Raw genomic sequence first — 99,609 nt, 5'->3', positions numbered from 1 at the left:
CGACGACTTCAGCAAGACGCCGCGCATCGATGGCAAGCGCGAGACGGCCCGGCTCTCGCCCGCCGGTGAGATCTGCAATCCGGGTTGCAAAAACGACGGATCGGCGCCCCGTGCAGTCGACATGCACAAAGGACGGCCCCCGGTCCGAAATTCCACACTCTGAGGCGGTTTCGCTCAGCCCTTCACCCGTCAGCTTGGCGAGTGCCTCCTTAATTGTCCAGAGCTTGAGGAAAAGATCGTGCCGCAAGTCGGCACCCATTTTTTCTAGCGTGGTGAGTTCGCTCTTCGACAGAAAGCCTGCAAGCATGGGCTCGGTGGGCGCAATGTCCGTGGCTTCGATATCGATGCCGACGTCGATTCCCTCGGCGACCGCAACAGCATCAAGCTGATCGGTGTGAGCGATGCTCGCATGAAAGCCGGGAGGGTGAACCACCAAGGGTTTTCCTGTCTCGGTCTTATCCAGCGCGGCACGCCCTTCGAAACGTCGCCCCGCCAGTTCATGCAGAGCCGCTTTCAACGCGATGCGCGCGGCCGCCATGCCCATCTGCCGCTCATGCTTTCTGTAGCGGGCCACGTCGCGTAAATCGTTTTCGTCAAGGCAAGACGAAAGCGATTGGAGATCGTGACGGACGGCCTGCGGTATGAGAAGGCAGACGATGCGCCGGAGCTGGGGAGAGTCTCCAGAAGGAGGCTGTGGAACAGCGAAACCTGACTGAAGCGAGATTGAAAACGCAGCAAGGGGAACGCTTATCCCGCTCAGATTGGGAAAGCCCGTCGACAAGGACGACTGCGAGAAGTCGTCCATCGCGGTCACGGGGTGGGGCGAGCCGCCTGCAAGCGCGCAACCCCGTCCTTGCTCTCGCTCAAGCCCGCATCGATCGCCAGTGCCCTGTTATAGTCGGCCAGCGCTTCTTCCTTTCGGCCGAGGGCCTCATAAATATGGGCTCGCGTATCAAGTGCGTGGGCATTCGATGGCGCAAGCGTGGCGGCTCGCTCCGCATCCGGCAGCCCTTCGCGTGCCCTTCCGGCCTTGAAGTAAATCCAGGCCCGCAGGTTGTGTGCCTCCGCAAAGTTGGGCTTGATCTTCAGCGCCACAGTCTCGTCTGCGATAGCGGCGTCGAAATCGCCCTTGTCGGCTAACGCCTCGCCGCGATTCAGATACGCCTGGGCGCGAAAATCCTGCGGCACCTTGGTGTCGTCTATCACACGCGAGCACGCCGCGATCCGGGCCTCGGTCTCGGAGTCGTCATCGCGGCAGAGGTCGTAATCGACGGTCTGGCACAGCGACACGCTGAAGGGCGCGATGATAAATGAGCTTAAAAGAAGTGCTTTCAGTGAAAGTCGCATGAAAGGCTTCCCTCTGTTCGCATTCTGTATCGAATTCCATTATTCAAAGACAAAATCGGGCGCGAATATTCCGAATTTATCGCTTTTTATTGTATCATCCGGGCCGGATTAGGCAGACGCTGGGGTAATCACACAGCGTGAAGCGACGTCTTTTTGCCGTTACGGACGAAAGAGATACTTGAACTCCACCATTCCGTAGCCGCCTTCGCCACCAACTGTTGAAGTGGATGTGGCGCCGAGCCCGTTGTTGTTGGCGCCGTTCACAAACTGATAGCCGCCTGACAGGGTGATCGATGCAGTTCGAACGAGAAGGTTGGAAAGCTCGAACTTGAGGAAGCCGCCCGCACGCTGCGCATCGCTTTCCTCGTTACCGAGCGCATACCCTTCCGCGCCGACAAATATCTGCTTGAAGTTATTATCCAGCTCTTCGATAATCTTGAAGCCGACACGACCGCGCGCGAGGTAGCTATAGAAAGCAGTGGAATAGTATCCGTCTACGCCGATATAATAAGGCAGCTCCGTTTCCGTCTCGAAATCGGCATCGACCTTGAATCCGACCTCGTTGCCTCTCACGCTGTTCGAGAGATCGCGCGGGTTGAGGTGGTCGTCTCGTATATCGACACCGATATAAAGACCGGTCGAAAAGGTTGTATAGACGAGCTGATAGCCGAGCATCACATCGCCTTGCCATTCCTTGCCGTTGACCTTCCCGAGGTCGTCGGTGAAATAGCTGTATTCGTTATATTCCGCATCGGCCCGCAGCAGGAAGCCATGGGATGTCAGATCGTTATTGACGGCGTAAGCGCCCCCGACCCAAACTGCTGTCGAACGATTGGCGATGTCTGTACCTTGCCAGAGCGCGGCAGATATCGGCGGAGCTTCATCTGCGTCCTGCGCCATCACCGGGCTGAGAAATAGCATAAGCGGCAGGGCAAAGGCGGCCCCCACTGAGTAATTCTTCATGCAAAATCCCCGTTCCCACCGTTGCTCTGGATAGGAAGACGCGATTCGCTTTTGGCCGACAATCTTGGGTTGAATAAAGCCGGGAAATAGTCTGCATAAGTGGCAAAAATGCAATGGACAGGCGTCGGCAGTTCGGAAGTCGTAAAGTAAGCGGGCCCGCTTGCTGTTGCGAGCGATGGTTTGGAAAGGGTCTTGTGGCATTCTGCGCAGCGCTTCTTTCCCGGCAACGCGACAGTCGGGCATGGCGTGTGGCTCGGTAACGTGCGAACTGGATCGACGGAACATGCCCGACATCGAAATCGGAAAAGCGCGATTCCCGTCGTCTCCGCCGCAGAGAGCGATAACGTGCGGCAAGGCAACGCTTTTTTTGCTCGCCTCGGTTATCACGCTCATCATGACGACGACCGCGCGCACCGAATTGGCGGCTCTCAAGGGCATTGGTGTCAAGCCAACCGGACTCAAACCCGTCTATCCGGACGGCTTTGTCTGTTCGGGGCTGACCTCGCTCTATGCGAGCTGGATCGATGTTGACGGCACGCGCCGCTCCGAGGCGCATTCCGGCGTCGATGGCGGCAAGCTGGGCGACACCATTCGTGCCCCCGGACCCGGACGCGTCGTGGCCGCGTGGAAGACCAACTTCGGCTGGGGGCAGGAAGCCTCGCTCCTCATTCTGCATAGCCGCGCCGACCTGAACATGTCCGGCGGCGCACCCCATTATTATTCCGAGTTCGACCATCTTCGCTGGAACGATGTCAAACGCTTCAGGGAGGGAGAACACATAGAGCGGGGGCAAGTGATCGGCCGGGTGGCCACACCCGGAAGCAACAGAAGCTATCTGCCTGAGGTCCACTGGGAAATCTACGAGGTGGACGATCCCGACGGGATCGAGTGGGTGGAAAAGGCGAATGGATTGAAATATTTCCTGAACAAGACGGCCGAGTTGATCGATCCGCTTTACATGCTTGGGCAGAATGGTGGAATCCGCGCCGACAAGCGCGTGGACATCGCGCCGTTCTTCGGCGACGCCGACTATTCCCGGTTCAAGGGGTTCACTTATATCCTGCCGTGCCGCCCTCGCTGACGCGTCAGTCGGAGTAAGGCGCAGAAGACCGCTCCGGCGGTCGCGATCGTCCGGAAAAACTCTCGCGGTCGAATGCGTCAGCCGGACAGAGCTACCGTCTGCCGGTGATGCTCGGGCGAGGCGATTTCCTTCGCGATGAAGTCGGCGACATCCGCGCGCGAGATGGTCATCTTGCGCGCCTTGCGGTCGGCGCTGGCGAGATAATTCCCCGTCGCCGGGCCGTTCGTCAGCCCCACCGGCTGGACCAGAACGAAATCGTTCGGCGCTGCCTTGATCGCGGCTTCCTGCTTTTCCTTGTCGGCGAGGATCGCTCGCATGAACAATGCCGCAGCAATGGAGAACAGGAACGACTTCTTGTCCCGCGTATCGCCGATGCCGAAGGCTGTCACCGCGATCAGCCGCAAGCCGCGCTCGGCGACAGCGAGGATATTGCGCGTTCCATATTCGCAGATGTGGGGATTGATCGTACGCTTTCTTCCCTGCGTGCTGCGGGAATTTCCGAGGCTGATGACGCAGACGTCGTGGCCCGGAAGCACCCGCGCAACATCCTCGGCGGACAGCGCGTCGCCCTTGACGACGGTGAGCGCGTTGTCGGCCGGCAATTTCGACGGGTCGCGCACGAGGGCCGTCACCTGATGCCCGTCGGCGAGAAGTTTTTCAACGGTCGCGCGGCCAGTGCCGCCCGTCGCTCCAAAGACAATGATTTTCATACGGACGATATAGGAAGGTGGATAGCTTCATGCCAACCCCGCATGGCGAAGTTTTGCCCTGCGTTGCAAATTCGCTATGCAGGCATGCTTTCGGCGCCATCATCGCCGCGACACATTCTGCGCTCAATCATGGTAAGCTGAAATGTCGCACCGTCCGCCTTGCAGGGTACGGCAGCGTTCTGTCCATAACAAACCCGGCCCTTTTTTACCCCTCACATGACCGATCTTCTCACGAAGCCCGCCACGGCGGTTCCGGCAACTGCCGTCGAGCGCCCATCTTCCGACCGCCGCCTCCTCGGCATCGGGTTCATGCTGACGGCGGTGAGCTTCTTCGCCTTCCTCGACACGAGCGCGAAGTTTCTCGGCACCGTCGAGCACATTCCGGTGGTCGAAATCATCTGGGTGCGCTTTCTGATGAACGCGGTGCTCATCGTCGTGATGCTCGGCCCTCGCGGCGTGGCGCGCGCCGTGCCGTCGCAAAGGCCGGGTCAGCAGATCCTGCGAAGCGCGCTGCTCCTCGCGACGACGGCTTTCAACTTCGCGGCGCTTCAGTTTCTCCAGCTCGATCAGACATCGACGATCTATTTTCTCGCGCCGTTCTTCGTGGCTGCGCTTGCGGGTCCGCTGCTCGGCGAATGGGTGGGATGGCATCGTCTCGCGGCCATCTGCGTCGGCTTCACCGGCATCATCTTCGTGACGAAACCCGGTTTCGGCGGCATTCACTGGGCGGTGTCGCTCGCGCTCGGCTCTGTGTTTTGCCATTCGCTTTACAGCCTTTGGACGCGCTATCTCGCGCGCTTCGATGCGCCGCGCACGACGCTCGTCTACACACCGCTCGCGGGAGCCGTCATCATGGCGCCGGTCGCCCTCTGGAACTGGCAGATGCCGCCGGATACGCTCGCCTGGGCCGTTCTACTATGCATGGGGCTTCTGGGTGGGATGGGGCACTGGTTCCTGATTCTCGCGCATGACCGTGCGCCCGCGCCGATTATCGCGCCGTTCACCTACGTCAACCTTCTGATTGCGACGTGCCTCGGCTATCTCGTTTTCCACGACGTGCCCGACATCTGGACGCTCGTCGGCGCAGCCATCATCGTGGCCTCGGGAATTTATCTGCTCTTCAGGGAGCGGGCGGCTTCGGCGTCCGCGCCCGCGTCGTCTTCGACCGTCGACGGGTAGACGGCGCGCACGCGAGCGGCGACATCGGCGAAGGTGCCCTCTGCGATGGACTTCCGGATCGCGGCCATAAGCTCCTGATAAAAGCCGATGTTCGCCCACGACAGGATCATCGGCGCGAGATACTCGCCCGAGCGGAAAAGATGGTGGATGTAGGCGCGGGAATAATCGCGCGAGGCGGGACATGTGCTCGTCTCGTCGAGCGGGCGCAGATCCTCGATATGCGCGGCGTTCTTGATGTTGAGCTTGCCCGCCCACGTGAACGCCTGCCCGTGGCGGCCGGAGCGCGTCGGCATCACGCAGTCGAACATGTCGATGCCGCGCTCGACGGCGCCCACGATGTCCGACGGCGTGCCGACGCCCATGAGATAGCGCGGCTTGTTCGTGGGCAAAAGCGGCGTGGTGAAATCGAGCGTGTCGAACATGGCGCGCTGGCCTTCGCCGACCGCGAGCCCGCCGACCGAATAACCATGAAAATCCATCGACGTCAGCTTCGCCGCCGACTCCTTGCGAAGCTCGGGATAGACGCTGCCCTGCACGATGCCGAACAGCGCGCGGCCCGGCTGGCCGTACTGCGCGAACGCCGCGAGCGAGCGCTCCGCCCATCTGAGGGACAGGCGCATCGAGCTTTCCGCTTCCTCGAACGTCGCGGGGAACGGCGTGCACTCGTCGAACTGCATCTGGATGTCGGAGCCGAGAAGGTTCTGCACCTCGATGGAACGCTCGGGCGTCAATTCATACATTGCGCCATCGATATGCGAGCGGAACGTCACGCCTTTCTCGGTCAGCTTCCGAAGCTGCGCGAGCGACATCACCTGAAAGCCGCCGGAATCGGTGAGGATCGGGCCGTCCCAGCGCATGAAGCTGTGAAGCCCGCCGAGCTTCGCGATGCGCTCCGCGCCGGGGCGCAGCATCAGGTGATAGGTGTTGCCGAGGATGATGTCGGACCCTGCCGCCTTCACATCGTCGAGAAAGACCGCCTTCACCGACGCGGTCGTGCCGACCGGCATGAAGGCGGGCGTGCGGATGACGCCGCGAGGCGTTGCGATTTCGCCGAGCCGCGCCGCGCCGTCCTGCGCGATGAGCTTATAGGAAAAGGGTTGCGTCATGGGCGGACCGTTGCGGGCTGTGCGTCCGCGCGGGAGAGAAGGCAGGCGTCGCCATAGGAATAGAAGCGGAAACCGGCCTCCACGGCGTGGGCGTAGGCGCGTTTCATCAGGTCGGTGCCCGAGAAGGCGCAGACGAGCATGAACAGGGTCGATTTCGGCAGGTGGAAATTCGTCACGAGGATGTCCGCGCTTCTGAAACGGTGGCCGGGCTTGATGAAGATCCTTGTAAAGCCTTTGGCGGGCTCGATAAAGCCGTCTTCGCGGGTGGCGGTTTCGAGCACGCGCAGCGATGTGGTGCCTGCCGCGATCAGGCGACCGCCGCGTGCGCGGGCCGCGTTGATGGCATGCGCCGTCTCATCGCCGATCTCGAACCACTCGGCGTGGATTTCATGATCCTCGACCTTGTCCGTCTTGACCGGCAGGAAGGTGCCCGCGCCGACGTGAAGCGTGACGAAGGCGGTTTCGACGCCGCGCTCGGCAAGCCGCGCCAAAAGCTCGGGCGTGAAGTGAAGCCCGGCCGTCGGTGCCGCGACGGCGCCTTCGTTGCGCGCGAACACCGTCTGATAGTCCGCGCGGTCGCGTTCGTCGGCGGGACGCTGGCGAGCGATGTAAGGCGGGAGCGGCATTGCGCCGTGGCGCTGCATGACGGCCTCGACGCTGTCGCCGTCCGGTGCCGTGACGATGACTACGCCCTCTTCCGTCTTGGCGACGACGATCAGGCGCGAAGCCTGTTCACCGGTCTCGAAGTGGATTGCGTCGCCCGGACGAAGCCGCCGCGCAGGCCGCGCGAAGGCTTTCCACGCCCCCGATGCTTCGCGTTCGATCAGGTTCAGGGAGACGTCCACGGCGGGCGCGTCGGCATCGCGGGGCGGGCGGATGCCGGAGAGTTCGGCGGAAAGAACCCTGGTGTCGTTGAACACCAGGATGTCGCCGGGACGGAAAAAGGCGGGAAGGTCGCGGATCGTGGCTTCGGAGAGCGGCTCCGGCGCGGCGGGATCGACACGCAGCAGCCGCGCGGCGTCGCGGGGGCTCGCGGGCCTGAGCGCGATGGCCGATTTGGGAAGCTCGAAGTCGAAGTCGCTGAGGTGCACGATGCGTCGCGGATGAAACGGCGGCCCGTGGCAGGGCAGGCCCGAAAACAAAAGATGAGCGCCCGCATCCTGCCGGACGCTGGCGCTCGTTCCTGAAGGTCGGTCTATCTGCCGCGCTAGGCGGCCTTTTCGATGCGCGCCGTCACGATCTTGTCGGGGTCGCGCACGGGCTCCCCACGCTTGATCTTGTCCACGTTCTCGATGCCTTCGATCACCTTGCCCCAGACGGTATATTTCCCGTCGAGGAAGGACGCATCGTCGAAGCAGATGAAGAACTGGCTGTCGGCGCTGTCGGGATGGTTCGCGCGCGCCATCGAGACGACGCCGCGCTGATGGCTTTCCTTGTTGAACTCGGCCTTGAGCTTCTTGCCGGAGCCACCGGTTCCGGTGCCCGTCGGATCGCCCGTCTGCGCCATGAATCCCTCGATGACCCGATGAAAGGGCGCGCCGTCGTAAAACTTCTGCTCGGCAAGCTCCTTGATGCGCGCGACATGGTTCGGCGCAAGATCGGGGCGAAGTTCAATTACGACGCGTCCCTTGGTTGTTTCCAGAACCAGATTTTCTTTATCGGCAGATGTCATGTTCAAGCTCTTTCCTTGCCGCCTTGACCGGATCTACGCCAACCTGAGGGGCGGCACATCATTATCTCAACAGGAATGTGGTGATCAGCGGGCGTCCGACGCAAGCTGAATCTTGATGATCTTGTCCGGATTGAACACGCGGCCATCTCCGCCTGCTCCCTTCTTGATCCGGTCGACGAACTGCATGCCCTCCGTCACGCGGCCCCAGACGGTGTATTGCCCGTTGAGGTGAGGCGCGTCTTCCAGACAAATGAAGAACTGGCTGTTCGCGGAATTGGGGCTGCCCGCGCGCGCCGCCCCTACCGTCCCGCGCTTGAACGGCGTGGAGTTGAACTCCGCGGGAAGGTCCGGATATTTCGAACCGCCGGTGCCGTCGCCTTTCGGGTCGCCCGTCTGGGCCATGAAACCCGTTATCACGCGATGGAACGTGAGGCCGTTGTAGAAGCCCTCGCGAACGAGCTTCTTGACGCGCTCGACATGCTTCGGCGCGACATTCGGGAGAAGCTCGATGACGACGCGGCCGTCCTTCAGATCGAGGTAGAGCGTGTTGTCCGGGCTCGCCGCCCGGGCCGATGGAGCGGCAACGCCGAGCGTGGCGGCGGCAAGAAGCGCCAGGAACATCAGGGAACGAAACATGGAAACCCTTTGCTTATCGATTTCGTTTGCGATTTCGAGCGGCTATCGCGCGTTCGGGGCGGGATTGCGGCCACCGGCGGTGCGCCCCGTCTTTTCGAGAATCCGCCCGAGCACATAAGGTGATACGAACGGCGACACATCTCCGCCGAGCTGCGCGATCTGACGGACAAGTGTCGCGGTGATATGGGCAAAGCCCGGCGTGGCAGCAAGGAACACCGTGTCGATATCCGGCGCCATGGCCCGGTTCATGCCGAAAAGCTGCGTCTCGTAGCCGAGATCCGCGGCGTCGCGCACGCCTCGCAGCATGAACGACGCATCATGCGCCCGAGCCGCGTCGACCGTCAGCCCGTCGAAAAAAACCACGGCGCCGCGCTCGCCCGCGCCAAGGCTCGAAAGCTCGTCGCGCAGCATCTCCGCGCGTTCCTCCGCTGTGAAAAGCGGCGCTTTCGACGGGTGAACGCCCACGCCGACCACCAGCCGGTCGAACAGCGCCAGACCGCGCGCCATGATATCCCGATGGCCGAGCGTTGGCGGGTCGAAGCTGCCGGCGTAGAAACCGCAAGGCATGCGGCGTTACCTCGCGCTCATTCGGATTGGTCCTCGCCCTCGGCGTCACCGCCGGTATCAGCGCCGTCGCCATTGCCGCTGCCGGTTCCGTCGTCGCTGATGAGTTCGGCGGACACGACGCGCTCATCCTGATCGGTGCGGAAGATCGTGACGCCCTGTGCGGAACGGCCGGTGATGGAGATGCCTTCGACGGGGCACCGGATCAGCTTGCCGCCGTTCGTGACCAGCATGATCTGGTCCGTATCTTCCACCGGGAAGGATGCGATGAGGCGGCCGTTTCGCTCGTTCACGGCCATCGCGATGATGCCTTTGCCGCCGCGTCCGGACGTCCGGTATTCGTAGGACGAGGTGCGTTTGCCGAAGCCGCGCTCGGACATGGTCAGGACGTACTGCTCTGCCGCTCCCATTTCGCCGTAGCGCGCGGGGGTGAGGTCGGCGATGTCGGTGCTTTCGACTGCCTCGCCGTCGTCGAGGGCATCGACCGTCTCGGCTGCGGCGATTGCCTCCTGTTCGGCGGCGTCCGCCTCGGTCGCGGCGCGTTCACCCGCGGCGGCGCGGCGCATGGCGTTCGCCTGCTTGAGATAAGCCGCGCGCTCGGCGGGCGTTGCGTCCATATGCCTGAGGATGGCGAGCGAAATCACGGTGTCATCTTCTTCGAGGCGGACGCCGCGCACGCCGGTCGACTCGCGGCCCTTGAAGATGCGCACATCCGTCACGGGGAAGCGGATCGCCTGACCGTTGGCGGTCGTGAGGAGAATGTCGTCGGTCTCGCGGCAAAGCTGCGCGCCCGCGATATCGTCGCCCGCATCGAGCTTCATTGCGATCTTGCCGTTCTGGCGGACTTCCGCGAAGTCGGCGAGTTCGTTGCGTCGCACATTGCCGGAGCGGGTGGCGAACAGGATGAACACGCCCGACTCGTCGCGCTCTTCGGGCAGGGGCAGGATGGAGGTGATCGTCTCGTCCTGTTGCAGCGGCAGAAGGTTGATGAGGGCTTTGCCGCGCGCCTGCGGAGCCGAGAGCGGCAGCCGCCAGACCTTCATCTTGTAGGCCATGCCGCGCGAGGAAAGGAACAGCACAGGCGTGTGTGTATTCGCGACGAACAGGCGCGTGACGAAGTCCTCGTCGCGCGTCGTCATGCCGGAGCGGCCCTTGCCGCCGCGTCGCTGCGCGCGATAGGTCGAAAGCGGTACGCGCTTGATGTAGCCGCGATGGCTGACGGTGACGACCATATCCTCTTTCTGGATCAGGTCTTCGTCGTCCACTTCGCCTTCGACATCGAGAATTTCGGTGCGGCGCGGCGTGGCGAACTCTTCCTTTATGGCGGTGAGTTCGTCGCGGATGATCGAGACCACGCGGGCGCGCGAAGAGAGGATATCGAGATAATCGCGGATCTTGTCGGCGAGCGCCTTCAGTTCGTCGCCGATTTCGTCGCGGCCGAGCGCGGTGAGGCGCTGCAGGCGCAGGTCGAGGATCGCTTTCGCCTGATCGATGGACAGGCGGTAGACGTTGCCCTCGTGGATGCGCGAGCGCGGATCGTCGATGAGAAGCAGCAGCGGCGCGATGTCGTCGGCAGGCCAGTCGCGCGACATGAGCGCTTCGCGCGCGCTCGCAGGGTCGGGCGCCGTGCGGATCAGCTTGATCACCTCGTCGATATTGGCGACGGCGGTGGCGAGGCCGACAAGCACGTGCGCACGGTCGCGCGCCTTGCCCAGCAGAAACTTCGTGCGCCGCGTGACGACCGTCTCGCGGAACTGCGTGAAAGCCTGAATGAAGTCGAGAAGCGTATGCTGTTCCGGGCGCCCGCTGTTGAGCGCCACCATGTTGGCGGCGAACACCGACTGGAGCGACGTGAAGCGATAGAGCTGGTTCAGCACGACGTCGGGCATGGCGTCGCGTTTCAGCTCGATGACGACGCGATAACCGGAGCGATCGCTCTCGTCGCGCACGTCGGAAATGCCCTCGACGCGCTTCTCGCGCACGAGTTCGGCGATGCGCTCCTGAAGCGTCGCCTTGTTCACCTGATAGGGGATTTCGGTCACGATCAGCGCATCGCGATCCTTGCGGATCGTCTCGACATGCACCTTGCCCCGCACGACGACCGAGCCGCGTCCCTTGAGATAGGCGGCGCGGATGCCCGCGCGGCCCATGATCACGCCGCCGGTCGGGAAGTCCGGCCCGGGGACGTGCTCCATGAGTTGCTCGATGCTGAGCGCGGGATTTTCGAGAAAGGCGAGGCAGGCGTCGATCACTTCGCCGAGATTGTGCGGCGGGATGTTCGTCGCCATGCCGACGGCGATACCGCCCGCGCCGTTGACGAGGAGGTTCGGGAAGCGCGCGGGAAGGACGGTCGGCTCGCGCTCGGAATTATCGTAGTTGTCCTGAAAATCGACGGTGTCGTTCTCAAGATCGTTCAGCAGCGTGTCCGAGATCTTTTCGAGGCGCACCTCGGTGTAACGCATGGCCGCCGGCGGATCGCCATCGACCGAGCCGAAATTTCCCTGCCCGTCGATGAGGGGCACGCGCATGGAAAAGTCCTGCACCATGCGGACGAGCGCGTCGTAAACCGATTGATCCCCGTGCGGGTGATATTTACCGATGACGTCGCCGACGACGCGCGCAGATTTGCGGTAGGGCTTGTTCCACGCGTAGCCGTTCTCGCTCATCGAGAAGAGAATGCGGCGATGAACGGGCTTCAGCCCGTCGCGAACGTCGGGCAGCGCGCGAGACACGATCACGCTCATCGCGTAATCGAGGTAGGAGCGCTTCATCTCGTCGGTGATGAGGATGGGACGAATGTCCCCCGCTCCGCGATCGCCCTTGTTGCCGTCTGACGGATCTGCCAAAACCTGACCCTTGGCGTTGTGAAAAGATAAAAAACGGCGAGAACAGCCGCTAACCTGGTCGGAATTTACAGGCTGAACCCCGCGAGGACAAGGACGCCGTCCATTTGCCTTTCGCGAGACGCCTGTTTTTGTTTTTGCGCTCTGCGATGATCGTCATCGCGCGAAAGCCACTCAACGGCAGCATGCGCTAGAATGGAATCTCGTCGTCGAGATCCTTGTCGAAGGGCTTCGGCTGCCCCGCATCGCGCGGCTTCGCGCCGCCCGTGCCGCCGCCGCTTCGGAAGCCGCCTCCGCCACTGCGGCCGCTGTCGCCCCGGTCGAAGCTGGCACCGCCTTCGTTGAAACCGCTGCCGCCTTCATAACCGCCGGCGCCGCCTGCGCGCCCATCGAGCATGGTGAGCTGGCCGTTATAGTTCTGCAGGACGACTTCGGTCGTGTAGCGGTCGTTTCCCGAATTATCCTGCCATTTCCGCGTCTGCAACTGGCCTTCGACATAAACCTTCGCGCCTTTGCGCAGGTACTGTTGCGCGACCTTGCCGAGCTGCTCGTTGAAGATGACGACGCTATGCCATTCCGTCTTTTCACGCCGTTCGCCGGTCTGCTTGTCGCGCCACGTGTCGGTCGTCGCAAGCCGCAGATTGCAGATCGAACGGCCATCCTGTGTGTGGCGCACCTCGGGATCGGCCCCGAGATTGCCGATAAGAATGACCTTATTTACCGAGCCCGCCATGAGAGCCCCTTTCATCAAACATTGAGTCGCTGCGGAGTTTACATGAAGCGTCAGCGCCCAAAACACAACTGTACCCGCACGATCCGCTTTTCCACACAGGTTGGGTACAACGAAATGGTGTTCGCCATATGTTCTATTTGCGCCCGACGTTCGTGTCAAGCATCTTCGATTGCGAGACGGTCTGTTAACGGCGCTGCGGAAAACTCCCTTAAAACAAGGGTTTTTCGGGCCAAAAAACCACACTTTGTTACAAAATTACCGTGCAACCAGCATTTGGCCTGTATCTCGCTCGAAAAGGTTGTTGACGCGCGGCGCTACACGGCTCGAAGGTTGCGTTGCGTCAAATGGCCATTTAGACCTGATTCTGTTGGCCTAAATCGCAATCAGTGCTCTTGACCCGGTGGATCGAACGTACAACATCGATTGCACTCAAAGGGATGGGTTTGTTTGATCAGCCATCGGTAACGGACGCCCGGATTTCTCTTTCCAAGGCATGAATCAAGAAGGAACTCGAGATGTCGAAAACGCAAGCGGCGCCTGCGGCCAAGGCTGCGAAATCTGAGGCGGCCAAACCCAAGGCAGCGGCAAAGGCGGCAGCGCCTGCAAAGCCCGAGAAGGCAGAGATCGTGACGCTTCGTCAGCTCGCGACGGAAGTCGCCGAGACCCACGGCCTTTCCCAGAAGCAGGCGAACGAGGTTCTGTCGGAAGCTGTCTCCAGCATCGGCAAGCATCTGAAAAAAGGCGCCCGCATCCGCATCGCCGGACTCGGCACGCTTGAAGTGCGCAAGCGCGCAGCCCGCACGGGCCGCAACCCTGCCACGGGCGAGGCGATTGAAATCAAGGCCAGCAAGAAGGTGGCTTTCCGCGCGGCCAAAGATCTGAGCGAATCCATCTAGGGCTTTCGCGTCCAAGCAGTCGAGTTCGGCCAGCGACGAAACAATGCGCTTTCACGCATCGTTTCGTCGCGGCAACATGTTATTTCGGCCGTACACAAAGCGAGCGGTCGGCCAGAATGTTTTTTATGGCGGTCATTTCCTTTTCGATCGCGCCGAGGCGGGTGTCCGTCTCTGTCTTGTCGCGCGCTAGACCCGACATGACGCCGCCGACCGTGTATCCGGCAACGACCAGAAAACCGCCGAACGTCAGAACCATCGCGAACGGCAGATAAATCCGGCTGAGCGGGACGGCGCCGTGATGACCGTTGGCACCGGTTGCGGCAACCGGCTGGATGGCCGAGGGCCGTCCGTCATCGGGGATGGTCATCGTGCGCGCCTCTCCGCCTTTGCCGCCGGGCAAGGCTTTTGCGAGGCGGCGATCCGCGTCCGCTCGATGGTTCGACCCTCTTCGATATAATGATGTCGCAGATAAAGAAGCCCGAGTGTCGCTGCCAGGACGGCCAGCGCAACCCGACCCTCGGCGCTTTTCGAGAGCGACGCGAGGATTTCCCCGATGGCGGCCACGAGCGCGCCGACGAATTGCGCGACGCCGGAGACGATCGGAGCCAGCGGCCCGAGAAAGGCAAGAGCGCCCACAGAAACGCCGAGTTTTCCTGCCAAGGCCGCAAGGCTTCCCCAGGACGATGAAATGAAAGCAAGAAGCGCGTTCATGTGTCTGGCTCCGGTCAGTCGGTTGAGGCAGTGGGGGCGGAGGCGCCTTGATAGTCGAAGTTTCGGTAAGCCTTGACGTGCTCGCTTCGGATGAGCCGGAGCAGGGCTATGGCCGCCACGAGGACGGCGCAGAGAAGCAGCCAGCGATTGGTCGAGGCCCAAGCGATCACGCCCTGAAGCGGTTCGAGCGCAGCGCGCGCGCCGCTGATGCTGTCGAGAACGCTGTCGCTGGAGAAGGTTTCGGTTGCCGCCACAGTCCCGAAAAGCCACGCGAAGATGCGTTGCAGCAGGTTCATCTGGCGCAGCGGCTTGTCGCCTGCCGCTTCGAGATCGCGCCGCGAAACTTCACGCCGCCTCGGCAGCATGGGTGCGGCCTCCGCGAGCGCCTTGCCGTACGCCGGACGCCAAACGCCCGCCTCGCCGTCGAGGCCATTATCGTACTGGAAAAGCACGACTGCTCGATGGGTCTGCTCACCGAAAATCCCGTCCACCGCTCCGGCCGGATAGCCGAGGGCCCGAAGCCGCGCCTGGAGCGCGCGAACCTCTCGACCGCGCATCCCGGCATGAAGGGTTTCGTCGAACGGCAACTGCGCCTCCGGCTGGCCCGCCATGGTGCGCGCGTCGATCCTGATCCCGGACACGCGGCGCGCCCAGCCGGTTCCGAAAACGCGCCACAGTCGCCCAAGCCGCTGGAGGAAGGCGAGCCGCGCGTCGCAATAGGCGTCGATGTACTTCGCCTGTTCGAGCCACTGCCGCGCGCGGCCAGGGCCCGAGTTCACCGCCGCGTCGAAAACGCAAAGGTCGAGTCCGGGCGGCAGCGCCTCACACGCCATCGCATCCCAGTAATTTTCGCGATAGATCGCGCGAAGTTCGCCGTCTTCGATCTGCCGGACCGGCCTTGCTCGTTTGCCCTGCCTTTTCCGCCAGGCGTCGTATTCACGCTGAATCACGCCGCGCATGGTAGGGCCGCCCGGATCGTCCGGGTGATTGGAATAACCGCCTTCCCATTTGAGCGTGATGGCAAGACAGCGCTCGAAATTGCCAGCCGCCATGGTGCACCTCCCATAAATGGAAAAAGCCGGTCGACGACCGGCCCCCGAAGACAAAGTTATCGTTCGCTTGTCAGCGTGAAGGTCGGCGTCGCGTTGCGGGACGGGTGGATCTGGCGTTACCCGTCGCCGCAAGCGCCGCCTTTGTGTGTGCCGAGCGCGCGATCTGACCGATATCTTCGCACGCGCTCGGAGCCGCCTACCAGCTAGCCAGAGCCACGCGACGCCAGGTTGACGCGGCGGAACACACGTAACGGTAGCTCCCGTCCTCGAACCAGTCTCCGCGATCTCCGATTGCGGTTGCGGAAGAGGGCGCTTCGGACACGCGGCGGGCCACCAGGGTGGCGCTGTCGGTGACGAACAGCGCGCGGCTGCGGGTGAAGTCGATGGTGTTATCCAGACACGTCGATGCCGGATCGCTGCTGCTCGGGCGCGTTGCCCCCGTCGTATTGACGACGTAATTCACATTCGGCGTCGTGGGCTGCCAATGATTGCGGTCGATATGGATGCCCTTCGACGGCACGGCCGTGTCCACGAGCGCCCCCACATCACCGGCTCCCGAACTGTCATAGCCGGAGAAGCGATTGTCCCGGATGAATACGTTCGAGCATCCGCCCTCGATATGAACCGCGCGGCGGCGTGATCCCTGCATCACATTGCCGGAAACATCGATGTTGTTGCATGCCGCGCTGAACGATACGCCATAATATGCGCCGCCGCCCGTCAGGTTGTTTCCAGTGAAGACAACGCCGGCGCATGCCGTGAAGTTCGCGTAGGAGTCGCAATTCGATGCAGCGGTGAGCGTGTTATTCGTTATCGACAAGCCAGCCGAAGTTGCGCCGGTGCCGGTAGCGAAGTAGACATCGACAAGCGTTCTTTCCGTCCCTTCAAAGACGTTACCGGTCACGGTGACAGACCGCAGGGCCGCACCGTTGTTTTCGATCTTGATGCCCCTCGCGTTGGTGGTCTTCATGTCCACGACGCGGTTTCCGATAACGGTGACCAAGTCGAAGTCGCCGCCGGGAGTTGCGGACAGCATGATGCCCTGTTGGGCTGTGCGGACATCGTTACCGAAAACCGTGGCGCTTTTCACGTAGCTGCCGGTAATGCCGTTCTGACTTTTTAGCAGAATACCTACCGACGTGTTGTTGACCTGGTTTCCGATAACGAGTGCCCCGTCTACCCCGAATAGTTCGATGCCGACGATTTCATTCGCCGGGGTGCCGGAAGCGAGCCCGACGACCTTATTGTCGATGACGTAGATGTTGGTGCAGAGCTTTCCGTATATCAGATATTGGTGAGTATCCCAGCCTATGACGGTGTTGTCCGTAACCCGAACATTGTCCGGCTTGCTGGAAGCGCCATATTCGCCCGCCTGAATACCGTTTGCGGTGCAGGAATTTGTTCTGAGATCCACGACTAAATCGGAGACCCCGCTATTGGCGTACATGCAAGCTATGCTTGCCGCTACGCCGATGCCGTTAATCGTCTTGGTGGGTAGGGAGGCTGCGGGTCGGATGATGGATTGTCCATACACGCCCGTGAGTGATACTCCGCCAAGCACGGATATGACCTGTGTCGTCTTGTAAATACCGACGGGGAAGTAGACTACGCCGCCGCCCGCGGCGGAGGCGGCAGCAATAGCGGCGGCAATAGCGGCATAGCTGTCTGCGGCGCCACTCGGGTCTGCCCCGTAAGAGGTGACATCGAACAAGGGGCTCGTGCCGCTGCCGCCCCCAGTCGCGCTGAGCACGCCAGAAGCGTTGATTGCGAGCCCCGAGCCGACTTTAACGCCGCCCAGAAGCGACGCGCTCGCGGTCGGGAGCGTATAAGCCGATGGAATTGTCGGCTTGTCGGAGAGGTCATTGTAGCTTCCGGTCGATGCGACAGCAGCAAGGCCGAGAGCAGACCGGGCACCGGCTTCCGTACTGGCCCCCGTGCCGCCGTTGGCGATGGACAGCGGCGTGCCCGACCAGTTCTCATCATTGACCGACGACAGAGATGCCAATGCGCCAAGAGAAGGCTTGTCGACGAGGTCCGCGTAGCTGCCCGTTGCCGCCACCGTGGCGAGGCCGTCGATCTTGGTGGCGCGAGCGCTGTCAAGAACACCCGCTGTGCTGGTGGTAGCGGCGGCGATGGCGATGCCGGAGCCGGTGGAACTCGTCAGGTTGACGGCGGTGTCAGTGTAAGAGGCACCGAGATCCGTGCCGCCGCTATCGGAGGCAGACGCATGCGGAATGTTGTCGGCAGGCCAGGGCGAGACCGTAGCGGAGGACGTGACGAGCACCTCCTTGTAGTCCGCCGTCGCGCCGAGATAGACATCCGTCGTCAGACGGCCCGAGCCGTCGAGCACGAGCGGATTCGTGTTCGAGACGGTTCCTTCATCGTCGGAATATGTATCCTGAAGAATGGTCGTTCCGGCCTGATAATAATACAGATTGCCCAGAGCCAGCGGATCGCCGTTGCTGTCGAAAAACTGGTACCCCTTCGGGTAACGCAAACGCGTAACCATGCGTGATCTCCATTGTTGTGTTAAAGCTTCGGGGGCATGCGGTGCGAACCGTTTGGACCGGCTCGCACAAACGGTTCGCGCGAGCGCGCGCTTCCGCTTGGGCGGCGCACGGGCATCGCGATGTCAGGGGGGAGGCCGATGACTCCGATCGATTTTGCCGATTTCCATCACGCGGCGCTCGAAGCGGCCGCAATCGATTCCGTCTATACGCCGCCAGCGTTTCGCGGGCGCGGGTATGCAGGCACGATCACCGCAATCGTCGCGAGACAGATATTTTCCGAAGGCCGCGCTCATGCCTGCCTTTACGTCGACAAGCGCAATCCAGCGTCAAACCGCTGCTATGCAAAGCTCGGTTTCAAACCCGTCTGCGATGTCTGGCACATCGTTCGCCAGAAGCTAGGGCTTCACAAATAATGCCATAAAATCAGCACTTTATGCTTCTATCCGCACATCCTGACGGCACGTAATTTCTTCATGCGTCAGCCGGCTTCCGTTTTTTGCCCGGAGAAATTGAGCTTGCCTTCACTTGACACCCCCGCCTGCTCGTTCCTAGCTGATAGTCCGAGCGGTCGAGCCTCCCGGACGTTGCCCATGGATTTTCTGCCGAGCCTGAGTAACGTCGGCGCCTACGCATTCTTTCTCGATTTCGACGGCACGTTGACCGAGATCGCTGATACGCCCGCAGCGGTCGTTGTCGATCCGCGCTTGCCCGCTGCCCTCGCGAGCCTTTCCGCCAGCACGGGCGGAGCGGTTGCCATCGTGACGGGCCGCGAGATCGGCACCATCGACAGGCTTCTTTCACCGCTCAGACTTCCGGTCGCGGGCGTCCACGGTTACGAACTGAGGGATGCAGGCGGTTTCAGGCTTACCGAGGCCTCGGATGAAGCCGCTGGCGCGCGCATCGAAAGCCTGCTTGCCGAGTTCGTCGCTCAAAATCCGGGACTATTGCTCGAAAAGAAGCGGGGCGCGCTCGCACTCCATTATCGTCTGCGCCCGGAGCTTGAAGCGCTGTGTCTGGCGCTTGTCAGGGAACTGGCGGATCCCCTGCCGGGCTTCATCCTTACGCACGGCAAGATGGTCGTCGAGCTTCGGCTGCACCGCGCGACAAAAGGAACGGCTATCGGCCTGTTCATGCAGCAACAGCCGTTTCAGGGCCGTGTCCCGTTTTTTGCCGGTGACGACGCAACGGACGAAGACGCAATGGTCGTCGTGAACGCCCTGGGTGGCATCACCGCGAAGGTCGGTCCGGGCGAAAGCGCCGCGCAATATCGCATTCCGGACGTGCCGTCGTTTCTCTCCTGGCTCTCCGCTACCGCCGACACATTCGAAGGACTTTGAATTTCATGGCTAATCTCGATCTGGGCCTTATCGGAAACTGTAATATCAGCGCCCTCGTCGACAAAAATGCGCGTATCGTGTGGTGCTGCCTTCCGCGGTTCGATGGCGATCCGGTGTTCCATCAGCTTCTCGGCAGCGAGAGCGGCAATCCCGACGACGGTGCTTTCACGATCGAGATGCCGGGGTTGAAATCGACCGAGCAGTTCTATGTCCCCAACACGGCCATTCTGAAGACCGTGCTGCATGCGGAAAGCGGCTCCGTGGAAGTCACGGACTTCATTCCGCGCTTCTACAAGCGAAATCGCCCGTTCCGTCCCAAGACGCTGATCCGCACCGTTACCGTCAAGGACGGCTCGCCGCGCATTCGAGTGAGAATCAAGCCCCGTTTCCGCTATGGCGCGGTGCAGCCGCAGATCACATCCGGGTCGAACCACATCCGCTTCGTCGGTCCCGACATGACCACGCGCGTCACCACCGACGCGCCTGTCGACTATGTGCTGGAAGAAACGGTGTTCAATCTCACCGAACCGATCCATTTCGTCATGGGACCGGACGAGACGCTCACTGACAGCCCCTTCAATATTGCGCGCGACTTCGAGGAACAGACGACCGTTTATTGGAAGAACTGGAGCGGCAGACTGGCGCTTCAGCCGGAGTGGCAGGAAGCGGTTATCCGCGCGGCCATTACGCTGAAGCTCTGTTCCTACGAACCGACGGGCGCCATCGTCGCGGCGATGACGACGAGCATTCCCGAAGCTCCGGGCACGGGACGGAATTGGGACTACCGCTATTGCTGGGTAAGAGACGCTTATTTCGTGATCCGGGCGCTGACCAGTCTCTCGGCTGGCCGCACGCTGGAAAACTATTATCGCTGGATCATGAACATCGTCGCTTCATCGGACGGGCACATCCAGCCTGTCTATGGCATCGCGCTCGAAAAGGACCTGTTCGAAAGCACGGCAACGTCCTTGCCCGGTTTTCAGAGCAAAAGCGGTGTCGACAATCGCCCGGTGCGGGTCGGCAATCAGGCTTACGAACATTTCCAGCACGACACCTACGGAAATCTCATCCTCGGCGCGGCGCAGGCCTTCATCGACAAGCGCCTGCTGACGCGCGCGGGTGTGGATGACTTTCGCAGGCTCGAACATGTCGGGGAGCAGGCGTTCAAGCTGTACGATGTCCCCGATGCGGGCATCTGGGAGCTGCGAAACCGCGCTCGCGTCCACACCTCGTCAAGCGTCATGTGCTGGGCCGCTTGCGACCGCCTCGCGAAGCTCGCGTCCTATGTCGGCGAGCACGACCGTGTCGCTTTCTGGCGCGAGAGAGCCGAACTTATTCGGCACAAGATTGTTACTTGCGCATGGTCGGACAAGCGCAAGGCTTTCGTTGAGAGCTTTGGCGGCGAACACCTCGACGCAAGCGTGCTTCTGATGGGCGAACTCGGTTTCATCGACGGACAGGACCCGCGCTTTCTCTCCACCGTCACCCAACTCGAAAAGGTGTTGGGTCGCGGTCCGTTCATGATGCGTTACGAAGCCGCCGACGATTTCGGACTTCCGGAAACGGCCTTCAACATCTGCGCCTTCTGGCGGCTCGACGCCCTGGCCCGCACCGGAAAAAGAGAAGAAGCGCGGGAAATTTTCCAGTCTCTTTTGAATGCCCGTAACCATTTGGGACTTATGTCTGAGGATACCGATCCGGTCACTGGCGCGGCTTGGGGCAATTTCCCTCAAACCTATTCCATGGTCGGCATCATCAACGGGGCAACGCGCCTGTCCAAGCCGTGGGAGGCTTTCGTTTGAGCCGTCTCATCATCGTTTCGAACCGTGTCGCGGATCTCGAAGCTCAGGTGCAGTCCGGGGGGCTTGCCGTCGCACTCGGCGATGCCCTGCGCACGGTCGGCGGCATCTGGTTCGGGTGGGACGGCAAGCTCGCGGGGGAAAGCGAGCCGGCCAGGGTTTCGCTGAACGTCAATGGCGCGGTGACGACCGCCACCATTCCGATGACAGAGCGGGACTACGAGGAATATTATCTCGGCTTCGCGAACAAGGTGCTCTGGCCGGTTTGCCATTATCGGCTCGACCTCGTGCAGTTCGAACCCGCCTATTTCGAGGGTTACAAGCGCGTCAACCGCGCCTTCGCGACGGCGCTGGCTCCGCTGCTCGCGCCCGACGACATCATCTGGGCGCATGACTATCACCTGATGTCCTTCGCCAGCGAGTTGCGTGCGCTCGGCGCGAAGCAGCGGATCGGCTTCTTTCTCCACATTCCATTTCCGTCGCCGGAGCTGCTCCAAGCCATCCCGACGCATGAATGGCTTGTCGAGGCGCTGTTCCAGTTCGACGTGATCGGCTTCCAGACCGAAAACGACGTCAGCAATTTTCACCGCTTCATCGAGAACCACGCTCACGGCGAGATCCTCGATGGAGGCAGGGTTCGCGCTTATGGCCGGACCGTCATCGCGCGGGCCTTTCCCATCGGCATCGATGTCGACGAATTTGCCAATGCCGCGCAGACGGCGGAAGCCGCTTCGCAGATCGAGCGACTGAACCGTCGCACGGTCGTGCGCTCGCACATCATCGGCGTCGACCGCCTCGACTACACCAAAGGGCTGCCCGAACGCTTCAAGGCGTTTCGCAAGTTTCTTGAAATGCATCCTGAACACTGGAAGGCGGTGACGCTGATGCAGATCGCGCCTCCGACCCGCATCGAGGTGGAAGCGTACGCCAACATTCGCGAGGAGCTGGAAGGCCTTTCCGGGGCAATCAACGGCGAGTTCGGGGATTTCGACTGGACGCCGTTGCGCTACGTTCACCGGGCCATGCCGCGCGATACGCTGGCGGCGTTGTTTCGCGGCAGCGAGGTTGGCCTTGTCACACCGCTTCGCGACGGCATGAACCTTGTTGCCAAGGAATACGTGGCCGCGCAGGATGAGGAAGATCCGGGTGTGCTCGTGCTGTCGAAATTCGCGGGCGCGGCGGAGGAACTCGAAGAGGCGCTGATCGTGAACCCATACGACATCGATGACATGGCGAACGCGATGCAAAGCGCGCTTCGGATGCCGCTCGAAGAGCGCAAGGAGCGCCACTCGGCGCTGATATCGCGCATTCGCCGGCATGATGTTGCTTACTGGCGCAGGAGCTTTCTCGAAGTCTTGGCCGAAGGCGCGCCAGAGGTTGTGGCGTGACGTGGCGGCTTATCGCCGATGTCGGCGGCACGAATGTGCGTTTCGCGCGCGTGTTCGACGGCCTCGTCTTTTCGGAGCGGCGTGCTTATCCGGGCGCGCGCTTCGAGAGTTTCATTCATGCCATGCGAGCCTACGCGACGGAAACGGGCGGGCTTGAAGGCTGCTCTTCCGTCGCCATCGGGGCGGCCGGGCCCGTAGCAGCCGGCGAAATTCACCTGACGAACATTGCCTGGACGATCCGCGAGGCGGATGTCGAAGCGGAGGCGGGTGCGCCTTGCACGCTTTTGAACGATGTCGAGGCGGCAGCGTACGGCGCGCTTACGCTGACGGAGCGAGATTATGCCTTGCTTAGCGGCCCGGCGCCGGATCTTTCGCGGGCAAGACGTCTTCTCATCGCCAATATCGGCACGGGTTTCGGCGCGGCGGCTCTTTTCAGGATGGAAAACGTCTGGGCCTCCTGCCCGAGCGAGGCGGGCCATATGTCGCTGCGCCTGCCGGATGATGCCGCCGAGCTTCGGCTTGCCTTTCCATCCGTCGAGCATGCTCTGTCGGGGCGCGGTATAGCTCATCTTCACGCCGCCTTGCGCGGCTGCGACGACGGGCTTTCCGCCCGGGATATCTGCGCAAATTCCGCGCGCGATCCCGCTGCGGCGGCGACGGTTCGGCTTTTCTCCGAAATTACCGGAAGCGTGCTCGGGGACCTGACGCTCGCCTATACGGCGTGGGACGGTGTTTTCCTCGTCGGTAGCGTCGCCAAGGGCTGCGCCGCCACCGATCCGCGCGCGATGCGGGCCGCGTTCGAGAGCAAGGGGCCGATGTCGGAGCGGCTCAAAACCGTCCCCATCGCCCTCATGCTGAAGGAAGATCCGGCCTTCTTCGGACTCGCGATAGCGCCTGTGCACGCGTTCTGAAAGCGTTCGGTCGCGAAAGGACGCGGGGAAGATACAGTTCGCGACAATTTGTGACGAATCCCTCAAAATTGATCGCTCCGTGTGCCGCTCGCCATGATCGGGACGAACGCATGCGTCAAGTCTCGCGCATTCCTTAAGCCGTTTCAGCCAGGAGCGCGGGCCGTATGTTGGAAACCGAGACAGCTTCCCCACCCACGAGCCAGCCGGCGCCGGGCGTTCAAGCCCCAAGGCGGGTCTCGCGCATCCGGCTCTTCATCCGGGCGACCGTCGGCATTTCGTTCTTCAGCGTGCTGAGCCTCGTCATCGCGTTTTTCGCATTTTCGAGCCTGCCGCAGGTGCAGGATCTCTTGTTCGACGCGCGGCCCTATCTGGCGCAGGAGATCGTTTATTGGGCTGGCTTCTACGCCATCGGCATCTTCATCTGGGCGCTGCCGCTCGTCTTCACGTCGCGGCTCCTGCTCCAGCAGAATTACGACGTCATCGGCATCGACAACGAGGCGCGTTTCAAATTCTACATCTTCCGGCTGCCGAGTCTGTTCGTCGTCTTCGCCTTCATCGCGGTGCTCGTCGGCATCGTTGCAGCGGCGAACAATCTGCCCGTACCCTTGCAGGACGGCGGCAACAAATACGAAGCGCCGATCCGCCGCCTGCTTGAAGCGCATCTCATCACGCTTCTTGTCGCCACCGCTGTCGTCCTGCTGCTGGTGATCTTTCGCGACGTTTTCCTGCGCGGCTACGGGCGCGCGATGGCCCGGCGCGAGGTCAAGGACGCCGAAGGCTTCAAGCGCTCCCTGATCCGCATCGAACGTTTGACGCGAAAGACCACGCCAGACCTTCAGGCCATGGACATCCATCTATCCGGGCTGAAACCGGCATGGCTCGGCATGGAGACCTGGATCGCCGCGCAGCGCGTGAAGGAATTCATGTGGCGGTACATGATCCGCCTCACGGTGTTCCTGCTCGTCCTCGTCGCGATCCACTTCCTCTCCTATTCGGAGACGGTGCAGCAACTGTTTTCGTTCCCGGATCTGACGTCCAGCCCCGGCATCCAGCAGGCGCTCGATTTCATCGGCGATACGCTCTACCTGAAACGCGCCTCTTTCCTGTTCGTGGTGTTCGGCGCGTGGCTGCCTTTCATCGCGTTCCTGGCGTTGCTTTCGAACCGCTTCCAGTTTCCCTTCATCGCGGCGCTCGTCGTCGTCGCCATCGGTCTTACCTTTTTTGTCGGCGACGGGCATGACGTTCGTGTCGCCAGGATTGCGGAAGACCAGCGGCCTTCGCTTCGTCCTGCCCTCTTCGCCGACGCGGTCAAGGGTTGGAAGACCGCCAGCGGCTGGGACGCGCGCGGCTGCGAATGGCTCGCGCCCGACGCAAAGGAACTTGCCGATTGCCCGCGCCCCATCATCGTGTCGGGCGAGGGCGGCGGGAGCCGCGCGGCTTTCCTTCTCGCCAGCGTGCTCGGCTCACTCGAAGACGACAGCCTGGAGCGTGCGAAGATCAGCGCGGGGCGGCCTTTCCATCTCCAGCTTTTTGCAATTTCGAGCGTCTCGGGCAGTTCCGTCGGCGCGGCCTTCTACACAAGCGCGCTGAAGACGCATCAGGCGACGAGCACCGAGGATCTGAAGGCCGCGCTGTTTCGCCAGCGGCTCTGGTTTCCGAACGTCGCAACGGCCAATCTTGAGGCAGCCAACACAGACCGGGAGCCGAGCGGCGGCGCAGAGCCGCTGACCCGCGCCTTCCTCACCGATTTCGTGGGATACAAGGATGCGCTTCAGGCTGCACTCTCCAACGATTTCATCTCGCCGGTTTCCATCGGTTTCCTCGCCCGCGACGTGCTGACCCTGTCGCGGCTGCCTTTCGTGCTGGACAGGGCAGGCGTTCTCGAAACGGCGTGGGAAGATGCCTTCAATGGCGTTTACGGCACATCGCGCGCAACATCGCCCTTGTCGGGACCGCTCCTTGCCATGGCTCCGACACCCGCGAGTTGGACGCCGCTGCTGTTTCTCAACGCCGCATCGAACGAAACCGGCCGCCGCGTGATCGTGACGCCGGTCAGGATGACCGAGCCAACGAAGTCCGGCAACGCGCTCTTCATCGACGCTTACGACCTGCATGAACTCCTCTGCTCGCCCTATCGCGATCCGAACACGAATGCCTATCCCGAGGTCGGCACGCTGGACGAGATCGCCCGCGCTCTTCCGTCGTTTTTCAGCCCTGTGGCTGGCGCTCGCTGCAAGGACAGGAAGCCCGTTTCGGTCGACGTTCGCCTCAGTTCGGCGGCTGGTGTGAGTTCGCGCTCGCCCTTCGTGTCGCCGCATGCGGGCATCCGCGACAGGCGCGCCCAGATCGTCGACAGCGTGGTGGACGGCGGTTACTACGACAATTCCGGCGCCGTGACCGCGTTTGAAATCGCCGCCGCGCTCAAGGCGGAGGACGGCAGGCTGAAGCCCTTCATTCTTCAGGTATCGAGCGAGCCCGACTGGTTCAAGGACACGAGCGTCTGCGGCCTCGGAAGCGATCCCGGCACCAGTCCGCGCATCCCCGATCAGGCCGACTTCCGGCCCGGCGCCGCCGTCTCGGACATCCTGACGCTGAATTCAACGCGCATCGCGCGCGGTTACGGAACCATCGTCGAGCTGCCGGATCGGGTGAAGCAGCTGAACGGCGGCGTCCGTTCTGTCGCGCAGATCAGCATCTGCCCGCAGCCAAGAGAGAATTTCTTTCTGAAGGAAATCCTAAAATTCTCGAACAAGGACGAGGTCGCGAAAGAACAGACGCGCGCTATGCGCATCCGCGAAAAGACAAGGGAGCAGGCTCAGTACAAAAGCGTGTCGCTAAGCTGGTGGGTGTCGCCGCCGCTTCAGGCGTTCCTCGATGGGCAGATATACTCCGCCCACAACGTGAAGACACGAAACTGCATGCTTTCGCTGCTGCGCGAAACCGGTCCGGGACGAGAGTGCCAGTAGAGCGTCATTGATCCCGGCCTGCGCGTCGTCAGGCCGGGCACGACGATGAAAGCACGAACGGGCATTGCGCCTGCAGAAAGACCTACCGGCCGCTCCAGTCCGGTTTGCGCTTTGCGAGAAACGCCGCCATCCCTTCGCGAAAGTCCTCGCTCATGTAGCACATGAGGATCAGATCCTGGTCGTCGACGTGATGCTTCATCGCCTGAACGCGCCGCAAGCCTTCCTTCGTAGCGCGAAGCGTGAGCGGCGCGAAGCTCGCGATTTCAGCGGCAAGCTGCGTCGCGCGCGCATCCAGGGCGGCGCGGTCGGGAACGACCTCGTTCAAAAGGCCGATGGTGAACGCTTCATCCGCCTCGATCAGCCGCGCGGTGAGGATCATGTGCTTGACCCGGGCGATGCCGATCAAGGCCGAGAGCCGCGCCAGGTTGGCGACCGAGAGGCAGTTTCCGAGCGTGCGCGCGATGGGAATGCCGAACTTCGCGTTGGCTGTGCCGATGCGCAGATCGCAGCATGCAGCGATCGCGCCGCCGCCTCCGGTACATGCGCCCGCGATGGCTGCGATCGTCGGAACGCGGCAGGTTTCGATGGCCGAAAGCACGCGCTCCATGAAGCTTTCGTAGCCGATGGCGTCTTCCGGCTTCTGGAACGCGCGAAACAGCGAGATGTCGGTTCCGGCGGAAAACGCCTTGTCGCCTGCGCCCGTGATGATCAGCGCCCGAACCGACGAATCCGCATTTGCGGTCTCGCACGCTTCCGCGAGTTTCTCGTACATCTCGAACGTGAAAGCGTTACGCGCCTCGGGACGGTTGATCGTAATTCGGGCGATACCGTCATCGACGGTGAGAAGCAGGGTTTGATCCGGGGATTCGGTGGTCATGCCGTGTCGCTCATGTCCGTGATGTTCGCGAATCTTGCATTCGCGGCATCACCTTGACGGATATCATCTTCGCTGTCACGGACCGGCGCGATGCGGCAACGAAAGAACGAGCACGATGTCATCGCCCGCCCGGAAGCGTTTACCACCAGGCCATGCGGCGCATGACACCGTCCTGTTTGATGAGCCAGTGATACAGCGCGCCCGCGATGTGCAGTCCGATCAGCAAGACGAGGATGCCCGCGCCGATCTGGTGCGCGGCGGCGAGGTTTTCTACCACGGGCTTGGGCTGCGGGGCGATGAGTTTGGGAAGCGTGAACAGTCCGTAGAAGCTCACCGGCCGGTCCGCAGCCTGGGAGAGGAAAATACCGATCAGAGGCTGCGCGATAAGCATGAGATAGAGCGCGTAATGGTTCAACCGAGAGCCGACCCGTATCAGCGCCGGCTGATCGTCCAGGACCGGAGGGGCATTGTTGAAGCGCACGAGGAGGCGTATCAGCACCAGAAAAAGAATGAGCGCGCCGGTCGCCTTGTGAAGGCTGTAAAGCTGGCCGCGTATCGGGTCGTCAGGGGCGATGCCCTTTGTCATGTAAGCGCCAAGCGCGAGCATGAAGAAAACAAGAAGTGCGATGATCCAATGGAAGGTGCGGGCCCACGGGCCGTAACGAAAATTCATTGCTTGCTCCAGTTCGTTTCTTCCTGAAGCGGGATGCGATGAACGCGGCCGTCCGCACCCGCCGAGGACGACGCCCGCTATGCCCGTTGGAGACAATCTTCGGGTTGACGGACGAACGAGCGCCGCGTTCGATGGTAAAGACACGTTCGAGCCAGAGCGGTTCCAAAGAAACTGGAATTGGTCGAAGTCGAGGATAAGCCTCGCGTCAGGCTGGAGGGGGAGCTGATGTCGCCGGAATTTATTCCTTTCGTCATCCTGACGATTACCACCGCAGCCGCCGCGCTCGGGGTGTATCTGTTCGCACTTTTCCTGAAGCGCAGGCGCCCCGCGAAACTTGTTCTCGGCGCGCATATTCTTCTCGGCATGGCGGGACTGGAGCAGGTTGCGATTCTCATCCGGGGCGCGGCGCCGAGCGGGACGGCGGCGGTCGGACAATTCGGCACGGCAGCGGCGGGACTGTTCGCGTTATCGCTTTTCTCGGGCTTCGTCGCCCCGATCGTCGCCCAAAGGTCGAAGCAGGGCGGCGTCGCGTTGCTTTACTCTCATGTCGGGCTTGGCCTCGCGGGCTTCGCATCGCTTCTCATCTGGTTCGGATCGTTCGCGATGTGACCGTTCCCTTCCCCGGCTTCACCGGAAGAGGGGCAGGGCGAGGGGCGCGCGCCCGCCGATCACATGCGATGCCCCTGTTGGTTCGATGCACGTCGGATCGATGATCCGGACGGCAGCGGATCGGGGAGGGGGATCAGGAGCCGTAATAATAGGAGGCGAGGTTTTTGGCGGAGCCGGTCAGTGCATTGACAGCGCTCGTCAAGGCAGCCGCCTCGGTCGACGCCGCCGAGAGCAGCGCGCCGCTTGTCGACGAGGCGCTCGACGTGGCTGCGCTTGTCAACGCATTCGCCGCGTTCGCGCCGAGTGTCGCCGTCTTGTAGAGATTGTTCAGGCGGGTCTGATAGGCATCCGAAAGCGACTTCTGCGAGTAGTCCTGAAGCGCGGCGAGCGTGTTGCCGGAAAGCCCCATGCCGTTCGCCGCCGCGGATGCCTCGATCCTGCTCAACCCGTAATCCACGCTTGCGGTGAAGCCGGGATCGGTCTTGAAACTCTCGTAATACGTTGATTGCGCATCCGATCCGTTCGCGCCTGTCGCATTGTTGTAGAGTGCCAGCGCGTTCGTGCCCGCCGTCAGATAGGGCTCCTGATAGCTCACCGCCTGTTCGTAGCGCTTCTGTTGAAGTGCGGCTGCCTCTTTCGCGGCCTTCGCCGTCGTCTGTGCGCCGAGATAGGAGGCCGCCGCCGAAGTCGCGCCGCCGAGGAGGGCCGTTACTGCTGCTTCTGCCATGGAAGATCCTTTGCGTAGACTGTTTCGAGGGGCTGAAACCGAAGCCGTTCGAGCAGCGTGAGAGTGCGGGGCATCCGCCCTGCAACGAGGAGCCGCGTCGCGCCCTTTTCAATCGCCCATGCTTCGAAGGCGCGCAGAAGAGATGCGCCGTAGCCTCGCGCGCCGGGCTGCGCGTACCAGGCGGTTTTGAACGCGGTCGGCTCGCCCGTGAGGTAGTGCGGCGCGATCATGCCCGCGAGGACGGCCACCGCAGGCTCTTTCGCCGCCAGCAGCACCCGGTCTCGCTCGAAAATTTGCGCGAAGGCGAAATGGGCGAGCGCGCGCGGATCGGCGCGCCGTGCGCCTTCCTCGGCATAAAACAGCAAGGCCAGTTCCACGAAACGGGCGGCATCGGCCTCGCTCGCCTGTCGAACGACGCCGCTCATGTGGCGAGCCTGTTCTGCGCGCGGAGCACCGCGAGTAACGAATTGATCGCGGCGGCTGCCTCAGAGGCGGTCGGTTCGAGCGGCACGTTCGCGATCGCGCTCCCCTTCACGAACTCGATGCTCTGGAAGAAATCCGCATACTGCTTGTCGAGCTTGCCCGTCGCCGGGTCCACGATATAGGGGTGGCGCGGCGCGTAGGTCGTCGTCTTGGCCATGCTGTCAAGCTCCGTCGGCAAGGCGTAGGTTGAAAGCTTGCCCGCGATCCAGTGGCCGTAAGCCCAGTTCGCGGCGTCGCTCCAGACCCACCAGAACAGCGGAAAGTACGGATAGGGCCGCGCGTCCCATGTGTAGATCATGATGCGTGACACATCGACCATGCGACCGTCATAGACGGTGCTTTGCGGGTTGTTCGCCTCCTCGAACGCGGCGTCGGTCTCGTCGAAGAAGCGCAGCATCGAATGGAGGTAGCGGCGCTGGATGAGGTTGTCCGGCTGGCCGGTCGAGTGATGAGGCAGGGCGCTTTCCGCCGATTTCGGATCGTGGAACACGTTCGGCTGGTTCGATCCCTTGTCGATTGAGGGGCAGCCGAGTTCGGTGAACCAGAACGGCTTGGAGCGCGGCACCCAGGCCGTCGGTTCCTTCGCTTCGATGCCGCCGAGGCGGTCGTAATGCGGGTTCGCCCACCAGCCCCATATGTCCTTGTAGCGATAGATCCAGGGCTTGTGGTAGCCGCCGTCGGTGATCGGCGAACGCATCTGGGCGTCGCGGTCGGCGGTGCTCGCGTAGTACCAGTCGTAGCCCTCACCGCCTCTGATGTTGCCCATCAGATAGTCGTAATCGGTGATGGCCGTCAGCGTGCCGTCTTCCTTCAGCGCGCGGTCCATGTTCGGCGTGCCGTCTCGCCAGTCCGACAGTGGCCAGTAATTATCGAAGGCGATGGCGTCTATGTTCGGGTCCGTCCACAGCGGATCGAGATGAAAGACAGCATCGCCCGTGCCGTCAGGCGGCTGATGGCCGAACCATTCGGACCAGTCCGCGGCGTAAGAGAGCCTCGCCCCCGGCAGAACCGCCTTCACGTCCGCCGCCAGTTGCTTCAGCGCCGTCACGAAAGGATAGCCGCCTTCCGCGCCGCGAAGCCACGTCAGGCCGCGAAGCTCCGTGCCGAGCAGGAAGATGTCCACGCCGCCCGCATCCGCGCAAAGCTGCGCATAATGCAAGACGAAGGCGCGATACTGCCTGACGAATGCTGCGACTTCCGCCTCGACCTCGGCCGACCTGTCCGCGGTGGCGTAAGCCTTCGTGATGCGTCCGCGCCATGGATAGGCCGGTTGACCCGCCCCGCCCCGAAGCGGGTCCGGCAGCGCGTTGCCCGCCGGAATGTCCATCAGAATGAACGGCGTGAAAGCGACTTCGAGCTTGCGCGCCTTCAGATCCTTGATGCAGGCGATCAGCGATGTGTCGTCCGGCGTGCCGCCGAAAGCCGCGTTGCCGTCCACCTGCGAGACGATACGCGCCTCGCCGCGCGACGTGCCCGCGCAACTCCAGCGATGCGGCATGGTCTCGAAGCTCGCGCGCGTGACGCCGGGCACGAGCATGCATTCGCCCGCGCGCAGATCGGTGCCGTACCACGAAACGAAAAGGTTCACGAGGCCGACATTCGGCAACTGGCTTTGCATCAGATGGAGCGAAGTGGCCCAGTCGCACGCCGCGCCGCCGATGCGCCCGGCCCTGTTTGCGGCGGCATGGGCGAGGAGCCACATGTCGCGCTCATAAATGCTGAAGGCGTTTTCCGTCGCCACATATTCAGTGCCCGCCGTGACCTGATCGCGCAAAACTTCATATGGCGCATAAGCGAACTCGGTTGCGGCGGGGATCATGGTCACGGCGCGGACGGCGCTCGCATAGGCCGTTTCGTTCGCATCGAAGCCTTTTTCAGTCCAGCCTTGCGCCACAAATTCGCGGATGAGCGCATTTGCCGTGGCCGCGATCTCGGTCCACGATGCGTCGCTTTCCAGATCCGCGATGGCTGGGCCGGTGCGTGCCTTGAACTTCGAGAGAAAGGCGCGCGTGTTGTTGTCGACGCGGCCCTTGCGATCGACCGAAAAGCCGAACGGACTGAACAGGTTGTCCTTTCCGGTCATGATGTGGTCCTCACGGTGCGATGGCGCGCACGCGCGCTTTTGCCGAGAGGATGCCGCGCATGACCGGCGACGACGATGCGAGGCGAAACGTTCGACCGCCGCGGGGCGCCGCGCCGAGCTGATGGAAACTCGCTACCGTAAAAAGTTCGCCCACGCGGCCGAGGGAGGCGACACGCCCGCCGGTCCAGGTGGCGCCGCCATCGTCCGACCAGTCGAGCATCAGCTTAGGGTCGGCGGTGTCCTCGTCGTTGCTCGTCATGCCGACTCCCGGAATGATGTCGACGTCGAGCTGGTCGACGATAAGGCCGCTCGGGAAGGCATGCAGCGGTGCCGACTGCGCAAGAAAGAGATAAGGTTGGCCGCTTGCCGTGTAGGACGCATCGTCGAGCACGTGAAGGCTCGCGTCTACGCCCGAACCGATCACCACCTTGCCGTTGAAAGAGGCATGCCCACGCGCCGTCCAGTGATCGAGTTCGCCGCTCGCCCGCTCGTGCCAAAGCCCCGTGGCGAGGTCGAACTCGAACGTCCAGTAGGGGCTCGTGACGGCATAGAAGTCATGGCCGTTGAAATGCGTGTAGACGGCATAAAGCGCGCGCCGCTCGTCCCACGACAGCGCGGCGATGGCGCGCTCGATGGCGTGTGTGGAGATGCGCTGCGGCTCCGACCCGGTGAGTTGCCGGACGACGCCGTTATGGTCCACGAAGAGGAGCGAGTCCCCGACGCTTGCGGCCGTGTGCTCCGCGATGCAGCCGATGTCGATATCGGCGCGGATCGGCGCGAAGGCGAACGGCGTGGTGCCTGCGTTTTCCCAGATTTCCAGGCTCGCCTCGCCGAGCGCGATGAGGGCGCCCCGGTGCGTGACGATTCGGCGAAGTCCATCCGAGCGGCTCGCGGTGGTCGCGAATGACAGGGCATTGACTGTCACCGCGTCGTTCAGCGCGGTGTGAAAGATGCGCCCGTCGGCAATCGAGAAGACGAGATAGCCGTCCAGGAAAGTTACGCCGTTCGGCGCGGGAAGCGTCGTGATATCGGGGGCGGCGATGGCGTTCGCCGCGGTGTCGAGCACGGAATAGACCCCGTCGGCGACGATGCCGATCTGCGGGTTCGTCTCCTGGTTCGCGGCCATGACGACCATGGAACTGCCCGCGATCTCGCCCGAGACCACCGTAGCATTGCCTGCGTCATCGAATAGCGCCGCACGCGTGCCCGCGATCACGTAAAGCCCCTTGCCGTAGACGTAAAGCATCCCACGGCAGGGGCCGTTCAGGCCGGTCTCACCCCGGTCGAAGCGCCTTGTGCCTGGCACCGCATAGACCGGAAGCGAGGCCTTTGCCGCTTGCCCCATTGCCTCGGCGTAGCCGTTGAGGAGGCGCTGGTTCGACACGACGCCGCTTGCGCCTTTGTTCGATGTGTGGCCGAATTCGACGGAAACCATGACATTCCTCCGGGAGCGTTGAGCGCTTCTGCGGTTGGAGGGGTGAGAGCGTTTCGAGCGAGGGAGGTGAGGTCGCGCTTCTGGAGCGCCGGAGCCGGTATCGAGGGACGGGGCAGGTCCGCCCCTTCGCTTTGTTGAAACGCTCCGCGTTGCGCGCCAATCGGAGCGGCACCAGCCGGACTAGCGGCGCTGGCTCGGGAGCGCGGTGAGCGCCCGGTCTTGCGATGCCTCAGGCGCGGCTACGAAGGCGGCGAGCATGGCCGCGTAAGCCTTCTTCGCACGGCTCTGGATCGAGGGTTGCGCCTCGATGCCGCTTTCGCTCGCCAATTCGACCGCGAGCAGTGCCTTCGCCCCTTCCACGAAACAAGGCGGAAGCGGGAAATCGTCGTCGAGGTCGGCGGTCTCCGGCGTCACGTTGCCCGCGACGATGCCATCGGCGGCCCATGCGGCGAGCATGCCACCGTAGGCTTGCAGCCCGGCGACGGCGCGCGCCGGATCGAGGTTCGCGCCGAGCGGCAGGAGACCCAGCCGCCGATACGCGCCGGTGATGACGTCACGCGCCGTAGTCATGGAGAACCTCGCCGAGCGCTTGCCTGAGACGGGCTTTCGTCCAGCCCGGCTCGACCTTCAGACCGCAATCGCCTGCAAGTTCAAGCATGCGTCGGCGGGACATGGTTTCGAGGGCTTCGGCATCGGGCGTGCCCCCCTTGGGCGACACGTCTTCAGCGTCCCCGACGTCGAGGACGGGAAATCGCTGCCAGCCTTCCTCGCGCGGCACCTCGCCCGCGGCACCGAAAAGGCGAGCTTCGCCCTTCCGGTACATCCAGAGCCGTGTGTCGGCGTGCATCACGAGCCCTTCATCAGGCCCAGCCCGACGAGCGTCGCGCGGATCTCGTTCAGAAGGGTGACGATCGCTTGTGCCTGCGCCTCGCTGAAGCCGTAAGGTGCGGCGTTGGTCGGCGCGGTCGCGGGCACCGCGGCCTGTGCGGAGCCGGAGCGCTGCGGCGTGGGCGTGGCGTTGTAAAACGAGATGAGGTCGCTCGGGCTCTGGCCGAGCACGGTGCCGTCGGGATTGCCGTCGGAGAGATGGCGAACGGGCATGGAATGGCTCCTCGGTTCTGGACAAGTGGTGCGCGGTCTGCCGGGGCTGTGCCCGGTTGCTGACGCTCGCGGCTTACGCCGCCGACCCGGAAAGGCGCGTGGCGAGGTCGGGGTAGATCGGCTTCACGCCGTAAAGGATGTCGAGCCGCCACATGTTGATGTCGTTGACGATGTCGTAGTCGCAGATGACGCGGATCGAGAGCCCGTTGTAGCTCTGCCGCGCCTTCTTGCTGGCCCCCTCGGGCAGTTCCATCGGCACCATGCAGAGCGCGAAGGCGTTCTCATGAAAGACGAGGTTCTGCGGATAATTGGCGCCCGCCGTTCCCGCGAATGTCAGCGCCGCGTTAGCCGCAGGCGCCGCGCTCACGGTCTGATACTGGCCGGATACGATGATCGCGGGCGAGATCGTAAGCGCGTCGGCGTTGCCGGTTGCCGTTACGGGCGCCTTCACGACGAACTGCTGGAGATAGGGCAGAACCTGCTTCGTGACAGGGTTCACGGCGGAAACGCCCGCGAGGGTGAAGACGTCGCCCGCATTGAGCGTGGCGCCCGGCGTCAGCCCGTCCACGAGGATCGCCGTCTCGTCCGAGTCCTTCGCGGCGAGCCACGTCGTGACGCCCGTATTCGTGACGCCGTTTGCCGAGGCGGTGGCCGAGATCACCGGCGTGCCCGCGTGATTGCCGACGGTGTAGCTGACGACATTCTGCGAGGCGTAACAGTCGGTTTTGCCGACGAGCGGAAGGCGCGACTTCTCAAGCGCGGTCTTCGCCACGTCCGGCACATGCAGGCTCGTGAAGCTCGACGCCATGCCGTAGAAATCGGCGGGGGAGAGGCACGCCGTGCGCGGGGTCGGCACCGCCATTTCATCGAGGCGTTGCGGCGCGGCGATGAACGACCTGTAGCCGTCGAGCGTTTTTCCCGGCGTGCCGACCCAGTTCCATACCGCCTTGTAGAGAGAGAGCACATCGAGATCGACCTGGTTTGCCAGCGCGATCATCGGATGCTTAAGATAGCGCTCGGCGAAACGGTCGATGGACAGCGTCAGGTCTTTCGTCGGGAAGCGCAGGTCGACGCCGCGCTGCGTGTCGACCTTGATCTGCACCTTGCCTTCGGTCGCGTCCTGCATCTGCGCGACGGAGCCGGAGCGGACGGCGTATTTCACCGGCTTGCGGATGGTGAGCGTGTCGCCGCTTTTCGTTTCACCGAATTCGGCCTCGTAGGCGCGATACACCATTTTCGCGGCGACGAGGTTATTGTCGAGCTGCATCAGGCTTTCTTTGGCGATGAGGCTCGGCGTGAGAAGGGTAGAGGCCATGCGGGGAGGCTCCTTGGATTGAGGGAGGCGCGCCTGTCCGTTCCGCGCCGTGAAGCGGGCTCGAAAAAGGGCCGATTGCCGTTGGATTCGTCAGTAGCCGCGCGCGCGGCGGTATTCGTCGAACGTCATTTGGTCGAGCGGCTTGCCCGCATTGCCGCCGCGCCCGGTGAGCGCGCCGATCGGCTCGGGCGCACGGCTGACTGCGGCTTGCGCAGTGTCGAGCCGGGTTTCGAGCCGCGCGATTGCCATCACCTGACTGACGGGCGGAAGCGCCGCGATGCGCGCGGCCTCGCCGGGATTCTTGCCGAGATAATAGGCGATCTCCGCGCCTCGCGGCGTTTCGCGGATCGCCTCCGCCATGATCGGCGTGACGGCTAGGTTCGGATTGTGTGCCACCTCGTCGAAGTCCGGGACCTTTTCACGGAATGCGGCGGTCGCTTCGCCCCAGGCGTCGTAAGCGGCGCGAGCCGCGATCTCGCGAGCCTGCTCGGCCTGCCGGGCGAGAATCTCCGCGCCGACCTCGCGCACGGCCTGCTCGGCCACGGCGCGGGTGTAGTCTTCGGGCGTGCGGTAATCCTGCGGGCGCCCCGCGTTCTGCAACCGCTGGCGAAGCGCCTCCGCCTGAGCCGCGCTCGTTTGAGCGAGGGCGTCGGCGACTTCCTTGTCGCGGATGAGCCGTTCGACGCGTGCCTTTCCGGGCGCGCCTTTGCGCCGTGCGGCGCCGCCTCTTTCTGGGGCCTCGCTCGCATCGTCTTGAAGGGCGGAAAAAGCCAGGGCGGCTTCGTCCGCCGACGGGGTATCGCCGGGGATGGTCATGCGCGGTCCTTTTGCTGATGGAAGAAACTAGCGGGCGGCGGGGCCTGCGGGAGCCATGCCGCTCGCCTTGAGTTCTGCCTCGGCCTTCGCGGCGTCGAGCGCGGCCTGCTGAGCGACGGCCTCGGCCTTGGCGGCATCCGCGCCGGACTTGGCGGCGAGGCTCTGGGCGCGGGCGAGTTCGGCTTCGGCGAGCGCCTGTTGGCGCGCCTGCGCGGCCCGAACTTCGGGCGATGCAGCCTCTCCTGTAACCTGCGGGGGCAGCGTGCGTTTCAGCCGCGCCGCGATTTCGTCGGCGCCCGGCCAGTCCATGGTCTTCGCGACGAGGTCGCCCGCGATGCCCGCCGCCTGCGGCACGGCGCGGATGAACTGAAGCATCGCGTCGGCAGCCTCCGAGCGTCGCGTGGCGTAGGCCGGTCCTATCTTCACGCGGACGTCGTAGACGCCTTGCGAAAGGTCGTTCAGCAGCATGGGCTTGCCGTCGACGCCCATCACGGCGGCATTGATGTGCACGGGCTCCTGGCTGTCGTCCTCTCGCATGATGCGAAGCGTCCGCTCGCTGTCGTAAATCTTCGGCACGAGGTCGATCAGCGCCTTGCCGAGATGATGAAGCGTCGCCATCAGGTTATCCTGATAGTGCAGCGCCGCGTTGCCGCCCTGATTTTCACGCGCCCGAATGGCCACGCCGGAAATCTCGTTCGACCGCGCGCCGAGCGCTGCGTCGTAGATGCCCGTCGTCGCCTTCATCTCGTCGGCGGCGATGGCGCTTTCCTGCGTCAGCGCGGTCGGTACGTCCGGCGGCGGCTCGCGCATCGGGCGGCTGCCCGGTGCATCGGGGTCCGGCTCGTAGAGAAGATAGGGGCGCGCGACACTGTTCTGCGTGTCCCACTGGCCCTTGAATTTTGCGATCATGGCTGGCGTTGCGAGGAACGGCGAACGCGGCGCGAGCGCGATGGCTTCTGCCGCCGCCGAACGCCAGAAATTATAGAGCTGCTGCGGGTCGCGCGCGGCGCGTATGAGGCCGCTGCGGACGGTTTTCGTCTCGAGCGCGGTTTCCGCGCCGATCACCGGAAAAATCGGGATGGTGCGCCCGGCCCAGGCGTTCGGTCCTTCGAGTACCTCGCTGCCCGAAAGCAGCCAGCGCTCCACCTTGTGCGAGCGAACCTTGCGCGTAGCGACGATGCCGAGCCGCGGCAGCTCCGCCGGGTCGACCTCGGTGATGTCCACTGTCTCGCCGCGCGCGAGCCTTGCGATGGCGCGCTCGACGGGCCGCTTCACCCAGTATTCGCAGACGCGCACGCCATCGCGGCTTGCCCAGAACAGGCCGCTTTCCGCGCTGCCATCGGCGGGCGTGTCGAAGTCGACGGGGGCCGCATGGGGGAAGCGCGCCTCGAATTCTTTGCGGCCGATCATCTCCGACACGAGGCAGTAATCGGCATCGGCGCGGCTCGGCTCCATGGCCGCCGGGTCCCAGAACACCGAAAGCGGATGCTGGATGCGCTTGATCAGGATTTCCTGCTCGAAGGCGTTGTCGTCCACATAATCGGTCGCGAGGCGGAAATGGCCGATGCCGCACGCGACCGCGTAATAGACCGCGTGCGCGAAGACGTGCGTCGCGTTCGAGCGATACTGGATATGCCGGAACAGGCCGGAATAGATCTCCGCCAGCGCTTCCGTCGCCGCGCCGCCCGCGGGGATGGCCTTGATCTGCGGCGGGTTCATGCGCACGCTGTTGGCGACTTGATGCACGAACTGCGGCAGGCGGTTGATGGTGAGACACGGGCGGCTCTGCGCCTCGCGTTGCTGGCGCACTGCGGCGGGCCACTGGTCGCCCGCGAGGAACTTCAGATCGGTGAACGCATCTTCGCGGTTCTCGCGATCCTGCAGCCATGCGGCTGCGAGGCGCTCCCGCGCCTCCCGAACGATGTCGATGTGGGGCAAGGGAACCTCTTTGTGGCGGTGACGCGCGCTTGCAGTTCAACGACGTTTGGCATATGCTACTGGCATATGTCTGAGGGTAAAATGGAGCGTCAGGTCAAACTTTTCAAAAACGGGCGCAATCAGGCCGTCCGCATCCCGCGCGAATTCGAGTTGCCGGGAGACGAGGCGATCATGCGCAAGGAAGGCGACAAGCTCATCATCGAGCCGATGCGGAAACTCTCTCTTCTGGAACTCCTCGATACGCTTGAGCCGGTCGAGGATGAGTTTCCCGAGATTGAGGATCTGCCTCCGGAACCAGTCGATTTCTGATGCAGTATCTTCTCGATACGAACATCGTTTCGGATCTCGTTCGGAATCCGAAGGGTCTCGTCCGGAAGCGGATTCGCCAAGTCGGGCAGACGAATGTCTGCACCAGCATCCTTGTCGCGTGCGAAGCGCGTTACGGAGCCGCCAAACGAAATTCGCTCCAGCTCACCCGGCAGTTAAATCTTGTTCTCGCGACGATTGATATCCTGCCTTTCGAGGCACCCGCCGATACAACCTATGCCGCGCTTCGCTCAAATCTTGAACGGGAAGGCCAGTTGATCGGAAACAACGATCTCTTCATCGCCGCTCACGCTCTCACACTTGGCTGCACGCTGGTAACCGCCAATGAACGCGAGTTCGTCCGCATCGACGGGCTTCTGTGCGAAAACTGGTTGCGCAGTTGAGGTGAAGTACTCAAGTAAGCCAGCTTACGCCGCCACCGCGCTCTTCGTTCCACGTCGCGGCGTCGGGCACCGGGCGGATCATCCGCGGGAACAGGTCGGCCAGCGCCCACACCAGCGCATCGACGCGGTCGGCCGCGCCGTCGCCCTCGATGCCGAAGGGCGTGAACTGCACCATCTGATCTTCGAGTGTCGGCAACGCGCCAACATGGCTCACGCGGCCCTGCGCATAAAGCGCAGCGATGGGCTCGGCTCGCACGGTCTTGCCGCGGCTCGCGCGAACCGCCCGGATCGGCAGCCCGCCGCGCACCGCGCGCAGCACCGTCTCCACCATCGCGCCGCCCTGGTTTATCTCGACCACCACGGCGTCCGCTTCGTACCTGTCGAAGCCTGCGACCGCTTTTTGAGCCCAGCCCATTGGTCCTTGTCGGTTGGAGAGATCGTCAAGGACGTAACCGCGACCGTCTTCGCCGAGGCCACAGACGACAATCCCAGTTTCTGAAGTCTTATCACCCGCCCCGCTTGGGCGTGCCGCGGGGTCGATCCCCACCACAACACGGTCAAGCCGGGGAAGCGAAGCTCCCCGAGCAACGCGGTGCCGATCCAACATAGATCGCGTCCAAAGAGCGTCAGCAACGTCGTCCAGGAGTTCTGCATTGATTTCCTGCCTCCCAAGTCTTGAACCTTCGTAACTTTTCACAATCGTATTAAAGTAATTTTGCGCCAGATTGGCGCGATTGTCATATGTGCTGCCGCGCGTCAAGACGACGCCATGCCCCTCTTTGGCGAGAAATTCGCGAATAATTGCAATGGGGCGTGGCGTCGTGGTCACAATCTGACGGGGGTCATGGCCGAGCCGGAGGCCGAACTGCAACATATCCCAGGTTTCGCGTGCATAACGCCACTTCGCGAGTTCGTCGCACCACGCCGCGTCGTGCTGAGGCCCGCGCAACTGATCCGGCTCCGTCGCATTGTAGAGCATCGCGACCGCGCCGTTCGGCCAGGTCAGCCGACGCTTGGACGGCTCGAATTTCGGGCGAAAGCCGCGCGGATGGATGGGAAGAAGGCCGCTCGGCCCTTCCACGATCACGTCGCGCGCGTCTGCTGCCGTCTCGGCCACCAGTGCCACGCGCGAATATCGTCCGCCCGAGAGCGGCGTCGGCCCGCAGACGCATGCGCGCACCCATTCGGCGCCGGTGCGCGTCTTGCCGGCACCGCGCCCGGCGAGAATGAGCCAGGTATGCCAGTCGCCGGATGGCTCGCGTTGTTCGGGCCTTGCCCAGAAGGCCCAATCAAACCGGAGGCTTTTCAGCTCCGTTGGCGTCAGTTGCGAGAGGAATTCCGCTCGCCGCTCCGGCGTCAGCGATGCGAGAAAGCTTGCGCTCCATTTCGTCGCGAAGTTGCTCGGCATTCACGCTGTCCTCCGGGTTTTCCTCACGCAGCGGCGGAAGCTTGTCGCGGAAGCGCTTGCGGAAGCGGTTTCGCATCTGAAGCGCCCAGCCGCCAGCGTTCCACGTTCGCATGAACTGGCCCTTGCGACCGGCGGCGAGCCACCATGCATATTCGAGTTCCTTGGCCCGGGTCATCGCGTCGCGAAACTCCTCATGTGCCTTGGTCCAGGCGGTGAGCGTCTTCACGCTCACATGGAGCGCGGCGGCGATTTCGGCCTTGCAGCAGCCCTCGGCTGCGAGTTCCAGCACCCGGTCGCAGTAAGCCGTGTTATAGAGAGTGGGGCGTCCGCGACCCCGCGGTCGCAAGATTTCGAGATCGGTGCCCATGTCACCTCTTGAAACGAAGCAGTGTTTACGGGGAAGGGATGCAGAGCGTTATTGTCGGACTGTGTAACAGGTGTGCCGTTTCTTTCGGCATCATCTGCAAGCGTTCTGCGACTATACTGATTGATAGGGGAAGTCACCGTCGCCGTGCAACGGCGGCGTATCCGACGTATCGGGAAGATGGCCGACATGGCTAAGAAACATTAAATGCGACGGCACCCGGTACCGAAAGCCGGGGGGGGGGCGCGAAGCCTCATCCGCCCTTAAGGACCAAAATGGGCCATCCGAGGTTGTCGTTTGTCCTCGACTTCCCCCGGTCGCTTGCGCCTGCCCCTTGCCAAATCGGTCGCAGCTTGCAACTTTCCATCCTCGCATCCGGTTGGGATTCGCGGCGCTTTGTCGGCGCGCCGGAAGGGGAGAAGGATGACCAAGCACAGCGCAGCGGCGACACGCGATCTTTTCGGCGAAGGCGGCGAGACGGAAAAGCCGAGGGCGGCCGGGAGCGTGGCGCGTGGCGTTGCGCCTGCCGAAAGCTACACCGCAGCCGACATCGAGGTGCTGGAAGGGCTGGAGCCGGTGCGTCGGCGCCCCGGCATGTATATCGGCGGCACCGATGAGAAGGCGATGCATCACCTCTTCGCGGAGGTGATCGACAACGCCATGGACGAGGCCGTGGCCGGGCATGCGAGCTTCATCGAGGTAGCGCTCGACGCCGATGGCACGCTTTCGGTCGTGGATAACGGGCGCGGCATCCCGATCGACCCGCATCCGAAATATCCGGGCAAGTCTGCGCTCGAAGTCATCATGACCACGCTGCATTCGGGCGGAAAGTTCAACTCGAAGGTTTATTCCACAAGCGGCGGCCTGCACGGTGTCGGCATCTCGGTCGTGAACGCGCTTGCCGAGAAGCTCGAAGTCGAGGTCGCGCGAAACGGCAAGCTTTACCGCCAGACCTTCGCGCGCGGCCTGCCGACCTCGAAGCTGGAAGAAGTCGGCGCTGTGAGGAACCGGCGTGGCACGACTGTCCGTTTCCACCCCGACCCCGAGATCTTCAAGGAACGGTCCACGTTCCGTCCCATCCGTATTTTCAAGATGGCACGCGCGAAGGCCTATCTCTTCGGCGGCGTTGAAATCCGCTGGAGCTGCGCGCCGGAGCTTTTGAAGGGCGATGCGGATGTTCCAGAGAAGGCCGTCTTTCATTTCCCCGGCGGCCTGCGAGACTTCCTGTCCTCTCGCATCGAGAAGCTGACCACGGTTACGAAGGATGTGTTTTCGGGCCGCGTTCAGAAGGAAGGCGGACATGGCAGCGTCGAGTGGGCCATTGCCTGGATCGCAGACGATGACGGCTTCATGCAGTCGTATTGCAACACCGTGCCGACACCCGAAGGCGGCACGCACGAGCAGGGCTTGCGGGCGGCGCTCACGAAGTCTCTGCGTGCGTATGGCGAACTCACGAACAACAAGCGTGCCGCGCAAATCACGGCGGACGACGTTTTCGTCGCCTCGGGCGCGATGCTTTCGGTCTTCATCCGCGAGCCGGAATTTCAGGGGCAGACGAAGGACAGGCTGTCTACCGCAGAGGCCGCGCGCATTGTCGAAAACACCGTCAAGGATGCGTTCGATCATTGGCTGACCGCATCGCCCCAGCAGGCGAACGGCCTTCTGGAGTTCGTCATCGAGCGCGCGGAAGACCGTCTCAGGAAGAAACGCGAGAAGGAAACGCAGCGGCAGAAGGCGACGCGCAGGCTCAGGTTGCCCGGCAAGCTCGCGGACTGCTCGAAGAATGCGAAGGACGACACCGAAATCTTCATCGTCGAAGGCGACTCGGCCGGCGGTTCCGCGAAACAGGCGCGCGACCGCGCCACTCAAGCCATCCTGCCGTTACGCGGCAAGATCCTGAACGTCGCCAGCGCCTCGCGCGACAAGCTCGCCCAGAACCAGCTTCTTTCGGACCTGACGCTCGCGCTCGGCTGTGGAACCGGCAAGCACTACAACGACGCCGACCTTCGTTACGACCGCGTCATCATCATGACCGACGCCGATGTCGACGGCGCGCATATCGCGTCGCTGCTGATTACGTTTTTCTATCGGCAGATGCCGGATCTGATCCGCAACGGCCATCTTTTCCTCGCGGTTCCCCCTCTTTACCGTATCAGCCAGGGTGGCAAGACGGCTTATGCACGCGACGATGCGCACCTAGCGGAATTGAAGCGCACCCTTTTCAATGGACGCGGCAAGCTCGAAGTCAGCCGCTTCAAGGGCCTCGGCGAGATGATGCCCGCCCAGTTGAAAGAGACGACGATGGACCGGAAGAAGCGCATGATGCTGCGCGTCGAGATTGCGGGCCGCGATGGCGATCTGACCGGCATCGATGCGAAGTCTGAAGAGGCGGCGGCCGCTGAGGTCGTCGAGCAACTGATGGGCAACAAGCCGGAAGCGCGCTTCCGTTTCATTCAGGACCGCGCCGCCTTCGCCGAGCCTGAAGCGCTGGACATCTGATCGCGGTGGAATGCGCCCCGTGTTCCGGCGCATTTTTTCAGTCAGGCGCCGTCGGGGCAACAAAGCGCCGTCGCGACCGGATGATTGTCCTGATGAAAGCTCGAAAGGCGTCTACAAGCCGGGCCAGGAAAAGCTGGCATTCGCAAACATGCTTTTCGTTTTAGGCACCGGCCGGGAAGCGCGCGGAATGGGTGCACGCTTCGTTCTGGCTGCGCTCGCGCGCAGTTCTCTTTTCGACGAACGGCCGCGCTGTGCGAGCGCATGGCCGCGCGTCGCCTGATCAGAATGAGAGCGTATGCCTGCCGAAGACGGAGGATAACCGCCGGATCGGAGATGGGACCCGGTCGCGATCTCGTCGCTCGTGCGGGCGTCGGCGATCTTCGCTACCGTGATCGCGACCGTTTGCGCGTTGAGCGATGGAGGCGCATTGACTGATTTCTCGTCGCGCTTCACGGCCTGCAAGGCAGAAAGAAGAGCTGATGTCGGCTGGGGTGCCTTCGCTCCGTTGAAACGCCGCACAGCTGTGCGCATGTTTTTCGTCCAAACTTTCGAGATCGGCCCCTGATAAAGGCCAAGCCGCGAGAGTTCCTTGCCGATCGCCTCGATCAGTTCGGGTCGCGTGTTCGGCACCGGCAATACAGCAGCCGCATCGCTCAATTTTACAGGAAGCGGACCGGTCGGAGCGGAGGCCGTCTCCGGGCGTTGTTCTGAACGCTCATTCGCTCTCTGCTCCGCCGCAGCGTTCTTCAATGTCGGGGGTGCGGCGCGCGTTTTATCAGGCGACTTCGACAAGTCTGCGGTTCTGAGCGCTCTCGGAGGGCCCGCGCGGAACTGATCCGCCAGCATCGGCAGCCCGATCAACGCCGCCACGCTGCAAAGGAGCAGGACAAGTGGGCGCATTCCATAAACTCCTCGACGCAAGTTGCCAGTCGGCTACGGGGTCAACAAGGGCTCCGGGAATTCGATCCTGATACGGTAAATCTAATCTTCGGTTGCGGCGCCGCACATCGCAACCTATTTTGTTACTTCTCGGCAAAATTCAGTGAACGGCGTGTGGAAATCAACATAAAGGTTCAGAGCTTCAACATGTCCACCAGATCTTGTGCAGCGAAATTAATCCTCGCTTAACACTTCACGAATCACTAAAGCTGATGTCGGGGGCCTAATAAGCGCTTGATCTTGCGCCGGAAAAGACTGCGGACCAGCGGCGGAACGCAGCCTTGACGAGAGAGTCTCGTTCCGGCTCAGCGCGAGCGCACACGGACATGTGACTTCTGCCGGGTCTTGTCGGCGCGTCTTTGCGGGGCGTGCCACCCGGGATATTGTATCACGTCAGACCGACAGAATTCGCTGGCCCCCTTGCAATGGCGCCGCCAGCGGAGCGGCGCCCCATATGGGGGCAAGGCATGAGACACGTACTCGGTGTAGCAGGCGTTATGGCGGCGGCGATTCTTCTCATCGTCTCCGCAGCAATGAACTGGAAATTCGGATATACGCTCGGCAAGTCCGAGTTCGAGTCGCAGCTTTATGGCGGGGCGAGCGCTGCTGCCGACTGCTTCAAGGCACTGCTGCCGTTCTTTATCTTCGCGGCGCTGCGCAACCGCAGTTACAGTCAGGCGCTTGGCGGCGCACTGCTGTTCGTCGTGTGCTTTTCCTATTCGCTTTCGTCATCGCTCGGTTTTGCCGCGCTTAATCGCGCTGACACGACGAGCCAGCGCGTGCTGAAGGTCGAGACGCATGCGGATCTTCGGTCCGATCTCGAACGCGCGCGCACCGCGCTGGCTGCCTTGCCCGAGCACCGCCCGTCCGGTACCGTTGCGGGTGAAATCGAGGCGTTCAAGCAGAATGGCCGCTGGATATCGAGCGGCGAATGCGCGAATGCGACCGCGACGAAAAGCATGACCTATTGCGAGAGCTACTTCAAGTTGAAGGCAGAGCTTGCGGTTGCGGAGCAAGCCGACAAGCTCGACGCGAAAGTTACGCAATTGCGCACGGAACTCGGCGACCTGACTTCGGAGGCGGCGACAAAAGCCAGCGATCCTCAGAGCCAGATGCTGGCGGGGCTTACCGGGTATAAGACCGAAGACGTGCAGACGGCGTTGACCGTGCTGATCGCGCTTCTCGTGGAGCTTGGTGCAAGCCTCGGGTTCTACACGGCCTTTTCCTATTGGCGGATATTCGACGTCAAGGGGCTGCCCGCGCCTGAACCCGTTCGTGTCGTCGCGCCGGCGCCCGCCTTCGCGCCCACACAGCGCCTTCCCGCTCTGGCCTTCGATGAGGATGCGGATCTGACACCGGCTCAACCCAAGACGGACGTCGAGCTTTATTTCGACGAACGGGTCGGCCGCGAGAACGGCTCCAGCGTGACGGCGCTCGCGCTTTACGACGACTACTGCCAGTGGTGCGAGGCGAAGGGCAAGCAACCGCTCGGCCTGCCGATCTTCACACGCCGCTTCAGCGATCTCGGCGTTCAGAAGGCGAAAGTCGCCGGTCGCATCCGTTATATGGACGTGCGGCTGCTGTTTTCGGCGTCGGACGACGACGGACTGCGAGAGCTTTCGGCGGTTTCCTAAAAGGTACCGTTGCGGCAAGTCGAAAATAGCCGGGTTCACGCCCGGCTATTTTTGTGCCCGGGAGTCGGGCTTCCAACCATCGGTTCGGCCAAGGCCGTCGTGCCGTTAGTCAGACGCGACACCACGCTTTAGATCTGCGTTTGGAAGAGATTGTCCGTATTCAAGCGATGCCGCCAGGCCGATAACCAGGCTGGCGCCTATATGGACAGCTTTCCGCGCATGACGAGGCGGGCGAACCCGCCGATGCGGACGCGCTTGAGCTTGCGCGACGCTATCTCGATTTCGAGCTTGATTTCGCTCGGTCGTCCCATCTCGATGCCTTGTTCGATCGCGAACTCGGACGTCCCCTCCGGCAGGATATCGAAACGATGGATCACCGCCGAGAAGGCTGCGGCCGCCGATCCGGTCGCGGGGTCTTCAGCCACGCCCAATGACGGCGAGAACATGCGGGCATGAAATGCCGCGCTGTGCTGAATGGTCTCTCGGCAATAGAGGTAAACCTTGCCGCCCGAGCCGTGGAAGGCTTCATCCCAATGCTGCGCCACGATATGGGCGCGCCCGATCGCTTCGAGGTCGCGCACCGGGACGAAGGTGAATGGAGTCCCCGCATCGTATTGCGACGGCTTGTGATTGGCGAAGCCGATTTCGCCAGGAGCAAGACCCAGCGCTGCCGCGATGCGGTCGTCATGGGCGGGCGCGCCGGAAAGCTCCGGCAATTTCGGCACGTCGAATTCCGCGTAAGGCGCGCGTCCCCGTCTGCCGACCACACCGACCCGGATGCTTCCGATCTCTTCTTCCAGAACGATGAGCGCATCGCAATCGGCCGCGGCCCCGGATATCCGGTCGTCGGCGAGCTGGATCGCCACGCCGACGGTCGGATGACCGGCAAAAGGAAGTTCGGCGGCGGGGGTGAAGATGCGCACATAGGCGGTATGGGCCGGCAGCCGAGGCGGCAACACGAAGACGGTTTCCGAGAGATTGAACTCGCGCGCAACGGCCTGCATCTCTTCGCCCGAGAGGTCGCCCGAGTCGAGGACTACGGCCAGCGGGTTGCCCGATAGCGCCGAGTTGGTGAACACGTCCCACACTGCATATCGCCGTTCCATCAACCCGTCCCTGCCTGACGTTCCGTCTCGATTTTGAGCGAGAATAATCTATTTGGCGGGGCCGTGCGACCGGAAAAGGCGGATTTCTCTAGGGATTGCAAGGGATGAAATGTCGTGTTCGAGCGCGCAAACCGAGACGGCCATTTTTTGCTTCCGATGCGCTCGTCTGAGTCGCGGGACACACCAAAAGGTGGCGCAAATGACCGCCTTTCTCGCATTTGGAGTGCGTCCGGCCTCAACCTGAGGAGCGCTTTGCTCGCCCCTGTTGCCTATATGCCACCCAAACCGATGCGCGAATTAAACGTAGACGGATCGATAGCGAATTGAAAATATTGTTATATTTTTTATCGCAGCGCAAAAACGCTTGGCATGCCAAGCATCCGGCTCCTTGCCGGTAGCTTGTTGCGCCGCACTGCCTCGGAGACTAGTATCCGCCTATCGAATGAAACGCAGGCACTGCCTAGGGCTGGTGGTGTCACGTGTGCTTTCATACGTTGACAACACAGAAGACTAGATGGGGAACTTGAGATGAAACTTCTTTCCGGCATCGCTGGCCTGACGCTCGCCAGCGTCGTGGCTATTGCCTCTGCAAATTCGGCTGACCTCTATCGCGGCCAGGCTGGCGGTTACAAGGACGGCCCGGTGGTTGCTCCTGTTGCGACCTGGACCGGCTTCTACGCTGGTATCAACGGCGGCTACGGCTGGGACGATATCGATTCCGACTCGAAGTTCGACGGCGACTTCAACGGCGGCTTCGGCGGCGGTCAGATCGGCTACAACTGGCAGGGCGCTTTCGGCACCAGCCCGCTCGTGATCGGTATTGAAGCCGACATCCAGGGTTCGGGCGTCGGTTACGATGCGCACAGCTACGAAGCGAACCTTGATTATTTCGGCACCGTTCGTGGTCGCCTTGGTTACGCCCTCGGTAACAGCCTCGTCTACGCCACGGGCGGTTTCGCTTACGGCAGCTTTGAGGTCAAGGGCAACGGTTGGTCGAAAGACGAGACCGAAACCGGCTGGGTCGTTGGCGGTGGTCTTGAGCACAAGTTCACGCCGAATATCTCCGGCAAGATCGAATATCAGTACCTGAACTTCGAACTCGACGGCAACAGCAACTACAAGGATCTTGACTTCGGCGTCAACACGGTCCGCGTCGGCCTGAACTACCACTTCGGTTCCACGGGCTACGAGCCCCTGAAGTAGGCTTCGGCTTCTTCCGGAATGAGAGAGCGGCGCCTTCGGGCGTCGCTTTTTTTGTGTCTCGCGCATCTGCTGCGCGGGTTGGCCCGGGTGGCAGCCGGGCTTTTCATGGCCTCTTCATCGCAAACGTTGCCGGCGCCAGCCGGTGCCAAGGCTGCTCAAGCTGAAGCTTTCAGGTCGCGCTTCATCGGCGCCCGATGGCGAGGCGCATCCATCGCGTTCGTCTCTTGCCGATGCCATCGACGATAAATGGTGATGGCCAGCGGTTTCCGCCCGCCGAAAACGCGATTTCGCTCAGCCTGTCAGCAAGCTGCAATAGAAGGTCAGTTCAAGGTCGAGGCATTCGCGGATTGTCTCTGCACGCCGGAAGCCGTGCCCCTCGCCCTCGAATTCGTGATATGCGACGCGGACGCCCTTTGCCCGCAGCGCGTCGGCGATGGCGAGCGACTGTGCCTTCGGCACCACCTTGTCTTCCGTGCCCTGAAACAGGATGAGAGGCGTCTTGATCGCGTCGACATGCGTGAGCGCAGACCGCGCGCGGTAGAGCTGCGGGTCGGCTTCCACCGTCGCACCGAGCAGCGTTTCGAGATATCCCTGCTCGAACTTGTGCGTCGTCTTCTGCAAGCCGATAAGGTCGGCCACGCCGTAGTAACTCGCCGCGCCGCGAAAGACGTTCGACGTTGCAATCGCCATCAGCGCCGTGAAGCCGCCCGCGCTGCCGCCCGTTACGAAGATCGCGCGGGGATCGGCCAGCCCGCTCGCCGCCGCGTATTCCGCCGCCGCCACCGTATCCGCGACGTCGGCCACACCCCACGCGCCATTGAGCCGGTCGCGATAGGCGCGGCCATAGCCGACGCTCCCCGAATAGTCGAGATCCAGCCAGCCGAACCCGCGCGAGGTGAAGAACAGCGTCCTGGCCTTCAGCCCGCGCGGCGCGGCGCTGGTCGGTCCACCGTGCAGGTTGACGATGAGCGGCGGGGCCGCGCCCTCGGGACCGCGCGCATCAGGGTTGGCAGGCGGGTAATAAAGGCCGTAGACGGGGCCGGAGGGGCTCGGAATTTCGAGGCGCTGCGGTGGGGCGATGAAGCCGGGGATGATCGCGAGCGCGGAACCGCGCCGGATAATGTGCGGTGCGCCGCCTTCTTCCGCCTCTACCGCGATGCAAAGCGCCTCGTCGTCAGCCATGCCGATCAGCGCCGTGAGACCGTCGTCGACAGATACGGCGTTCACAGCGGTAAAAGGCGAAGCAAGCGGTGTCAGTCCTCCCGTTTCCAGGTCGAACAGCGCCGCGTGCGTCTCGCCCTTGTCGACAAACGACAGCCGCGCCTTGCCGTCGCCCGAAAGCGCAAAGCTCGCCTGATTGAACACCCACAGCGGCAAGGACAGATCTCCGTCGAGCCGCGTGATCTGCACCGGCGCGGCCGCCTCCATCCAGCGCCACAGGTTGCCCGTGCCGTCAGCATCCCAAACGAAGAGCAGCGCTTCGCCCGTCCATTCCGGCTGGAAGCAGGCCGTGCCGCCGCCGCCCGCCACCTTCACCACGCCGGATAGCGTGCCATCTGGGGCGAGATGCCCGACGAACAGTTCTGCCGCGTCCCACGGCATGTGGGGCAGGTTCCAGGCGAGATAAGCCAGAAGCGAGCCGTCGGGGCTGATGCGTGGGCTCGCGTAGAAGTCATGTCCTTCGACGAGGACGCGAGGCCCGCTTCCATCGAGCGGGATCGACCACAGCGCGTTGGCGGGTTCGACGCCGTCGTGCGTCTGGCTCCCGCGATGCGTTTCCCCCACCGCGACGAGGCGATTGCGGCCTGCGTCGAGCGTCATGTCGGCGAAGCGCGTGTCCGGCAGTTCGGTGAGGCGGCGCGGCGGCGCATCGGCCCCTGCCGCCGTCAGTCGAGCCGCGTAAAGATCCTGATCGGCGTCATTGACGAAATAGAGCGCGCCACCCGCCACGGTAAACTCGCCGCCGCCATATTCATGCACCCGCGACCGGGCCGACCATGGCGCGGGCAGAAGCTCGGTGATGCCGCCCGCCGGCGTCCAGCGCAGCACGGGCGAGCGCCCCCTCTCGGCGGGACGGCTTTCGCTCCAGTAGACGGCGCCGCCGTGCGCTTCGACGCGCCCGAAACGAAGCGCGCCCGCCGCGACCGCCTCGGCGGATATCGGGGACGGCCAATGGCCGAAGGGTATTGCCTGCTGCGTCATGCCGCACCTCTGGGCTCGAAGCGTGGTTAACAAAACTACCTATATTCATCCCATAGGGCATTCTGATTGTGGGGATAGAGCATGAGTTTTTATGAAGAAGCTGATTTTACCATGCTGAAGCAAAGCTACTCGAATGTGCGCGGAAGAGAGAACATTGCGTCCTTGGCGAGACGAAGCCTGACGTATCCACCCCGGAAAACACGATACGCGCCTGTGTGCTCCTCAATGTCCTGCTAGACAAAGATCTCTTTGAAGGGAAGCTGGAAATCCGCGGTGCCTATATCGATGGTGCCGTTATCCTCGACGGCGTCACTAAACTTCGCCCGCTCCATCTTACGCATTGCTATATCTCTGAGCGTTTGTCCTTCGGGGATGCAGAGACCCGCTCCATCGTCCTTGAAAATGTGACGGTCGCGAGCCTATGCGGCAACAGCACACGGATCGATGGCGATCTTTTCATTAGAAGATGCAATATCGCCGAGAGCCTCGAACTCTTCGGCGCGGAAATCACTGGCACCCTGTCTTGCACGGGAACAAGACTTGGCCTGAATCGCGACGATACATCGGTCAACCTGATTACGCCTTCGATCGGCGGTAAACTTGAGTTCAACGGAGGCTTCAGTGCAAACGGCACGATATTTATCGACGATTCCATCATAGAGGGGATTTTCGATTGCTCGCACGCTTATCTTTCCGCCTCCACGTCGAAGCAAGTTAACCCGAGTGCTCCTTGGGAAGTACCTGTGCGAGCTTTGAGTGCCTATCGCGCGCGGATTAGCGGCACCTTGAATCTCAGGGAAACAGTCGCGCATGGCGAACTTTCCTTTACGGGCGCTGAGATCGGAGGCGACGTCGACTGCCGCGGCGGGACTTTTGAAACTCCCTCGGAAATCGACCCGATTACACTCCGCTTCACACGTATAAGAGTGGGTGGGAATGTCTACATCGGACGTGGATTGCGAAGCTCAGGCAAGGTCGAGTTCAATGGCGCGAGCATAAGTGGCAATGTGAACTGTGCCGGTGGGCAGTTTTCAGTTCCGTACGACCCAAAGCCAAATATTCAAAAGTTGCTTGGTAACGTAACACGTGACGCGCTTTCATTCGTGAACGCACGCATCGGAGGTTGCTTGTTCCTCGCGCCAGCGAGCGAGGAAGCCAACGTCGCTTCAACTGACAGCTCCTATAATACGCCTGCTGTTATCTACGGTTCACTGGATCTCAAGGGCGCAAACATCCGCATTATAGCAGATAGTAAGGCGGCCTGGCCAAAACCAACCAACCGGAAGAATCTTCACAACGTCATCTACCTGGATGGCCTAGAGTACGAGCGCTTTGCTGGGAAGGACATCACTGCAAAAGACCGCATCAGATGGCTGAAATATCAGCCGACTGCTCATCTTGGGCGAGATTTTCGTCCGCAGCCTTTCGAGCAACTGATGACGGTGCTCCGGAACATGGGCCATCGGCTGGAGGCTGGCCGCGTTGGCATCGCGCGCGAGAGATATTTTTTCAAGCGCGCTCTCTCGCAATGGCGGGAAGCGCCCCATCGCATTCCTCTGGTGGCAATTCTCTACTTAATAAAAGGCTTTTTTATCGACCACGGATACAGACCGCGCAAAGTAGTTGGCCGGATGCTCCTTGTCGCAATAATATTCGCCTTCTACTATAATCATGCCGAGAAACAGGGCGTATTCGCACCAAGCGATTCGCAGGTCTTGCTCGACGAAACATTGCACAGCTGCCGTGTCGTCTCACCGGAAGATAATATAACGCAAGTCAAGTCTCTGGTTGGCGACCAGACAACCGCTCGCAGATGGACGGCATGCCTTGAAGAAAAATTGCCGGAACACCCACGCTTCGATCCCATGATCTATTCGCTAAAAATTCTTTTGCCTTTTCTCGATGTTTTCAAGGAAAAGAGTTGGGTTCCGATGTAGAAGGAAGTGGAGATAACAGTCCCCACATTCGGCAAAATTGTCCTTCCGGCAAGCACCACCCAGATCGTCGTGCTTTTTGAGACGGTATTCGGCGGTCTTGCGAGCGTCTTTGCGATCGCGGCATTGACAGGGCTTATTCGTACGGATTGATGACGGGGGGAGGCGCCCTCAAGCCGCCTCGACCGTCAGCGTATTCCGCCCCGGCTCGTAATTCAGGATGGGCGCGAGCCAGCGCTCTGCCTCGGCGAGCGTCCATCCCTTGCGCCGCGCGTAGTCTTCCACCTGGTCGCGCTCGATCTTGCCGACGCCGAAGTAATAGCTGTCGGGATGCGAGAAATAGAGACCGGACACCGAAGCGGGCGGCGTCATGGCAAAGCTCTCGGTCAGCGCGATGCCCGTCGCACGCGTCGCGTCGAGGAGATCGAACAGCGTCGTCTTCTCGGTGTGGTCGGGTTGCGCGGGATAGCCGGGCGCGGGCCGGATGCCGCGATAGGTTTCGGCCAGAAGCTCATGGGGCGCGAGCGCCTCGTCGGCGGCATAGCCCCAGAACTCGCGGCGCACACGCGCGTGAAGATGCTCGGCGAAGGCTTCGGCCAGCCTGTCGGCGAGCGCCTTCACGAGAATGCGGGAATAGTCGTCGTTCGCGCGCGAGAAGCGCTCCGCGATGACGTCCTCGCCGATGCCCGCCGTCACCGCGAAGCCGCCGATATAGTCGGCGACGTTGGTCGCCTCCGGTGCGACGAAGTCGGAGAGCGCGATGTTGGCGCGGCCGCTGTCGCGCGCGATCTGCTGGCGGAGCGTGCGGAAGTTGGCAATCGTTTCGGTGCGGCTGTCGTCGGCATAGATGGCGATGTCGTCGTCTTCGAGCGCGTTCGCGGGCCAGAAGCCGTAAACCGCGTTCGCGCGGAACCAGCGTTCTTCCACGATCTGCGCCAGCATCGCCTGCGCGTCGCGCCAAAGCGATGACGCGGCTTCGCCATATTTGTCGTCAGTGAGGATGCCCGGATATGTGCCCTTCATCTCCCAGGCCGAGAAGAACGGCGTCCAGTCGATATAGGGCACAAGCGTCGCGAGGTCGTAGTTTTCGAGCGCGCGGGCTCCGATGAACGTCGGCTTCGGCGGCACATAGCCCTGCCAGCCCGGATCGAAGCGATTGGCGCGCGCCTGCTCCAAGGTGAGGCGCGATTTCGCCGCGCGGCCGCGCTCGTGGGCGAGCGCAACCTTGCTATAGGTTTCGCGAATATTCCCGATATAGGTTTCGCGCTCGCCGCCGAGCAGGCTCGACACGACGCCGACGGCGCGGCTCGCATCCGTGACATAGACCGCTTGTCCGCGCGCGTAGGTCGGCGCGATCTTGACGGCGGTATGCACCTGGCTCGTCGTCGCCCCGCCGATCAGAAGCGGTACCTCGAAGCCCTGCCGCTCCATCTCGGAGGCAACGAACACCATCTCGTCGAGGCTCGGCGTGATGAGGCCGGAAAGACCGATCACATCCGCCTTGTGCTCGCGCGCGGCGTCGAGGATCTGCTGTGGGGGCACCATCACGCCGAGGTCGATCACCTCGTAATTGTTGCACTGGAGAACGACGCCGACGATGTTCTTGCCGATGTCGTGAACGTCGCCCTTGACCGTCGCCATGATGATGCGGCCTGCGGCTTGCGCTTCTCCACCGCCCGCCGCCTTCTCTTCCTCCATGAACGGCATGAGCCAGGCGACAGCCTTCTTCATCACGCGCGCCGACTTCACCACCTGCGGCAGGAACATCTTGCCCGCGCCGAAGAGATCGCCGACGGCGTTCATGCCGTCCATCAGCGGGCCTTCGATGACGTTGATGGGGCGGCCGAGCGAGGCGCGGGCTTCTTCGGTGTCGGCGTCGATATAGTCGGTGATGCCGTGGATGAGCGCATGCTTCAGCCGATCCGCCACGGGCCGCTCGCGCCACGAAAGGTCCGGCGCCGCCTTCTTCGAGCCACCGCCCTTGAAGCGGTCGGCCGCTTCGAGCAGCCGGTCGGTGGCGTCGGCGCGGCGGTTCAGCACCACGTCTTCGGCCAGTTCGCGAAGCTCGGGGTTGAGGTCGTCATAGACGCCGAGTTGTCCCGCATTCACGATGCCCATGTCCATGCCCGCCTTGATGGCGTGATACAGGAACACCGTGTGCATCGCCTGCCGCACCGGCTCGTTGCCACGGAAGGAGAAGGACAGGTTCGAGACGCCGCCCGAAACGTGGCAAAGCGGCATTTCCTGCCGGATGCGCCGCGTCGCCTCGATGAAGTCGACGCCGTAATTGTTGTGGTCCTCGATGCCGGTTCCGACAGCGAACACGTTGGGGTCGAAGATGATGTCTTCAGGCGCGAAACCGATCTTCGCGGTGAGCAAGTTGAACGCACGGCGGCAGATCGAAACCTTGCGCTCCTCGGTGTCGGCTTGCCCGACCTCGTCGAACGCCATCACCACGGCGGCCGCGCCGTAACGCATGATCTTCCTGGCATGGTCGAGGAACGCTTCCTCGCCCTCCTTCAGGCTGATCGAGTTGACGATGGCCTTTCCCTGTACGCATTTCAGCCCGGCCTCGATCACGGACCACTTCGACGAGTCGATCATCACCGGCACGCGGCTGATGTCGGGCTCCGACGCGATGAGATGAAGGAAGGTCGTCATCGCCTTCTCGCTGTCGAGAAGCCCCTCGTCCATGTTCACGTCGAGGACATTCGCGCCGCTTTCCACCTGCTCGCGCGCAACCGAAAGGGCCGCGTCGTAATCGCCGGCCTCGATGAGCTTGCGGAATTTGGCGGAGCCCGTGACGTTCGTCCGCTCGCCCACGATGATGAATTGCTGGCCTGTCCGGGTCATGTCTCGACTTTTCCTTTTCGCCTGCACGGCGAGCAAGGAACCTTGGTGAGGCCCGCGCCAAGTTTCAAGCGAAATCAGCGGATGTGCTCAGCGGCTTCCACGCGCTTCACACGGAAAGAAAGAGGTCCGGGGTGCGGATACAACCGGCCGCGCTGCCGGGGCGGTCTTGCGGGATTCGATCGCCCGGGCCGCTTGGCCGGCGGAACCTGTAACGCCGCTCCATGCGGACATGGCGACGGCGTCTTTTTCTTGCGAGCGCGACGCACGCCGCTTTCGGACTTACTTTTGCTTCTTCCCGATCTCCGCCGCGCGGCCGAGGATCGCGGCGTGACTGAGAATGCCGTTCTTCAGGCATTTCAGCTCGAATTTCTCGTTCGGGCTGTGAATGCGGTCGTCCGACAGGCCGAAACCGACGAGGATCGAATCGAGGCCGAGCCCCTTTTGCAGGAGTCCCACCACCGGGATCGACCCGCCGCCGCCGACCATCGCCGCGGGCTTGCCGAAAACATCCTGAAGCCCGTCGCGGGCAGCCTGCATGTAGGGCCCCTCTGTCGGCACGAGGATGCCTTCCGACGCGCCGAACTGACGAATGGTCCATTTCGCATCGGGCGGGGTGCGGGCGTCGAGGAACGCCTTCAGACCGTCGACGATCTTCTGCGGGTTCTGGTTCGGCACGGTGCGGAAGCTGACCTTGGCGGAGGCGCGCGCGGCGATCACCGTTTTCGAGCCTTCGCCGATGTATCCGCCCCAGATGCCGTTGATGTCGGCGGTCGGGCGCGCCCAGATGCGTTCGAGAAGCGTGAAGCCTGCTTCGCCGGTCGACTGCGTGAGGCCGATTTCGCCGAGGAAGCCCTTCTCGTCGAACGGGAGGGAGGCCCATTCGCGGCGCTCAGCCTCGGAAAGCTCCGCCACGCCGTCGTAAAAGCCTTCGATCTGCACGCGGCCGTTTGCGTCGTGAAGCTGGCCGAGCACTTCGGTCAGCGCGTTGATCGGGTTGACCACCGCGCCGCCATACAGCCCGGAATGCAGATCGTGTGACGGCCCCTGAAGCGTGATCTCGACATACACATTCCCGCGCAGACGGTAGGTGATGGCGGGCGTGTCGATGTCCCACGCGTTCGTGTCGCTGATGAGCACGGCGTCGGCGCGGCGAAGCGTGTCGGCATGCGCGGCGAGGAAGGCCGGAAGCGACACGCTGCCGCTTTCCTCCTCGCCTTCGAGCAGCACCGTAACCTCGGCGGGAAGAGCGCCATGCACGGTCTTCCAGGCCCGCAGCGCTTCGAGGATGGTCACCACCTGTCCCTTGTCGTCCACCGCGCCGCGAGCGACCACGCGCTTGCCGTGCGGACCGTCGACGATGGCGGGCTCGAAGGGCGGCGATGTCCACTCTTCCAGCGGTTCGACGGGCTGCACGTCGTAATGTCCGTAATAAAGGAGGTGCGGCGCGTCCGCGCTCGCGGCCGCGTGATGCGCGACGAGGATCGGATGCCCGGGGGTATCGTGCAGCGTCGCCTCAAAGCCGAGCGCAAGGAACTCTGCGGCGAGCCACTCGCCCGCGCGTCTTACGTCCTTCGCGTAGGCCGGATCGGTCGAGATCGACGGGATGCGCAGGAAATCGACATAGCGCGCGACAGCGTTGTCGAAATCCGCTTCGGCGCGCGCGAGCACGGGTTGAACGTCGAATGTCTTTGGCATTTTCGCCTCTCTTTTCCGGTTCGTTGCGGCGTCCGCTTCTGTCGCCTGCGCGGAAGCCGAAACTTCCGAGCGCTGATCTGCATAAGGTGTGGCCGTAGCCGCGGCGGTCACGGCACTTGCGGGCGCTACGGTCGGCAACGCTATCGTCAGGCCGATCAGCCTTACCGCCTTGGCCTTCAGACCGCGATTGCGGAAAACCGCCCATACCATCGAACCGCTTACCTGAACCATGAACCTTTACTTGAGCTTATAGCAGCGCGCGGCGCGCCAAAAGCAAAATGGCCGCCCGAAGGCGGCCATCTCAGCAGGTATTCAGTTGATCTTCTTCGCGGCAACGATCGAACCATTGCCGCTTTTATTACGTCGATGGCTGAGGCTCCATGCCGCCGAGATCGTCCTTGCGAGGCGCGCGCCCGCCAGTCGTCGGAACCGCCGAGCGACGTTTCGGCTGATCTTCCTTCATGGTGAACTCGCGAACGGGCGGCTTGCCATTGAGAAGATCGCGCACTTCCTGACCCGAAAGCGTCTCATATTCGAGCAGCCCTTTGGCCAGCGTGTGCAGGTCTTCGAGGTGCTCGGTCAGAATGGCGCGAGCACGGTGCTCGCCTTCGTCGATGAGGCGGCGGATCTCGGAATCGATGAGCTGCGCCGTCTCCTGCGACATGTTCTGCGAGCGCGCCACGGAATGTCCGAGAAACACTTCTTCCTGGTTGTCCCGATAGCGGATGCGGCCCAGCTTGTCGCTCATGCCGTATTCCGTCACCATCGCACGCGCCATGTTGGTGGCCTGCTTGATGTCGTTCGTCGCGCCCGTCGTCACGTTCTCCGGACCGAAGATCAGTTCCTCCGCGATGCGTCCGCCGAAGACCATCGCAAGATAGGCATCCATCTCGTGCTTCTTCATGCTGTAGCGGTCTCGTTCCGGCAGGTTGAACGTAACGCCCAGCGCGCGGCCTCGCGGAATGATCGTGACCTTGTGGAGCGGATCGTTGCCGGCGGCGAAGATCGACACAAGCGCATGCCCCGCTTCGTGATAGGCGGTAAGGCGCTTTTCATCCTCGGTCATGGCCATGGAGCGGCGCTCGGCGCCCATCATCACGCGATCCTTGGCGTCCTCGAACTCGTGCTGGGTGACGACGCGCTTGGAACGGCGCGCCGCGAGCAGCGCGGCTTCGTTGACGAGGTTGGCCAGGTCCGCGCCCGAAAAGCCCGGCGTTCCGCGCGCAATGACCTTGAGGTCGACGTCGGGAGCCAGCGGAACCTTGCGCACATGCACCTTCAGAACTTTCTCGCGTCCAACGATATCGGGCGCAGCCACGACGACCTGACGGTCGAAACGGCCCGGACGCAGCAACGCGGGGTCGAGCACATCCGGTCGGTTCGTGGCTGCCACGAGAATGATGCCCTCGTTCGCCTCGAACCCGTCCATCTCCACCAGAAGCTGGTTCAGCGTCTGCTCGCGTTCGTCGTTTCCACCACCGAGGCCCGCGCCGCGATGGCGGCCGACCGCGTCGATTTCGTCGATGAAGATGATGCAAGGCGCGTTCTTCTTTGCCTGGTCGAACATGTCGCGCACGCGGCTCGCGCCGACGCCGACGAACATTTCAACAAAGTCCGAGCCCGAAATCGTGAAGAAGGGCACATTCGCCTCGCCGGCGATGGCGCGCGCGAGCAGCGTCTTGCCGGTGCCGGGAGGGCCGACGAGCAGCGCGCCACGCGGAATGCGGCCGCCGAGCCTCTGGAATTTCTGCGGATCGCGAAGGAACTCCACAATCTCTTCAAGCTCTTCCTTCGCCTCGTCGACACCCGCCACGTCGTCGAAGGTCACTCGCCCCTGCTTCTCCGTGAGAAGCTTCGCCTTGGATTTTCCGAACCCAAGCGCGCGGCCCCCGCCCGACTGCATCTGGCGCATGAAGAAGACCCACACCGCAATAAGGAGCAGCATCGGGAACCAGTTCAAAAGCACACCGAGAAGCGACGGCACGTCTTCCGTTGCAGGCTTCACGTTGATCGCCACGCCCTTCGAGTAGAGACGGTCGACGAGTTGAGGATCGTTCGGAGCGATCGTGACAAAGGTCTGGCCGCTGTTTAGCGTACCGGCAATCTGGTTGCCGGCCAGCGTTACGGACCGCACGTTCTTGTTCTCGACGTCGTTCAGGAACTGGGAATAGTTCATCTCATTCGCGCGCGTACTGCGCGGATTGTTCTGAACCAGATTGAAAAGCGCCACGAGAAGCAGCGCGATGATGACCCAGATCGCCAGATTGCGGAAATTCGAGTTCATGGAGGCGTTGGTTTCCTCTGGTGCCGCCTGCGCGGCGTGAAGGCGCGACTTGATGACTGGCCTCAGTCTTCAAGCCACAAAGCGAGGCGGAGCGGCCAAGCCTTTCAAAGATAGGGTATGGGTGTGTCTTTGCCAAGCGCACTTGAGGTCGTGTTTGGCAAGCGGGTTAAAAACCGTGCAAGGGAGGGCGAAAGCGTGGCGGTGACGGATGGAATGAACGATGGATGATCTTTTCGCTGGAGGATGAGAGCGGCGACGAGCTTTCCGCCGCGCCAGAGGGCGGGCGTGGAAAGAGCTGCGAGCCGGTTTGCCTCGGCAGGCAGGCCGGAACTCTTGCATTCCCTGCGCCACAGCATCCAGCCTGTCTCTCCGAGGGGACGGATTTGCCCATCGCAGGCTTCAGCGGTCGAGGCCGAAAGCAGAAAACGCCCGTCCCATACAGAAGCGATACGGGGTTCGAGAAAAAGAGGTTCCGGCTTCATGCGCCCAGGCTCGCGGTAGAAAGAGAGGCGTCCCGCGCGGGCAATCAGAAGCGCACCCCCAAGCGTCGCCTCGCTTTGCCCGGACCGCAAGCTTTCGAGAAGACGTTCGAGGCGCATCATGCGTGGTGGCTCGGCCCGCCCGCCCAGCAGGCCAAACACGCGGGCCAGCACGCGCAGCGCGATATCGTCGGGCAGCGCGTCGAAGGCTTCGCGGTCGATCTCGCCATGTGCAAGCGGTGACACTCGCAGAAACCCGTCGAGGAAGCGCTCCGCGGCCTCGTCGAGCGCTGCGCGGGCGCGTCCGAGGCGGGTGGCACTGAGCGCGAGAGCGGCTTTCGATACGCCGGCATTCGCCAGCGCCTTCATGGCGATGCGAAGTCGTACGCGCTCGAAGGCGGTATTCTCATTGCTGGGATCGCGGACGAACGGCACGCCCGCCGCGCGAAGATACGCGGTAAGCCGCGTCTTCGAAAATCCGAGGAGCGGGCGGGCGAGACGCACCCCTTCCCGTGCCGATACGACGGCGATGGCGGCTAACCCGTCGACACCACTGCCGCGCGCGAGCCGCATGATGAGCGTCTCCGCCTGATCGTCTCGGGTGTGTGCGGTGAGGAGGCTGGCTCCGCTGGCCCGCGCCTGTGCCGTGAGGAGGGCGTATCGCGCGCGCCGTGCTTCCGCCTGAAGACCGGCGGATGGCTTCTCGCCGCTCCAGACGAGCGTGACGTGGGCGAAGCCGAGCGCGCGGGCGTGAGTCCCGACGAACGTCGTTTCTTCCGCGCTTTCGGGACGTAACCCATGATCGACGGTCGCGACGGTGATGGTGGCGGGGCTCCGGTTCGCAAGGGTCGCCCAGCGGCGCGCGAGATGCATCAGCGCCATGCTGTCGGGACCGCCGGAAACCGCAAGAACGAGCGCGGGCGATGCCTCGACGCAGGCGAAGGCCTTCAGGATTTCGCTATCGCTTATAATCGTCGGCACCTTGCGTCGTTTCCTGATCGCGCCGTCCGCCTGTCATTGCATGCAACAGGATGCATGAGGTGCCGGACAGGGCCACCGGCACGGGACCATTTAATCCCGTCGTCGAGCCGTGACCAACTGAAGATGCGCGGCACGGGCGCGCATTCCATTAGCAAACTGATTGAATTGAATTATATGGACAAATCAAGAGATTCCAAGCACGTGGGGTTGTGCGCGTCGAAGACAAGTCGGCGATGGCCCGCTAGCTGCATTCGGCTCGCTTCTTCTCGACTTCCGCGCGTTGCAGCACGGCTTTCGGGCCCTGCGGATAACGCCGCTGCAATTCGGCGAAGGAGTCGCACGCGGCGGCTTTCTCGCCAAGCCTGCGAAGCGAAATAGCCAGCTTGAGGAGCGCTTCCGGCGCCCGCTCGGTATTGGGATAGGACGTGAATGTTTTCAGAAAGCGGTCGGCCGCCGTCCGGTATTCGCCGCTGACGAAGGCGGTTTCGCCTAGCCAGTAATAGGCAGGTCCGGCAACCGGATCGTTCGGATACTGATCGACCACCTGCTGGAAGTAGGTCTCGGCCGCCGAATATTCCCGCCGGTTGAGGGCGCCGGTGCCCTGATCGAACAACGCCCGCGCACCGCCAGAAGCAGGCAACGCGGCGGGGGTGGCGTCCGTCCCCGTGCGTGGCGCGACAGGGGAGGCCGCCTGTCCTGCATTGGCGGTCTGGCGTCGCGGAAAGGCATCGGCCGGTTGCGAAGGCTGCGACGCGCCGTATCGATCGGGCGCGGCGGTCGGTTCGCCGAGGGGCTTCAACGGCTCCTTCGCTTCGAAACCTGCGGCTGGCGTGAAGGTATTGAAAGCTGCCTCGCCTTTTGGCTGGGCCGGGTCTGTGCCCGGCGAAGCCGACGCAAGCCGCGCTTCGAGACGCTGGACGCGCTGCGCAAGATCCGCAATCTGAGCGGAAAGGCGGTTCAGATCGGCTGCGGTTGCCCCGCCGCCAGCCGTCGCGCCATATCCGCCGCCGCCGCTTTTCGCGAGCGACTCGACAGCCGTGACGACGCTTTGCAGGTTGCTGATCTGTTCCTCAAGCCGATCGACGCGCTGCGCCGTGTTATCGTTCGCTTGCGCGTCGGCGTCTGCGAAGGATGCGGCTAAGGCAAGAGAGAGAACGGATGCAGCAACAATGCGTCTCATGATGGCGCTCTCGCTGGTTCGCGGCAGGCGATTTGCAGTCTTCTCTGACGGTGCGCGGGCGGGCTGTCAACCGCTTTGAGTTAAGTATTTTTTAATGAACTGAGCGCCTTGCAGCCAGGGCGGAGCGCAAAAAGGCGCTGCGGGCGCCTTTTCGAGCGGATTTGAGGCGGCGGTCAATAGGACGCCACCGAGCCGCCTCCTTCGAGCACCGTGACCGTGCGCCTGTTCTGAGACCAGCACGAGATGTCATCGCAAACGGCAACCGGCCGCTCCTTGCCATAGGAAATGGTGCGGATGCGCTGAGGGCTGATGCCTTGGGCAACAAGGAAGTTCTTCGTCGTCTCGGCGCGGCGGGCGCCGAGTGCGATGTTATATTCGCGGGTGCCGCGCTCATCGGCATGCCCTTCGATGGTGATCGGGTAATTTGTGTACTGCCGGAGCCACACGGCCTGAGCGTTCAGGATCTGCTGGCCTTCCGGCGTGAGTTCCGAGCTGTCGGTGAGATAGCGCACCGTGTCACCGATCTTGCCATTGAACTCCTGCTTGCTGCCCGGCGGATAATTTCCGCCACCAGCGCCGAGCCCGAGCCCCGCACCGGGAGCGTTCTTGTCGCAGCCGGATAGAGAGACTGCGGCAGCGATCATGAAAAGGACGGCAAACAGGGAACCGAGACGCGGTCGCATTTAGACTTTCCTCCAATCGCGGCACAACTTGAGCGCGAGTTTGCCCGCGAAATCGTAACGGAATGCTTACCAAACAAACCGTTTCTCGGGCCGTTTTGTGGCCTGCAACAAAATTCGATACAAAATGCAGGAAATTCTGAGCGTGCCGTTATCCGGCCAGGGCAGAGTCGAGCATGATCGCTTCAGAAGCTGGCCTCATTTCAGAAGCGCGGACCAGGCCGGATCGGATGCAAAGGACGGCGTCTGCACCTGCCGTTCATTATACCCGGTCAGGTCGATGCTGTAGAGCTTCGCGCCGCCGTTCGCCCCGCCGCTTTCGCGGAAGAACAGGATAACGCGGCCGTTTGGCGACCATGTCGGCCCCTCATTATGGTATCCCTCCGTGAGGAGGCGCTCGCCCGAACCGTCAGGACGCACGACGCCGATGGCGAAGCCGCCGGGCACGCGCTTCGTGAACGCGATCAGATCCCCGCGCGGCGACCAGACCGGCGTCGAGTAGCTTCCCTCGCCGAACGAGAGGCGGCGCTGACCCGAGCCATCCGCGTTCATCACGTAAAGCTGCTGCTTCCCGTCGCGGTCGGACTCGAACACGATCTGGCGGCCGTCCGGCGAGTAGCAGGGGGCAGTGTCTATGGCGGAGCTTTGCGTCAACCGCGCGAGGCGGCGCGAGCGCAGATCCATCTCGAAGATCGCGGAGTTGCTGTCTTCCTGAAGGCTCATGACGAGGCGGTCGCCCTGCGGCGAGAAGCGCGGGGCGAACGACATGTTCGGAAAATCGCCCAGCACCTCTTCCTGCCCGGTCATGATGTTGCGCAGCATGACGCGCGGCTCGCCGTTGCGATAGGCGGTGTAGGTGATCTCCTGGGAGAGTGGATGGAAACGCGGTGTCAGCACCAGTTCGCGGCCCTGCGTCAGAAGACGGAGGTTCGCGCCGTCCTGATCCATGATCGCGAGGCGCTTCACCCGCTGGTTCTTGGGGCCGGATTCGTCCACGAAGACGACGCGGCTGTCGAAATAGCCGCGCTCGCCCGTGAGGCGTTCGTAAACCGCGTCGGCAATGATATGCGCGAGGCGGCGCGAGGTGTTGCGGGGAATGAAGAACTGTTCGCCCGCGATGTGGCGGCCCGTTACCACGTCCCAGAGCCGGTATTCGCCCCTGAGACGCCCGTCGCCGGTATCGGTGACGCGGCCGACGACCAGCGCCTGGATGTTGAGAACTTTCCAGTCCTGAAAGCGCGGGGGCGTATCGACATTCGCGCCCCGCTCGATGAAGGCGGAGTTCGGAACGGGACGGAACAGGCCGGAGCGCTGAAGATCGGCGGTCACGACCTGCGCGGTCTCCGCCGCGATCGGGTCGCCCGTGAAGTCGGCCACTGCGATCGGGATGGCGCGCACCTGCCCACGGCGGATTTCGACCTCCACCTGAGCGGAGGCGAATGAGGGCGCCAGCGTGGCAGCCGCAAGGAAGGCTGCGAGAAATGTCGTCAATCTGCGGGAAATCATATCAGCCGCCATACATGTCGCGGGGATTGAAACGAAGAACCATGTCGCGGCAGCGCTCATACTGCGCGGGCGGGATGGAGTACGGGGCGCCGCGCATGGCCGCGCGAATGGCGGCGTCGGCCATGGCCTGTCCGGTGGGCGATGTCGGCGCGTCCATGACCATGGGAGGCCGGATCAGGGTGCCGTCGCGGTTCAGCTCGATGTGGAGGCGCACGAGGCCCATTTCTCCCTGCGCCGCGCCGAGCGGCAGATCCCAATTCTGTTCGATACGGCTTTGCACGAGGTCGGCGCAACTGCCCGCATTCATCGAGCCCTGCGCCTGCGGCACGCCCATTGCCTGATCCTGAAGCGAACTTGCGGGACGCCACGGCTTGCCCGGCTCGAAATTTCCCGATGGAGCGCCGGCGTTCGGATCGCGGTTGAGAACGGCCGTCTGCCGGTCGGAATATGTCTTCGCGGGCTGCGTGTCCATGGTCGAGCGCGAGGTTTGCTGGCGCGGCTCCGCCGGCTGATCCTTCTTGATCAGGGAAGCGATATGATTCGGGTCGAAACTGCGTTCGGGCTGCTTCTCGGCGGCGGGCTTCGGTCGATCCTCGCTCTTTGCCGCAACCTCGGCCTTGGGCTTCGGCGGCGGCTCCTTCTTGACCACCGGCTTCGGCTTCTCGACGGGCTTCTCAGGCGCGGGAGCGGGCTGCGCCTTCGCCTGTTCCACGGGTTTCGGCTGAGGCGCGGGCGTCGGCTCCGCCTTCGGAGGCGGCGGCGCGAGCGCTTCCTTTTCGGTCGGCTTTTGCGATGGTTTCTGTTCGACTTCCTTTTTCGCGGTCGCGGGCGTGTCGGGCGCCTTCAGTTCGGCGAGCGGCGCCGGTGTTTGCGCCTTCGCTTCGACCTTGCCCTGCTGGCGTTCGCTGAAGTCCTTCGGCGACATGATTTCAACCGAGACCGGCGGTGGCACATCCTTGTCCCCGCTGCTGGCGAAGTTGAAGATCACCAGCCCGAAGACCAAAAGATGCAAGATGACGGAGCCGATAAGGCCGTACCGCACGATGTCCTCTCGTCAGCGTTTGTCGTCGAGTTCCGTCACGAGCGAGAGCTTCTTGTAGCCCGCCGCCGCGATTCGTCCCATGACGCGCATCAACTCGCCGTAGTTCGTGGTCTTGTCGCCACGCACGTAGATCGCCTCGTCCATGCCTTTGCGCGCTTCCGTAATGGCCTGAAGCTTGGCCTGCAACCCGTCGAACGGAATTTCCGTCTCCTGAATGAAGATGCGGCCCTGCGGATCGACGGTGAGCGTCAACGGCTCGGCATCGCTCTGAAGCGCAGCGCCCTCGCTCTTCGGCAGGTCCACCGGCACGCCGGCCGTCAGAAGCGGCGCGGCAACCATGAAGATGATCAGGAGCACGAGCATCACGTCGACGAAGGGCGTCACGTTGATCTCGGCCATGGGACGATGCTTCCGCCCCCGGCGCCGCCGCGCGCCGGACGGACCGCCCGCTCCCGCCTGCAATGACATACCCATGACTGGTCCCTCGTCGCCGCGCGCTTACGTTTTCAGATCAAGCTGACGCGAGACTATCGCGGAAAATTCGTCGGCGAAGCCTTCGAGCCGCTGAGCGAGTCGCGACGCCGATTGCTGGAACGCGTTGTAGAAAATCACGGCCGGAATGGCGGCGAGAAGGCCGAGCGCGGTCGCGAACAGAGCTTCCGCGATGCCCGGCGCGACCACGGCCAGATTCGTGTTCTTGCTGGCCGCGATGCCCTGGAACGCCGTCATGATGCCCCAGACGGTTCCGAACAGCCCGATGAAGGGCGCCACCGCGCCGACGGTCGCGAGGAAGAGAAGTCGCGCTTCGAGCCGCTCCATCTCGCGCGTTATCGTCACCTCCATGACGCGCTCGATGCGCATCTGGACGCCCGGCAGCGGCTTCGCCGTGCCGTCGATGGAGCGGCGCCACTCGCGCATCGCCGCCTGGAACAGCGCCGCCATGGCGCTCGTCGGCTTCTGCGGCATGGCGAGGTAAAGCTCGTCGAGCGACTGGCCGGACCAGAACACGCGTTCGAATTCTTCGGTCTGTTTTTTCGCGCGGCGGAAGGCGATGGTCTTCTCGATCACGATGGACCAGCACCAGATGGACGCGAGAATGAGCCCGATCATGACGAATTTCACGACGGGGTGGGCCTGAAGGAACAGACCGAGGAATGAGAAATCGCTTGCTGGCGTCATATCCGATTGAATTCTATGGCCGCGTTCAAGGCAGACGTGGAGGCTTCAATCTCACGCTGCAACCTTGCTTGTGGGGTTTATCGAAGGGATTACCCCGAAGATTGTCCAAAGTGAGGATTCCTCGCCACAAAGCTGGTGACAGTTTTTTTCGAACTGTTACGGCGCTAAATCAGCCGGTAGCGGAGCGGACGGCGGGCGTCTTGAGGTCCGAGCGCTTCAGCTTGCCGTTTGCGGTTTTCGGAAGACGCTCGACGAACACGTAATGGCGGGGCCGCTTGTAGGCGGCGAGGCTGCATTCCGCGCGGGCGGCGAGTTCGGCAGAAAGATCCGCGCCGCCTTCGCGCGTGACGACGAACGCGGTGATCGCGGTTCCCCCGTGCTGTTGCGGCACGTCGATGACGCCGACCTCGGCCACCAGCGGATGCTCGCGAAGGACCGCCTCAACCTCCACAGGGGAGACGCGATAGCCGCCCGCGTTCATGAGATCCGATGCGCGGCCGAGATGGGCGATAGCGCCGTCAGCATCCATCCTGCCGAGATCGCCGCCCGTGAACCACTCGCCGCGAAACATCGCGCGCTCTTCGTCCGGGCGCCGCCAGTAGCCGAGCATAAGGCCGGGGTCTGTCCGATGCACAGCGATGAGACCGGAAGCGCCCGGCGGCAACGGTGTCTCGCCGCGGTCTTCCGGCAGGATCGCGACGCAGCGGCCCGGCTGCGCGCGCCCCACCGTGCCCGCCTTTCGGGGAAAATCCGGCGCATTTGAAAGATAGGTGGAAAGCTCTGTCTGGCCGAACCCTTCGTAAAGCCTTGTGCCGGTGCACGCGCGCCAGTCTGCTTCGAGCGCGTCGGGGAGCGTATCGCCCGCCGTGAGGCCATGACGCAGCCGCGCGATATCGAGACGACCGCCGTTCACCTGCTTCAGGATCTGGTGATACAGCCCCGGCACGCCTGCGAAGATGGTCGCGTCGAAAGCGCGGATCAGCCCGAGCCATATCGACGGGTGCCGTTCGCCCGTATAAAGCAGCGCTGTCGCGCCGTTCGCCAGGGGATCGGAAAGGCCTGTACCGATGGCGTAGGTCCAGTTGATGACGCCGGAATGCAGAAGTCTGTCCGCCGCCGTGATGCCGTACCAGCCGCGATACATCGGGCGACGCCCCCACACGCTTCGATGTGCGTGCAGCACGCCCTTCGGGTTCGCGGTCGTGCCCGACGTGTAGATCAGAAAGGCCGGATCGTTGGCGGTGGTGTCAGCGAAGGCGCCTTCCGGCCCGCCTTCGATGGCGGCGAGGAGTGCCGCTTCCGTCACCACCGCGAGTCCGATGGCGAAATTTCCATGAGGAAGCGTGTCGTCAAGGACGATGGCCGCCGCTTCGCTGTCGTCGAGCAGGAAGGCAACTTCGCGCGCGGTGAGGTCGGAAGAAGCCGGGATCGGCACAAGCCCGCCCGCAATGGCCCCGAAGAAGGCCAGCGCATAGGCCGTGCGGTTCCTGAGCCGGATCAGCACGCGGCTGCCCTGCGCGAGACCCCGCTTCGCCCGAAGCTCGAACGCCACGCGACGCACGGCGCTTTCGAGCGCGTGATAAGTCCACGTCTCGGCCTCGCGCCCGGCCGGATCGTGGATCACCACGAGCGCGGTCTTGTCTCTCGCCGCGTCGCCCGCGCGGAGCACATACCGCGCCATGTTGAGGTCGCGCGGCGGAAGTTCTCCGCGATAGCCGCTAGTGTTCACCTTCCGCTGTCCCCGCGCCCTTTGCCGCGCTTTTCGACGGCTCGGCCCACCACGTTTCGAGCCGCGCACCATAAAGCGTAGAAACCGGCGGCTGACGCAACTGCGCCCAGGCCGCGATCCACTGTTTCGGTGCGTAGTAAAGCGGGATGGCGTAACGGCCCGACAGCAGCACGCGGTCGAGGGCGCGCACGGCGGCTACGAACTCAGCGCGGGTCTTCGCCGAAAGCATGGCCGCGATCATCGCATCGGCCCCTTTGCTCTCGACGCCTGCGTAGTTGAAGCTGCCGTCCTGCTTCGCCGACGCGCTCGACCAGCGGAAGCTTTGCTCATTGCCGGGCGACAGCGACGACGCCCACGTCGTCTGCATCAGATCGAAGTCGAAGGACGTGGCGCGCCGCTGGAATTGCGCCGAGTCGATCATGCGGACGCGCCCCTCCACGCCGATCTGCGCGAGCGCGTGCGAATAGGCGAGAAGCAGCCGCTCCTGCTCGCGGGAAACGCAGATCATCTCGAAGGAAAGCGGCGCACCCGTCGCCTTCGAAACCATGCGTCCGTCGCGCAGCTCGTAGCCAGCCTCGTCCAAAAGCTGAATGGCGCGCTTGCGGCCCTCGCGATTCGTTCCGGAGGCGTCGGTCTGGGGCTGGCTGAAGGTGCCGTCGAGTATTCCCGGCGCAAGCTCGGCCGCGTAAGGCGCGAGCAGCGCGCGCTCCGCCTCCGTCGCGGCGCGGCCGTGCGAGGACAGCTCCGAGCGGTCGAAGAAGCTTTCGGTGCGCGCATACAGGCCGCGATACAGCATCTTGTTGAGCCATTCGAAGTCGAACACTTCGGTCAGCGCCTCGCGCACGCGCCTGTCGGCGAAAACCTCGCGGCGCGTGTTGAACGCCAGCGCCGACATCGGCGCGGGCACGCCGAGATCGAAGGCGAGCTTCTTGACAAGTCCGTTCTCCACGGCGGGGAAATCGAATGAATCCGCCCAGCGCACCGCGTCGATTGGATCGCTGTCGCCCAGCACGTCGAACAGCCCCTTGCGGAACGCCTCCATCATGGTGGTGCGGTCCCGGTAATAGTCGATGCGGATGCGCTCGAAATTGTACTGCCCGCGATTGACTGGAAGGTCGCGGCCCCACCAGCCGGGGTTTTTGCGGTAGGTGATGCTCGCGCCCGGCTCGATGTCTTCGACGACATAAGGTCCGCTCGCAACCGGCTTGTCGAAGCTGGTCTTCTCGAAGCTTTCGGGCGTCAGCGCATGGCTCGGAAGCACCGGCATCAGGCCCATGATGAGCGGCATCTCGCGGTCCGCGCCGTCAAAGGTGAACTTCACGCCGCGCTCGCCGACTTTCTCGGCCTTCACGACCTTCGAATAGTAACCGCGATGATTGGGACGCCCCTTTTCCTTCAGCAGCTTCCATGAGAACAGCACGTCGTCGGGCGTAATCGGCTTGCCATCGGCGAAACGCGCCTCCGGGCGCAACTGGAACGTCACGGAACTGCGGTCTTCGGGCGTGTCCACGCTTTCGGCGATCAGACCATAGAGCGAGAACGGCTCGTCATAGGTCCGCGCGAGCAGCGTCTCATAGACGTATTCGCGCGCGCCCGCGACCGGCGCCCCCTTGATGATGAACGGGTTCACGCTGTCGAAGGAACCGAGCACCGCGAGCCGGAGCGTCCCGCCTTTCGGCGCGGCGGGGTTCACATAGCCGAGGTTTGCGAAGCCATCCGCATATTTCGGCTGGTCGTGCATGGCGATGCCGCCGCGCGGTTCGGCGGCGGCAGAAGCGCTCGCCAGAACAGCCGCGAAAAGCGCCGCGACCAGTGCTTGGCCGCTGTGTCTTTTCGGTCGCGGTGCGCGAGCGAAACAATCGGGTTTTCCACATTGCAAGGCGTTCGGTTCCTTCGGTTACGTCTGCTCGCCCACCCCCTTCAGGCGCCGAAACTCCCAGAAAGAAAGCGTTTGGGCAACCCTTTCCGCGAAAAGAGCGACTCACGGCGGCCCTCCCCATTCCATCGCGGAACCTGTCACGGAGATGCCTCAATTCCGAGTATGCAAGCAACAGTCGGTCCGGGAGAGGGGCCAGCGGAATTCGGAACAGCCAACACGATTGAGTGAAAGGTTCGGGTTAATGGTTTTCACAAAGCTCGCGAAAGCGGCGGTGATCGGGGCCGTCGCAGCGTCGGCGCTCACGCTGGGCGTGACCGGCGCGATGGCGCAGGACAAAGGCAAGGCCAAGCCTGCCGCCACGGAACAGAAGCAGGCCGCCGGCGACCAGAAGCCCGCGGATATCTGGTACAAGCTCTGCATCGACGTGCCGGTGGCTGAAGCCACGAAGCCCGGCGAACAGCCGAAGCAGCAGAAGCCGGAAGATCTGAAAAAGGTCAACGTCTGCCTCACGCAGGTCGACGTGCGCGACAACGCGACCGCCATCCTCATCGGCAAGATTGCCGTCCGTCAGGTTGCCGGCCAGGACAAGCCGCAGCTTCTCGCCATGCTGCCGCTCGGTTCCGCTCTGCCGCCCGGAGCGCTGGTCAAGGTCGACGACAAGGAGCCCGTCAAGCTCGCCTACACGACTTGCGATCAGGCCGGCTGCTACGCTGAAGCCAACATCGAGCCCGCGCTGATCGACGACCTGAAGAAGGGCAAGCAGATCGCCTATCTCGGCATCGACGTGACGGGCCGCGCTCTCAGCATCCCGCTGCCGCTCGAAGGCTTTGCCAAGGCTATCGAAGGCCAGCCGGTTCCGGTCGACAAGTACAACGCCGATCAGCAGAAGATCGCGGAAGTGATCAAGCAGCGTCTCGCCGCGCTTCGCGCGCAGCAGGAAGCCGCGGCGAAGAACCCGCAGGGCGCGGCTGCTCCGGCGGCTCCCGCTCCGAAGAAGTAAACACGACACATGGAGACATGCGCCGCGTATGCGGCGCATGACGGCGAGCCCCGCTCTGTCGGGGCTTTTTTTTATAGGGAACCCCACCGTCCTCGGTAGCCCGGTGGCGAGTGGAATGTCGCGGCGACTCCATGAAGGGCAGCGCAGCGATCGAGCCGCGAGAACCCGCCGAGCCGGAAGAGAGCTACGGTCGGTGCGCCGCAAATCGGACGCTGGCTGCTTTAGCCGCCCTTCTTCCTGGTCGGCTCCAGCCTGACGAGGACATCGATACGGGCGATCTCGGTGCCCGCAGGGGGCTTCGGCAGATTCTCGACCTTGATGTCGGCTGTGTCGATATCGACTAGCGAGCCGTTCTTTTCGAAGAAGAAATGAAAGTGATCGTTAATCTTCGTGTCGAAATACGTCTTCGAGCTTTCGATGGCGACTTCGCGCAGAATGCCCGCCTCCACGAACTGGTGGAGCGTGTTGTAGACGGTCGCAAGAGAGACGGGCACCCCCCTTTTCACCGCCTCGGCATGGATTTCCTCGGCGGTGAAATGCCAGTCTCCGTGCCCGAATAGCAGCTCCGCGAGCGCGACGCGTTGACGCGTGGGGCGCAAGCCCGTGAGGCGTAGTCTTTCTATCGGCAGTTCCGGGATATTGTCAGACATCACTTGGCATTCCGTCGCGATCCACCTTGTAGTATAGGTAGCGACGCCTTAACTCGCAAGCGCCGCCCAAGGCCCGGAATTCTGAACGCAACGATTGGCATGGGTTGCGAGCACCGAAAGGTGTGATAGTTACGGTATATGACAGTTTAGCGACGGCCTGCCAACGAGCAGGCATGATGACTATCTAAAGAGGAAATATGTCCGAGCGGCGCCACAGCTACGACTATGAAGACTTGCTCGCCTGCGGTCGCGGCGAACTATTCGGGCCCGGAAACGCGCAATTGCCGCTTCCCCCCATGCTGATGTTCGACCGCATTACGAGCATCTCCGAAACGGCTGGAGAGCACGGCAAGGGGCAGGTTGTTGCCGAACTTGATGTCCGCCCTGATCTCTGGTTCTTCGACTGCCACTTCAAGGGCGATCCGGTGATGCCCGGCTGTCTCGGGCTCGACGGTCTTTGGCAGTTGCTGGGCTTCTTCCTCGGCTGGGGCGGATCGCCGGGCCGCGGTCGCGCGTTTGGCTGCGGCGAGGTCAAGTTCACAGGCATGGTCGTGCCGACGGTGAAGAAGCTCGAATATATCGTCGATCTGAAGCGCGTCATCCGCCGCAAGCTGACGCTGGGGGTTGGCGACGGCATTCTGAAGGCCGACGGTACCGTCATCTATTCCGCCAAGGACCTCCGCGTGGGCTTGTTTACCGACGCGAACGTGGGCATTGAAGCGGCGGCTGGCTAAGCCTTGCCGCGCCGAAGCCTTTTGAACAAATTGCGACAACGTGGGGTCAAGACATGAGACGTGTTGCTGTCACGGGAATGGGCATCATCTCGTCCATCGGTAACAACACCCAGGAGGTGCTCGCCTCCCTGCGCGAGGGACGGTCCGGCATCGTCAAGGCGAAGGATTACGCCGAGCGCGGCTTCAGGTGTCAGGTGCACGGTGAGCCGACCATCGACTGGGAAGCCGCGATCGACCGGAAAGTTCGCCGCTTCATGGGCGCGGGCGCCGGGTGGAACTATATCGCGATGCAGCAGGCCATCGCGGACGCCGGCCTTGAGGAAAAAGATATCTCGAACGAGCGCACGGGGCTCATCATGGGGTCCGGCGGTCCGTCCACGCGCGCCATCGTTGCCGCCGCCGACACGACTCGCGAGAAGGGGCCCCGCAAGGTTGGCCCGTTCGAGGTGCCGAAGGCGATGTCGAGCACCAACTCGGCCACGCTCGCGACCCCGTTCCGCATCAAGGGCATCAATTATTCGATCTCGTCGGCCTGTTCGACCTCCGCGCATTGCATCGGCAATGCCGCCGAGATGATCGCCTGGGGCAAGCAGGATGTGATGTTCGCGGGCGGCGGCGAGGAACTCGACTGGACGCTGTCGGTGCTGTTCGACGCGATGGGCGCGATGTCGTCCAACTACAACGACACGCCCACGAAGGCGAGCCGCGCCTATGACGCGAACCGCGACGGCTTTGTGATTGCGGGCGGTGCGGGCGTGCTCGTGCTTGAGGAACTGGAGCGGGCCAAGGCTCGCGGCGCCAAGATTTACGGCGAACTCGTCGGGTTCTGCGCGAACTCGGACGGCTACGACATGGTTGCGCCGTCGGGCGAAGGCGCGGCGCGCTGCATGCGCGTGGCGATGAAGGGCCTCGACCGCAAGATCGACTACATCAACCCTCACGCAACCTCGACTCCGATCGGCGACCTGAAGGAAATCGAGGCTGTCCGCGAAGTGTTCGGCTCGAAAGCGCCGCTGCTGTCCGCCACCAAGTCGCTCACCGGGCACTCGCTCGGCGCCGCAGGCGTTCAGGAGGCAATCTATTCTCTTCTCATGATGAACAACGGATTTGTGTGTGAATCCGCAAATATCGTGGAGCTTGATCCCGCGTTCTCGGATATGCCAATTGTTCGCGAAAGACTCGATAACGTCGAGCTGAATTGCGTGATGTCGAACAGCTTCGGTTTCGGCGGCACCAACGCGACGTTGATATTCAACCGGTACGTCGCCTAGAGGCGTCGGCAATAAGCCGGATCAGGAAAGGCCACGATCTCATGACTGGGTTTGATGTAGCAAAGCCGCAGCCGTTGATGGCAGGCAAACGCGGGCTCGTCATGGGCGTGGCCAACGAACGGTCGATCGCTTACGGAATTGCCCGCGTGCTTGCGGGACAAGGCGCCGAAATCGCCTACACCTATCAGGGCGACGCCTTCGGCCGCCGCGTCATTCCGCTGGCCGAAAGCCTCGGGGGCAAGATCATCCTGCCGTGTGACGTGGTCGATCTCGCGTCGGTCGATGCCGTGTTCGACACGCTCAAGGAGAAGTGGGGCAAGATCGACTTTCTGGTTCATGCGCTGGCCTTCTCCGACCGCAACGAACTCAAGGGCCGCTACGCAGATACCACCCGCGAGAACTTCATCAACAGCATGGTGATTTCGTGCTTCTCGTTCACGGAAATTGCCAAGCGCGCCGCCGCGCTGATGACGGACGGCGGTTCGATGATCACGCTGACCTATGGCGGGTCGACGCGCGTCGTCCCGCGCTATAACGTCATGGGCGTGGCGAAGGCGGCACTCGAAGCGTCCGTGCGTTACCTCGCCGTGGATTTCGGTCCGCAGGGCATCCGCGTGAATGGCCTGTCGGCCGGTCCGATGCGCACGCTCGCGGGTTCCGGCGTGTCCGACGCGCGCGTCATCTTCAATTACCAGAAGCTCCATTCGCCGCTGCGCCGCACGCCGACGCTCGACGAAGTCGGCGGCGCCGCTCTCTATCTGCTCTCCGGCCTGTCCACGGCGGTCACGGGCGAAACCCATTACGTCGATTCGGGTTACAATATCGTGGCCATGCCTCGCCCCGAAATGATCAACGAGAAGGGCGAAGGGCTCGCCTCAGAGGCGCCGCAGCAGGAGCCACGCGCAGCCGAATGAGGCTTCGCGTTTCGGGAAAGGCACGCCGTGGCCATCACATATCCGTTGACCGCCATCGATCCGTCGGACCGTGACCGTCTTCTGGCCGAGGCTACCGAGATTTTCTTCGCGACGGCGAACACGTCCGCATTCAATTCGCCGATCGTGAAAAAGGCGTTTTATCAGCGCTGGTTCGGCAATTATCTGGATTTGCAGCCGCTTTCCTTTTTCCTCGCGCTCGACAATGAGCGGCATGCGGTCGGCTATCTCGCCGGGTGCCTCGACAGTTTCTCCGATGAATCCCGCCCGATCCTCGACGGCATGGCGTTCTACACGAAGAACTTTCGCGCCGCGCTTCAGGATTTTCCGTCGCATCTCCACATCAACGTGAAACCGGGGCAGCAGGGCAGGGGCATTGGTTCGCTTTTGGTCGCGCGCTTCTTCGAGCAGTGCATCGAAGCCCGTTCGCCCGGCGTGCACGTCGTGACGGGAGCCAACTCCCGTGCGGTTCAATTCTACGAAAACTGCGGCTTCCGCCGGTTTTTCCCGTTAAGGGAAGTGAGCCCGGATCTCGGGCTTCTCGTGCACCGCTTCGAGCCGAGCTAGAATCCGCTCCGAAACTTCGCGGCTACCTTTTCCCCTTCTCCACGGCGTCCTTGCTGAGCGGGTGAAAATCGAACACCGTCTGCCGCAGGCGGTCTTCCATGACATGCGTATAAATCTGCGTCGTCGAAATGTCGGAATGGCCGAGCAGGGTTTGCAGCACGCGCAGGTCGACGCCCCTGTCGAGCAAATGCGTCGCGAATGCGTGGCGCAGGACGTGCGGAGAAAGCCGCTCCGCGTCGATACCGATGCTTGCGCCGAGCGCCTTCAGATCCTGCGCGAATTTCTGCCGTGTCAGGTGGCCGTCTTCACCCCAGGACGGAAAAAGCCATTTCGATGCAGAATTCCCGGCGGCGCCTGCTTTCCCGTCGGCTGACCGCGCGGCCGTATCGAGCGCATCCATCCAGCAATCGAGCACCGCGCGCGCTTTGGCATTGAGCGGGATGATGCGCTCGCGCCCACCCTTTCCCTTTACGGTCAGCATCTTGCGGTCGCCGAGGAAGGCGGCGCGCGGCAGCCCGACGAGTTCGGAGACGCGCAGGCCGGTGGCGTAAAGCAGTTCGAGCAGGCAGGCGAGGCGCAGCGCACGGCGGCCGCCCGGCGTTTGCGGATCGGCTACGGCCGCAGCCTGATGCGCCGCGTCGAGCAGAAGGTCCACTTCGGCGACGGTAAGCGTCATCGGCAGCACGCGCCGCGCCTTCACGCCATCGATGAGCCGCGCGGGGTCATCCTCGCGAACCTTCTCGGCGACAAGAAACAGCATGAATCGCTTCAGACAAGAGAGCTTGCGCGCCGCTGAATTGGCCGCGAGGCCGGCGGCGGCGCGATCCGAGAAAAACGCTTCCAGCTCGTCGCGCGCGCAATCGGCAAATGTCGAGTCGCGCTCATCAAGGAATCGCGACATCTCGCGCAGGTCCGCGGCATAGGCCGCAACGGTGTTGGCTGATGCGCCGCGTTCGGCACGCATCATGCTGAGAAACGCCTCGATCAGCGGCCCGTCTACCGGGGACGCGGGCGCGCTCGATGGCCGCCCCATGCTACTTGATCTTCGCGTCGCGGATCGATTTCGTCATCTCATGCGGCGACGGCTCGAAAAAGTTCGCCAGAACGAACATCGACCCGTAGAACAGCCCGGCGATCAAACCGACGATTGTCAGAAAGCGAAGAAGTGTCGGCATTTCTCCCTCCAGCTCGGTCGTTCTCCTTATGGGCTGCCTCTCTTCGCACCCGTTGTCAAGGATGCGATAGAGGCTTAAGTTGCGCCCTGTCTCTTCCATTAAGCCAATAAGATGAGTGGTTCGTGACGTCGGAAAACGAAGCAGGCGGCTTGAAGCCGATGGCGAGGGCTGTGCGGCACGCGCTGGGGCGGCAGAGCGTCATCCTCGTCGGCATGATGGGATCGGGCAAGTCGTCCATCGGGCGGCGGCTGGCGACCGCGCTGGATCTGCCTTTTCACGATGCCGACACAGAGATCGAAACCGCCGCCGGCATGACCATCGAAGAAATGTTCCGCACCCACGGCGAAGGCTACTTCCGCGATGGTGAGGAACGCGTCATTCGCCGCCTTCTACAGAGCGGCCCGCAAGTGCTGTCGACCGGCGGCGGGTCGGTCATCTCGCCCGCCACGCGAGCCGAGATCGCCAGAGGCGGCGTTTCGATCTGGCTCCATGCGCCGCTCGACCTGCTCCTCCAGCGCGTTTCGCGGCGCGACAATCGCCCCCTTCTCAAGACCGACGATCCGATGGCCGTGCTTCGTCGGCTTCTCGCCCAGCGCGAGCCCTTTTATGCGGAGTCGAATCTCAAATTCGAGAGCCGCGATGCGCCTCACGAGGTGATCGTGGACGAAATCCTCGACCTGATCTTTGCTTATCTGACAGCCAAAGAGGCCGGGGGCGGCGAAGCCCGACCGGCCGACCTGCAAGGGAGCGAACCGTCATGACGGCACAAATCAAGCCTTCCGCGCGCGTGGATGTGGAGCTTGGCGAACGCAGCTATCCGATCCTCATCGGCAACGGCTTGATCGCGGGCGCACCGCAGTTTCTCGCGGAGACATTGCCGGGCACACGCTTTGCCATCGTCGCGGACGAGGCAGTGCGGGCCTACGCGGACGAGCTTGAGGCCGCGCTTTCGGGGGCGGGGCTCCTGCTTGGCACGACGGTTTACGTTCCATCCGGCGAGGCGTCGAAAAGTTTCGCTTCTCTCGAGCGGGTGACGGCGGCGCTGCTCGACCTTGGGGTGGAACGCGACCACGCGGTCATCGCGCTCGGCGGCGGCGTGATCGGCGACCTTGCGGGGTTTGCGGCGGCGACGCTGAAGCGCGGCGTGCGCGTCGTGCAGGTTCCGACGACGCTTCTGGCTCAGGTCGACTCGTCGGTCGGCGGCAAGACCGGCATCGACACGCCGCACGGCAAGAACCTCGTCGGAGCCTTCCATCAGCCTTCGCTCGTGCTGATCGACCTCGACACGTTGAAGACGTTGCCGGAGCGCGAATTTCGCGCGGGCTATGCCGAGGTGGCGAAATACGGCGCGCTTGGCGACTCGGTCTTCTTCCGCTGGCTGGAGGACAACGCCTCCGCGATCTTCGAGCAGGACACCTATCCGCTCACCGACGCCGTCGAGACGAGCGTGCGGATGAAGGCGGAAATCGTGTCCCGCGACGAGAAGGAGGCGGGCGACCGCGCGCTCCTGAATCTCGGCCACACCTTCGGTCATGCGGTCGAGGCGTGGGCCGGTTATTCCGGCGACGTGCTCCACGGCGAAGCTGTTGCGCTGGGCATGGTGCTGGCAGCGCGCTTTTCCGAGGCGGAAGGATTTTGCGCGGGTACCGTTTCGCGGCGGCTCGAAGACCATCTGGCCGAAGTCGGCTTTGCCACCACCTTCGGTGAGCTGCGCCAGCGGCTCGGCCGCGGTCCATCGCTCGACGAACTGACGGGCTTCATGGAGCAGGACAAGAAGGTGAAGGACGGCAAGATGAACCTCATCCTGCTCAGCGGCATCGGCAACGCCTTCGTGGCGAAGGATGTTGCGCGCGACAAGATCCGCGCGTTCCTTGCCGCCGAGCTTGAGAGGTAGGCGACGTCGCCTTTCCGGGCGCAGAAGCGCAAGTACGCGCGCTATGGGCGCGCGTCCCTTTGCGCTTGGCGGATCTTCGTCCACTGCGACACCTGCCCGATCTTGGACGGGTGGACGGTCGTCCGGCGGCGCCGGCTTGGAAGCGGCGACATGCCTTCATGAGCGGTAACGCCGGGGGACGGACGGTGGAAGTCCCCGGACCGTTTAAGCGCAAGCGCGCGCCGCGCAGCCGCGCCGAGTTCTGCCTTCGCCTCGAACTTTCGGTGCCGCTCTATCTCCTTGTTCACACGCTTCAGCGCCTGGGCGAAGACCTGCTTCCGGCGACGCGGCTGCTCGGACGTGCCGGGAAAGCTTCCGCCGCGCGCCTCGCCCGTGCCCTTGGTTTCGCGACGCTTCGCCTTGTATTGGGTCTTTTCCTTGTCGCGCAGACCGCGAAGCCGCGTCAGCGTGTCCTGAAGATCTTCGCGGGCCAGCTCGCAGATAGCGGGATAATGCGTCGCGTGCACCAGCTCGCGCTCGTCGTGGTTCAACAGTTGCAATTCGCTCTTGTAAGGGATCGCCATACGCTACTCCGGGCACTTTGGTTTCAAACGAGGCGTGTGGCCTCGCGCAAGGTCATTTGGCCGAGGATAGCGGTTGTCTTCTTACCGACCCGTCACACGCCTGCCGGGCGTTTGTCCGGCGGAGCCATGAAGGCGGGCGAAACCGGCTCGCGGATCGTACGCTTCAGGATCGCGTCGATTTCGCGCTTCGCCTCCTCATCGATATGCCAACCCATGACTTCGCTCACCGTTTCGACCTGCGACGGCTTGCGTGCGCCCCATAGCGCGATGGTCGGTCCCTGATCGAGCACCCAGCGAACGGCAAGCGCGAGCACGGATTTGCCGTAGCGTTCGCGCGCGAGCGTCTTCAGCGCCTCGACCGCCGCGAGATAATCGTGAAAGCGCTCGCCCTGAAACTTCGGGTCGCTCCGGCGAAGATCGTCGCCGTCGAACGCCGTGTCGGCCTTCATGCGGCCTGACAAAAGCCCGCGGCACAGCGCGCCGTAAGCCAGCACGGTCAGGCCGTTCTTCTCGGCATAGGGCAACACGTCCGCCTCGATCTCGCGCTCGAAAAGATTGTACGGCGGCTGCACTGCGTCGAGTTGCGCCGTCTTGCGGAATGAGTCCATCTCGGCAGGCGCGTAATTGCTGACGCCGATGGCGCGAATTTTCCCGTCGCGCCGCAGATTTTCCAGCACGCGTGCCGTATCTTCGAACGGCGTTTCGTGGTCGGGCCAGTGCACCTGATACAGGTCGATGACGTCCGTGCGAAGCCGCCGAAGGGAGTCCTCGATCTCACGGCGGATGCGCTCTGGCCGCGCATCGCGCCACACCTTGCCGTCGCGCCAGTTCAGCCCGCATTTCGTGGCGATCTGGACCTTGTCGCGCAAACCACCCTCGGCGAGCGCCTTTCCGACGATCTCCTCCGACCGCCCGAAGCCGTAAACCGGCGCGGTGTCGATCAGCGTGATGCCGCGATCGATCGCCGCCCGGATCGTGGCGATGGACTGCGCCTCGTCGGTGCCGCCCCACATCCAGCCGCCGATGGCCCATGTGCCAAGCGCGATGCGCGAGGTTTCGATCCCGGATTTGCCGATTGCGATGGTTTCCATGATCCATTCTCCGCTGTTGTCTCAGTCGAGTCCCGCATCCTTGCGGGCAAGTTTCGCAATGGCCGACCAGTCGAGCGCATCGCCGCCTTCCGCCCGCAGACGGATGAAGCGGTCGCGCAGGATCCCGCCGACTGGTAGCGGCACGTTCAGTCCTTCCGCCGCTTCGAGCGCAAGCCGTACGTCTTTCTGCCCGAGCGGAACCGGGAACCCCGCCGGTTCGAACGCCTCGTTTGCGATAAGCGCGCCGTAGGTCTTGTAGACCGGCGCATTCCACAGCGTGGAGGTGAGAACATCGAGATAGGAATGCCGATCCACGCCCGCTTTCGATGTGAGTGCCATTGCCTCGCCGACCGTCTCGATAACGCAGGCCAGAAGGAAATTGTTCGCGAGCTTCACGATATTGCCCACCTTAGGCTCGTCGCCGAGGTGGAATGTCTTCTGGCCGATGGCGTCGAACAGCGGGCCTGCGTCCGCCACCGCATCCGGTGCGCCGGCCGCCATGACGAACAGTTTCGCGGCAGCCGCCGCTTCCGGCCGTCCCATCACCGGCGCAGAGATGAAGCGTTGCCCCGCCTCCGAATGCGCGGCTGTCAGTTCGTCCGCCAGAGCCACGCTGACGGTGCTCGACGAGATATGGATCGCGCCTTTCGGCAGGGCTTCGAGAACGCCGCCCGCGCCGAAAGCGACGGCGCGCAGCGCTTCGTCGTTCGCCAGCATGGTGAAGACGGCGTCTGCGCCGACGCATGCATCCGCGATGCTTTCGGCAGCCGTCGCGCCCAAGGCGACAAGCGGGCCTTCCTTGCCGCGCGTGCGGTTATAGACGCGTACCTCATGACCGGCCTTCGCAAGATTGGCTGCCATGCCCGAACCCATTTGTCCGAGCCCGATGAACCCCGCTTTCATGCGTTGCCTCCTGTTCCCCACCCAATGCATGCATGGAAAACCTGTTCCGCGATCCTGGCAACCGCCCTGCCCGGCGTCCGCGCAGGGGAAGCGCGTCGCTATCGGTCGCGGATTGCGATCAAGGCGGCGAGCGCTGCTTCCGCCGCGTGGAGATTGTCGAGGCAGGGTTCCCAGCCATGCGGCACCGCGACCGGAAGAGATGCCTCGAATGTGTCGTTGCGCGCAGCGTCGAGATCTTTCGCCAAGGCGGCGGCGAGGCGCGCGACATGAGCAACCCGGTCGCGAAGCCCGTCAGGCGGAGGGGCGCTGCTTGTCCGAAGCGCCTCTTCCAGCGATTCCGCGAACAACAGCGCGGAGGCGTAGAGCCGGATGGCGCGGCGGTCGTAGAGGGCCGCCATTTCACGCACCTGCAAGGCGACGAAGCGCCCGCGCAAGGTCCAGCGCACGAGGCTTCGGGCCCGGTTGATGCCGGAATTGAGGTTGATGAGGCTCGATTGCGCCTCTGTAAAAAGGGTCGTCGCGGCTTCGGCTTTCGCCCGGTCCCGATCCGAGATCGCCGCATCGGCCTGCGCGAAACCTTTGGACAACCGCTGCAAGAGCGACTTCGCCGCCACGTCGATGAGGCGAACGGGGTTCGGTGTCATCAGCACCTGGCTGAACATCAGGCCGACGGAAGCGCCAACCACCACGTCCTGCATCCGGGCAATGCCAGCCTTCTCCGCTCCGAACGAAAGCAGCAGCACCGTTGAAATACCCGCCTGAATCGGAACGACGGGTGCAAGGCCGAGAAGGGACGCGATCAGCAAAGCGACAAAGGTCGCCAGCCCCATGCGCAGCAGCGGCTCCATCGGCGGCAGGAGCAGCGCAAGTTCGCCGATCACGATGCCCGTTGCCACCCCGATGAGCAGCCCGACAGCCTGTTGTCCACGGCTCGGCAACGCCGGAGCGAGGCAGATGATGGCCGTGATCGCCGCGAAGAGCGGCGTCGTATGGCCGAAAAGACGGAACGAGACAACCCACGCGATGCATGCGGCAGCCGCAGAGGCAAAGGCGTCACGCCAGTTTTCGCGGGCGCGAGCTGAAAGCGTTTGCGTCCATGTCTGCATTCTGTCCCTCCGGTCGAAGGCATCGGCGGTCTCACAGAAGGAAGCGCGAGCGACATGGCATTTCAGTTAAGACCGCGGGCGGCTACGAGCACAATTTCGCCGGGTCACCTGCTTCGCTCCGAATGCGACTGAAGCCGCTGACCCATCCGTGGTCGCATTTAAAGTTTTACAAGGTGCTCTGGAAAGTAAGGCTCTGGAGCAGCTTGTAAATTTCAAATCGACAACGCACTCGCTGCAAAAGGAAGGCCGATTTCGGGCCCGCACTAATATCCGCATAGGCTTTGCGCGGCACAATTTCACGCTATAGTTACGGCAAAGGCTGCATACTGCGCTCCCCGGCAACCCTCACGAATGTTCAAACGTCATGCGTCGATTTGATTTCCCGAGCCCGCGCCGCATTTTTCCGTCCGCTCAGAGCGCCGCATCCGCTTCGGCCGCTCTCATGGTCGCGCTTGTCGGCTTCGGATTGGCGGCGCAACCGGCTGACGCGCGCCGCCGCTCCTATCAGCCCGAACGCGAAGAACCGCAGGCTGTCGAGGACACGCAGAGCCGCGCGCCGGTCGGGCCGCTCTACGGCGTTGTTTCGCTCGCCGATCAGCATGTCACGTTCTACGACGCGAAAGGCGTCTGGGCGCGAAGCCGGGTTTCGACAGGGCAGCAGGGCTACGCAACGCCCGCCGGCGTATTCTCGATCCTTGAAAAGAACCGCTATCACCGTTCCAACATTTACAGCGGCGCGCCGATGCCGTTCATGCAGCGGCTGACCTGGACCGGCGTGGCGCTGCATCTGGGCGTCGTGCCGAACTATCCGGCGAGCCACGGCTGCGTGCGGCTTCCGGCCGCCTTCGCGCAGCGTCTTTTCGGCGTGACGAGCGTGGGCATGCGCGTCGTCATCGCACCGCAGGACGTCGCCCCGGTGGACATAGCGCACGCGAAGCTGCCCGCTCCCAAGCTTCTGCCTCTGCCGGACAAGGCCGACGACAGGACCACCGGCAAGCAAGACGCCACGCCGGCTGTCGAACCGGTGGCACTTTCCGCCGGGAAGCCTGACCAAACGAAACCGGATCTCGTTGCGCCGGGCGAGTACGCGGAGGCCCTGAAGGCAGCGGCCATCCAGAAGGGCCGCGCCGCCGCGCAGGCGAAGAAGACCGCCGTGGCGCTTGCCGGGAAAAAGCAGTCAGAGCTTCGGCAGGCCGACAGGGATGTCGCCGTGGCCGAAGCGGATGTGAAGCGCGCGAGCCGCGAGCTTGAGACCGCCATTCGCGCCGCCGAGAAGGTGGACGCCGACGAGGCGACATCGAAGGCCGTCGATCAGCGCCTCAGCGCTTTCGAGGCAAGGCTTGCCGATGCCGAAACGAAAGCGGGTGCCGCGCGCGACGCTCGCGCCGCGATCGAGCGCGATCTGCTTGCCGCGCAGGAAGCCGTTCGCGCGGCCATCGCCGACGGCGACGAGGCCACCGAGATGGCGAGGGACGCTGCTTCGCGCGCGACACCGATCTCGATGCTCATCAGCCGCAAGACGAGCCGTCTTTACGTGCGGCAAGGCACGACCCCCCTGTTCGACGTGCCCGTGACGATCAAGGACGCGGATCGCCCGCTCGGCACGCATCTTTTCATTGCGACACGAACCGGCGACAACAAGGCCGCGCTGAACTGGGTCGGCATCACGCCGCCTGCCGCCGTCGAGGTGAAGTATCGCCGGCATTCGAGCCGCCGCGGCCGCGCGGTCGAACCGCTTGAACCGGAACGTGCCGCGCTGCCGTTCCCCGAGACCGCCCCCGCCGCACTCGACCGGATCGAAATCTCCGAGGAGGCGAAGGATCGCATCGGCGAGAGGCTCTATGTCGGCTCGACACTCATCCTCTCGGACGTCGCGTCGAACGACGGCAAGTTTCCGATGGATTTCCAGATCCTCGCGCGCACCATCGTGAGGGATTAACGTCGTCCGATCCGAGATCGAAGGCCGGGGGGAGCGTCGATGGCGAACGAAGGCAACATTTTTGCCGATCTGCCGGTCATTGGGAGCGCGGATGAAGACATCGCCGCGCTTCTCGACGTTCCGGGGCTTCGCGTCGAACGCATCGTTTCGACCGGGCAGGCGAGCCCGCCGGACTTCTGGTACGATCAGCCGTCCGCCGAATGGGTGTTGCTGCTCTCCGGCGCCGCGCGCCTGCGGTTCGAGGGCGAGGAGGAGGCTCGAACGCTGAAACCCGGCGACTACGTTTTCATTCCGGCCCGGCGGCGCCACCGGGTGGACTGGACGCCGCCGGACGCGCCCACCGTGTGGCTCGCGCTGCATTTCGACGACGGCGGCGAATCGAATCGAGATTGAGCGGTTAGTGCCCGCGCGGCGCGACCCCTGATGAATCTTGAGTGAAACACGCGCCAAGCGTGTCCGAGTGCGTCATGACAACCCCGAAACGCCCTCTAACCGGCCCACCTCTGTGGAGAAGCTGTGGCGGAATGTCGCATATCGCCCCAACGGCGCAATGCCGCTCACTTCCCATGATAAGCGGGGGTTGCGAAGGGATGGAGGATACCATGATGAGTGAAGCAGCAAATCTCTCGGCCGTGGAGGCCGACAAGACCAAGTCTGATGCCGCGCAGGAGCCAAGGAACTGGCCTCGCGCGGGTCTCTCACTTTTCTTTCTTGTTCTGTTCAGTGTCGGGCAGAGCCTCTTTTTTGCGTTGGCTCTCGTGCAGTTGGTCTGGTTTCTCGTTCAGCGGGCTCCGAACCCGTTCCTGTCTCGGTTCGGACCAAGCTTAGGTCAGTGGCTGGGTGACGCATCGCGGTTCATCTACCATGACACGGAGGAGAAGCCTTTCCCGTTCAAGGCCTGGCCGGCTATCAAATCTGACGCGTAAGCTTTGAAGAAGGCTGGTGTCCGTCCGCAGCTAAGTCGACACGGTGGACACCTCCTTGGAATAAGCGGGACAACCTCCTCCCTTCGCAATCGAGGAATTGCCCCGCTCTCCTTACCCGATCCGTTTCTTCTGAAATTCTTTTCTCCACCTTTTTCCAAAGCCGCTCGCCGTTTCTTACAGCTCCTCTCGTGAACAATTTCACGTGCTCGCGCATTGGCCCTCATGCGAGCGACTTCCGACCGTGGCATGGTACGGAAAACGCTGCTCGGGAGTTCGCGCCCGCAAAGGCGAATTCCCCCGATAAGCGGCTCGATCGGACCGTTCAAGAGCGAGGGCGAACATGAAGCTTCTTTTGAAACGCGCGTTCGCGGGCTGGAACGATCTTCCGCAACTCATCCGCTTTCTCGGACTGAACGCCGGTATCGGCATCCTTGCGGGCTGGCTCTTGCTCGTGCTCATCCTCGCGACCGACGTGAACGGCGTCGGCACACTGATCGCGACATCGGAAGCGCCGCTCGTACCCATCGGCATGCTGATGGCTGGCTTCGCCGTCACGTTCGGCAGCGCGGCGGCGGGCGCGGCCGTGATGATGATGGCTCACGACCGGGACGACGCGTAACCGGCGAGCACACCCGCGCGCTTCCCAGAGGCAATGCTCAAGCCCTACCTAAACCGCATGCGTGGTATATGGCAGCAGTCGATAATTAGCAGGATTGATGCGCGGCCATATGACGGCTAGAACAGGCGCAAACAAGACAATAAATACCAAACTGCCGCTGCCTGCCGCATAGGATGCCCGCAATGTTCAAGAAGATTCTCATCGCAAACCGGGGCGAGATCGCCTGCCGGGTGATCAAGACCGCGCGCCGTATGGGCATCAAGACGGTCGCCGTCTACTCCGAGGCCGACCGAAACGCCGTGCACGTGGAAATGGCGGACGAGGCCGTGCTGATCGGTCCGGCTCCAGCCGCCCAGTCTTACCTCATCGCTGAGAAGATCATCGAGGCGGCGAAAAAGACCGGCGCGGAAGCCATCCACCCCGGTTATGGCTTCCTTTCGGAAAATGCCGGCTTCGCAGAGGCGCTGAAGGAGGCCGGCATCGCCTTCATCGGCCCGAACATCGAAGCCATCAAGGCGATGGGCGACAAGATCGAGTCGAAGAAAGCCGCGGCGCAAGCGCGGGTCTCGACCGTTCCGGGTTATCTCGGCGTCATCGAAAGCCCTGAGCAGGCGATCTCGATCGCGAACGACATCGGTTATCCGGTGATGATCAAGGCCAGCGCGGGCGGCGGCGGCAAGGGCATGCGCATCGCGCGCTCGGCCGACGAAGTGCGCGAGGGCTTCCTCACCTCGACGGCGGAGGCGAAATCGAGCTTCGGCGACGACCGCGTGTTCATCGAAAAATTCGTCGAGAACCCGCGCCATATCGAAATACAGGTGCTCGGCGACAAGCACGGCAACGTGGTCTACGTGTTCGAGCGCGAATGTTCCATCCAGCGCCGCAACCAGAAGGTCATCGAGGAAGCGCCGAGCCCGTTCCTCGACGAAGCCACGCGCAAGGCGATGGGTGAGCAGGCGGTGGCCCTGTCGAAGGCAGTGAACTACGAGAGCGCGGGCACCGTCGAGTTCATCGTCGACCCGAAGAAGAACTTCTACTTCCTCGAAATGAACACGCGCCTTCAGGTGGAGCACCCGGTCACGGAGATGATCACGGGTCTCGACCTCGTGGAACAGATGATCCGCGTGGCCTATGGCGAGAAGCTCCAGTTCAAGCAGGAAGACCTGAAGATCAACGGCTGGGCCGTGGAGAGCCGCGTCTACGCCGAAGATCCGTTCCGCAAGTTCCTGCCCTCCATCGGCCGCCTCGTGAAGTATCGGCCGCCGGTCGAGGGGCCGCGCCTGAACGGCACCATCGTGCGCAACGACACCGGCACGGAAGAGGGCGGCGAAATCTCGATGTTCTACGATCCGATGATCGCCAAGCTCATCACCTGGGGACCGACGCGCGAAGCCGCCATCAATGCGCAGGCCGCCGCGCTCGACGCGTTCTACATCGATGGCATCGAGCACAACATCCCGTTCCTCTCGGCGCTCATGCAGCATCCGCGCTGGCGCGCGGGCAATCTCTCCACCGGCTTCATCGCGGAAGAATATCCGGACGGCTTCCATCATCGCGAGCCGGAGGGCGAGGAACGCGATATTCTCGCCGCCGTCGCCGCCTGGATCGACCACATCAATAACATCCGCCGCCGCCACATTTCGGGGCAGCTTCCGCATGCGGTCGGCCTGCGTCTCGGCGCGGCGCGTATCGTCAAGCTCGGCAAGTTCGAGCAGCATGTGGTGCTGGCGGGCGATTACAAGAACGGCACGACCGTTACCTTCACGGATGCCGACGGCAATCCGCAAAAGACGGTCGAGTTCGAAACCAAATGGTGGTTCGGCAAGCCCATCTGGCACGGCAAGGTCGATGGCAAGGAAGTCTCGGTGCAGGTGCGGGTCATTCCGAACGGCTTCGACCTGTCCTATAATGGCGTGCGCACGAAAGCCCATGTCTACACGACCCGCGAGGCCGATCTGATCGCGCTGATGCCCGAGAAGAAGGCCGCCGACACCTCGAAGAAGCTTCTCTGCCCGATGCCGGGCCTTGTGGTGTCCATTTCGGTGGAAGAGGGCCAGGAGGTGAAGGAGGGCGAGCAGCTTGCCATCGTCGAGGCCATGAAGATGCAGAATGTCTTGAAGGCCGAGCGCGATGTCACCGTGACGAAGCTTCGCGCGAAGCCGGGCGACAGCCTCGCGGTGGACGCGGTGATCATGGAATTCGCTTGATCGCGGCCGGTCCGCACGATTGCAGAAGCCGCCCGAAAGGGCGGCGCTCCTTCGTTCGGAGCGGCTTCTTTTATTTGCTTTCCGGCACTCCGCGCAGTCGAGTGACGGCACACGGCTTCTGCCACGTCAGCTTGCCTGCGCGAGCCATGCGCAAGCGAGCGACGGCAGCTGGACTGGGATCTATGGAAAAATGGTCTGCTGAGGGAAGCGCGCGTCAGCCCCGGACGTTCACATGCACAGTTTGCGCGCGGCCTGAGTTAGCCCCGCTCTCGTCCGAGACGAGCACGTCGAAACTCGCGGTGTTGCTATCGCCGCCGTCATGCACGAAGAGGACGCGTCCCGCTTCGATGTCGGCCTGCGTAAAGCGGTCCACCGAAATGCCCGCGTTCGCCGCAAGTGCCACGATACCGTTCGACGCGTTTGACACGGCATAGCTCAACTCGTCTGCGCTGTCGTCGGGGTCGATGGCGGTGAGGTCTTCCGTCGTAATCACGACCGAGCGCCCGCGCTTGACCGTGACGTCGAGATCGCCTGCGAGCTTCGGCGGCACATTGCGCAGTTCGGCCGAGAGGTCGGCCCCCATTTCCATGGCAAGCTGGCCGTAACGCACATTGCCGTTCACGACACCGGAGCTTCTGATGCTGATGAGGTTCTTCACGAAGACCTCGCCCTGGAGCGAGCCCGCGACATCGGCCTGATCGGTCTTCAGCGTGCCGAAAAACGTGCCGCCTTGATGGACGATCACCGATTCGGCGGCAAGTTCGCCTTCGACATAGCCATGGATTTCCATCTGGCGGCAATTGCGAATCTTGCCCTTGATGATGGTGTCTTCCTGGATGATCGCCTCGCGTGCCACTGCCGCCTCGCTCTTGCTGTGTCAGCACTGCGGCGTCTTTTACCGCCGCTGACGATAAGGTCGCGGCACCATAGGCCGCCGAGCCCAAGCCAAGCAATCGAAATCAGGGTGAACGGCAGATTGCGTCCGGCCTGTTGCAACCGCACCGCCATCATGAAACTTCAGCGCGGTAATGAGCGCGAGGCGGAGGCACTCAGGTGTCATGCGGTGAAACCGGACGCGGCGCTGATAAATTGTCTGCGTCAAATCAAATCCGATTTGACGCAGACTGGAACCTGATCCAATCAGGGCGATCCAATTGATCGGTGAAGCCGCTTCCGGTTTCTATACTGGTTATGGAAGAGACCATCATGCCGCTCCGATTGCGATCCAATCAGATCGAACCGGCTTTAGTCGATAACCTTCTTGCAGGCCTGGCTGAGTTCCTTCCGCTTGGACTTCAGACAGGCGAGGATCTTGTCTTCCTGAGGCGGCATCACGTATTCGGGGCAGAGGCGATAAACGTCGGGCTTGCAAGCTTCCTGTTCGTCCTTCGTGCCCCGATGGCCGTTATATTGGGCCATAGCGCCCGCGCTCGCTGCCAAGAACGCCGCCGCCACGGCTGCGCACACTGCATTCCGCATTGTTAAGTCTCCCTCTGAGGTGCTGTTGAAGCGGCAACCGGTCACCTTTGACGCCGCACGGCTATAAGCTAGGTGATTCGCCAAATGTGCGCCGCTTCTCCCGAAGTTCTGGCACGGATCGCTTTGTTTTGCGTCGTCAGTGAGGCGCTTTCCCACCAAAAGGGCGTGAACGTTTTTCCGTTCCGGCGAAGCACTTACTTGCGGTCGTTGTACCAGTCGTAGATCTGCTGAGCCATGGCGGCGTTGATGCCGTCGACCGCCTGAAGATCGGAGAGCCCGGCGCGGCTGACAGCCTTCGCCGAGCCGAAATGCTTCAGGAGCGCGCGCTTGCGCGTCGGCCCGATGCCCGGAATGCCGTCGAGTTCATTCTCTGTCATGGCCTTCTTCCGTTTCGCGCGATGCGAGCCGATGGCGAAACGGTGCGCCTCGTCGCGAAGCCGCTGCACGAAGTAGAGCACCGGATCGTTGAGCGGAAGAGAGAAGGGCGGTTTGCCCGGCATGAAGAAGCGTTCGCGTCCCGCATTCCGGTCGGGCCCCTTGGCGATGCCCGCGATGGCGAGCCCATGCAGCCCGAGTTCGGCCAGCACCTCCTGCGCGGCGGAAAGCTGGCCCGCGCCGCCGTCGATCAGCAGGAGATCCGGCCACGCGCCGACATCGCCGCCCTGCGCAGCCGCCTCGCCGTTCTCTTCCTCTGGATATTCCTCTTCCGCGGGCGAAGGCAGCGACGAGGTCTCGCTTGCGATTGTCGCGGTCGCCGGGGCTTTCCCTGCCGCCTCCATCTCCGACGGAGTATCGCTCGCCGCGGCGTCGCCAGCCGGAAGGCCGTGCTCCTTGATGAGGCGTTTGAACCGCCGCGTCAGAACCTCGCGCATCATGCCGAAATCGTCGCCCGGCGTGAGGTCGGCGGCGCGGATGTTGAACTTGCGATAGTGGTTCTTCGCGAAGCCTTCGGGCCCGGCGACGATCATGCCGCCGACCGCGTTCGTGCCCATGATATGGGAGTTGTCGTAAACCTCGATGCGGCGCGGCACCCGTTCGAGACCGAAGACCTGCGCGACTCCCGCGAGCAGCCTCGCATTGCTCGTCGTCTCCGCAAGCTTGCGGCCCAGCGCCTCGCGCGCGTTCTGATGCGCGTAGTCGACGAGTTCGCGCTTTTCGCCCCGCCTCGGCGTGACGACCTCTACCTTGCGGCCAAGCTTCGTGGAAAGCGCCTCCGAGATGAGCGCCTGCTCGGGTACCTCCTCTGAAAGAAACACGCAGCGCGGCACGAGCTTGTCGTCGTAGAACTGGGAGATGAAGGAGCCGAGCACCTCGGCGGGCGAAAGGCTCTTGTCGGCGCGCGGGAAATAGGCGCGGTTGCCCCAGTTCTGGCCGCTGCGGAAAAAGAAGACCTGAATGCAGGTCTGGCCCCCTTCCTGCGCGATGGCGAAAACGTCCGCCTCCTCGACGCCCTTCGGATTGATGCCCTGATGCGCCTGGACATGCGCCAGCGCCCACAGCCGGTTGCGATATTTCGCGGCACGCTCGAACTCCAGCGCTTCGGCGGCCTCCTCCATCAGTGTGTTGAGCTTCCGCTGCACGGCGTCCGTTTTGCCGGACAGGAACGCCGTCGCTTCTTCCACGAGCTTTGCGTATTCGCCGAGCGGGATTTCGCGCGTGCACGGGCCCGCGCAGCGCTTGATCTGAAACAGGAGACAGGGCCGCGTGCGGCTGTCGTAGACGCTGTCGGCGCAGGTGCGCAGAAGAAAGGCGCGCTGAAGGGTGTTGATGGTGCGATTCACGGCGCCCGCGCTCGCGAACGGCCCGAAATAGTCGCCCTTGACCGTGCGCGCGCCGCGATGCTTCGCAATTTGCGCCGCTTCCTGATCGCGCCGGATCACGATGTAAGGGAACGACTTGTCATCGCGAAACGACACATTATAGCGCGGCTTGAAACGCTTGATGAGGTTCGCTTCGAGAAGCAGCGCCTCCGCTTCGGTGCGCGTATTCACGAATTCCATCGTCGCCGTCGAGCGGATCATCGCGGCGATTCGGTTCGTGTGGCCGCCCATGCGCGTATAGTTCTGCACGCGGGCCTTCAGGTTCCGGGCCTTGCCGACATAGATCACCTCGCCCGCGAGATCCATCATGCGATAGACGCCGGGGCCGGTGCCGAGGTTCTTCACATAGCGATGGATGACGTGCGGGCCGGTCTCGGGCGCGCTCGCGGCGTCCTCCGCCGCGAGGTCCGACGCCACTTCGATTGTGTCCTCGATGTCGGGCATGCCGGTTATGTAACGCGGATGTCCGGCGTTTGCCACATCAGATGCTGGCCGCCGTCGACGGCGATGGTCTGGCCGGTGATGGATGGCTGGTCGAGGAGGAAGCCGACCGCGCGCGCGATCTCGTCTGGCCTCGCGCCGTGGCCGAGCGGCATAGCGGCGTCCTCGCGGGCAAACTCGTCTTCCGTCTGATGGATGCTCTTCAGCGTGGGGCCCGGTGCAACGGCGTTGACGCGGATGCGTGGCGCGAGCGCTTGCGCCAAGGTTTTCGTCGCGGAATGAAGCGCGGCCTTGCTTACTGTATAAGAGAAAAAATGCGGGTTGGGGCGCAGCACGCGCTGATCGAGAATGTTGACGATGTTGCCATCGGCACCGGCTGGAAGCTGCGCAACGAAAGGTTGCGCGAGAAAGACGGGCGCTTCCAGGTTGACCGCCATATGGCGCCGCCAGCTTTCGGGCGTGAGCGATGCGAGATTGTCATCGGCGAAGGTCGACGCGTTGTTGACGAGGCATGTGAGGCGGCCGACTTCTGCGACCACCCTGGGGATAAGCTGTGCAACGTCTGCGTGAGATTCCAGGTCGGCCTGAAAACCTGCGGCTACGCCACCCGCCGCCGCGATCTCGGCAACAGTGGCATCGGCGTCCATCTTCGACTTATTGTATTGAATCGCAACGATAAATCCGCGAGAGGCGAGGTGGATCGCGATCGCTCTTCCGATCCGCACAGCCCCGCCGGTGATCAGCGCAACCTCCGCCATCAACCCCCTCACTGTGTCCGCGCCGCAACTTTTAGGCGAATCAAACAAAAACGCACGTAAAAGTAGTTGCGCCTTATCCTTTCTCGCTATAGTTGTATTTCCAGCGAGGCAAGAGAGAAACGCGAACTTGTAGCTCAGCCGGTTAACAAGATCGATAGCTCAACTCATTGGAGAGCAGCTCTCGTGCATCGTTAATGATCCCTGTCTATCCACGCCCAAGGATAGCTTCGATCATTTCCCTCTCAAGTGCCCAGAAGGCCGGACCCCTGCCCCACCCGGGTCCGGCCAACTCTATTTTAATCTGTGCACAACTTCAAGCTGAAATTGGGCCGATCGTCTCCCGCTTTGGGATGATGGATAATTGCTCCCGCCGTGGCGAGCGATGCGTCAGGCTGCGTTCGCAGCACCTTTACCACCTCCGGTTTATCATCGGCACCATAGTCGAATGTTCGGCTGTGACCGCGAGAGGTGCAGGTGATGATGAGAATGATCGCTCTTCTTCTTTTCGGTGCGCTGCTGGCGGCGATATCGCCCGGAATTCGAGACGGGGCCGACGCGTCGGGATGGCGTTCGCACCATGGTGCGCGTGCGGCAACGACATACCGCGCCCCCGCCGCGAGACCGCTCTATTGGGTCTATCGCAGCCCGCGCTTCGTTCCGCCTCCGCCAGCGCCGGAAATTTTCACGTTTGCATGCTGTCCCACAAATCACGTCAACACGCACATGTATTGACGAGAACGCGATGTTTCTGGAGCTCGCGGCTGATGTTGCTGTTCGTGCGCGAAAGCCGGCTGCGCCGGTAAGCTCCGGCGGCGGAAATCCTGACACCGGATGCCGCGGGCGATGGGCTGCTCCCCCACTCCGGCGATTGGGGTAAGTTTAGGTCCTGCGAGTTTGGCCAAGCTCAAGGAACGTGTGGGATCACGAAGATTACACACTGTCTTGCCCGCTCGCCCGATATGAGGAGCACCGGCCGACATGATGTGCTCTCAGTCCGAATGGGCCGCAATCACGGCCTACAGCGTCGTGTCGTGGAACGGACGAGGCACGACGCTGTAGATTTGCGTTTTCGATCAGCCTGCCTTGCGTAAATCGAGTCCGATTACGTCGACTGACCTAGTGGAGCGAATTTGACATTTGAGTCCCGGTGGCTGCGAACTCTCGCTCAAATGTCAAATTCAAAAGCTCCGCTTGAATCATGATGTTGCTCGCGGTCCTTTCGATCCGACATTTGCTCGCAAGCGTGCTGCAAGCGGATGCAAATGTCGGAATCGGACCACTAGTAGCGCGGGCCGTCGAAGCGGCGAAGCGGCACGCGTTCGTCGTCATACGGGCGCTCGTAACGCGTCGAGCCGTAATCGTCATAGCGCGGGCGGGAGCGATAGAAATAGGGCCGGGGATATTCAACCGTGCGATAGCCGGTTTCATAGCGGACGCGCTCGCGATAGTTTTCGCAACCATGGCCGCAATAGCCCGACCTCACGCGCTTGTACCAGCAGAAGACGCCGCAATCGTTACGGTACCAACTCTCTTCATAGCGGTCGCGCCAGCGATAAGACCTGTAGTAAGGACGTTGATACTTGCGGCGCTCGCCGTTCGAATACACGTTCACGGTGCCGTAGTTGTTCTTGATGTAGACCTGCGAATTGCCGCCGCTGAAATAGCGCTTGCCGTATGAAGGGCGCGGTTCGCACGGATAGTCCCAGCCGCAGCCGCGGCGGCGCGTCCAGTAGTAACGCGGTTCGCCGTAACGATACGCGTAGCCAGAGCCGTAACCATAGCCGGATGCGTTGTTGTAGCGATAACGGTAATCGTATTCCTCATCGACCTTGATCACCGAAGACTTGGCGTCAATTGCTTGCGCAAGGCTCGATGCCTGCGACAGAGGAACGGCGTTCGCTTCGAGCGTCGACTGATACGCGACGACCAATGCGAAGAGCGTCAGCGCAGCAAATACGCGCCTGATCATGAAACCCTCCGAACATAATTCCAACTTTTAACGATTTTTCCTAAAACTCGAAGCGAGTGCCAGCTTATTTCGCAAACTCGGTTAATTTTCGGAAGCGCCGCGCTCTTGCATATTTCCCCGGCACCCCATTTCCGCTATTCAGCGCTCTTAGTCTCCTGGTCGGGCGAATTCGGAAAAATCGAGATAACGTCGCCGCGCGCTCGTTCGAACGCTCCGCCAGAAAAGGAAAGCTGATAGCGGCCTTCGTGCTTCCGACATTTGCGCACGAGATGCCGGAACTGATGCAAATGTCGGAATCGGACCACCAGGAACAAGCCATGTCACAGCATTCGGTCATCCGGCGCGTTACGGCTCCAGACATCCGCGCGAAGAAGGGAGGCGACAAGATCGTGTCGCTCACCTGCTATCACGCGCACACCGCGCGGCTTGTCGATCCGCACATGGATTTTCTGCTCGTGGGGGATTCGCTGGGGATGGTGATGCACGGGCTTGAGACGACGGTGCCGGTGCCGCTCGACATGATGATCATGCACGGTGCGGCTGTCGTGCGCGGCTCACGCCATGCGCTCGTCGTCGTGGATATGCCGTTCGGTTCCTATGAGGAGAGCCCCGCTGTAGCGTTTCGCAACGCCGCGCGGGTGATGAAAGAAACGGGCTGCGGCGCCGTGAAGCTCGAAGGCGGCACGCGGATGGCGGAAACGGTCGCCTTTCTCACGCAGCGCGGCATTCCCGTCATGGGACATATCGGCCTCACGCCGCAGTCGGTGAACATGATGGGCGGCTTCAAGACGCAAGGGCGACGGCAGGAGGAGTGGGCCGCCATCGAGGCGGACGCAGCGGCTGTCACCGAAGCGGGCGCGTTTGCCGTCGTGCTTGAAGGCATGGCGGAACTGCTCGCCGCGAAAATCACGCGCGCCATCCAGATTCCGACCATCGGCATCGGCGCTTCGGCGGAATGCGACGGACAGATCCTCGTGCTGGAAGACATGCTCGGCCTTTCACCCGCTGTGCCGAAATTCGTGAAGAAGTTCGCCGAACTCGGTGCGGCCATCGAGGACGCGGTCAAGGATTATGCAACGGAGGTGCGGGCGCGCCAGTTTCCGGCAAAGGATCACGTCTACGCCATGGCAAAGCCTGCGGACGAGAAGCCGCGAGTCACGAAAATGTCCAAAACAAAGCCCAGGTGATCGAGCAGTTTTTTCGTGGAGAAGCGCGCGTTTTTGACCGATGCGACGGGCATGCGCGGAAAGCCGCTTCCGCTGAAGCGGGCGCTGCCCTATCTGTTGCAAAACGGTGACATCATAATGAAGGCAGAAACGCCATGAGCAGTGACGAAAGCTTTATCCGCGAGGTCAACGAGGAGCACCGCCGCCAGCAGGCCGCGATCTTCTTCAAGAAGTACGGCATTTATCTCGGTATCACGGCGCTGGTGATCGCCGCCGGTGTCGGCGGATATAAATGGGATCAGGCCCGTCGCGCGGCCGATGCGGCCCGTGGTGGCGATGCGCTCGTTACCGCGATCACGCTTCATGAGGACGGCAGGGAGGCTGAGGCCGAGAAGGCGCTCGCCGACCTCGCGGGTTCAGGCCCGGGCAATTATCGCGTTCTGGCGCGTCTGCATGCGGCCGCCGAATCGCTCGCCCAGAAGAAATACGAGCAGGCCGCCGAAGACTATCGAGGCGTGGCCAGCGACGAGGGCGCACCGGCGACGCTCCGCGATTTTGCGCGCGTGCAGATCGCGGCGCTCTCTGTGGATAAGGAAAGTTACGAGTCGCTGTCTCAGACCCTTGCTCCTTATCGTTCGGGAACGAGCGAATGGCGATTCGCTGCCAAGGACGTGCTGGGTGTCGCCGCCTTCAAGGAAGGCAAGCGCGATGAAGCCGAACGTATTTTCGGCGAGATCGCAAGCGATGGTGCGGCGCCTGCCGGAATGCGGCAGCGGGCTCAGATCATGCTGGCCCTTCTCTTCGATCAGCCGAAGGCGGCACAGGCCGGACAAACGGGGACAAAGGACGGAGCGAATGAAGCGAAAACACAATAGCGCGCGTTACGGCCGTCGGTTTTTGCTTGTTTCATCCGTAAGTGTTTTATCAGCCGCCGCGCTTCTCGGCGGATGCGAGTCCATGGGCCTCAGCGAACCGAGCATGCCCAGCATCTCCTCCGTCACGTCGGTTTTCGACAAGAAGCAGGAGAAACTGCCGGGCAAGCGCGTGTCCGTTCTCGGCGGTGTCGAAGACAAGGGCAGCATCGCGGCCGCCGAGGTCGCAAGCCCGGTGTCACTGCCTCCGGCTGTCATGAATGCATCGTGGAGCCAGCCGGGTGGCGTGCCGACGAATGCGCCGGGCCATCTCGCCTTCGGGCAGGATCTGCGCACCGCCTGGACCGCGTCCGCGGGCGAAGGGTCGTCGAAGCGCATGCGCCTGACCGCCATCCCGATCGTCTATGACGGCAAGGTCTTCACGCTCGATGCCGAAGGCACCATCCGCGCCATCTCGATGGAGAGCGGCGCCACTGTCTGGAAGATGAGCACCGTGCCGGAAGAAAAGGCCGGGTTCGACATCTTACGTCCCTTCAACAGCAACAACCATTCCCGTGCCGGGTTCGGCGGCGGGCTCGCGGCTGATGGAGGAAAGGTGTTCGTGGCGACCGGCTTCGGCACGGTTCTGGCGCTCGATGCGGGCACCGGCTCGCCCGTCTGGACGAAGAAAATTCTCATCCCGATCCGGGAAGCGCCCACAGCGGCCGACGGGCGCGTCTATATCGTCAACGCGGAGAGCGAGCTTTTCGCCCTCAATGCAAACGACGGATCGGAATTGTGGACCCAGAAGGGCCTGCCTGAAAATGCGGCCGTTCTGACGAGTGCAAGCCCGGCCGTTTCCGGCAATCTCGTCTTCGTGCCGTTCCCGTCTGGTGAAATCACCGCTATCGACGTGAAGACCGGCCAGCCGAAATGGACGGAGACACTTTCGAAAAACGATATCACGAGTTCGTCGGCGGCTATCGGCGAGTCCGCGCGTCCTGTGGTGGATCGCGATACGCTGTTCGCGATGAGCCGGGGCGGGCAGTTGATCGCCACGTCGAAGGACAAGGGGCAGCGCATCTGGACGCGCGACATTCGCGGCTCTCAGACGCCATGGGTGGCTGGCGATTCCGTGTTCGTGGTGGACGTGACCGGCAAGCTGATCGCGCTGAACCGCAAGGACGGCAAGGCGCGTTGGGTGACGCAGCTTCCCGGCGACGGGAGATGGAGTGGCCCCGTACTCGCAGGCGGCAAGCTGTGGCTTGCGTCCTCCAAGGGGCTCTTCGCGGGCGTCGACGCCTCGACAGGCGCAATCGGCGCGCAGACCGATCTCGGCTCACCGGTGATGATCCCGCCCGTTGTCGCGAACGGCAAGCTGTTCGTGTTGACCGACAAGGCGGATCTGATCGCGATGAACTGATCTTGCGTTCGGAGGGGGGAAGGTCTGTCGCTCCCTCCTCTCCCACAACGGCGCGGCGATGTCGGCGGGCCGATCATCGCGCTTTTTTCGACCTAAAATTATCCTGCCGGTTTCGCATGACATGCTATGACGTTGACGATCAGCGCGCGCATGCGCAGCATTGCATGGTCAACTCTCTGAGGCAGTCACGCCGATGGCCTACACCGTCGCCATCATAGGCCGTCCGAACGTCGGCAAATCAACGCTTTTCAACCGGCTCGCCGGCAAGCGGCTCGCGCTTGTCGATGACATGCCGGGCCTGACGCGCGACCGCAAGGAAACCCAGATCCGCATCGATCGCCGCGATGTGGTGCTTACCGATACGGCGGGCCTCGAAGACGCCGAGCCGGGCAGCATCGCCGCACGGATGCGCGAGCAGTCCGAGCAGGCCATCGCGGAATCGGATCTCATCCTGTTCGTGATCGACGCCCGGGCCGAGCTGACTTCGGTGGATCGCGGCATCGCCGACCTCGTGCGCGGTTCCGGCAAGCCCTTCATTCTCGTGGCAAACAAAAGCGAAAGCCGCGCTTCGGACGCCGGCTTCTACGGCTCCTACGAACTCGGCCTCGGCGAGCCTTTGCCCATTTCGGCCGAGCATAATATGGGCCTCGGCGACCTCATGGCAGAGGTTGCAAACCGCCTTGAGGAGATCGCGGCGGCGCGAGGCGACGAGCCGGAGCCCGAAGACGACGAACTGACCGAGGAGCAGGCGCGCGCCCGCCCGCTGAAGCTTGCCATCGCGGGGCGTCCGAACGCCGGCAAGTCCACGCTCGTGAACGCGCTTCTGGGCGAGGAACGCATGATTACCGGCCCCGAGGCGGGCCTTACGCGAGACGCGATCGCCGCCGACTTCCAATGGCGGGGCCGGAAGGTGCGGCTCTACGATACGGCGGGCCTGCGCCGCAAGGCGCGCATCACGGTGCGCTCCGAGACACTCGCTGTCGGAGACGCGCTGCGCGCCATCCGCTTCGCCGAAATCGTGGTCCTGCTGCTCGACGCGCAGTCACCTTTCGAGAAGCAGGATCTCACCATCGCCGACCTCGTCGAGCGCGAGGGCCGCGGTCTTGTCTTCGCGATCAACAAGTGGGATCTCGTGCCCGAGCCGCAGGCCTACCTCGCCGAACTCCGGAAGCATGCGGAGCGCATCCTGCCGCAACTTGCGGGCGCGCCGCTGGTGCCGGTAAGCGCCTTGTCGGGGCGCGGCCTCGACAAGGTTATGGATGCCGCGTTCAAGGTGAACGAGGCCTGGAACAAGCGCATCTCGACCGCCGCGCTCAATCGCTGGTTCGCCACAGCGCTCGAAAAACACCAGCCGCCCGCCGTGGCGGGACGCCGCCTCAAGCTCCGCTACATCACGCAGTCGAACGCGCGGCCACCGACCTTCATCGTGTTCTGTTCGCGCCCCGAGGCGCTGCCCGATTCCTATCTGCGCTACCTCGTCAACGACCTGAAGAAAGCTTTCGGGCTCGGGCCATCGCCAGTCCGCATCCACGTCCGCAAGACCGACAACCCCTATGTCGACGACGGCCGGAGGCCCGGCAGGAAATGAGCGACAACGGCGGGGCGGATGCTCGCCCCGAGTTCTGGTTCTATCATCTGGAGCGGCAGCCGCTTCAGGCGGTATTGCCGGTTCTGGTCGAGAAGACGCTGGCGCGGGGCTGGCGCGCTTCGCTCCGCTTTTCAAGCGCGGAGCGGCTCGACGCCATCGATACAACGCTCTGGACGTATCGCGACGAGTCCTTTCTCCCGCACGGCACCGCGCGCGACGGGCACGCCGACCGCCAACCCGTGTTTCTCACGCTCGAAGAAGCTAACCCGAACAAAGCCGAGGTGCTGTTTCTGCTCGAAGGAGCGCGCGAAGACGAGCCGGAGCGCTTTGTCCGCGTCATCCGGCTTTTCGACGATGCGGACGACGAGGCGAAGGCCATCGCGCGCGATGAATGGCGCCACGCGAAGGCGGCCGGGCGGCCCGTCAGCTACTGGCGGCAGGATGAGAGCGGCGGGTGGAAGAAGTTTGCCTGAGGCGGGGCTTCGCGCCTTGACAGGGGCGGGCGCCTGCGCCTAAATGTGCGTCGAAGGGGCCATAGCTCAGTTGGGAGAGCGCTGCAATCGCACTGCAGAGGTCGTGAGTTCGAATCT

90 protein-coding genes are annotated in these 99,609 nt (G+C 62.9%); 34 read left to right on the top strand and 56 right to left on the bottom strand.

Translation table 11 applies throughout. The features are described 5' to 3' along the window. The 3 genes from QM659_RS05335 to bcsS all read right to left on the bottom strand — a co-directional run. The coding region (locus QM659_RS05335; protein WP_415187641.1) for a 4'-phosphopantetheinyl transferase family protein at positions 1 to 544 on the bottom strand (544 nt) is incomplete at its 3' end. 266 nt (positions 545 to 810) lie between these two features. Further along, on the bottom strand, positions 811 to 1,347 hold the full coding sequence (locus QM659_RS05330) for a tetratricopeptide repeat protein (RefSeq protein WP_415187640.1): 537 nt from the start codon (positions 1,345 to 1,347) through the stop codon (positions 811 to 813). Between the two features lie 159 nt (positions 1,348 to 1,506). Next, positions 1,507 to 2,724 (bottom strand): cellulose biosynthesis protein BcsS, encoded by a 1,218-nt coding sequence (gene bcsS, locus QM659_RS05325; RefSeq protein WP_415187639.1) that lies wholly within the window; start codon positions 2,722 to 2,724, stop codon positions 1,507 to 1,509. Here bcsS and QM659_RS05320 point away from each other — a divergent pair. Then, complete coding sequence (locus QM659_RS05320) at positions 2,705 to 3,391, top strand: M23 family metallopeptidase (protein ID WP_415187638.1); 687 nt, start codon at positions 2,705 to 2,707, stop codon at positions 3,389 to 3,391. The two genes, bcsS and QM659_RS05320, sit on opposite strands and share 20 nt — an antisense overlap. A 77-nt stretch (positions 3,392 to 3,468) precedes the next feature. On the opposite strand, the gene QM659_RS05315 is transcribed toward QM659_RS05320, so the two are convergent. Next, positions 3,469 to 4,101, bottom strand: coding sequence for an NAD(P)-dependent oxidoreductase (locus QM659_RS05315; RefSeq protein WP_415187637.1), 633 nt, complete (start codon positions 4,099 to 4,101; stop codon positions 3,469 to 3,471). A 216-nt stretch (positions 4,102 to 4,317) separates the two neighbouring features. Between QM659_RS05315 and QM659_RS05310 the strand changes: the two genes are divergently transcribed. Beyond that, the gene (locus QM659_RS05310; protein ID WP_415187636.1) at positions 4,318 to 5,280 is read left to right on the top strand and encodes a DMT family transporter; all 963 of its coding nucleotides are present in this window, start codon (positions 4,318 to 4,320) and stop codon (positions 5,278 to 5,280) included. Here QM659_RS05310 and tgt read toward each other — a convergent pair. From tgt to ssb, 7 genes are all read right to left on the bottom strand, one after another. Further along, the gene (gene tgt, locus QM659_RS05305; RefSeq protein WP_415187635.1) at positions 5,211 to 6,386 is read right to left on the bottom strand and encodes a tRNA guanosine(34) transglycosylase Tgt; all 1,176 of its coding nucleotides are present in this window, start codon (positions 6,384 to 6,386) and stop codon (positions 5,211 to 5,213) included. The two genes, QM659_RS05310 and tgt, sit on opposite strands and share 70 nt — an antisense overlap. Then, complete coding sequence (queA, locus tag QM659_RS05300) at positions 6,383 to 7,477, bottom strand: tRNA preQ1(34) S-adenosylmethionine ribosyltransferase-isomerase QueA (RefSeq protein WP_415187634.1); 1,095 nt, start codon at positions 7,475 to 7,477, stop codon at positions 6,383 to 6,385. The genes tgt and queA overlap by 4 nt, the downstream gene beginning before the upstream one ends. A 116-nt stretch (positions 7,478 to 7,593) precedes the next feature. Next, positions 7,594 to 8,058, bottom strand: coding sequence for a peptidylprolyl isomerase (locus QM659_RS05295; protein ID WP_127076643.1), 465 nt, complete (start codon positions 8,056 to 8,058; stop codon positions 7,594 to 7,596). Between the two features lie 84 nt (positions 8,059 to 8,142). Then, positions 8,143 to 8,694, bottom strand: coding sequence for a peptidylprolyl isomerase (locus QM659_RS05290; protein ID WP_415187633.1), 552 nt, complete (start codon positions 8,692 to 8,694; stop codon positions 8,143 to 8,145). Positions 8,695 to 8,736: 42 nt separating this feature from the next. Next, entirely contained in the window at positions 8,737 to 9,261 is a 525-nt protein-coding gene (gene coaD / locus QM659_RS05285; protein ID WP_415187632.1) for a pantetheine-phosphate adenylyltransferase, read from the bottom strand. Between the two features lie 17 nt (positions 9,262 to 9,278). Continuing rightward, positions 9,279 to 12,104 carry a DNA gyrase subunit A gene (gyrA, locus tag QM659_RS05280; protein WP_415187631.1) on the bottom strand — a complete coding sequence of 942 codons (2,826 nt, stop codon included), beginning with the start codon at positions 12,102 to 12,104 and terminating at the stop codon, positions 9,279 to 9,281. A gap of 187 nt (positions 12,105 to 12,291) precedes the next feature. After that, on the bottom strand, positions 12,292 to 12,834 hold the full coding sequence (gene ssb / locus QM659_RS05275) for a single-stranded DNA-binding protein (protein ID WP_127076639.1): 543 nt from the start codon (positions 12,832 to 12,834) through the stop codon (positions 12,292 to 12,294). Positions 12,835 to 13,349: 515 nt separating this feature from the next. On the opposite strand from ssb, the gene QM659_RS05270 reads away from it, so the two are divergent. Further along, entirely contained in the window at positions 13,350 to 13,730 is a 381-nt protein-coding gene (locus QM659_RS05270; RefSeq protein ID WP_164729886.1) for an HU family DNA-binding protein, read from the top strand. Positions 13,731 to 13,809: 79 nt separating this feature from the next. Here the strand turns inward: QM659_RS05270 and QM659_RS05265 are convergent, their stop codons facing one another. The 4 genes from QM659_RS05265 to QM659_RS05250 form a co-directional block, all read right to left on the bottom strand. Then, positions 13,810 to 14,097: a hypothetical protein gene (locus tag QM659_RS05265; RefSeq protein WP_127076638.1), complete on the bottom strand. Its 288-nt coding sequence runs from the start codon at positions 14,095 to 14,097 to the stop codon at positions 13,810 to 13,812. Then, a complete protein-coding gene (locus tag QM659_RS05260) occupies positions 14,094 to 14,441 on the bottom strand; it encodes a hypothetical protein (protein ID WP_127076637.1) in 348 nt (115 codons plus the stop codon). Before QM659_RS05260 ends, QM659_RS05265 begins: the two co-directional genes overlap by 4 nt. Positions 14,442 to 14,455: 14 nt before the next feature. Further along, positions 14,456 to 15,493 carry a glycosyl hydrolase 108 family protein gene (locus QM659_RS05255; protein WP_415187630.1) on the bottom strand — a complete coding sequence of 346 codons (1,038 nt, stop codon included), beginning with the start codon at positions 15,491 to 15,493 and terminating at the stop codon, positions 14,456 to 14,458. A 196-nt stretch (positions 15,494 to 15,689) separates the two neighbouring features. Next, entirely contained in the window at positions 15,690 to 18,002 is a 2,313-nt protein-coding gene (locus QM659_RS05250) for a glycosyl hydrolase family 28-related protein (protein ID WP_415187629.1), read from the bottom strand. A 138-nt stretch (positions 18,003 to 18,140) separates the two neighbouring features. Here QM659_RS05250 and QM659_RS05245 point away from each other — a divergent pair, with 138 nt between their 5' ends. The 6 genes from QM659_RS05245 (at position 18,141) to QM659_RS05220 (ending at position 26,404) form a co-directional block, all read left to right on the top strand. Then, positions 18,141 to 18,416 carry a GNAT family N-acetyltransferase gene (locus tag QM659_RS05245; protein WP_415187628.1) on the top strand — a complete coding sequence of 92 codons (276 nt, stop codon included), beginning with the start codon at positions 18,141 to 18,143 and terminating at the stop codon, positions 18,414 to 18,416. 177 nt (positions 18,417 to 18,593) lie between these two features. Further along, entirely contained in the window at positions 18,594 to 19,340 is a 747-nt protein-coding gene (gene otsB / locus QM659_RS05240) for a trehalose-phosphatase (protein ID WP_415187627.1), read from the top strand. A gap of 5 nt (positions 19,341 to 19,345) precedes the next feature. Then, positions 19,346 to 21,142 (top strand): glycoside hydrolase family 15 protein, encoded by a 1,797-nt coding sequence (locus QM659_RS05235; RefSeq protein ID WP_415187626.1) that lies wholly within the window; start codon positions 19,346 to 19,348, stop codon positions 21,140 to 21,142. After that, complete coding sequence (gene otsA / locus QM659_RS05230; RefSeq protein WP_415187625.1) at positions 21,139 to 22,527, top strand: alpha,alpha-trehalose-phosphate synthase (UDP-forming); 1,389 nt, start codon at positions 21,139 to 21,141, stop codon at positions 22,525 to 22,527. Before QM659_RS05235 ends, otsA begins: the two co-directional genes overlap by 4 nt. Then, positions 22,524 to 23,438 (top strand): ROK family protein, encoded by a 915-nt coding sequence (locus tag QM659_RS05225; RefSeq protein ID WP_415187624.1) that lies wholly within the window; start codon positions 22,524 to 22,526, stop codon positions 23,436 to 23,438. The genes otsA and QM659_RS05225 overlap by 4 nt, the downstream gene beginning before the upstream one ends. Before the next feature lie 164 nt (positions 23,439 to 23,602). Next, a complete protein-coding gene (locus QM659_RS05220) occupies positions 23,603 to 26,404 on the top strand; it encodes a hypothetical protein (RefSeq protein ID WP_415187623.1) in 2,802 nt (933 codons plus the stop codon). Between the two features lie 82 nt (positions 26,405 to 26,486). Here QM659_RS05220 and QM659_RS05215 read toward each other — a convergent pair whose 3' ends face one another. Both QM659_RS05215 and QM659_RS05210 read right to left on the bottom strand, forming a co-directional pair. Next, a complete protein-coding gene (locus QM659_RS05215) occupies positions 26,487 to 27,281 on the bottom strand; it encodes an enoyl-CoA hydratase/isomerase family protein (RefSeq protein ID WP_127076628.1) in 795 nt (264 codons plus the stop codon). A gap of 139 nt (positions 27,282 to 27,420) precedes the next feature. After that, on the bottom strand, positions 27,421 to 27,954 hold the full coding sequence (locus QM659_RS05210; protein ID WP_415187622.1) for a cytochrome b: 534 nt from the start codon (positions 27,952 to 27,954) through the stop codon (positions 27,421 to 27,423). A 225-nt stretch (positions 27,955 to 28,179) separates the two neighbouring features. On the opposite strand from QM659_RS05210, the gene QM659_RS05205 reads away from it, so the two are divergent. After that, on the top strand, positions 28,180 to 28,563 hold the full coding sequence (locus QM659_RS05205; RefSeq protein ID WP_127076626.1) for a hypothetical protein: 384 nt from the start codon (positions 28,180 to 28,182) through the stop codon (positions 28,561 to 28,563). 133 nt (positions 28,564 to 28,696) lie between these two features. On the opposite strand, the gene QM659_RS05200 is transcribed toward QM659_RS05205, so the two are convergent. From QM659_RS05200 to QM659_RS05155, 10 genes are all read right to left on the bottom strand, one after another. Then, positions 28,697 to 29,290, bottom strand: a complete 594-nt coding sequence (locus tag QM659_RS05200) for a hypothetical protein (protein WP_303482066.1) — start codon at positions 29,288 to 29,290, stop codon at positions 28,697 to 28,699. Further along, positions 29,272 to 29,715: a hypothetical protein gene (locus QM659_RS05195; RefSeq protein WP_415187621.1), complete on the bottom strand. Its 444-nt coding sequence runs from the start codon at positions 29,713 to 29,715 to the stop codon at positions 29,272 to 29,274. The genes QM659_RS05200 and QM659_RS05195 overlap by 19 nt, the downstream gene beginning before the upstream one ends. After that, a complete protein-coding gene (locus QM659_RS05190; protein ID WP_415187620.1) occupies positions 29,712 to 31,856 on the bottom strand; it encodes a baseplate megatron protein TIM-barrel domain-containing protein in 2,145 nt (714 codons plus the stop codon). Before QM659_RS05190 ends, QM659_RS05195 begins: the two co-directional genes overlap by 4 nt. 10 nt (positions 31,857 to 31,866) lie before the next feature. After that, positions 31,867 to 33,291 carry a hypothetical protein gene (locus tag QM659_RS05185; protein ID WP_415187619.1) on the bottom strand — a complete coding sequence of 475 codons (1,425 nt, stop codon included), beginning with the start codon at positions 33,289 to 33,291 and terminating at the stop codon, positions 31,867 to 31,869. Positions 33,292 to 33,471: 180 nt separating this feature from the next. After that, positions 33,472 to 33,861, bottom strand: coding sequence for a hypothetical protein (locus QM659_RS05180; protein ID WP_415187618.1), 390 nt, complete (start codon positions 33,859 to 33,861; stop codon positions 33,472 to 33,474). Then, complete coding sequence (locus tag QM659_RS05175; protein ID WP_415187617.1) at positions 33,845 to 34,138, bottom strand: hypothetical protein; 294 nt, start codon at positions 34,136 to 34,138, stop codon at positions 33,845 to 33,847. The genes QM659_RS05180 and QM659_RS05175 overlap by 17 nt, the downstream gene beginning before the upstream one ends. Further along, positions 34,138 to 34,392: a hypothetical protein gene (locus QM659_RS05170; RefSeq protein WP_415187616.1), complete on the bottom strand. Its 255-nt coding sequence runs from the start codon at positions 34,390 to 34,392 to the stop codon at positions 34,138 to 34,140. The genes QM659_RS05175 and QM659_RS05170 overlap by 1 nt, the downstream gene beginning before the upstream one ends. Positions 34,393 to 34,465: 73 nt before the next feature. After that, on the bottom strand, positions 34,466 to 35,707 hold the full coding sequence (locus QM659_RS05165) for a P22 phage major capsid protein family protein (protein WP_415187615.1): 1,242 nt from the start codon (positions 35,705 to 35,707) through the stop codon (positions 34,466 to 34,468). A 90-nt stretch (positions 35,708 to 35,797) separates the two neighbouring features. Next, on the bottom strand, positions 35,798 to 36,523 hold the full coding sequence (locus QM659_RS05160) for a hypothetical protein (protein WP_415187614.1): 726 nt from the start codon (positions 36,521 to 36,523) through the stop codon (positions 35,798 to 35,800). Positions 36,524 to 36,550: 27 nt separating this feature from the next. Then, positions 36,551 to 38,461, bottom strand: a complete 1,911-nt coding sequence (locus QM659_RS05155) for a portal protein (RefSeq protein WP_415187613.1) — start codon at positions 38,459 to 38,461, stop codon at positions 36,551 to 36,553. An 81-nt stretch (positions 38,462 to 38,542) separates the two neighbouring features. Here QM659_RS05155 and QM659_RS05150 point away from each other — a divergent pair, with 81 nt between their 5' ends. Both QM659_RS05150 and QM659_RS05145 read left to right on the top strand, forming a co-directional pair. Then, positions 38,543 to 38,770 (top strand): antitoxin, encoded by a 228-nt coding sequence (locus QM659_RS05150; protein WP_303482039.1) that lies wholly within the window; start codon positions 38,543 to 38,545, stop codon positions 38,768 to 38,770. Continuing rightward, positions 38,770 to 39,171, top strand: coding sequence for a type II toxin-antitoxin system VapC family toxin (locus QM659_RS05145; protein ID WP_415187612.1), 402 nt, complete (start codon positions 38,770 to 38,772; stop codon positions 39,169 to 39,171). The genes QM659_RS05150 and QM659_RS05145 overlap by 1 nt, the downstream gene beginning before the upstream one ends. A 10-nt stretch (positions 39,172 to 39,181) precedes the next feature. On the opposite strand, the gene QM659_RS05140 is transcribed toward QM659_RS05145, so the two are convergent. Together QM659_RS05140 and QM659_RS05135 are read right to left on the bottom strand one after the other, a co-directional pair. Beyond that, positions 39,182 to 40,579, bottom strand: coding sequence for a DNA-packaging protein (locus QM659_RS05140; protein ID WP_415187611.1), 1,398 nt, complete (start codon positions 40,577 to 40,579; stop codon positions 39,182 to 39,184). Then, positions 40,461 to 40,946, bottom strand: coding sequence for a hypothetical protein (locus QM659_RS05135; protein ID WP_415187610.1), 486 nt, complete (start codon positions 40,944 to 40,946; stop codon positions 40,461 to 40,463). The genes QM659_RS05140 and QM659_RS05135 overlap by 119 nt, the downstream gene beginning before the upstream one ends. 420 nt (positions 40,947 to 41,366) lie before the next feature. On the opposite strand from QM659_RS05135, the gene parE reads away from it, so the two are divergent. Continuing rightward, complete coding sequence (gene parE / locus QM659_RS05130) at positions 41,367 to 43,442, top strand: DNA topoisomerase IV subunit B (protein WP_415187609.1); 2,076 nt, start codon at positions 41,367 to 41,369, stop codon at positions 43,440 to 43,442. A gap of 111 nt (positions 43,443 to 43,553) precedes the next feature. On the opposite strand, the gene QM659_RS05125 is transcribed toward parE, so the two are convergent. After that, positions 43,554 to 44,342 carry a hypothetical protein gene (locus tag QM659_RS05125; protein WP_415187608.1) on the bottom strand — a complete coding sequence of 263 codons (789 nt, stop codon included), beginning with the start codon at positions 44,340 to 44,342 and terminating at the stop codon, positions 43,554 to 43,556. A gap of 506 nt (positions 44,343 to 44,848) precedes the next feature. Here QM659_RS05125 and QM659_RS05120 point away from each other — a divergent pair. Then, positions 44,849 to 46,015: a hypothetical protein gene (locus QM659_RS05120; RefSeq protein WP_415187607.1), complete on the top strand. Its 1,167-nt coding sequence runs from the start codon at positions 44,849 to 44,851 to the stop codon at positions 46,013 to 46,015. 197 nt (positions 46,016 to 46,212) lie between these two features. Here QM659_RS05120 and QM659_RS05115 read toward each other — a convergent pair whose 3' ends face one another. Further along, positions 46,213 to 47,121 carry a PhzF family phenazine biosynthesis protein gene (locus QM659_RS05115; protein WP_415187606.1) on the bottom strand — a complete coding sequence of 303 codons (909 nt, stop codon included), beginning with the start codon at positions 47,119 to 47,121 and terminating at the stop codon, positions 46,213 to 46,215. 528 nt (positions 47,122 to 47,649) lie between these two features. On the opposite strand from QM659_RS05115, the gene QM659_RS05110 reads away from it, so the two are divergent. Then, positions 47,650 to 48,324 (top strand): outer membrane protein, encoded by a 675-nt coding sequence (locus QM659_RS05110; RefSeq protein ID WP_415187605.1) that lies wholly within the window; start codon positions 47,650 to 47,652, stop codon positions 48,322 to 48,324. 291 nt (positions 48,325 to 48,615) lie between these two features. On the opposite strand, the gene QM659_RS05105 is transcribed toward QM659_RS05110, so the two are convergent. Continuing rightward, positions 48,616 to 50,526 carry a S9 family peptidase gene (locus QM659_RS05105; RefSeq protein ID WP_415187604.1) on the bottom strand — a complete coding sequence of 637 codons (1,911 nt, stop codon included), beginning with the start codon at positions 50,524 to 50,526 and terminating at the stop codon, positions 48,616 to 48,618. Positions 50,527 to 50,741: 215 nt separating this feature from the next. Here QM659_RS05105 and QM659_RS05100 point away from each other — a divergent pair, with 215 nt between their 5' ends. Beyond that, positions 50,742 to 52,463 carry a hypothetical protein gene (locus QM659_RS05100; RefSeq protein ID WP_415187603.1) on the top strand — a complete coding sequence of 574 codons (1,722 nt, stop codon included), beginning with the start codon at positions 50,742 to 50,744 and terminating at the stop codon, positions 52,461 to 52,463. A 168-nt stretch (positions 52,464 to 52,631) separates the two neighbouring features. Here QM659_RS05100 and metH read toward each other — a convergent pair whose 3' ends face one another. The 12 genes from metH to QM659_RS05040 all read right to left on the bottom strand — a co-directional run bounded on the left by metH (position 52,632) and on the right by QM659_RS05040 (position 69,809). Beyond that, positions 52,632 to 55,313, bottom strand: coding sequence for a methionine synthase (metH, locus tag QM659_RS05095; protein WP_415187602.1), 2,682 nt, complete (start codon positions 55,311 to 55,313; stop codon positions 52,632 to 52,634). A 279-nt stretch (positions 55,314 to 55,592) separates the two neighbouring features. Further along, entirely contained in the window at positions 55,593 to 57,008 is a 1,416-nt protein-coding gene (locus tag QM659_RS05090; RefSeq protein WP_415187642.1) for a dipeptidase, read from the bottom strand. A 358-nt stretch (positions 57,009 to 57,366) separates the two neighbouring features. Continuing rightward, the gene (gene ftsH, locus QM659_RS05085) at positions 57,367 to 59,292 is read right to left on the bottom strand and encodes an ATP-dependent zinc metalloprotease FtsH (protein WP_303482008.1); all 1,926 of its coding nucleotides are present in this window, start codon (positions 59,290 to 59,292) and stop codon (positions 57,367 to 57,369) included. A gap of 104 nt (positions 59,293 to 59,396) precedes the next feature. Next, positions 59,397 to 60,752 (bottom strand): tRNA lysidine(34) synthetase TilS, encoded by a 1,356-nt coding sequence (tilS, locus tag QM659_RS05080; protein WP_415187601.1) that lies wholly within the window; start codon positions 60,750 to 60,752, stop codon positions 59,397 to 59,399. Positions 60,753 to 60,993: 241 nt separating this feature from the next. After that, on the bottom strand, positions 60,994 to 61,932 hold the full coding sequence (gene ybgF / locus QM659_RS05075) for a tol-pal system protein YbgF (RefSeq protein ID WP_415187600.1): 939 nt from the start codon (positions 61,930 to 61,932) through the stop codon (positions 60,994 to 60,996). Positions 61,933 to 62,105: 173 nt separating this feature from the next. Next, a complete protein-coding gene (gene pal / locus QM659_RS05070) occupies positions 62,106 to 62,615 on the bottom strand; it encodes a peptidoglycan-associated lipoprotein Pal (protein ID WP_127076599.1) in 510 nt (169 codons plus the stop codon). Positions 62,616 to 62,810: 195 nt separating this feature from the next. After that, the gene (tolB, locus tag QM659_RS05065) at positions 62,811 to 64,118 is read right to left on the bottom strand and encodes a Tol-Pal system beta propeller repeat protein TolB (RefSeq protein WP_415187599.1); all 1,308 of its coding nucleotides are present in this window, start codon (positions 64,116 to 64,118) and stop codon (positions 62,811 to 62,813) included. Position 64,119: 1 nt separating this feature from the next. After that, the gene (locus tag QM659_RS05060) at positions 64,120 to 65,160 is read right to left on the bottom strand and encodes a hypothetical protein (protein ID WP_415187598.1); all 1,041 of its coding nucleotides are present in this window, start codon (positions 65,158 to 65,160) and stop codon (positions 64,120 to 64,122) included. Positions 65,161 to 65,172: 12 nt separating this feature from the next. Beyond that, complete coding sequence (tolR, locus tag QM659_RS05055) at positions 65,173 to 65,634, bottom strand: protein TolR (protein WP_127076596.1); 462 nt, start codon at positions 65,632 to 65,634, stop codon at positions 65,173 to 65,175. Between the two features lie 24 nt (positions 65,635 to 65,658). After that, positions 65,659 to 66,339 carry a protein TolQ gene (gene tolQ / locus QM659_RS05050; RefSeq protein WP_127076595.1) on the bottom strand — a complete coding sequence of 227 codons (681 nt, stop codon included), beginning with the start codon at positions 66,337 to 66,339 and terminating at the stop codon, positions 65,659 to 65,661. Between the two features lie 169 nt (positions 66,340 to 66,508). Then, positions 66,509 to 68,068 (bottom strand): class I adenylate-forming enzyme family protein, encoded by a 1,560-nt coding sequence (locus QM659_RS05045; protein ID WP_415187597.1) that lies wholly within the window; start codon positions 68,066 to 68,068, stop codon positions 66,509 to 66,511. Next, a complete protein-coding gene (locus QM659_RS05040) occupies positions 68,058 to 69,809 on the bottom strand; it encodes an extracellular solute-binding protein (RefSeq protein ID WP_415187596.1) in 1,752 nt (583 codons plus the stop codon). The genes QM659_RS05045 and QM659_RS05040 overlap by 11 nt, the downstream gene beginning before the upstream one ends. 379 nt (positions 69,810 to 70,188) lie before the next feature. On the opposite strand from QM659_RS05040, the gene QM659_RS05035 reads away from it, so the two are divergent. Beyond that, complete coding sequence (locus QM659_RS05035) at positions 70,189 to 70,947, top strand: invasion associated locus B family protein (protein ID WP_164729880.1); 759 nt, start codon at positions 70,189 to 70,191, stop codon at positions 70,945 to 70,947. A 221-nt stretch (positions 70,948 to 71,168) separates the two neighbouring features. Here the strand turns inward: QM659_RS05035 and irrA are convergent, their stop codons facing one another. Next, positions 71,169 to 71,597, bottom strand: a complete 429-nt coding sequence (irrA, locus tag QM659_RS05030) for an iron response transcriptional regulator IrrA (RefSeq protein ID WP_127076591.1) — start codon at positions 71,595 to 71,597, stop codon at positions 71,169 to 71,171. Between the two features lie 197 nt (positions 71,598 to 71,794). Between irrA and fabA the strand changes: the two genes are divergently transcribed. The 4 genes from fabA to QM659_RS05010 are packed head-to-tail and all read left to right on the top strand — an operon-like array spanning position 71,795 to position 75,101. After that, positions 71,795 to 72,331 (top strand): 3-hydroxyacyl-[acyl-carrier-protein] dehydratase FabA, encoded by a 537-nt coding sequence (gene fabA, locus QM659_RS05025; RefSeq protein WP_127076590.1) that lies wholly within the window; start codon positions 71,795 to 71,797, stop codon positions 72,329 to 72,331. A 53-nt stretch (positions 72,332 to 72,384) separates the two neighbouring features. Beyond that, positions 72,385 to 73,602, top strand: coding sequence for a beta-ketoacyl-ACP synthase I (gene fabB / locus QM659_RS05020; RefSeq protein ID WP_303481981.1), 1,218 nt, complete (start codon positions 72,385 to 72,387; stop codon positions 73,600 to 73,602). A gap of 41 nt (positions 73,603 to 73,643) precedes the next feature. After that, positions 73,644 to 74,516, top strand: a complete 873-nt coding sequence (gene fabI / locus QM659_RS05015) for an enoyl-ACP reductase FabI (protein WP_127076588.1) — start codon at positions 73,644 to 73,646, stop codon at positions 74,514 to 74,516. 27 nt (positions 74,517 to 74,543) lie between these two features. Then, the gene (locus tag QM659_RS05010; RefSeq protein WP_127076587.1) at positions 74,544 to 75,101 is read left to right on the top strand and encodes a GNAT family N-acetyltransferase; all 558 of its coding nucleotides are present in this window, start codon (positions 74,544 to 74,546) and stop codon (positions 75,099 to 75,101) included. A 22-nt stretch (positions 75,102 to 75,123) separates the two neighbouring features. Here the strand turns inward: QM659_RS05010 and QM659_RS05005 are convergent, their stop codons facing one another. Further along, positions 75,124 to 76,134: a tyrosine recombinase gene (locus tag QM659_RS05005; RefSeq protein ID WP_415187595.1), complete on the bottom strand. Its 1,011-nt coding sequence runs from the start codon at positions 76,132 to 76,134 to the stop codon at positions 75,124 to 75,126. A gap of 1 nt (position 76,135) precedes the next feature. Next, positions 76,136 to 76,276: a hypothetical protein gene (locus tag QM659_RS05000; RefSeq protein WP_037234637.1), complete on the bottom strand. Its 141-nt coding sequence runs from the start codon at positions 76,274 to 76,276 to the stop codon at positions 76,136 to 76,138. A gap of 122 nt (positions 76,277 to 76,398) precedes the next feature. On the opposite strand from QM659_RS05000, the gene QM659_RS04995 reads away from it, so the two are divergent. Beyond that, the gene (locus tag QM659_RS04995) at positions 76,399 to 77,037 is read left to right on the top strand and encodes a shikimate kinase (protein ID WP_415187594.1); all 639 of its coding nucleotides are present in this window, start codon (positions 76,399 to 76,401) and stop codon (positions 77,035 to 77,037) included. After that, positions 77,034 to 78,170, top strand: coding sequence for a 3-dehydroquinate synthase (gene aroB, locus QM659_RS04990; protein ID WP_415187593.1), 1,137 nt, complete (start codon positions 77,034 to 77,036; stop codon positions 78,168 to 78,170). The genes QM659_RS04995 and aroB overlap by 4 nt, the downstream gene beginning before the upstream one ends. Positions 78,171 to 78,211: 41 nt before the next feature. Here the strand turns inward: aroB and QM659_RS04985 are convergent, their stop codons facing one another. The 4 genes from QM659_RS04985 to QM659_RS04970 all read right to left on the bottom strand — a co-directional run bounded on the left by QM659_RS04985 (position 78,212) and on the right by QM659_RS04970 (position 81,833). Beyond that, positions 78,212 to 78,733, bottom strand: coding sequence for a hypothetical protein (locus QM659_RS04985; protein ID WP_415187592.1), 522 nt, complete (start codon positions 78,731 to 78,733; stop codon positions 78,212 to 78,214). Positions 78,734 to 78,825: 92 nt separating this feature from the next. Beyond that, the gene (locus tag QM659_RS04980) at positions 78,826 to 79,824 is read right to left on the bottom strand and encodes an aldo/keto reductase (RefSeq protein ID WP_415187591.1); all 999 of its coding nucleotides are present in this window, start codon (positions 79,822 to 79,824) and stop codon (positions 78,826 to 78,828) included. Between the two features lie 21 nt (positions 79,825 to 79,845). Continuing rightward, a complete protein-coding gene (locus QM659_RS04975; protein ID WP_415187590.1) occupies positions 79,846 to 80,727 on the bottom strand; it encodes an NAD(P)-dependent oxidoreductase in 882 nt (293 codons plus the stop codon). Positions 80,728 to 80,825: 98 nt separating this feature from the next. Further along, a complete protein-coding gene (locus QM659_RS04970) occupies positions 80,826 to 81,833 on the bottom strand; it encodes an FUSC family protein (RefSeq protein ID WP_415187589.1) in 1,008 nt (335 codons plus the stop codon). Between the two features lie 364 nt (positions 81,834 to 82,197). On the opposite strand from QM659_RS04970, the gene QM659_RS04965 reads away from it, so the two are divergent. From QM659_RS04965 to QM659_RS04945, 5 genes are all read left to right on the top strand, one after another. Further along, positions 82,198 to 83,772, top strand: a complete 1,575-nt coding sequence (locus QM659_RS04965) for a L,D-transpeptidase family protein (protein WP_415187588.1) — start codon at positions 82,198 to 82,200, stop codon at positions 83,770 to 83,772. 39 nt (positions 83,773 to 83,811) lie between these two features. Beyond that, the gene (locus QM659_RS04960) at positions 83,812 to 84,165 is read left to right on the top strand and encodes a cupin domain-containing protein (protein ID WP_415187587.1); all 354 of its coding nucleotides are present in this window, start codon (positions 83,812 to 83,814) and stop codon (positions 84,163 to 84,165) included. A 209-nt stretch (positions 84,166 to 84,374) separates the two neighbouring features. Beyond that, positions 84,375 to 84,698 carry a DUF4389 domain-containing protein gene (locus tag QM659_RS04955; RefSeq protein WP_164729878.1) on the top strand — a complete coding sequence of 108 codons (324 nt, stop codon included), beginning with the start codon at positions 84,375 to 84,377 and terminating at the stop codon, positions 84,696 to 84,698. A gap of 340 nt (positions 84,699 to 85,038) precedes the next feature. After that, complete coding sequence (locus QM659_RS04950; RefSeq protein WP_415187586.1) at positions 85,039 to 85,317, top strand: hypothetical protein; 279 nt, start codon at positions 85,039 to 85,041, stop codon at positions 85,315 to 85,317. Between the two features lie 182 nt (positions 85,318 to 85,499). After that, positions 85,500 to 87,524: an acetyl/propionyl/methylcrotonyl-CoA carboxylase subunit alpha gene (locus tag QM659_RS04945; protein ID WP_303481945.1), complete on the top strand. Its 2,025-nt coding sequence runs from the start codon at positions 85,500 to 85,502 to the stop codon at positions 87,522 to 87,524. Between the two features lie 214 nt (positions 87,525 to 87,738). Here the strand turns inward: QM659_RS04945 and QM659_RS04940 are convergent, their stop codons facing one another. The 5 genes from QM659_RS04940 to QM659_RS04920 all read right to left on the bottom strand — a co-directional run bounded on the left by QM659_RS04940 (position 87,739) and on the right by QM659_RS04920 (position 93,991). Next, positions 87,739 to 88,380: a polymer-forming cytoskeletal protein gene (locus tag QM659_RS04940; protein ID WP_415187585.1), complete on the bottom strand. Its 642-nt coding sequence runs from the start codon at positions 88,378 to 88,380 to the stop codon at positions 87,739 to 87,741. Positions 88,381 to 88,769: 389 nt separating this feature from the next. Then, entirely contained in the window at positions 88,770 to 89,003 is a 234-nt protein-coding gene (locus tag QM659_RS04935; RefSeq protein ID WP_127076573.1) for a hypothetical protein, read from the bottom strand. A gap of 194 nt (positions 89,004 to 89,197) precedes the next feature. After that, on the bottom strand, positions 89,198 to 91,267 hold the full coding sequence (uvrC, locus tag QM659_RS04930; protein ID WP_415187584.1) for an excinuclease ABC subunit UvrC: 2,070 nt from the start codon (positions 91,265 to 91,267) through the stop codon (positions 89,198 to 89,200). 5 nt (positions 91,268 to 91,272) lie between these two features. Continuing rightward, positions 91,273 to 92,022 carry an SDR family oxidoreductase gene (locus QM659_RS04925; RefSeq protein WP_415187583.1) on the bottom strand — a complete coding sequence of 250 codons (750 nt, stop codon included), beginning with the start codon at positions 92,020 to 92,022 and terminating at the stop codon, positions 91,273 to 91,275. 1,279 nt (positions 92,023 to 93,301) lie between these two features. Further along, entirely contained in the window at positions 93,302 to 93,991 is a 690-nt protein-coding gene (locus tag QM659_RS04920) for a hypothetical protein (RefSeq protein ID WP_415187582.1), read from the bottom strand. Positions 93,992 to 94,308: 317 nt separating this feature from the next. Between QM659_RS04920 and panB the strand changes: the two genes are divergently transcribed. From panB to QM659_RS04890, 6 genes are all read left to right on the top strand, one after another. Continuing rightward, on the top strand, positions 94,309 to 95,178 hold the full coding sequence (panB, locus tag QM659_RS04915) for a 3-methyl-2-oxobutanoate hydroxymethyltransferase (RefSeq protein ID WP_127076569.1): 870 nt from the start codon (positions 94,309 to 94,311) through the stop codon (positions 95,176 to 95,178). A 15-nt stretch (positions 95,179 to 95,193) separates the two neighbouring features. Beyond that, a complete protein-coding gene (locus QM659_RS04910) occupies positions 95,194 to 95,316 on the top strand; it encodes a hypothetical protein (RefSeq protein WP_281023866.1) in 123 nt (40 codons plus the stop codon). After that, positions 95,313 to 96,032, top strand: coding sequence for a tetratricopeptide repeat protein (locus QM659_RS04905; RefSeq protein ID WP_127076568.1), 720 nt, complete (start codon positions 95,313 to 95,315; stop codon positions 96,030 to 96,032). The genes QM659_RS04910 and QM659_RS04905 overlap by 4 nt, the downstream gene beginning before the upstream one ends. Positions 96,033 to 96,135: 103 nt before the next feature. Continuing rightward, complete coding sequence (locus QM659_RS04900) at positions 96,136 to 97,431, top strand: PQQ-binding-like beta-propeller repeat protein (protein ID WP_164729877.1); 1,296 nt, start codon at positions 96,136 to 96,138, stop codon at positions 97,429 to 97,431. Positions 97,432 to 97,624: 193 nt separating this feature from the next. Beyond that, positions 97,625 to 99,019, top strand: coding sequence for a ribosome biogenesis GTPase Der (der, locus tag QM659_RS04895; protein ID WP_303481926.1), 1,395 nt, complete (start codon positions 97,625 to 97,627; stop codon positions 99,017 to 99,019). Beyond that, a complete protein-coding gene (locus tag QM659_RS04890) occupies positions 99,016 to 99,492 on the top strand; it encodes a DNA polymerase III subunit chi (protein ID WP_415187581.1) in 477 nt (158 codons plus the stop codon). The genes der and QM659_RS04890 overlap by 4 nt, the downstream gene beginning before the upstream one ends. Positions 99,493 to 99,609: the final 117 nt, after the last annotated feature.

Origin of the sequence: Rhodomicrobium sp. (genome assembly GCF_047605405.1) — a bacterium.
In the GTDB taxonomy this organism is placed as follows: Bacteria; Pseudomonadota; Alphaproteobacteria; order Rhizobiales; family Rhodomicrobiaceae; genus Rhodomicrobium; species Rhodomicrobium lacus.
This window is presented reverse-complemented; position numbering and strand designations above follow the sequence as displayed.

Bases quoted from the DNA above. Each gene is read 5' to 3' on its own strand.
- fabA (WP_127076590.1), top strand. From the start codon at position 71,795: ATGTCCGAGCGGCGCCACAGCTACGACTATGAAGACTTGCTCGCCTGC.
- ftsH (WP_303482008.1), bottom strand. From the start codon at position 59,292: ATGAACTCGAATTTCCGCAATCTGGCGATCTGGGTCATCATCGCGCTG.
- QM659_RS05185 (WP_415187619.1), bottom strand. From the start codon at position 33,291: ATGGTTTCCGTCGAATTCGGCCACACATCGAACAAAGGCGCAAGCGGC.
- QM659_RS05115 (WP_415187606.1), bottom strand. From the start codon at position 47,121: ATGGAACGGCGATATGCAGTGTGGGACGTGTTCACCAACTCGGCGCTA.
- metH (WP_415187602.1), bottom strand. From the start codon at position 55,313: ATGACCCGGACAGGCCAGCAATTCATCATCGTGGGCGAGCGGACGAAC.
- QM659_RS05105 (WP_415187604.1), bottom strand. From the start codon at position 50,526: ATGACGCAGCAGGCAATACCCTTCGGCCATTGGCCGTCCCCGATATCC.
- QM659_RS05205 (WP_127076626.1), top strand. From the start codon at position 28,180: ATGTCGCCGGAATTTATTCCTTTCGTCATCCTGACGATTACCACCGCA.
- QM659_RS05000 (WP_037234637.1), bottom strand. From the start codon at position 76,276: ATGCCGACACTTCTTCGCTTTCTGACAATCGTCGGTTTGATCGCCGGG.
- irrA (WP_127076591.1), bottom strand. From the start codon at position 71,597: ATGTCTGACAATATCCCGGAACTGCCGATAGAAAGACTACGCCTCACG.
- QM659_RS04970 (WP_415187589.1), bottom strand. From the start codon at position 81,833: ATGCAGACATGGACGCAAACGCTTTCAGCTCGCGCCCGCGAAAACTGG.
- QM659_RS05250 (WP_415187629.1), bottom strand. From the start codon at position 18,002: ATGGTTACGCGTTTGCGTTACCCGAAGGGGTACCAGTTTTTCGACAGC.
- QM659_RS05090 (WP_415187642.1), bottom strand. From the start codon at position 57,008: ATGCCAAAGACATTCGACGTTCAACCCGTGCTCGCGCGCGCCGAAGCG.
- QM659_RS05145 (WP_415187612.1), top strand. From the start codon at position 38,770: ATGCAGTATCTTCTCGATACGAACATCGTTTCGGATCTCGTTCGGAAT.
- aroB (WP_415187593.1), top strand. From the start codon at position 77,034: ATGACGGCACAAATCAAGCCTTCCGCGCGCGTGGATGTGGAGCTTGGC.
- QM659_RS04960 (WP_415187587.1), top strand. From the start codon at position 83,812: ATGGCGAACGAAGGCAACATTTTTGCCGATCTGCCGGTCATTGGGAGC.
- QM659_RS04920 (WP_415187582.1), bottom strand. From the start codon at position 93,991: ATGATCAGGCGCGTATTTGCTGCGCTGACGCTCTTCGCATTGGTCGTC.
- QM659_RS05195 (WP_415187621.1), bottom strand. From the start codon at position 29,715: ATGAGCGGCGTCGTTCGACAGGCGAGCGAGGCCGATGCCGCCCGTTTC.
- QM659_RS05110 (WP_415187605.1), top strand. From the start codon at position 47,650: ATGAAACTTCTTTCCGGCATCGCTGGCCTGACGCTCGCCAGCGTCGTG.
- otsB (WP_415187627.1), top strand. From the start codon at position 18,594: ATGGATTTTCTGCCGAGCCTGAGTAACGTCGGCGCCTACGCATTCTTT.
- QM659_RS04890 (WP_415187581.1), top strand. From the start codon at position 99,016: ATGAGCGACAACGGCGGGGCGGATGCTCGCCCCGAGTTCTGGTTCTAT.
- QM659_RS05255 (WP_415187630.1), bottom strand. From the start codon at position 15,493: ATGGCGGCTGGCAATTTCGAGCGCTGTCTTGCCATCACGCTCAAATGG.
- parE (WP_415187609.1), top strand. From the start codon at position 41,367: ATGACCAAGCACAGCGCAGCGGCGACACGCGATCTTTTCGGCGAAGGC.
- QM659_RS04985 (WP_415187592.1), bottom strand. From the start codon at position 78,733: ATGGCGATCCCTTACAAGAGCGAATTGCAACTGTTGAACCACGACGAG.
- QM659_RS05235 (WP_415187626.1), top strand. From the start codon at position 19,346: ATGGCTAATCTCGATCTGGGCCTTATCGGAAACTGTAATATCAGCGCC.
- QM659_RS05035 (WP_164729880.1), top strand. From the start codon at position 70,189: ATGGTTTTCACAAAGCTCGCGAAAGCGGCGGTGATCGGGGCCGTCGCA.
- QM659_RS04925 (WP_415187583.1), bottom strand. From the start codon at position 92,022: ATGGCGGAGGTTGCGCTGATCACCGGCGGGGCTGTGCGGATCGGAAGA.
- QM659_RS05120 (WP_415187607.1), top strand. From the start codon at position 44,849: ATGAGACACGTACTCGGTGTAGCAGGCGTTATGGCGGCGGCGATTCTT.
- QM659_RS05215 (WP_127076628.1), bottom strand. From the start codon at position 27,281: ATGACCACCGAATCCCCGGATCAAACCCTGCTTCTCACCGTCGATGAC.
- QM659_RS05295 (WP_127076643.1), bottom strand. From the start codon at position 8,058: ATGACATCTGCCGATAAAGAAAATCTGGTTCTGGAAACAACCAAGGGA.
- QM659_RS05175 (WP_415187617.1), bottom strand. From the start codon at position 34,138: ATGCACGCCGACACACGGCTCTGGATGTACCGGAAGGGCGAAGCTCGC.
- QM659_RS05040 (WP_415187596.1), bottom strand. From the start codon at position 69,809: ATGCACGACCAGCCGAAATATGCGGATGGCTTCGCAAACCTCGGCTAT.
- QM659_RS05160 (WP_415187614.1), bottom strand. From the start codon at position 36,523: ATGACCATCCCCGGCGATACCCCGTCGGCGGACGAAGCCGCCCTGGCT.
- QM659_RS05290 (WP_415187633.1), bottom strand. From the start codon at position 8,694: ATGTTTCGTTCCCTGATGTTCCTGGCGCTTCTTGCCGCCGCCACGCTC.
- QM659_RS04955 (WP_164729878.1), top strand. From the start codon at position 84,375: ATGATGAGTGAAGCAGCAAATCTCTCGGCCGTGGAGGCCGACAAGACC.
- QM659_RS04975 (WP_415187590.1), bottom strand. From the start codon at position 80,727: ATGAAAGCGGGGTTCATCGGGCTCGGACAAATGGGTTCGGGCATGGCA.
- QM659_RS05245 (WP_415187628.1), top strand. From the start codon at position 18,141: ATGACTCCGATCGATTTTGCCGATTTCCATCACGCGGCGCTCGAAGCG.
- QM659_RS04935 (WP_127076573.1), bottom strand. From the start codon at position 89,003: ATGCGGAATGCAGTGTGCGCAGCCGTGGCGGCGGCGTTCTTGGCAGCG.
- QM659_RS05005 (WP_415187595.1), bottom strand. From the start codon at position 76,134: ATGGGGCGGCCATCGAGCGCGCCCGCGTCCCCGGTAGACGGGCCGCTG.
- pal (WP_127076599.1), bottom strand. From the start codon at position 62,615: ATGCGACCGCGTCTCGGTTCCCTGTTTGCCGTCCTTTTCATGATCGCT.
- QM659_RS05190 (WP_415187620.1), bottom strand. From the start codon at position 31,856: ATGACCGGAAAGGACAACCTGTTCAGTCCGTTCGGCTTTTCGGTCGAT.
- QM659_RS05320 (WP_415187638.1), top strand. From the start codon at position 2,705: ATGACGACGACCGCGCGCACCGAATTGGCGGCTCTCAAGGGCATTGGT.
- QM659_RS04980 (WP_415187591.1), bottom strand. From the start codon at position 79,824: ATGGAAACCATCGCAATCGGCAAATCCGGGATCGAAACCTCGCGCATC.
- QM659_RS04950 (WP_415187586.1), top strand. From the start codon at position 85,039: ATGAAGCTTCTTTTGAAACGCGCGTTCGCGGGCTGGAACGATCTTCCG.
- QM659_RS05170 (WP_415187616.1), bottom strand. From the start codon at position 34,392: ATGCCCGTTCGCCATCTCTCCGACGGCAATCCCGACGGCACCGTGCTC.
- QM659_RS04900 (WP_164729877.1), top strand. From the start codon at position 96,136: ATGCCCAGCATCTCCTCCGTCACGTCGGTTTTCGACAAGAAGCAGGAG.
- QM659_RS05310 (WP_415187636.1), top strand. From the start codon at position 4,318: ATGACCGATCTTCTCACGAAGCCCGCCACGGCGGTTCCGGCAACTGCC.
- QM659_RS05125 (WP_415187608.1), bottom strand. From the start codon at position 44,342: ATGCGCCCACTTGTCCTGCTCCTTTGCAGCGTGGCGGCGTTGATCGGG.
- QM659_RS05180 (WP_415187618.1), bottom strand. From the start codon at position 33,861: ATGACTACGGCGCGTGACGTCATCACCGGCGCGTATCGGCGGCTGGGT.
- QM659_RS05315 (WP_415187637.1), bottom strand. From the start codon at position 4,101: ATGAAAATCATTGTCTTTGGAGCGACGGGCGGCACTGGCCGCGCGACC.
- QM659_RS05330 (WP_415187640.1), bottom strand. From the start codon at position 1,347: ATGCGACTTTCACTGAAAGCACTTCTTTTAAGCTCATTTATCATCGCG.
- QM659_RS04905 (WP_127076568.1), top strand. From the start codon at position 95,313: ATGAGCAGTGACGAAAGCTTTATCCGCGAGGTCAACGAGGAGCACCGC.
- tgt (WP_415187635.1), bottom strand. From the start codon at position 6,386: ATGACGCAACCCTTTTCCTATAAGCTCATCGCGCAGGACGGCGCGGCG.
- ssb (WP_127076639.1), bottom strand. From the start codon at position 12,834: ATGGCGGGCTCGGTAAATAAGGTCATTCTTATCGGCAATCTCGGGGCC.
- tolQ (WP_127076595.1), bottom strand. From the start codon at position 66,339: ATGACGCCAGCAAGCGATTTCTCATTCCTCGGTCTGTTCCTTCAGGCC.
- QM659_RS05270 (WP_164729886.1), top strand. From the start codon at position 13,350: ATGTCGAAAACGCAAGCGGCGCCTGCGGCCAAGGCTGCGAAATCTGAG.
- QM659_RS05260 (WP_127076637.1), bottom strand. From the start codon at position 14,441: ATGAACGCGCTTCTTGCTTTCATTTCATCGTCCTGGGGAAGCCTTGCG.
- QM659_RS05200 (WP_303482066.1), bottom strand. From the start codon at position 29,290: ATGGCAGAAGCAGCAGTAACGGCCCTCCTCGGCGGCGCGACTTCGGCG.
- QM659_RS05265 (WP_127076638.1), bottom strand. From the start codon at position 14,097: ATGACCATCCCCGATGACGGACGGCCCTCGGCCATCCAGCCGGTTGCC.
- ybgF (WP_415187600.1), bottom strand. From the start codon at position 61,932: ATGAGACGCATTGTTGCTGCATCCGTTCTCTCTCTTGCCTTAGCCGCA.
- tolB (WP_415187599.1), bottom strand. From the start codon at position 64,118: ATGATTTCCCGCAGATTGACGACATTTCTCGCAGCCTTCCTTGCGGCT.
- QM659_RS05210 (WP_415187622.1), bottom strand. From the start codon at position 27,954: ATGAATTTTCGTTACGGCCCGTGGGCCCGCACCTTCCATTGGATCATC.
- QM659_RS05165 (WP_415187615.1), bottom strand. From the start codon at position 35,707: ATGGCCTCTACCCTTCTCACGCCGAGCCTCATCGCCAAAGAAAGCCTG.
- panB (WP_127076569.1), top strand. From the start codon at position 94,309: ATGTCACAGCATTCGGTCATCCGGCGCGTTACGGCTCCAGACATCCGC.
- QM659_RS04965 (WP_415187588.1), top strand. From the start codon at position 82,198: ATGCGTCGATTTGATTTCCCGAGCCCGCGCCGCATTTTTCCGTCCGCT.
- fabB (WP_303481981.1), top strand. From the start codon at position 72,385: ATGAGACGTGTTGCTGTCACGGGAATGGGCATCATCTCGTCCATCGGT.
- der (WP_303481926.1), top strand. From the start codon at position 97,625: ATGGCCTACACCGTCGCCATCATAGGCCGTCCGAACGTCGGCAAATCA.
- QM659_RS05135 (WP_415187610.1), bottom strand. From the start codon at position 40,946: ATGGGCACCGATCTCGAAATCTTGCGACCGCGGGGTCGCGGACGCCCC.
- QM659_RS04945 (WP_303481945.1), top strand. From the start codon at position 85,500: ATGTTCAAGAAGATTCTCATCGCAAACCGGGGCGAGATCGCCTGCCGG.
- QM659_RS05140 (WP_415187611.1), bottom strand. From the start codon at position 40,579: ATGCCGAGCAACTTCGCGACGAAATGGAGCGCAAGCTTTCTCGCATCG.
- uvrC (WP_415187584.1), bottom strand. From the start codon at position 91,267: ATGCCCGACATCGAGGACACAATCGAAGTGGCGTCGGACCTCGCGGCG.
- fabI (WP_127076588.1), top strand. From the start codon at position 73,644: ATGACTGGGTTTGATGTAGCAAAGCCGCAGCCGTTGATGGCAGGCAAA.
- QM659_RS05150 (WP_303482039.1), top strand. From the start codon at position 38,543: ATGGAGCGTCAGGTCAAACTTTTCAAAAACGGGCGCAATCAGGCCGTC.
- tolR (WP_127076596.1), bottom strand. From the start codon at position 65,634: ATGGGTATGTCATTGCAGGCGGGAGCGGGCGGTCCGTCCGGCGCGCGG.
- QM659_RS05220 (WP_415187623.1), top strand. From the start codon at position 23,603: ATGTTGGAAACCGAGACAGCTTCCCCACCCACGAGCCAGCCGGCGCCG.
- coaD (WP_415187632.1), bottom strand. From the start codon at position 9,261: ATGCCTTGCGGTTTCTACGCCGGCAGCTTCGACCCGCCAACGCTCGGC.